The 115,343-nt window shown below is 56.2% G+C and carries 104 protein-coding genes, 12 tRNA genes, 1 pseudogene and 1 riboswitch (2 of these 118 running past the window's edge); of the genes and pseudogenes, 49 read left to right on the top strand and 68 right to left on the bottom strand.

Annotation, left to right across the window (positions count from 1 at the left end):
* The 3 genes from C0560_RS06745 to C0560_RS06735 form a co-directional block, all read left to right on the top strand.
* Positions 1-1,107: the 3' portion of an ATP-binding cassette domain-containing protein gene (locus C0560_RS06745; RefSeq protein WP_129035316.1), read on the top strand. The gene continues 633 nt to the left of window position 1, outside the view; the window shows 1,107 of its 1,740 coding nt (coding positions 634-1,740); the start codon falls outside the window, past its left edge; its stop codon occupies positions 1,105-1,107.
* Complete coding sequence (locus C0560_RS06740) at positions 1,097-2,230, top strand: ABC transporter permease (RefSeq protein ID WP_100777119.1); 1,134 nt, start codon at positions 1,097-1,099, stop codon at positions 2,228-2,230. Before C0560_RS06745 ends, C0560_RS06740 begins: the two co-directional genes overlap by 11 nt.
* 96 nt (positions 2,231-2,326) lie before the next feature.
* The gene (locus C0560_RS06735) at positions 2,327-3,433 is read left to right on the top strand and encodes an ABC transporter permease (protein WP_248859867.1); all 1,107 of its coding nucleotides are present in this window, start codon (positions 2,327-2,329) and stop codon (positions 3,431-3,433) included.
* Here the strand turns inward: C0560_RS06735 and C0560_RS06730 are convergent.
* Positions 3,395-3,805 (bottom strand): YbhQ family protein, encoded by a 411-nt coding sequence (locus tag C0560_RS06730; RefSeq protein ID WP_100777121.1) that lies wholly within the window; start codon positions 3,803-3,805, stop codon positions 3,395-3,397. The two genes, C0560_RS06735 and C0560_RS06730, sit on opposite strands and share 39 nt — an antisense overlap.
* Positions 3,806-3,938: 133 nt before the next feature.
* Between C0560_RS06730 and C0560_RS06725 the strand changes: the two genes are divergently transcribed.
* Genes C0560_RS06725 through C0560_RS06715 form a run of 3 tightly spaced genes read left to right on the top strand, consistent with a single transcriptional unit; the run spans position 3,939 to position 6,900 of the window.
* A complete protein-coding gene (locus tag C0560_RS06725; protein ID WP_248859866.1) occupies positions 3,939-4,700 on the top strand; it encodes an endonuclease/exonuclease/phosphatase family protein in 762 nt (253 codons plus the stop codon).
* Positions 4,697-5,938 (top strand): cardiolipin synthase ClsB, encoded by a 1,242-nt coding sequence (clsB, locus tag C0560_RS06720; RefSeq protein WP_100777123.1) that lies wholly within the window; start codon positions 4,697-4,699, stop codon positions 5,936-5,938. The genes C0560_RS06725 and clsB overlap by 4 nt, the downstream gene beginning before the upstream one ends.
* Positions 5,938-6,900: a YbhN family protein gene (locus C0560_RS06715; RefSeq protein ID WP_181827516.1), complete on the top strand. Its 963-nt coding sequence runs from the start codon at positions 5,938-5,940 to the stop codon at positions 6,898-6,900. Before clsB ends, C0560_RS06715 begins: the two co-directional genes overlap by 1 nt.
* Positions 6,901-6,977: 77 nt before the next feature.
* On the opposite strand, the gene C0560_RS06710 is transcribed toward C0560_RS06715, so the two are convergent.
* The 6 genes from C0560_RS06710 to moaA all read right to left on the bottom strand — a co-directional run bounded on the left by C0560_RS06710 (position 6,978) and on the right by moaA (position 10,449).
* On the bottom strand, positions 6,978-7,685 hold the full coding sequence (locus C0560_RS06710; RefSeq protein WP_100777125.1) for a Bax inhibitor-1/YccA family protein: 708 nt from the start codon (positions 7,683-7,685) through the stop codon (positions 6,978-6,980).
* 57 nt (positions 7,686-7,742) lie between these two features.
* Positions 7,743-8,195 (bottom strand): molybdopterin synthase catalytic subunit MoaE, encoded by a 453-nt coding sequence (gene moaE, locus C0560_RS06705; RefSeq protein ID WP_123429229.1) that lies wholly within the window; start codon positions 8,193-8,195, stop codon positions 7,743-7,745.
* Positions 8,196-8,197: 2 nt separating this feature from the next.
* Complete coding sequence (gene moaD, locus C0560_RS06700; protein WP_248859865.1) at positions 8,198-8,443, bottom strand: molybdopterin synthase sulfur carrier subunit; 246 nt, start codon at positions 8,441-8,443, stop codon at positions 8,198-8,200.
* The gene (moaC, locus tag C0560_RS06695; protein WP_100777128.1) at positions 8,436-8,921 is read right to left on the bottom strand and encodes a cyclic pyranopterin monophosphate synthase MoaC; all 486 of its coding nucleotides are present in this window, start codon (positions 8,919-8,921) and stop codon (positions 8,436-8,438) included. Before moaC ends, moaD begins: the two co-directional genes overlap by 8 nt.
* Positions 8,922-8,924: 3 nt before the next feature.
* Entirely contained in the window at positions 8,925-9,437 is a 513-nt protein-coding gene (gene moaB, locus C0560_RS06690; protein ID WP_100777129.1) for a molybdenum cofactor biosynthesis protein B, read from the bottom strand.
* Between the two features lie 22 nt (positions 9,438-9,459).
* Positions 9,460-10,449, bottom strand: a complete 990-nt coding sequence (gene moaA, locus C0560_RS06685) for a GTP 3',8-cyclase MoaA (protein WP_181827513.1) — start codon at positions 10,447-10,449, stop codon at positions 9,460-9,462.
* Positions 10,437-10,570: riboswitch (molybdenum cofactor riboswitch) on the bottom strand. (Overlaps the previous gene by 13 nt.)
* A 227-nt stretch (positions 10,571-10,797) precedes the next feature.
* On the opposite strand from moaA, the gene yvcK reads away from it, so the two are divergent.
* Entirely contained in the window at positions 10,798-11,706 is a 909-nt protein-coding gene (yvcK, locus tag C0560_RS06680; RefSeq protein ID WP_100777131.1) for a uridine diphosphate-N-acetylglucosamine-binding protein YvcK, read from the top strand.
* Between the two features lie 91 nt (positions 11,707-11,797).
* Here the strand turns inward: yvcK and uvrB are convergent, their stop codons facing one another.
* Positions 11,798-13,813 carry an excinuclease ABC subunit UvrB gene (uvrB, locus tag C0560_RS06675; RefSeq protein ID WP_102105221.1) on the bottom strand — a complete coding sequence of 672 codons (2,016 nt, stop codon included), beginning with the start codon at positions 13,811-13,813 and terminating at the stop codon, positions 11,798-11,800.
* A gap of 709 nt (positions 13,814-14,522) precedes the next feature.
* On the opposite strand from uvrB, the gene C0560_RS06670 reads away from it, so the two are divergent.
* Positions 14,523-15,245 carry an ABC transporter ATP-binding protein gene (locus C0560_RS06670; RefSeq protein WP_248859863.1) on the top strand — a complete coding sequence of 241 codons (723 nt, stop codon included), beginning with the start codon at positions 14,523-14,525 and terminating at the stop codon, positions 15,243-15,245.
* Here C0560_RS06670 and bioD read toward each other — a convergent pair.
* The 4 genes from bioD to bioB are packed head-to-tail and all read right to left on the bottom strand — an operon-like array spanning position 15,208 to position 18,832.
* Entirely contained in the window at positions 15,208-15,909 is a 702-nt protein-coding gene (gene bioD, locus C0560_RS06665) for a dethiobiotin synthase (RefSeq protein ID WP_248859861.1), read from the bottom strand. The two genes, C0560_RS06670 and bioD, sit on opposite strands and share 38 nt — an antisense overlap.
* On the bottom strand, positions 15,902-16,657 hold the full coding sequence (gene bioC, locus C0560_RS06660) for a malonyl-ACP O-methyltransferase BioC (protein WP_181827510.1): 756 nt from the start codon (positions 16,655-16,657) through the stop codon (positions 15,902-15,904). The genes bioD and bioC overlap by 8 nt, the downstream gene beginning before the upstream one ends.
* On the bottom strand, positions 16,644-17,795 hold the full coding sequence (bioF, locus tag C0560_RS06655; protein ID WP_248859860.1) for an 8-amino-7-oxononanoate synthase: 1,152 nt from the start codon (positions 17,793-17,795) through the stop codon (positions 16,644-16,646). Before bioF ends, bioC begins: the two co-directional genes overlap by 14 nt.
* Positions 17,792-18,832 carry a biotin synthase BioB gene (bioB, locus tag C0560_RS06650; RefSeq protein ID WP_100777137.1) on the bottom strand — a complete coding sequence of 347 codons (1,041 nt, stop codon included), beginning with the start codon at positions 18,830-18,832 and terminating at the stop codon, positions 17,792-17,794. The genes bioF and bioB overlap by 4 nt, the downstream gene beginning before the upstream one ends.
* A 71-nt stretch (positions 18,833-18,903) precedes the next feature.
* Between bioB and bioA the strand changes: the two genes are divergently transcribed.
* On the top strand, positions 18,904-20,211 hold the full coding sequence (gene bioA, locus C0560_RS06645) for an adenosylmethionine--8-amino-7-oxononanoate transaminase (RefSeq protein ID WP_248859859.1): 1,308 nt from the start codon (positions 18,904-18,906) through the stop codon (positions 20,209-20,211).
* A gap of 71 nt (positions 20,212-20,282) precedes the next feature.
* Positions 20,283-20,759, top strand: a complete 477-nt coding sequence (locus tag C0560_RS06640; RefSeq protein WP_100777139.1) for a kinase inhibitor — start codon at positions 20,283-20,285, stop codon at positions 20,757-20,759.
* Between the two features lie 103 nt (positions 20,760-20,862).
* Here C0560_RS06640 and hutH read toward each other — a convergent pair whose 3' ends face one another.
* From hutH to hutI, 5 genes are all read right to left on the bottom strand, one after another.
* The gene (gene hutH, locus C0560_RS06635; RefSeq protein WP_248859858.1) at positions 20,863-22,383 is read right to left on the bottom strand and encodes a histidine ammonia-lyase; all 1,521 of its coding nucleotides are present in this window, start codon (positions 22,381-22,383) and stop codon (positions 20,863-20,865) included.
* The gene (hutU, locus tag C0560_RS06630; RefSeq protein WP_194514168.1) at positions 22,383-24,068 is read right to left on the bottom strand and encodes a urocanate hydratase; all 1,686 of its coding nucleotides are present in this window, start codon (positions 24,066-24,068) and stop codon (positions 22,383-22,385) included. Before hutU ends, hutH begins: the two co-directional genes overlap by 1 nt.
* Positions 24,069-24,195: 127 nt before the next feature.
* Complete coding sequence (locus C0560_RS06625; protein WP_102105230.1) at positions 24,196-24,930, bottom strand: histidine utilization repressor; 735 nt, start codon at positions 24,928-24,930, stop codon at positions 24,196-24,198.
* Positions 24,931-24,949: 19 nt separating this feature from the next.
* Entirely contained in the window at positions 24,950-25,888 is a 939-nt protein-coding gene (gene hutG / locus C0560_RS06620; RefSeq protein ID WP_248859857.1) for a formimidoylglutamase, read from the bottom strand.
* A complete protein-coding gene (gene hutI, locus C0560_RS06615; RefSeq protein WP_248859856.1) occupies positions 25,885-27,108 on the bottom strand; it encodes an imidazolonepropionase in 1,224 nt (407 codons plus the stop codon). The genes hutG and hutI overlap by 4 nt, the downstream gene beginning before the upstream one ends.
* A 224-nt stretch (positions 27,109-27,332) precedes the next feature.
* Here hutI and C0560_RS06610 point away from each other — a divergent pair, with 224 nt between their 5' ends.
* The gene (locus C0560_RS06610; RefSeq protein ID WP_100777145.1) at positions 27,333-28,616 is read left to right on the top strand and encodes a putative acyl-CoA thioester hydrolase; all 1,284 of its coding nucleotides are present in this window, start codon (positions 27,333-27,335) and stop codon (positions 28,614-28,616) included.
* Between the two features lie 56 nt (positions 28,617-28,672).
* Here the strand turns inward: C0560_RS06610 and pgl are convergent, their stop codons facing one another.
* A complete protein-coding gene (pgl, locus tag C0560_RS06605; protein WP_100777146.1) occupies positions 28,673-29,668 on the bottom strand; it encodes a 6-phosphogluconolactonase in 996 nt (331 codons plus the stop codon).
* Positions 29,669-29,809: 141 nt separating this feature from the next.
* Between pgl and C0560_RS06600 the strand changes: the two genes are divergently transcribed.
* Positions 29,810-30,628, top strand: a complete 819-nt coding sequence (locus tag C0560_RS06600; protein ID WP_248859855.1) for a pyridoxal phosphatase — start codon at positions 29,810-29,812, stop codon at positions 30,626-30,628.
* On the opposite strand, the gene modC is transcribed toward C0560_RS06600, so the two are convergent.
* From modC to C0560_RS06580, 4 genes are all read right to left on the bottom strand, one after another.
* A complete protein-coding gene (gene modC / locus C0560_RS06595; protein ID WP_102105236.1) occupies positions 30,629-31,687 on the bottom strand; it encodes a molybdenum ABC transporter ATP-binding protein ModC in 1,059 nt (352 codons plus the stop codon).
* A gap of 2 nt (positions 31,688-31,689) precedes the next feature.
* On the bottom strand, positions 31,690-32,379 hold the full coding sequence (modB, locus tag C0560_RS06590) for a molybdate ABC transporter permease subunit (protein ID WP_100777149.1): 690 nt from the start codon (positions 32,377-32,379) through the stop codon (positions 31,690-31,692).
* Positions 32,379-33,152, bottom strand: coding sequence for a molybdate ABC transporter substrate-binding protein (gene modA / locus C0560_RS06585; RefSeq protein WP_100777150.1), 774 nt, complete (start codon positions 33,150-33,152; stop codon positions 32,379-32,381). Before modA ends, modB begins: the two co-directional genes overlap by 1 nt.
* A 178-nt stretch (positions 33,153-33,330) precedes the next feature.
* Complete coding sequence (locus C0560_RS06580) at positions 33,331-33,480, bottom strand: AcrZ family multidrug efflux pump-associated protein (protein ID WP_072241805.1); 150 nt, start codon at positions 33,478-33,480, stop codon at positions 33,331-33,333.
* 128 nt (positions 33,481-33,608) lie between these two features.
* Here C0560_RS06580 and modE point away from each other — a divergent pair, with 128 nt between their 5' ends.
* The 7 genes from modE (at position 33,609) to gpmA (ending at position 41,402) form a co-directional block, all read left to right on the top strand.
* Positions 33,609-34,397: a molybdenum-dependent transcriptional regulator gene (gene modE / locus C0560_RS06575; protein WP_100777151.1), complete on the top strand. Its 789-nt coding sequence runs from the start codon at positions 33,609-33,611 to the stop codon at positions 34,395-34,397.
* A gap of 67 nt (positions 34,398-34,464) precedes the next feature.
* Complete coding sequence (gene modF, locus C0560_RS06570; protein ID WP_248859854.1) at positions 34,465-35,937, top strand: molybdate ABC transporter ATP-binding protein ModF; 1,473 nt, start codon at positions 34,465-34,467, stop codon at positions 35,935-35,937.
* Between the two features lie 205 nt (positions 35,938-36,142).
* Positions 36,143-37,159, top strand: coding sequence for a UDP-glucose 4-epimerase GalE (galE, locus tag C0560_RS06565; RefSeq protein ID WP_100777153.1), 1,017 nt, complete (start codon positions 36,143-36,145; stop codon positions 37,157-37,159).
* A 9-nt stretch (positions 37,160-37,168) separates the two neighbouring features.
* A complete protein-coding gene (galT, locus tag C0560_RS06560) occupies positions 37,169-38,215 on the top strand; it encodes a galactose-1-phosphate uridylyltransferase (protein ID WP_100777154.1) in 1,047 nt (348 codons plus the stop codon).
* A 3-nt stretch (positions 38,216-38,218) separates the two neighbouring features.
* Positions 38,219-39,367: a galactokinase gene (gene galK / locus C0560_RS06555; RefSeq protein ID WP_123429247.1), complete on the top strand. Its 1,149-nt coding sequence runs from the start codon at positions 38,219-38,221 to the stop codon at positions 39,365-39,367.
* Positions 39,361-40,401 (top strand): galactose-1-epimerase, encoded by a 1,041-nt coding sequence (gene galM / locus C0560_RS06550; RefSeq protein ID WP_248859853.1) that lies wholly within the window; start codon positions 39,361-39,363, stop codon positions 40,399-40,401. The genes galK and galM overlap by 7 nt, the downstream gene beginning before the upstream one ends.
* Before the next feature lie 248 nt (positions 40,402-40,649).
* Positions 40,650-41,402, top strand: a complete 753-nt coding sequence (gene gpmA, locus C0560_RS06545; RefSeq protein ID WP_102105244.1) for a 2,3-diphosphoglycerate-dependent phosphoglycerate mutase — start codon at positions 40,650-40,652, stop codon at positions 41,400-41,402.
* Positions 41,403-41,464: 62 nt separating this feature from the next.
* Here the strand turns inward: gpmA and aroG are convergent, their stop codons facing one another.
* Entirely contained in the window at positions 41,465-42,517 is a 1,053-nt protein-coding gene (aroG, locus tag C0560_RS06540) for a 3-deoxy-7-phosphoheptulonate synthase AroG (protein ID WP_102105245.1), read from the bottom strand.
* A gap of 317 nt (positions 42,518-42,834) precedes the next feature.
* Between aroG and C0560_RS06535 the strand changes: the two genes are divergently transcribed.
* Complete coding sequence (locus C0560_RS06535; RefSeq protein ID WP_100777159.1) at positions 42,835-43,233, top strand: YbgS-like family protein; 399 nt, start codon at positions 42,835-42,837, stop codon at positions 43,231-43,233.
* A 107-nt stretch (positions 43,234-43,340) separates the two neighbouring features.
* The gene (gene zitB / locus C0560_RS06530; protein ID WP_102105247.1) at positions 43,341-44,279 is read left to right on the top strand and encodes a CDF family zinc transporter ZitB; all 939 of its coding nucleotides are present in this window, start codon (positions 43,341-43,343) and stop codon (positions 44,277-44,279) included.
* Here zitB and pnuC read toward each other — a convergent pair.
* The 20 genes from pnuC to mngA form a co-directional block, all read right to left on the bottom strand.
* Positions 44,276-44,995, bottom strand: coding sequence for a nicotinamide riboside transporter PnuC (pnuC, locus tag C0560_RS06525; protein WP_100777161.1), 720 nt, complete (start codon positions 44,993-44,995; stop codon positions 44,276-44,278). The two genes, zitB and pnuC, sit on opposite strands and share 4 nt — an antisense overlap.
* A 37-nt stretch (positions 44,996-45,032) precedes the next feature.
* Positions 45,033-46,076, bottom strand: a complete 1,044-nt coding sequence (gene nadA / locus C0560_RS06520; RefSeq protein WP_102105249.1) for a quinolinate synthase NadA — start codon at positions 46,074-46,076, stop codon at positions 45,033-45,035.
* Positions 46,077-46,239: 163 nt separating this feature from the next.
* Positions 46,240-46,315: transfer RNA gene (locus tag C0560_RS06515), tRNA-Lys, on the bottom strand.
* A 30-nt stretch (positions 46,316-46,345) separates the two neighbouring features.
* Positions 46,346-46,421 (bottom strand) — tRNA-Lys (locus C0560_RS06510).
* A gap of 29 nt (positions 46,422-46,450) precedes the next feature.
* Positions 46,451-46,526: transfer RNA gene (locus C0560_RS06505), tRNA-Lys, on the bottom strand.
* Between the two features lie 2 nt (positions 46,527-46,528).
* Positions 46,529-46,604: transfer RNA gene (locus C0560_RS06500), tRNA-Val, on the bottom strand.
* Positions 46,605-46,651: 47 nt separating this feature from the next.
* Positions 46,652-46,727, bottom strand: a tRNA-Lys gene (locus C0560_RS06495).
* Positions 46,728-46,889: 162 nt separating this feature from the next.
* Positions 46,890-47,684: a cell division protein CpoB gene (cpoB, locus tag C0560_RS06490; protein WP_181827498.1), complete on the bottom strand. Its 795-nt coding sequence runs from the start codon at positions 47,682-47,684 to the stop codon at positions 46,890-46,892.
* A 9-nt stretch (positions 47,685-47,693) separates the two neighbouring features.
* Positions 47,694-48,215, bottom strand: coding sequence for a peptidoglycan-associated lipoprotein Pal (gene pal / locus C0560_RS06485; protein ID WP_003858578.1), 522 nt, complete (start codon positions 48,213-48,215; stop codon positions 47,694-47,696).
* A gap of 35 nt (positions 48,216-48,250) precedes the next feature.
* On the bottom strand, positions 48,251-49,543 hold the full coding sequence (gene tolB / locus C0560_RS06480; protein ID WP_102105251.1) for a Tol-Pal system beta propeller repeat protein TolB: 1,293 nt from the start codon (positions 49,541-49,543) through the stop codon (positions 48,251-48,253).
* Positions 49,544-49,672: 129 nt separating this feature from the next.
* The gene (gene tolA / locus C0560_RS06475; protein WP_248859852.1) at positions 49,673-50,926 is read right to left on the bottom strand and encodes a cell envelope integrity protein TolA; all 1,254 of its coding nucleotides are present in this window, start codon (positions 50,924-50,926) and stop codon (positions 49,673-49,675) included.
* Positions 50,927-50,954: 28 nt separating this feature from the next.
* Positions 50,955-51,383, bottom strand: a complete 429-nt coding sequence (gene tolR / locus C0560_RS06470; protein ID WP_100777166.1) for a colicin uptake protein TolR — start codon at positions 51,381-51,383, stop codon at positions 50,955-50,957.
* A 3-nt stretch (positions 51,384-51,386) separates the two neighbouring features.
* A complete protein-coding gene (gene tolQ / locus C0560_RS06465) occupies positions 51,387-52,079 on the bottom strand; it encodes a Tol-Pal system protein TolQ (RefSeq protein ID WP_100777167.1) in 693 nt (230 codons plus the stop codon).
* The gene (gene ybgC, locus C0560_RS06460; RefSeq protein ID WP_032617092.1) at positions 52,076-52,480 is read right to left on the bottom strand and encodes a tol-pal system-associated acyl-CoA thioesterase; all 405 of its coding nucleotides are present in this window, start codon (positions 52,478-52,480) and stop codon (positions 52,076-52,078) included. Before ybgC ends, tolQ begins: the two co-directional genes overlap by 4 nt.
* A gap of 148 nt (positions 52,481-52,628) precedes the next feature.
* Positions 52,629-52,919 carry a cyd operon protein YbgE gene (gene ybgE, locus C0560_RS06455; protein ID WP_100780748.1) on the bottom strand — a complete coding sequence of 97 codons (291 nt, stop codon included), beginning with the start codon at positions 52,917-52,919 and terminating at the stop codon, positions 52,629-52,631.
* A gap of 2 nt (positions 52,920-52,921) precedes the next feature.
* A complete protein-coding gene (gene cydX, locus C0560_RS06450; RefSeq protein ID WP_095281280.1) occupies positions 52,922-53,035 on the bottom strand; it encodes a cytochrome bd-I oxidase subunit CydX in 114 nt (37 codons plus the stop codon).
* 14 nt (positions 53,036-53,049) lie between these two features.
* On the bottom strand, positions 53,050-54,189 hold the full coding sequence (gene cydB, locus C0560_RS06445) for a cytochrome d ubiquinol oxidase subunit II (RefSeq protein WP_107704020.1): 1,140 nt from the start codon (positions 54,187-54,189) through the stop codon (positions 53,050-53,052).
* Between the two features lie 15 nt (positions 54,190-54,204).
* On the bottom strand, positions 54,205-55,773 hold the full coding sequence (gene cydA / locus C0560_RS06440; protein WP_100777169.1) for a cytochrome ubiquinol oxidase subunit I: 1,569 nt from the start codon (positions 55,771-55,773) through the stop codon (positions 54,205-54,207).
* Between the two features lie 681 nt (positions 55,774-56,454).
* Positions 56,455-59,088 carry a mannosylglycerate hydrolase gene (mngB, locus tag C0560_RS06435; RefSeq protein WP_123429252.1) on the bottom strand — a complete coding sequence of 878 codons (2,634 nt, stop codon included), beginning with the start codon at positions 59,086-59,088 and terminating at the stop codon, positions 56,455-56,457.
* 17 nt (positions 59,089-59,105) lie between these two features.
* Entirely contained in the window at positions 59,106-61,022 is a 1,917-nt protein-coding gene (mngA, locus tag C0560_RS06430) for a PTS 2-O-a-mannosyl-D-glycerate transporter subunit IIABC (protein ID WP_248859851.1), read from the bottom strand.
* Positions 61,023-61,204: 182 nt separating this feature from the next.
* Between mngA and C0560_RS06425 the strand changes: the two genes are divergently transcribed.
* A complete protein-coding gene (locus C0560_RS06425; protein ID WP_248859850.1) occupies positions 61,205-61,921 on the top strand; it encodes a GntR family transcriptional regulator in 717 nt (238 codons plus the stop codon).
* Positions 61,922-62,046: 125 nt separating this feature from the next.
* On the opposite strand, the gene sucD is transcribed toward C0560_RS06425, so the two are convergent.
* The 8 genes from sucD to sdhC all read right to left on the bottom strand — a co-directional run bounded on the left by sucD (position 62,047) and on the right by sdhC (position 71,816).
* A complete protein-coding gene (gene sucD / locus C0560_RS06420; protein ID WP_248859849.1) occupies positions 62,047-62,916 on the bottom strand; it encodes a succinate--CoA ligase subunit alpha in 870 nt (289 codons plus the stop codon).
* On the bottom strand, positions 62,916-64,082 hold the full coding sequence (gene sucC / locus C0560_RS06415) for an ADP-forming succinate--CoA ligase subunit beta (RefSeq protein ID WP_059355295.1): 1,167 nt from the start codon (positions 64,080-64,082) through the stop codon (positions 62,916-62,918). The genes sucD and sucC overlap by 1 nt, the downstream gene beginning before the upstream one ends.
* Positions 64,083-64,178: 96 nt before the next feature.
* Complete coding sequence (gene odhB / locus C0560_RS06410) at positions 64,179-65,408, bottom strand: 2-oxoglutarate dehydrogenase complex dihydrolipoyllysine-residue succinyltransferase (RefSeq protein ID WP_248859847.1); 1,230 nt, start codon at positions 65,406-65,408, stop codon at positions 64,179-64,181.
* 14 nt (positions 65,409-65,422) lie between these two features.
* Complete coding sequence (gene sucA / locus C0560_RS06405; RefSeq protein ID WP_100777174.1) at positions 65,423-68,230, bottom strand: 2-oxoglutarate dehydrogenase E1 component; 2,808 nt, start codon at positions 68,228-68,230, stop codon at positions 65,423-65,425.
* A 342-nt stretch (positions 68,231-68,572) separates the two neighbouring features.
* Positions 68,573-69,289, bottom strand: a complete 717-nt coding sequence (locus C0560_RS06400; protein WP_100777175.1) for a succinate dehydrogenase iron-sulfur subunit — start codon at positions 69,287-69,289, stop codon at positions 68,573-68,575.
* A 15-nt stretch (positions 69,290-69,304) separates the two neighbouring features.
* Positions 69,305-71,071 carry a succinate dehydrogenase flavoprotein subunit gene (sdhA, locus tag C0560_RS06395; protein WP_100777176.1) on the bottom strand — a complete coding sequence of 589 codons (1,767 nt, stop codon included), beginning with the start codon at positions 71,069-71,071 and terminating at the stop codon, positions 69,305-69,307.
* The gene (sdhD, locus tag C0560_RS06390; RefSeq protein ID WP_100777177.1) at positions 71,071-71,418 is read right to left on the bottom strand and encodes a succinate dehydrogenase membrane anchor subunit; all 348 of its coding nucleotides are present in this window, start codon (positions 71,416-71,418) and stop codon (positions 71,071-71,073) included. Before sdhD ends, sdhA begins: the two co-directional genes overlap by 1 nt.
* On the bottom strand, positions 71,412-71,816 hold the full coding sequence (sdhC, locus tag C0560_RS06385; RefSeq protein ID WP_164971833.1) for a succinate dehydrogenase cytochrome b556 subunit: 405 nt from the start codon (positions 71,814-71,816) through the stop codon (positions 71,412-71,414). The genes sdhD and sdhC overlap by 7 nt, the downstream gene beginning before the upstream one ends.
* Positions 71,817-72,576: 760 nt before the next feature.
* Here sdhC and C0560_RS06380 point away from each other — a divergent pair.
* On the top strand, positions 72,577-73,863 hold the full coding sequence (locus C0560_RS06380) for a citrate synthase (RefSeq protein WP_102104149.1): 1,287 nt from the start codon (positions 72,577-72,579) through the stop codon (positions 73,861-73,863).
* A 99-nt stretch (positions 73,864-73,962) separates the two neighbouring features.
* Here the strand turns inward: C0560_RS06380 and nei are convergent.
* From nei to C0560_RS06330, 10 genes and pseudogenes are all read right to left on the bottom strand, one after another.
* A pseudogene (gene nei, locus C0560_RS06375) lies at positions 73,963-74,754 on the bottom strand (endonuclease VIII).
* 15 nt (positions 74,755-74,769) lie between these two features.
* A complete protein-coding gene (pcp, locus tag C0560_RS06370; protein ID WP_107704025.1) occupies positions 74,770-75,414 on the bottom strand; it encodes a pyroglutamyl-peptidase I in 645 nt (214 codons plus the stop codon).
* A 9-nt stretch (positions 75,415-75,423) separates the two neighbouring features.
* Complete coding sequence (locus C0560_RS06365; protein WP_248859845.1) at positions 75,424-76,419, bottom strand: DUF979 domain-containing protein; 996 nt, start codon at positions 76,417-76,419, stop codon at positions 75,424-75,426.
* Positions 76,416-77,135, bottom strand: a complete 720-nt coding sequence (locus C0560_RS06360; protein WP_102104153.1) for a DUF969 domain-containing protein — start codon at positions 77,133-77,135, stop codon at positions 76,416-76,418. The genes C0560_RS06365 and C0560_RS06360 overlap by 4 nt, the downstream gene beginning before the upstream one ends.
* 51 nt (positions 77,136-77,186) lie before the next feature.
* Entirely contained in the window at positions 77,187-77,921 is a 735-nt protein-coding gene (pxpA, locus tag C0560_RS06355; RefSeq protein WP_248860258.1) for a 5-oxoprolinase subunit PxpA, read from the bottom strand.
* On the bottom strand, positions 77,911-78,843 hold the full coding sequence (gene pxpC, locus C0560_RS06350; protein ID WP_100777185.1) for a 5-oxoprolinase subunit PxpC: 933 nt from the start codon (positions 78,841-78,843) through the stop codon (positions 77,911-77,913). The genes pxpA and pxpC overlap by 11 nt, the downstream gene beginning before the upstream one ends.
* The gene (gene pxpB / locus C0560_RS06345) at positions 78,837-79,493 is read right to left on the bottom strand and encodes a 5-oxoprolinase subunit PxpB (protein ID WP_248859844.1); all 657 of its coding nucleotides are present in this window, start codon (positions 79,491-79,493) and stop codon (positions 78,837-78,839) included. The genes pxpC and pxpB overlap by 7 nt, the downstream gene beginning before the upstream one ends.
* A gap of 14 nt (positions 79,494-79,507) precedes the next feature.
* The gene (locus C0560_RS06340; protein WP_100777187.1) at positions 79,508-80,251 is read right to left on the bottom strand and encodes a type 2 GTP cyclohydrolase I; all 744 of its coding nucleotides are present in this window, start codon (positions 80,249-80,251) and stop codon (positions 79,508-79,510) included.
* A 10-nt stretch (positions 80,252-80,261) separates the two neighbouring features.
* Entirely contained in the window at positions 80,262-81,674 is a 1,413-nt protein-coding gene (gene phrB / locus C0560_RS06335; RefSeq protein WP_248859842.1) for a deoxyribodipyrimidine photo-lyase, read from the bottom strand.
* A gap of 219 nt (positions 81,675-81,893) precedes the next feature.
* Positions 81,894-82,100 (bottom strand): YbfA family protein, encoded by a 207-nt coding sequence (locus tag C0560_RS06330; RefSeq protein WP_095281257.1) that lies wholly within the window; start codon positions 82,098-82,100, stop codon positions 81,894-81,896.
* Between the two features lie 308 nt (positions 82,101-82,408).
* Between C0560_RS06330 and kdpF the strand changes: the two genes are divergently transcribed.
* The 9 genes from kdpF (at position 82,409) to potE (ending at position 94,346) form a co-directional block, all read left to right on the top strand.
* Complete coding sequence (gene kdpF, locus C0560_RS06325) at positions 82,409-82,498, top strand: K(+)-transporting ATPase subunit F (protein WP_003858638.1); 90 nt, start codon at positions 82,409-82,411, stop codon at positions 82,496-82,498.
* Positions 82,498-84,177, top strand: coding sequence for a potassium-transporting ATPase subunit KdpA (kdpA, locus tag C0560_RS06320; protein WP_123429259.1), 1,680 nt, complete (start codon positions 82,498-82,500; stop codon positions 84,175-84,177). Before kdpF ends, kdpA begins: the two co-directional genes overlap by 1 nt.
* Positions 84,178-84,196: 19 nt before the next feature.
* Complete coding sequence (gene kdpB / locus C0560_RS06315; protein WP_100777190.1) at positions 84,197-86,245, top strand: potassium-transporting ATPase subunit KdpB; 2,049 nt, start codon at positions 84,197-84,199, stop codon at positions 86,243-86,245.
* Between the two features lie 12 nt (positions 86,246-86,257).
* Positions 86,258-86,833: a potassium-transporting ATPase subunit KdpC gene (kdpC, locus tag C0560_RS06310; protein WP_102104158.1), complete on the top strand. Its 576-nt coding sequence runs from the start codon at positions 86,258-86,260 to the stop codon at positions 86,831-86,833.
* On the top strand, positions 86,834-89,521 hold the full coding sequence (kdpD, locus tag C0560_RS06305) for a two-component system sensor histidine kinase KdpD (RefSeq protein WP_248859840.1): 2,688 nt from the start codon (positions 86,834-86,836) through the stop codon (positions 89,519-89,521).
* Complete coding sequence (gene kdpE, locus C0560_RS06300; protein WP_100777193.1) at positions 89,518-90,195, top strand: two-component system response regulator KdpE; 678 nt, start codon at positions 89,518-89,520, stop codon at positions 90,193-90,195. The genes kdpD and kdpE overlap by 4 nt, the downstream gene beginning before the upstream one ends.
* A gap of 279 nt (positions 90,196-90,474) precedes the next feature.
* Positions 90,475-90,579, top strand: a complete 105-nt coding sequence (speFL, locus tag C0560_RS06295) for a leader peptide SpeFL (RefSeq protein ID WP_106875989.1) — start codon at positions 90,475-90,477, stop codon at positions 90,577-90,579.
* Positions 90,580-90,834: 255 nt separating this feature from the next.
* On the top strand, positions 90,835-93,033 hold the full coding sequence (gene speF / locus C0560_RS06290; protein ID WP_181827488.1) for an ornithine decarboxylase SpeF: 2,199 nt from the start codon (positions 90,835-90,837) through the stop codon (positions 93,031-93,033).
* Positions 93,030-94,346 (top strand): putrescine-ornithine antiporter, encoded by a 1,317-nt coding sequence (gene potE, locus C0560_RS06285; RefSeq protein ID WP_123429263.1) that lies wholly within the window; start codon positions 93,030-93,032, stop codon positions 94,344-94,346. Before speF ends, potE begins: the two co-directional genes overlap by 4 nt.
* 127 nt (positions 94,347-94,473) lie before the next feature.
* Here potE and pgm read toward each other — a convergent pair whose 3' ends face one another.
* Both pgm and seqA read right to left on the bottom strand, forming a co-directional pair.
* Positions 94,474-96,114, bottom strand: coding sequence for a phosphoglucomutase (alpha-D-glucose-1,6-bisphosphate-dependent) (gene pgm / locus C0560_RS06280; protein WP_248859839.1), 1,641 nt, complete (start codon positions 96,112-96,114; stop codon positions 94,474-94,476).
* Positions 96,115-96,138: 24 nt separating this feature from the next.
* Positions 96,139-96,681: a replication initiation negative regulator SeqA gene (gene seqA / locus C0560_RS06275; RefSeq protein ID WP_100777197.1), complete on the bottom strand. Its 543-nt coding sequence runs from the start codon at positions 96,679-96,681 to the stop codon at positions 96,139-96,141.
* A 183-nt stretch (positions 96,682-96,864) separates the two neighbouring features.
* Between seqA and ybfF the strand changes: the two genes are divergently transcribed.
* From ybfF to fur, 4 genes are all read left to right on the top strand, one after another.
* Positions 96,865-97,638: an esterase gene (ybfF, locus tag C0560_RS06270; RefSeq protein ID WP_123429264.1), complete on the top strand. Its 774-nt coding sequence runs from the start codon at positions 96,865-96,867 to the stop codon at positions 97,636-97,638.
* 128 nt (positions 97,639-97,766) lie between these two features.
* Positions 97,767-98,054, top strand: a complete 288-nt coding sequence (gene ybfE / locus C0560_RS06265; RefSeq protein ID WP_102104162.1) for a LexA regulated protein — start codon at positions 97,767-97,769, stop codon at positions 98,052-98,054.
* Between the two features lie 157 nt (positions 98,055-98,211).
* Complete coding sequence (fldA, locus tag C0560_RS06260) at positions 98,212-98,742, top strand: flavodoxin FldA (RefSeq protein WP_059178645.1); 531 nt, start codon at positions 98,212-98,214, stop codon at positions 98,740-98,742.
* A gap of 294 nt (positions 98,743-99,036) precedes the next feature.
* Entirely contained in the window at positions 99,037-99,483 is a 447-nt protein-coding gene (gene fur / locus C0560_RS06255) for a ferric iron uptake transcriptional regulator (RefSeq protein ID WP_064325325.1), read from the top strand.
* Positions 99,484-99,589: 106 nt separating this feature from the next.
* On the opposite strand, the gene chiQ is transcribed toward fur, so the two are convergent.
* The 4 genes from chiQ to nagE form a co-directional block, all read right to left on the bottom strand.
* The gene (gene chiQ / locus C0560_RS06250) at positions 99,590-99,922 is read right to left on the bottom strand and encodes a ChiQ/YbfN family lipoprotein (RefSeq protein ID WP_369804789.1); all 333 of its coding nucleotides are present in this window, start codon (positions 99,920-99,922) and stop codon (positions 99,590-99,592) included.
* Positions 99,923-99,965: 43 nt separating this feature from the next.
* The gene (gene chiP, locus C0560_RS06245) at positions 99,966-101,363 is read right to left on the bottom strand and encodes a chitoporin (RefSeq protein WP_100777201.1); all 1,398 of its coding nucleotides are present in this window, start codon (positions 101,361-101,363) and stop codon (positions 99,966-99,968) included.
* A 441-nt stretch (positions 101,364-101,804) separates the two neighbouring features.
* The gene (glnS, locus tag C0560_RS06240; protein WP_248859838.1) at positions 101,805-103,472 is read right to left on the bottom strand and encodes a glutamine--tRNA ligase; all 1,668 of its coding nucleotides are present in this window, start codon (positions 103,470-103,472) and stop codon (positions 101,805-101,807) included.
* Between the two features lie 179 nt (positions 103,473-103,651).
* Positions 103,652-105,670, bottom strand: a complete 2,019-nt coding sequence (gene nagE, locus C0560_RS06235; protein WP_123429265.1) for an N-acetylglucosamine-specific PTS transporter subunit IIBC — start codon at positions 105,668-105,670, stop codon at positions 103,652-103,654.
* Positions 105,671-106,001: 331 nt separating this feature from the next.
* Between nagE and nagB the strand changes: the two genes are divergently transcribed.
* The 12 genes from nagB (at position 106,002) to C0560_RS06175 (ending at position 112,880) form a co-directional block, all read left to right on the top strand.
* Positions 106,002-106,802 (top strand): glucosamine-6-phosphate deaminase, encoded by an 801-nt coding sequence (gene nagB / locus C0560_RS06230; protein ID WP_100777205.1) that lies wholly within the window; start codon positions 106,002-106,004, stop codon positions 106,800-106,802.
* A gap of 55 nt (positions 106,803-106,857) precedes the next feature.
* Positions 106,858-108,006, top strand: coding sequence for an N-acetylglucosamine-6-phosphate deacetylase (nagA, locus tag C0560_RS06225; protein ID WP_102104165.1), 1,149 nt, complete (start codon positions 106,858-106,860; stop codon positions 108,004-108,006).
* Positions 108,007-108,014: 8 nt separating this feature from the next.
* Positions 108,015-109,235, top strand: a complete 1,221-nt coding sequence (locus C0560_RS06220; protein ID WP_248859837.1) for an N-acetylglucosamine repressor — start codon at positions 108,015-108,017, stop codon at positions 109,233-109,235.
* A gap of 47 nt (positions 109,236-109,282) precedes the next feature.
* Complete coding sequence (locus C0560_RS06215) at positions 109,283-110,035, top strand: HAD-IIA family hydrolase (RefSeq protein WP_100777208.1); 753 nt, start codon at positions 109,283-109,285, stop codon at positions 110,033-110,035.
* Positions 110,036-110,285: 250 nt separating this feature from the next.
* A complete protein-coding gene (gene asnB, locus C0560_RS06210) occupies positions 110,286-111,950 on the top strand; it encodes an asparagine synthase B (RefSeq protein WP_102104404.1) in 1,665 nt (554 codons plus the stop codon).
* A gap of 224 nt (positions 111,951-112,174) precedes the next feature.
* A tRNA-Met gene (locus tag C0560_RS06205) sits at positions 112,175-112,251 on the top strand.
* A gap of 9 nt (positions 112,252-112,260) precedes the next feature.
* A tRNA-Leu gene (locus C0560_RS06200) sits at positions 112,261-112,345 on the top strand.
* A 23-nt stretch (positions 112,346-112,368) separates the two neighbouring features.
* Positions 112,369-112,443 (top strand) — tRNA-Gln (locus tag C0560_RS06195).
* A 32-nt stretch (positions 112,444-112,475) separates the two neighbouring features.
* Positions 112,476-112,550, top strand: a tRNA-Gln gene (locus C0560_RS06190).
* Between the two features lie 16 nt (positions 112,551-112,566).
* A tRNA-Met gene (locus C0560_RS06185) sits at positions 112,567-112,643 on the top strand.
* 44 nt (positions 112,644-112,687) lie between these two features.
* Positions 112,688-112,762 (top strand) — tRNA-Gln (locus C0560_RS06180).
* Between the two features lie 43 nt (positions 112,763-112,805).
* Positions 112,806-112,880 (top strand) — tRNA-Gln (locus tag C0560_RS06175).
* A gap of 93 nt (positions 112,881-112,973) precedes the next feature.
* Here C0560_RS06175 and ubiF read toward each other — a convergent pair.
* Positions 112,974-114,149, bottom strand: coding sequence for a 3-demethoxyubiquinol 3-hydroxylase (ubiF, locus tag C0560_RS06170; protein WP_248859836.1), 1,176 nt, complete (start codon positions 114,147-114,149; stop codon positions 112,974-112,976).
* Positions 114,150-114,285: 136 nt separating this feature from the next.
* Here ubiF and miaB point away from each other — a divergent pair, with 136 nt between their 5' ends.
* Positions 114,286-115,343, top strand: the 5' portion of a protein-coding gene (gene miaB / locus C0560_RS06165) for a tRNA (N6-isopentenyl adenosine(37)-C2)-methylthiotransferase MiaB (protein ID WP_248859835.1). Its footprint extends 367 nt past the window's final position; 1,058 of the gene's 1,425 nt are visible here — the first part of the coding sequence; the start codon lies at positions 114,286-114,288; its stop codon lies off the right edge, out of view.

The following is a 115,343-nucleotide window of genomic DNA, read 5'->3' as shown; positions in this document are numbered from 1 at the left end:
GAAGGCGAACTGCTCTATCAGGGCGAGCCGACGGCGCTGACGCAGCAGATGTCCGGGCGCTGTTTTCTCCTGCACAGCCCCGATGAGACCAACCGCAAACTGTTGCAGCGGGTACTGAAATGTCCGCAGGTGAGCGACGGCATGATTCAGGGGCGTTCGGTGCGCGTGATCCTCAAAAAAGAGGCCACCGCCGACGATATCCGCCAGGCACAGGGCATGCCGCAAATTGAGATAGAAGAGACCGCCCCGCGCTTTGAGGATGCGTTTATCGACCTCCTTGGCGGCGCCAGCACCTCTGAGTCGCCGCTGGGGGCCATTCTGCATACGGTTGAGGGTACGCCCGGCGAGACGGTGATCGAAGCCAAATCCTTAACCAAAAAGTTCGGGGATTTCGCCGCGACGGATAACGTTAATTTCGCCGTGAAGCGCGGGGAAATTTTTGGTCTGCTCGGGCCGAACGGTGCAGGGAAATCGACCACCTTTAAAATGATGTGCGGCCTGCTGGTGCCCACCTCCGGTAAAGCGCTGGTGCTGGATATGGATCTGAAGGTCAGCTCCGGCAAAGCCCGTCAGCATCTGGGCTATATGGCGCAGAAATTCTCGCTCTACAGCAACCTGACCGTCGAACAAAATCTGCGCTTTTTCTCCGGGGTCTACGGCCTGCGCGGGCGGGCGCAAAGTGAAAAAATTGCCCGGATGAGCGATGCCTTTGGTCTTACCCACATCGCCTCACACGCCACCGACGAACTGCCGCTCGGCTTTAAACAGCGTCTGGCGCTGGCCTGCTCCCTGATGCACGAGCCGGATATTCTGTTTCTCGATGAACCGACCTCCGGCGTCGATCCCCTCACCCGCCGTGAGTTCTGGCTGCACATTAACAGCATGGTGGAGAAAGGCGTCACGGTGATGGTGACGACCCACTTTATGGATGAAGCGGAGTATTGCGACCGCATCGGGCTGGTCTATCGCGGCAAGCTGATTGCCCACGGCACGCCGGACGATTTAAAAGCTCAGGCAGCCGACGACGAGCAGCCCGATCCCACCATGGAGCAAGCGTTTATCACCCTGATTAACGACTGGGATAAGGAGCACGCCCATGAGCATTAAGGCGATTTCCTGGCGCCGGGTGCGCGCTCTGTGCGTCAAAGAGACGCGGCAGATCGTGCGCGACCCGAGCAGTTGGCTGATTGCGGTGGTGATCCCCCTGCTGTTGCTGTTTATCTTTGGCTACGGGATAAACCTCGACTCCAGCAAGCTGCGGGTGGGGATTTTACTGGAACAGCAGAGCGAAGAAGCGCTCGATTTCACCCATGCAATGACCGGCTCGCCTTACATCGACGCCACCATCAGCGATAACCGTGAGGCGCTGATCCAGAAGATGCAGGCCGGGAAAATTCGTGGGCTGGTGGTGATCCCCGTGGATTTTGCCGCCAATATGGCACGGGCAAATACCGACGCGCCGATTCAGGTGATCACCGACGGCAGTGAGCCTAACACCGCCAATTTTGTGCAGGGGTATGTCGAGGGGATCTGGCAGCTGTGGCAGATGCAGCGAGCGGAAGATCGCGGCGAAAAATTTGAGCCGCTGATCGACGTACAAACCCGCTACTGGTTTAACCCTGCCGCCATCAGCCAGCATTTCATTATCCCCGGCGCGGTGACGATAATCATGACCGTCATCGGCGCGATCCTCACCTCGCTGGTGATTGCCCGCGAATGGGAGCGCGGCACCATGGAGGCCCTGCTCTCCACGGAAGTGACGCGCGTAGAACTGCTGCTGTGCAAGCTCATCCCCTATTACTTCCTCGGCATGCTGGCGATGCTGCTCTGTATGCTGGTGTCGGTGTTTATCCTTGAGGTGCCCTATCGCGGCTCGCTGATTCTCCTGTTCCTGATCACCAGCCTGTTTTTACTCAGCACCCTGGGCATGGGCCTGTTGATTTCGACCATCACCCGCAACCAGTTTAACGCCGCACAGGTGGCGCTGAACGCGGCGTTTCTGCCGTCGATTATGCTGTCCGGGTTTATTTTCCAGATCGACAGTATGCCCGCCATTATCCGCGCGGTGACCTATATCATCCCGGCGCGCTACTTTGTGAACACGCTGCAAAGCCTGTTCCTGGCGGGGAATATTCCGGCGGTGTTGATCGTCAATATTCTGTTTTTGATGGCGTCGGCGGTGATGTTTATCGGCCTGACGTGGTTGAAAACGAAACGGCGTCTGGATTAAACGCCGTCTAAAACATGCCCGGTAGAGAGGCTTGCCGGGCCGACGTGATTTTGTAGGTCGGGGTCGCGAAGCGCCACCCGACACGAGGATGACACGATGTTTCATCGCTTATGGACATTAATTCGCAAAGAGCTGCAATCGCTGCTGCGTGAACCGCAGACCCGCGCGATCCTGGTCCTGCCGGTGCTGATTCAGGTTCTGCTGTTTCCGTTTGCCGCGACGCTGGAAGTGACCAACGCCACCATCGCCGTCTACAACGAAGACAACGGCAAACACTCTGTGGAGCTGACCCAGCGTTTTGCCCGCGCCAAAGCTTTTACCCATGTGCTGCTGCTGAAAAGTCCGCAGGAGATCCAGCCCACCATCGACACGCAAAAGGCGCTGCTGCTGGTGCGTTTCCCGGTCGATTTTTCGCGTAATCTGGATAATGCCCAAACCGCGCCGATGCAGCTGATTCTCGACGGGCGCAACTCCAACAGTGCGCAAATCGCCGCCAACTACCTGCAGCAGGTCGTGAAGAATTATCAGCAGGAGCTGATGGAGGGGAAAGCCAGGCCGAATAACAGCGAGCTGGTGGTGCGCAACTGGTATAACCCGAACCTGGATTACAAATGGTTCGTGGTGCCGTCGCTTATCGCGATGATCACCACCATTGGGGTGATGATTGTGACGTCGCTCTCCGTCGCCCGCGAACGCGAACAAGGGACGCTGGATCAGCTGCTGGTTTCCCCGCTCGCCACCTGGCAGATTTTCGTCGGCAAAGCCGTGCCTGCGCTGATTGTCGCCACTTTCCAGGCCAGTATTGTGCTCGGGATCGGTATCTGGGCGTATCAAATTCCGTTTGCCGGATCGCTGGCGCTGTTTTACTTCACCATGCTGATTTATGGGCTGTCGCTGGTGGGATTCGGGCTGTTGATTTCGGCGCTCTGCTCAACGCAGCAGCAGGCGTTTATCGGGGTGTTTGTCTTTATGATGCCGGCGATTTTGCTCTCAGGGTATGTTTCGCCTGTCGAGAACATGCCGGTGTGGCTACAGGATCTGACGAGGGTGAATCCGATTCGGCACTTTACCGATATCACCAAGCAGATCTATCTGAAGGATGCGAGTCTGGATATTGTGTGGGGAAGTTTGTGGCCGCTACTGGTCATAGCGGCCACGACAGGCTCAGTGGCGTACGCGATGTTTAGACGCAATATCGCCTAGCTTTTTCTCTTTGGTCAGCAATGAGACCACTGCGGGTCCTGCCAGAATGACCAGGCCCGCCAGGGCCAGCAGCAGGTTGTTATGCAGCACCCGCGACAGCAACCACAGGACGATTAACGCTGCACCAAAATACCAGGTGGTGGTGAGCTCTTCGAGCACATCACCCACTTCACGCCAGCGCGCGTCGTGGTGACGCTGTAAAAACAGCATCGACAGCACGGTCACGCCATACATCGCACATAATCCCAAGCCGACATGCACCAGCGTGCCGCTCTTCCAGCCCATTACCAGTACCGCCACGACCAGTAAATGCAACATTATCTGCCAGCAACTGAGGCCAGTTGCGACACGAACGCGTTGTTGCCACTTCATGGCTTCTCTCCTGAAGGATATTTCTCTGCTAGTTCAGAGTACCGCACTTTACGGAAAATTCCGTAACACCGCATCTTTTTGTGACGCCGACTACACTTTATTTTCATCAGGATAGTGACGCTGGCAGGAGCATATGACGCAAAAAACCCGGCATTTTTCGCTCAAAATTTTGACGATTAACACACACAAAGGCTTCACGGCATTTAACCGCCGCTTCATTTTACCCGAGCTGCGTGACGCGGTACGTACCGTCGGCGCGGATATCGTCTGCCTGCAGGAAGTGATGGGCGCGCACGATATTCACCCGCTGCACGTCGAGAACTGGCCAGACACCACCCACTACGAATTTCTGGCTGATACCATGTGGAGCGACTATGCCTATGGCCGCAACGCGGTCTACCCGGAAGGCCATCACGGCAACGCGGTGCTGTCGCGTTTTCCCATCGAACATTATGAGAATCACGACGTGTCGGTGGGAGAAAGTGAAAAACGCGGGCTGCTTTACTGTCGGATAAAACTGCCGGATCTGGCCTTTCCGGTTCACGTGGGCTGCGTGCATCTCGGCCTGCGGGAAGCGCACCGCCAGGCACAGCTGCAGATGATGACCCGCTGGGTCAATTCGCTGCCGGATAACGATCCGGTGGTTATCGCCGGTGATTTTAACGACTGGCGACAGCGCGCAAACCGCCCGCTGAAGGCCGATTCCGGGCTGGATGAGATTTTCACCCGGGCGCATGGCCGCCCGGCGCGCACCTTCCCGGTCAGTTTTCCTCTGCTGCGCCTGGATCGCATTTACGTCAAAAACGCCCACGCCAGCCATCCGAGCACCCTGGCGCTGCGCGGCTGGCGTCACCTGTCTGACCATGCCCCGTTAAGTGCGGAGATTCACTTATGAAAAGTTCATGGCGAGAAGGTAACCAAATTACGCTGCTGGAAAATGGCGATGAGTATTATCCCGCCGTTTTTGCTGCCCTCGATGCGGCAGAGCAAAAAGTTATTCTCGAAACCTTTATCTGGTTCGAGGACGACGTGGGCCGTCAGCTCCATCAGGCCGTGCTGCGCGCGGCTCAGCGCGGTGTCAAAGTCGAAGTGCTGCTCGACGGATACGGTTCGCCCGACCTCAGCGACAGCTTCGTCAACGAGCTGACCGCCGCAGGCGTGGTGTTCCGCTATTACGATCCGCGCCCGCCGCTCTTCGGCATGCGTACCAACGTCTTTCGCCGGATGCACCGCAAAATTGTGGTGGTGGATGGCAATGTCGCGTTCGTGGGCGGGATCAACTACTCCGACGAGCACATGTCCGACTACGGCCCGGAGGCGAAGCAGGATTATGCGGTGAAAGTCGAAGGCCCGGTGGTGCAGGATATTTTACTCTTTGAGCTGGAAAATCTGCCGGGGCAGTCGGCGGTGCGCCGCTGGTGGAAACGCCATCATCGCCCGGAAGAAAACCGCCAGCCCGGGGAGGCGCAGGCGCTGTTTATCTGGCGCGATAACGACGAGCATCGGGACGATATTGAACGCCACTATCTGAAGATGCTCGCCAATGCGAAGCGCGAAGTGATCATCGCCAACGCCTATTTCTTCCCCGGCTACCGTCTGCTGCATGCCATGCGCAATGCCGCACGGCGTGGGGTGCGGGTCAAACTGATTGTACAGGGCGAGCCGGATATGCCGATTGTCACCGTCGGTGCGCGGCTGCTGTACGACTATCTGGTCAAAGGTGGCGTGCAGATTTACGAATATCGCCGCCGCCCGCTGCACGGAAAAGTGGCGCTGATGGACGATCACTGGGCGACCGTTGGCTCCAGCAATCTCGATCCCCTGAGCCTGTCCCTTAATCTGGAGGCTAACCTGATCATCCACGATCGCGCATTTAACCAGACCCTGCGCGACAATCTTACGGGCATTATCGCTCGCGATTGCGTGCGGGTAGATGATTCGATGGTGCCGAAACGCACCTGGTGGAATCTGACCAAAAGCGTGGTGGTGTTCCACTTCCTGCGCCACTTCCCGGCGCTGGTGGGCTGGCTGCCGGCTCATACGCCCAAGCTCGCACTGGTGCCGGCGCCTGTTCAGCCGGAAATGGAGACCCAGGATCGGGTTGAAGCCGAAAACTCAGGGGTGAAACCGTAATGAGCAAATCACATCCGCGCTGGCGGCTGGCTAAACGCATTCTCACCTGGCTGTTTTTTATTGCTGTTGCCGTGCTGCTGGTGGTCTACGCGCAGAAAATTGACTGGGAAGAGGTGTGGAAAGTCATCCGCAACTACAACCGGCTGGTGCTGCTCAGCGCCGTCGGGCTGGTGATCGTCAGCTATCTGATTTACGGCTGCTACGACCTGCTGGGCCGCGCCTACTGCGGGCATAAGCTGGCGAAACGCCAGGTAATGCTGGTGTCGTTTATCTGCTACGCCTTTAACCTGACCCTCAGCACCTGGGTGGGCGGCATCGGCATGCGCTACCGCCTCTATTCGCGCCTCGGGCTGCCGGGCAGTACCATTACGCGCATTTTCTCGCTAAGCATCACCACCAACTGGCTCGGGTATATCCTGCTCGGCGGGGTGATTTTCACCATTGGCGTGGTGCAGCTTCCGGCCCACTGGTATATCGACGAAACGACGCTGCGGATTATGGGCATCGTCCTGCTGCTGATCATCGCGGCGTATCTCTGGGCCTGCGCATTCGCTAAACGCCGTCATATGACCGTCAAAGGGCAGAAACTGGTGCTGCCGTCGTGGAAGTTCGCGCTGGTGCAGATGGTGATCTCCAGCGCTAACTGGATGGTGATGGGGGCCATTATCTGGCTGCTGATTGGCGAAGAGGTGAACTATTTCTTCGTGCTTGGCGTGCTGCTGGTGAGCAGTATAGCCGGAGTGATTGTCCACATTCCGGCCGGGATCGGGGTGTTAGAAGCGGTGTTTATTGCCCTGCTGGCGGGGGAACACGTGTCGCACGGCACGATTATCGCGGCGCTTCTGGCCTATCGAATGTTGTACTACTTCCTGCCGCTGGCACTGGCGACGGTCGGCTATTTGATTCTGGAGAGTCGGGCGAAAAAGCTGCGGGCGAAGAATGAGAAAGCGATGGCGAAATAACAAAATCCGTGTGGCGGTCCACTGACCAAACGACGAGTTGCATGCCCGGCAGGCGTAAACGCCGCCGGGCACAGCAATCAGCGGCGGTTACCGAAAATCCGCAGCAGCATCAGGAACAGGTTGATGAAGTCCAGATAGAGCGTTAACGCGCCAAGAATGGCGTATTTGCGCAGGTTACCGCTGTCACGCACGTCGATCTGCTCGCCGATGTTTTTCAGCTTCTGAGTGTCATACGCCGTCAGGCCGACAAACACAATCACCCCGATGTACGTCACCGCCCACATCAGCGCTTCGCTTTTCAGCCAGAAGTTTACCAGCGACGCCAGCACAATCCCGATAAGCGCCATAAACAGCATGTTGCCGAAACCGCTCAAATCGCGTTTGGTGGTGTAGCCGTAAAGGCTCATGGCACCAAACATCCCACCGGCCACCACAAAGGTGCTGGCGATAGAGGAGTAGGTGTAGACGATAAAAATACTGGAGAGCGTCAGGCCGGTCAGCGCCGAATAGAGCATAAACAGCGTGGTCGCCATGCCCGCACTCAGCTTTTGCACCAGTCCGGAAAGCACAAACACCAGCGCCAGCTGGGCGATAATCAGCCCAAAGAAGGTGATTTTGCTGGAAAAGATAAACATCATCAGTTCGGGGGTATTGGCTGCGTACCACGCGATAAACGCGGTTAACAGCAGGCCGCAGGTCATCCAGCCGTACACCTGCGCCATATAAGTTTGCAGGCCGCTACGCGTCTGCTGAACGATTGAATCCGAACGTGGAAATCGGTCCATGATAACTCCTGATTAAGTGGGCACACCTTTTAAGATTAACACATCCGCGCCATCCGGTTACCAGCGGCTGGCAGCCTGCTTGTCGCTGTCACGCGATTCCACCCAGCGTTCCCCTTCCGGTGTGGCTTCACGCTTCCAGAACGGCGCGCGGGTTTTGAGATAATCCATAATAAATTCACCGGCATCGAACGCGCTACCGCGATGCGAGCTGGTGACGCCAACAAAGACAATCTCTTCGCCAGGCCACATTTCGCCGACGCGGTGAATCACCGTGACGCGACCGAGTGGCCAGCGCTGACGGGCCTCTTCCACGATAGTGGCAAGCGACTTTTCCGTCATCCCCGGATAATACTCGAGGGTCAGCGCGCTCACACTCTCCCCCAGATTATGGTTCCGGACTTTACCGGTAAATGTCACCACCGCGCCGTCTTCGTCGCGCTCGGCCAGCCAGCTGTATTCCGTGCCGACATTGAAGCGTTCCGGTCCAACAATAATCCGCGTGTCAGCCATGATTAACCCCCTGTGACCGGCGGGAAAAACGCCACTTCATCACCGGCGTTAAGCGGATGGGAAAACTCCACCAGCGTCTGATTCACTGCCGCCAGCAGTTTTCCCTCTTCGAGCGCCAGCGCCCAGCGATCGCCTTGCGTCGCCAGATGGGCACGCAGGGCTTCGACGTTGTCGAACGGCGTCTCGAGCGTCAGGCTGTCGATATTGACAAGCTCTCGCACCTGAGCAAAAAAAAGCACTTTAATCATGATTGTCCGCCCTGAAATCACCGGATTTGCCGCCGCTTTTCGCCAGCAGACGAACCGGGCCAATCACCATATCCTTCTGCACCGCTTTGCACATATCGTAAATGGTCAGCGCCGCAACCGAGGCCGCCGTTAAGGCCTCCATCTCGACGCCTGTTTTGCCGGTCAGACGGCACAACGTCTCGATACGCACGCGGTTGTGCTCCGGCTCGGCCTGCAGGCTCACTTCAACCTTGCTGAGCATCAGCGGGTGACACAGCGGGATAAGATCCCAGGTACGTTTCGCGGCCTGAATTCCGGCGATACGCGCGGTAGCGAAAACGTCACCCTTGTGGTGGCTGCCGTCGATAATCATCGCCAGGGTTTCTGGCAACATGGTTACGAAAGCCTCGGCGCGCGCTTCGCGCACCGTTTCGGCCTTGGCGGATACATCCACCATATGCGCTTCGCCAGCGGCGTTAATGTGGGTCAATTGCGACATAGCTTATTTCTTCAAATGAGGATGAAAATTACACGGACGAGTGCGGGCATCCAGCTGCGGAGCGATGATGTTCTCCCACGCGGTGCGGCAGGCTTTGGTGGAGCCTGGCATGGCGAAAATCAGGGTGTTGTTGGCGATCCCGGCCACGGCGCGCGACTGTAGCGTGGACGTACCGATCTCCTCAAAGGAGAGCATCCGGAACACTTCGCCAAAGCCCTGGATTTCGCGGTCGAAGAGCGGGAGCAGCGCTTCTGGCGCCTGATCGCCTGCGGTAAAACCGGTGCCGCCGGTGATCAATACCACCTGCACCTCTGCGCTGGCGATCCACTGGGAGACCTGAGCGCGAATGGCGTAGCGATTCTCTTTCACTATCGCTTTATCAATGATGCTGTGCCCCGCCTCGTGGGCGGCGTCGCGCAGCCAGTGGCCGGAGGTGTCATCCTCCTCACCACGACGTTCAGAAACGGTAAGAATAGCAATACGCGTCGGAATAAATTCAGCGCTGACCTGACTCATTTTCTGGTTCCTTTTAAGCCGATTACCCGCCGATGTAAGACAGGTTTTGTGTAATCCCGGTGTCGCCCTGATGCAGGAAATGGGTCTGTTTTTTATGCGTCAGAGCAGCAGAAATGCGCGCTTCGAGGGCCTCCTGCTGCGCATCGTCTTCCAGCAGATCGCGAAGATCCACGCCGCCGTCGCCGAACAGGCACAGATGCAGCTTGCCCACAGACGAGACGCGCAGACGGTTACAGGTGGCACAGAAGTCTTTCTCATAGGGCATGATAAGCCCAATTTCCCCTTCATAATCCGGGTGACAAAAGACCTGCGCCGGGCCGTCGCTGCGTTGGCGAATCTGGTGGATCCAGCCGCGCTTCAGCAGCGCATCGCGCAGCACCATGCCGGAGATATGATGACGACGGAACAGGTCGCTGCCCTCGCCCGTCTCCATCAGCTCAATAAAACGCAGTTGAATGCGGCGGGGTTTGACCCACGCGAGGAAGGTGTCGAGCTGGTGATGGTTTACATCGCGCATCAGCACCGTATTGACTTTGACTTTGTCGAAACCGGCTTCGAACGCCGCATCGATGCCCTGCATCACCTGGCGAAACTTATCCTGCCCGGTGATGGCGTGAAACTGGCGTGCATCGAGGCTGTCGACGCTGACGTTGATGGCCGTGAGACCCGCATCGCGCCACTGGGCCACATCGCGGGCTAAGCGATAGCCATTGGTGGTGACGGCGATTTGGCGAATGCTCTCGTTTTCACGAATGGCGGCGATGATGTCGGGAAAATCACGACGCAGGGAGGGTTCTCCACCCGTGAGACGCACTTTTTCCGTGCCAAGCTCAGAAAACGCACGCGTGACGCGGCGCACTTCCTCGACGGAAAGAAATCCGTTATTGGTGACGCTGCCCGGCTTGTAGCCGTCTGGCAGGCAATAGGTGCAACGAAAATTGCACACATCGGTAATCGACAGACGTAAATAGAAAAACTTACGCGCGAAAGCATCTGTGAGTTGAGAAGCCATGTACACCTTTCCAGTACGGGAGGCACAGTCATTTCTTTCTGTACCCTGGTGACGTTTCCGTCACGGCCAGGGCGCCATATCGTGTGACACAGGCGCCAGGGCTAGAGTGTATGTTTTCAAATTTGAAAACGTGGGTTATGCCGATAGTAGCGCGGAAATGGCGCTTTCGCCATTCGCCGATTTCGCTATATAATTATATATATAGCGACCAGATCGTGCACTTTCACTACAGAATACGTAAAAATCAATGTTTCGCATTGATATACGTCATTTTGACAGGGGTCGGGCATCGTCTTTTAGGGGTAGTTGGGTTACTGTTACGCGGATCAAATGTCATAAGGAATCTGTATGCGCAATCGCACTTTTGCGGATCTTGACCGTGTGGTCGCTCTCGGCGGAGGGCATGGGCTGGGGCGGGTTATGTCGTCATTATCCTCGCTGGGCTCCAGGCTCACCGGGATCGTGACCACCACCGATAACGGTGGCTCAACAGGTCGTATTCGTCGTTCAGAAGGCGGTATTGCCTGGGGCGATATGCGTAACTGTCTTAACCAGTTAATTACCGAACAAAGCGTCGCATCGGCGATGTTTGAGTATCGTTTTGGCGGTAACGGGGAACTTTCCGGGCATAACCTCGGAAATCTGATGTTAAAGGCGCTGGATCACCTGAGCGTACGCCCGCTTGAGGCGATCAATTTAATCCGTAATCTGCTGAAAGTGGATGCTTTCCTGATTCCTATGTCGGAACAACCGGTCGATTTGATGGCGATCGACATGGAAGGGCATGAAGTTTACGGCGAGGTCAATATTGACCAGCTGGTAGTCCCCCCCAAAGAGCTGATGACCTACCCTACTGTTCCCGCCACGCGCGAAGCGGTGGAAGCAATCAGCGAAGCGGATCTGATCCTCATCGGCCCTGGCAGTTTTTACACCAGCCTGATGCCGCTGCTGCTGGTAAAAGAGCTGGCCCAGGCGCTGCGCAGAACACCCGCGCCGATGGTGTATATCGGTAATCTGGGGAAAGAGCTTAGCCCTGCCGCCGCCAGCCTTTCGCTTGCCGATAAACTCAATCTGATGGAGCAGTACGTCGGTAAAAAAATTATCGACGGCGTGGTCGTAGGGCCGAAGGTGGATGTTTCAGGTATGGAAGGCCGTGTGGTGGTGCAGACAGAGCTGGAAGCGAGTGATATTAAATATCGCCACGACCGGCATTTGCTGCGCCTGGCGCTGGAAAAAGCGATTCAGGCGTTGGGATAACGGAACTGCGCCCGGTGGCGTTACGCTAACCGGGCCGACAACGCATCCGAACGGATAGCCGGGCAGACGCAATGCTGCCCGGCAACGCGAGTTACGACGCCGCGATAAACAGATCGCGCAGCTTATGCAGCTGATCGCGAAGTTGCGCCGCCTCTTCAAACTCCAGATTCTGCGCATGCTGCATCATCTGCCCTTCCAGTTCGTGGATTTTCTGCTGCAGCGCTTTCGGTGTCAGCAGCACCTCCACCGCATCGGCCTCAACCGGATGACGCGCTTTTCCGCGGCCTTTGGTTTTCGCAATCCCCTGACCCAGCGCCAGAATATCCACCACTTTCTTGTTCAGCCCCTGCGGGGTGATGCCATGCTCTTCGTTGTACTGCTGCTGTTTCTCACGACGACGTTCCGTTTCGCCGATCGCTTTCGCCATCGACGCCGTAATTTTGTCACCGTACAGAATCGCTTTCCCGTTGATGTTACGCGCCGCGCGGCCAATGGTCTGAATCAGGGAGCGCTCAGAACGCAGGAAGCCCTCTTTGTCGGCATCCAGAATCGCCACCAGCGACACTTCCGGCATGTCGAGACCTTCTCGCAACAGGTTGATCCCCACCAGCACGTCAAACTCGCCAAGACGTAAATCGCGAATGATCTCCATACGCTCAACGGTATCGATATCCGAGTGCAGATACCGCACGCGCTCCCCGTGCTCTTCCAGATACTCGGTCAAGTCTTCCGCCATACGTTTGGTTAGCGTAGTGACCAGCACACGCTCGTTAACCGATGCGCGAGCGCGGATCTCTGAGAGCAGATCGTCCACCTGCGTTCCCACCGGGCGAACTTCGATAATAGGGTCCAGCAGGCCCGTTGGACGTACCACCTGATCGATAACTTCATCACCGGATTTCTCCAGCTCGTAGTTCCCCGGCGTGGCCGACACGTAGATCGTTTGCGGGGCCAGCGCCTCGAACTCTTCGAATTTCATCGGGCGGTTATCGAGCGCCGACGGCAGACGGAAACCGTACTCCACCAGCGTCTCTTTTCGCGCGCGGTCACCGCGATACATGCCGCCGATCTGCGGAATAGTGACGTGAGATTCGTCCACCACCAGCAGACCATCAGCCGGGAGATAATCGAACAGGGTCGGCGGTGCTTCGCCAGGACCACGCCCGGAGAGATAACGCGAGTAGTTTTCAATGCCCGAGCAGTAACCCAGCTCGTTCATCATCTCTAAATCGAACTGCGTACGCTGGCTCAGGCGCTGCTCTTCGAGCAGTTTGTTATTAGCCAGCAGCACTTTACGGCGGTCTGCCAGCTCCACTTTGATCTCTTCCATCGCCTGCACGATACGCTCGCGCGGGGTAACGTAGTGGGTTTTCGGGTAGATGGTAAAGCGCTGAATCACCGACTCAACGTGGCCGGTCAGGGGATCAAACAGCGACAGACGCTCGACTTCCTCGTCAAACAGCTCAACGCGCAGGGCCAGATCGTCGGATTCTGCCGGGAAGATGTCGATCACTTCGCCGCGCACGCGGAAAGTACCGCGCTGGAACGCCTGGTCGTTACGGGCATACTGCAGCTCCGCCAGACGGCGTAAAATCGCGCGCTGATCGATAATCATCCCGATGGTCAGGTGCAGCATCATCTTGAGGTAAAGATCCGGGTCGCCCAGACCATAGATGGCGGAGACCGACGCCACCACGATCACATCCCGACGCTCAAGTAGCGCTTTCGTCGCCGACAGACGCATCTGTTCGATATGTTCGTTGACCGAAGCATCTTTCTCGATAAAGGTGTCTGAGCTGGGTACGTAGGCTTCCGGCTGGTAGTAATCGTAGTAGGAGACGAAATATTCGACGGCGTTTTCCGGGAAGAACTCTTTCATCTCGCCATACAGCTGCGCCGCCAGCGTTTTGTTAGGGGCCAGCACCATCGTCGGGCGCTGCAGATCCGCAATCACGTTGGCAACGGTAAAGGTTTTGCCCGAACCGGTCACACCCAGCAGGGTCTGGTGTGCCAGCCCGTCTTCCAGCCCCTCTTTCAGGCGACGGATTGCATCCGGCTGATCGCCAGACGGACGGAAAGCAGAATTCAGTTTGAACAATTTACTCATGGGCGACAACCTGATGACGGAAAAAGCGGCAGGTGAGTAATTTTACTCGCGGCTGGCAAATTTGCCAGTAATAAATACTGGATGTAAAACCAGTGGCGTGTAAGGATATCTGGATTAGCATCCGCCTGATGAGCGCGAAAGGGGCCAAAATTTAGGCTGTGACGAGATAAAACACCAGCAATGTTCGGTTATCCCCAGAACATTTCTATTTTTAACATTTGTCAAGCCACGTAATGATAGTTTTATGGCAGTCAGTGACACTTTCATGACGATGATTGCTTTTGTCTAACTCGTTAATTCATAGAAGATATTTCTTAAAGCCGCGTTTCGCATCAATTCATGCGCAGGCCGCGTCTTCTCTCGCTTGCCTCAGGTTTTCTAACTCTAATGCACATGGTTATCCACAGGAATAGTGGATAAGTGCTTCCAGCCCGTACAGACCGCGACTCCGCAAATTCCCGGTTTTTCCCAAGGGCATGTCCGTAAAAAATATTTATAGCTCTTTTTTGATGATATTCAGCCCCACTGCGCATAACCGACTGGCGAGATCTTAATCACATTTCCGTCATTATGTGCACAGCCCGCCCTTTTCACGGCTGTGAGCCAAATCTGAAAAGTGCAGCATATCGAACCACGCCATCGGTTATGGCAAGGGTTTTGCAGATTATCCTGAGACGTCTCATCCCTCATGCGTTTTAAGGAGTGAAATATGCTAAGTCTGCGCGCCGTTAATCAGTTCTATGGAAGTCAGCACACGCTGTGGAATGTCGATCTGGATTTGCCGCCAGGGATGTGTACCGGTGTTATCGGGCTGCCGGGTATGGGGAAAACCACGCTTATCAACTGCATCACCGGCCAGTTGCCCATCGAGAGCGGCACCATCATCTGGCATGAAGCGGGCGCGCCACCGTGCAATTTGAGCAGCGCTGCACCTGAGCAGTGCGCGATGCCGGGCATTGGCTATGTCTCACAGGACCGACGGATTTTCTCACAGCTCACCGTCGAGGAGAATCTGCACGTCGCCATGCGCGCCAAAGGTGCGCCCGATGCGGCGGCGAGCAGTGATATTTACGAGCTGTTTCCCCAGCTCTGGCCGCTGCGCCACGCCAGAGCGACGGGGATGTCGCCGGACGAGCAGTACCAGCTGGCGCTGGCCAATGCGCTCATTTGCCGCCCTCGCCTGCTGATTCTGGACGAGCCGCTGCACGGCGCGGGAGGCACCTTTGCCATCCGGCTTGGGCAACTGCTGATGCGGTTGAGTCGGGAGCTGGGAATGACGGTGCTGTTAGCGGAACAGCAGCTGTCGTTTATTCGCCGGGTGGCCGATCGTTTCTGCGTGCTCTATCGCGGGCGTAACGTGGCTCAGGGCCACGTTAACGAGCTGGATGATGAGCTTATCGCCCACTGGATGTCGCTGGATGCAAGACGCTGAGATCGAGATACTGCCCGGTCTCGGCCTGCTCTGCGCCCTCAGCAAGCCAGGGGATCTCCCCGAGGAACGGCGCATGAAGCACGTTTTTCAGCGTCGCGAGATACTCCTGATGACGTCTACCTGGGGCCATCACGTCGTTGGCGATCCAGCCTGCGAAGCGTAAACCGGCCTGTTGAATCGCCTGCGCGGTGAGCATCGCGTGGTTGATACAGCCGAGCTTAACGCCCACGACCAGGATCACTGGCAGCTGTTCTTCCTGCACCCAGTCAGCAAACGTCTGATGCGCCGAGAGCGGCGTAAACCAGCCGCCAGCCCCTTCGACCAGCACCCATTCCGCCTGCTGCTCCAGTGCCCGCAGGCCTGCAGAGAGAACCGAAAACGCAATCGGACGCTGCTCGTCGGCGCTGATGATGTGCGGAGAAGTTGGCTCGGCGAAGGTGTACGGATTCACCGCCTGATACGGCAGCGCAAGCGTGCTGTGGCGTTGCAGCGCCAGCGCGTCGGAGTTGCGCAAGCCTTCCGGCGTTATCTCGCTGCCGGAGGCGACCGGTTTGTACCCGGCGGTAATGAATCCCTGCAAACGCGCCGCCTGCAACAGCGCCGAGCTGGCGACGGTTTTACCGACTTCAGTGTCGGTTCCGGTGACAAAATAGCGTTCAGTCACGTTCGATAATCCCATGAAAGAGTTGATAAGAGAGCGGGAATTCCCCGCGCACACGCGGCCACGCCAGCTCAAGCTGCGTCAGCTCGCCGCGCGTGAGCGGTTTTCGCGCCCGTCCGTCGTGCAGATGGGTGGCGCCAATCCCTTTCAGCGAGCGCATCGCGCTCAGGGCATCGCTGAAAGAGAGGGTAACGACCTCCGTGATGGCCCTGTAGCGCCACCCGGCGAGGGCGTCGTTCACCGCCTGCGCCGGTAAAAAACGGTTGGCGTGCGGCCGTTCATCCACCGCACGCCAGGCCTGATTCAGCTCCGGCAGAGAATTATCGAGCAGCGTGGTGAAAGCGACAGTGCCGCCGGGGCGCGTGACCCGATACAGCTCGCGCAACGCCTGCGGCAGACTGGCGCACCACTGCACCGCCAGATGGCTCCAGACCAGGTCAAATTGCGCGTCCGGCAGCGGAATAGACTCGATGTCCCCCACCAGATAATCATCGGCCGCCTGCTGATAGCGCGCCTGTTCCAGCATTTGCGGGGAGAGGTCGAGGGCCGTCACATGGCTGCCCGCCTCGCGCCAGAGACGGCTGTTTGCGCCAGGCCCGCAGCCTGCATCCAGCACGGTGTGGAAACGCCCCTCGCCGAGCAGCGTTTTCAGCCCCTGGGCGCTCCGGCGCTGCAGGTCGTCGTGTCGGGAATAACTTTGTGCCGCTCGCCCGAAAGCAGAGGCGATGGCCTGCTTATTAACCTGCGTCATGCAGCGCCTCCAGTAAATCATCAATGTCCTGCGTGTGGTGCGCGGCCGTCAGGGTCAGGCGTAATCGCGCTGTGCCCGCCGGGACGGTTGGCGGGCGGATCGCCGTCACCCACATGTCACGCTCGCGAAGCTGCTGCGCCAGATGCAAGGCACGGCTGTTCTCGCCCACAATCAGCGGCTGGATGGCACTTTGCGAATCGGTCATCTGCCAGGGTAGCTCGCGCACGCCCGCCCGAAAGCGCTGGATGTGCGCAGCCAGAGTGTGTCGCCGCTGCTCGCCCTCTGCGCTGCGGACAACCCTCAGCGCTTCCAGCAGCGCCACGGCCTGCGCAGGCGGCATACTGGTGCTGTAGATCAGATGGCGGGCGAATTGCAGCAGGTAATCCGCGACGGATTCGCTGCATAACACCGCCGCGCCGCTGATGCCAAACCCTTTGCCGAAAGTCACAATCAGCAGCTCCGGTTTAACATCCTGGCGGGCGGCACTTCCGCGCCCTTCCGCGCCCAGCACACCAACGCCGTGGGCATCGTCCACCAGCATCCAGGCGTTGTGCTGGCGTGCCGCGGCATAGAGTTCAACCAGCGGAGCGCAGTCGCCGTCCATGCTGAAGACCCCCTCCGTCACCACCAGCTGTTGCCCGTCGCAGGATTTCGCCAGCAGCGCGTTGAGCTGGGCGGCGTCGTTATGGGCAAACCGGCGCAGCTGCGCCGGGCTGAGGCTGGCCGCTTCGAGCAGGGAGGCGTGGCTCAGACGGTCGGCGACAATCCGATCCTCTTTTCCCATCAGGGCCGCAATCAGCGCCTGATTGGCGGCAAAACCGGAAATAAACAGCAGCGCGCGGGGATAGCCGAGCCAGTCAGCAAGGGCCTCTTCCAGCGCCTGATGCGCGGTGGTGTAGCCCGTCACATGCCCCGACCCGCCGCTGCCGACGCCCCAGGTTTCCGCCCCCTGCTGCCAGGCGCGAATGATCGCCGGATGCTGGCTCAGGCCGAGATAATCGTTGCTCGAAAAGTTGCAGAACCGGCGCGTTTCGCGGGTCAGAAAACGCCCGCCGCTTTCGACCGCCGCGCGCGCGCGAAATGCGTCCGCCGCGCGGCGTTCCTCCAGCGCGGCGTCGATGCGGTGTTGCCAGGTCATAGGGCTGCCGCGTTGTAGAACTGTTCAGTGTCGGCGTTGAAAAGCTGCTGTTCAAGCTGGTGCTGCTGCTCGTTATCCCCCGTCAACACCTCGGTCTGATGCGGATTCAGCCCCAGTTTGCGGAACAGCTGGACATCTTTGTCCTCTTCCGGGTTTGGCGTGGTGAGCAGTTTGCAGCCGTAGAAAATTGAGTTTGCGCCCGCCATAAAGCACATCGCCTGAGTCTGCTCGCTCATCTGCTCACGGCCTGCGGAGAGGCGCACAAACGAGGTCGGCATCATGATGCGCGCGACGGCAATCGTGCGGATAAAATCAAACGCATCCACGTCGTCGTTATCGGCCATCGGCGTGCCTTTGACCTTCACCAGCATGTTGATCGGCACGCTTTCCGGCGGCGTCGGCAAATTCGCCAGCTGCAACAGCAGACCGGCGCGATCTTTTACCGTTTCACCCAGGCCGACAATCCCCCCGGAGCAAACTTTGATCCCCGCGTCGCGCACCTTGTCGAGCGTATCGAGACGCTCCTGGTAGGTACGGGTGGTGATGATGTTGCCGTAGAATTCCGGCGAGGTATCGAGGTTATGGTTGTAGTAGTCCAGACCCGCCGCCGACAGGCGCTGCGCCTGCGTTTCATTGAGCGTGCCGAGCGTCATGCAGGCTTCCAGCCCCATCGCTTTCACGCCCTGCACCATCTGCTCCAGATACGGCATGTCACGGTCGTGCGGGTTTTTCCACGCGGCTCCCATGCAGAAGCGGGTTGAACCGGCGTTTTTCGCCTTGCGTGCCGAGTCGAGCACCTGCTCCACTTCCATCAGCCGCTCGGCCTCCAGCCCGGTTTTATAGCGCGCACTTTGTGGGCAATATTTGCAGTCTTCCGGGCAGGCACCGGTTTTGATCGACAGCAGCGTGCTGACCTGCACATGGCGCGGATCGAAGTGCTGGCGGTGGATTTGCTGGGCTTCGAACATCAGTTCGAGGAAAGGTTTGTTAAATAATTCGGTGACTTGCGACATTGTCCAACGTACAGGGTTAGCCATCGGGCTTCTCCAAAAAGGGGTTCAGTTCATTGTGGGTTCGGTTTATACTTGTAAACCTAAAACTTTTCAAAATGGTTTACAAGTCGATTATGACCCCGGACGAGCTCGCCTTCGACAAGCAACATATCTGGCACCCCTACACCTCCATGACCCGGCCGCTGCCCGTTTATCCGGTCGCCTCGGCGCACGGGTGTGAACTGCATCTGGCTACCGGCGAAACGCTGGTCGACGGAATGTCCTCCTGGTGGGCAACCATCCACGGGTACAACCATCCGCGCCTGAACGCGGCGATGAAAACGCAAATTGACCAGATGTCCCACGTGATGTTTGGCGGGATCACCCATCAGCCGGCGATTGAGTTGTGTCGTCGGCTGGTCTCCATGACCCCGGACGCGCTGGAATGCGTTTTCCTCGCCGATTCCGGTTCGGTGGCGGTGGAAGTGGCGATGAAAATGGCGCTGCAGTACTGGCAGGCGAAAGGCGAGTCGCGCCAGCGTTTCCTCACCTTCCGCAACGGCTATCACGGCGACACCTTCGGCGCGATGTCGGTCTGCGATCCCGATAATTCGATGCACAGCCTGTGGCAGGGTTATCTGCCGGAAAACCTGTTCGCCCCGGCGCCGCAAAGCCGTTTTGGCGGCGAGTGGAACGAAATGGATATGGTCGGATTTGCCCGTCTGATGGCCGCCCATCGCCACGAAATTGCCGCCGTGATCCTTGAGCCTGTCGTACAGGGCGCGGGCGGAATGCGCATGTATCATCCCGAGTGGCTGAAACGCATCCGAAAGATGTGCGATCGGGAGGGTATCCTGCTGATTGCCGACGAAATCGCGACCGGATTTGGCCGCACCGGCAAGCTCTTTGCCTGCGACCATGCGGAGATCGCCCCGGATATTTTGTGCCTCGGTAAAGCCCTGACGGGCGGCACCATGACCCTCTCCGCAACGCTCACGACCCGTCATGTAGCCGACACCATCAGCGACGGCGAAGCCGGCTGCTTTATGCACGGCCCAACGTTTATGGGCAATCCGCTGGCCTGCGCGGTCGCCAGTGAAAGTCTGGCTATTCTGGAAAGCGGTGAATGGCAGACGCAGGTTGCGGCGATTGAATCGCAGCTCACGCGTGAACTGGCGAGCGCGGCGCAGTCAGCGTTCGTGGCCGACGTGCGGGTGCTGGGCGCAATTGGCGTGGTCGAAACGCGCCATCCGGTGAACATGGCGGCATTGCAGCGTTTCTTCGTCGAGCGTGGCGTGTGGGTGCGACCGTTCGGCAAACTGATCTACCTGATGCCGCCGTACATCATCACCCCAGAGCAATTGCAGAAGCTGACCCGCGCGGTGAATGAGGCTGTTAACATTCCCGCACATTTTGCGATTTAACCCAACGCGTTAGCTTCGGTATGCTGTTTTATGCAGTACACTTTTTGCATGGCTACGTACGGAGAAATCGCATGAAGATAATCAGTCAGGATCTGCGCGACGGTGAAAAATTACCCGAGCGTCACGTGTTTAACGGCATGGGTTATCAGGGCGATAATATTTCGCCGCACCTGGCCTGGGATGATGTTCCGCCGGGGACGAAGAGTTTTGTCGTCACCTGCTACGACCCGGATGCGCCAACCGGCTCCGGCTGGTGGCACTGGATTGTGGCAAACCTGCCCGCCGACACGCGCGTGCTGCCGCAGGGCTCCGGCTCTGATTTAACGGCGTTGCCGGAAGGGGCCATTCAGACCCGCACCGATTTCGGCAAAGCGGGATATGGCGGCGCGGCGCCGCCAAAAGGCGAGACGCACCGGTATATTTTCACCGTTCATGCCCTGGACGTTGAGAAGATCGATGTGGATGAAGGCGCGAGCGGCGCAATGGTCGGCTTTAACGTGCATTTTCACACGCTGGGAAGCGCGTCGATTACCGCGATGTATTCGTAAAAAAAGCCGGGCGGCGGCGTCGCCTCACCCGGCCTGTACGGTTCATTCATCACGAAAACGTCGTTTTTCAGGCCCGGCAAGCGCAGCGCTGCCGGGCTTTGCTTTACAGCACCGCGGGTAATAACGTCACAAGGCTCCCCGCCTTCAGCAATTCCATCGCTTTATCAATATCCGGCGCAAAGAAACGGTCGTCGTCGTAGTGCGTGACGTGCTCACGCAACGTCTGCCGCGCCTGCTCCAGCAGGGGACTGGATTTCAGCCCTTCGCGCAGGTCGATCCCCTGCACCGCCGCCAGCCACTCGATCGCGATCACGCCGCGCGTATTGTAGGCCATCTCCCACAGACGACGCCCGGCCGCCGGCGCCATAGAGACATGGTCTTCCTGATTGGCCGAGGTCGGCAGACTGTCCACGCTGTGCGGATGGGACAGCGCTTTGTTCTCGCTCGCCAGCGCCGCCGCCGTCACCTGGGCAATCATAAACCCGGAATTTACGCCGCCGTTGCGCACCAGGAATGGCGGCAGTTGCGACATGTGTTTATCCATCATCAGTGCGATACGACGCTCAGAGAGCGAACCTATTTCGGCAATCGCCAGCGCCAGATTATCGGCGGCCATCGCCACCGGCTCCGCATGGAAGTTCCCGCCCGACACCACGTCATTCTGCTCGGCGAACACCAGAGGGTTATCGGAAACCGCGTTCGCTTCGACCAGCAGCACGTCGGCGGCCTGACGAATTTGCGTCAGACACGCGCCCATCACCTGCGGCTGACAGCGCAGGGAGTACGGGTCCTGCACCTTGTCGCAGTTATGGTGCGAATCCGCAATTGCGCTGGTATCAGTCAGCAGATGACGGTACATCGCCGCCGCATCAATTTGCCCGCGCTGGCCGCGCACCTCATGGATACGCGCATCAAACGGACGACGCGAACCGAGCACGGCTTCCGTGGTCAGCGCACCGCACACCACCGCCGAGGCAAACAGATCTTCAGCTTCGAACAGACCGCGCATGGCGAACGCTGTGGAAGCCTGGGTGCCGTTCAGCAGGGCCAGACCCTCTTTCGCCGCCAGGGTAATTGGCGTTAATCCGGCTTTTTGCAGCGCCTCTTTGGCGGGCAGCCATTGTCCCTGCCAGCGAGCTTTGCCCTCGCCGAGGAGCAGCAACGACATGTGCGCCAGCGGCGCCAGATCCCCCGAGGCCCCCACCGAGCCTTTGGCCGGGATCCACGGATAGACCTGCGCGTTGACCAGAGCGATAAGCGCCTGAATCACGCTCAGGCGGATACCGGAGAAACCGCGCGCCAGGCTGTTAATTTTCAGCACCATCATCAGACGGACGATCTCGTCATCCAGCGGTTCGCCGACCCCCGCCGCGTGTGACAGCACCAGCGAGCGCTGTAAGTTTTCCAGATCGTGCGTGGCGATGCGCGTCTGCGCCAGCAGGCCGAAACCGGTGTTGATGCCATAGGCCGTGCGATCTTCGGCAACGATGGCTTCCACGCAGGCGACGCTGTCGTTGATCGCCTGATGGGCGTTTTCATCCAGGGTTAGCGTAACCGGGTGGTGCCAGGCGCTGCGCAGGTGAGCGAGTGTTAGCGCGCCGGGCGTAATAGTCAGTGCATTCATCAGTGTTTTCCTTGTGTGGCGGCGACCATCGGCAGGTTCAGCCCCTGCTCTTTCGCACAGTCAATCGCGATGTCGTAGCCCGCGTCGGCATGGCGCATGACGCCTGTCGCCGGGTCGTTATGCAGTACGCGGGCGATGCGGGCGGCAGCTTCGTCGGTACCGTCGCAGACAATCACCATGCCCGCATGTTGGGAGAAGCCCATCCCGACGCCGCCGCCGTGGTGTAGCGAAACCCAGGTCGCGCCGCTGGCGGTATTCAGCAGGGCGTTGAGTAACGGCCAGTCAGAGACCGCGTCAGAGCCGTCCTGCATGGCTTCGGTTTCGCGGTTTGGGCTGGCAACTGAGCCGGAATCCAGGTGGTCGCGGCCAATCACAATCGGCGCGGAGACTTCGCCGCTACGCACCATTTCGTTAAAGGCCAGGCCGAGTTTTTGGCGCCACTCCAGCCCCACCCAGCAGATACGCGCGGGCAGCCCCTGGAAGTTGATGCGTTCACGCGCCATGTCCAGCCAGTGGTGCAGGTGCGCGTCGTCGGCGACGATGGCTTTCACTTTGGCGTCAGTTTTGTAGATATCTTCCGGGTCGCCCGAGAGCGCTACCCAGCGGAACGGGCCAATGCCGCGACAGAACAGCGGGCGGATATAGGCCGGGACAAAGCCGGGGAAGTCGAAGGCGTTTTCCACGCCCATCTCTTTCGCCATCTGGCGAATGTTGTTGCCGTAGTCAAAGGTCGGTACGCCCATTTTGCTGAACGCCAGCATCGCCGACACATGCTCAGCCATCGAGCGTTTGGCGGCCAGCACCGTCCCTTCCGGGTCGCTTTGGGATTTTTGCTGGTACTCTTCCCAGCTCCAGCCTTTTGGCAGGTAGCCGTGGAGCGGATCGTGGGCGCTGGTCTGGTCGGTGACCAGGTCCGGGCGCACGCCGCGCGCCACCAGTTCCGGGACGACCTCCGCCGCGTTGCCGCACAGGGCAATCGACACGGTTTTGCCTTCGGCGGTGTATTTCTGAATGCGCGCCAGCGCGTCATCGAGATTGTCGGCCTGCTCATCGACATAGCGGGTGCGCAGGCGGAAATCGATGCGGCTCTGCTGACATTCGATGTTCAGGGAGCAGGCGCCCGCCAGTGTTGCTGCCAGCGGCTGTGCGCCCCCCATGCCGCCCAGTCCGGCGGTCAGCACCCAGCGCCCTTTCAGGGAGCCGTTATAGTGCTGGCGTCCGGCTTCGACGAAGGTTTCGTAGGTGCCCTGCACGATGCCCTGGCTGCCAATGTAGATCCAGCTGCCCGCAGTCATTTGGCCGTACATCGCCAGCCCTTTGGCGTCCAGCTCATTAAAGTGTTCCCAGGTTGCCCAGTGCGGAACAAGGTTTGAGTTGGCAATCAGCACCCGTGGCGCATTCTTATGGGTTTTGAACACCCCGACCGGTTTACCGGATTGCACCAGCAGGGTTTCGTCGATTTCGAGGTTGGTGAGCGCGTCCACAATGGCGTCGTAGCATTCCCAGTTACGCGCCGCGCGCCCAATGCCACCGTACACCACCAGCTCGTGCGGGTTTTCGGCGACGTCGGGATCGAGGTTGTTCATCAACATGCGCAGCGGCGCTTCGGTGAGCCAGCTTTTGGCGGTGAGCGTGGTGCCGCGCGGGGCGCGGACATCCTGCTGACGGTATTTACCTGACGACATTGTGTGGTCCTCATACGGGATGAAAGATACAAACAGATATACTTGTATAGACAACCACGCACAAGGTCAGATTTAACAATAAAGATACAATTTTGTTATATTGTGTTAGCTATCACGCTTTGAAAACCTATGACATAAAGTGGCCTTGTAAGCGGTAACGGGAACCGGGGAATAACAGTCTGGCGTGCGAGACAATCTGCCCGGAAGACCAGGTGCGGCGGCGGATCAGCAGGCACGGGTCGTGCTCTTTAATCCGCAGTCGTTCGCACTCCTGCGGCGTGGCGCGCACCGCTTCGACAATGTGTTCGCCCTCCGTCAGCGGAGCGACCTGTGACAGCCAGGCGTGGGGCGTGGTCTGGGTATAATCCTGCTGAAGATAATCGGGCACCCGTTCGGCGTTGACGCAGCGATCCTCGATTTGCACCGGAACGTCGTTCTCGAAATGCACCATCACTGAGTGGAAAATCCGCGCCCCCTCTTTGACATTCAGCTCAACCGCCTGCTCGGCACTGGCCTGTGTCTCCTCAAGCACCAGCACTTCACAGTGGTGCTGATGATTGCGCGAGGCGATCTCGTCGGCAATGCTGCGGATTTCAAACAGCGCCGACTGCCCTTTCGGCTCGGCGACGAACGTTCCCACCCCCTGCAAACGCACCAGCAGCCCTTCGTCCGTGAGTTCACGCAGCGCGCGGTTGATGGTCATACGGCTGAAACCAAACTGGGCCACCAGTTCGGCCTCGGAGGGGATGCGGTCGTGCGGCTGCCAGACGCCGGTGGCGATCTTCTCGCTGATGGCCTGTTTCACCTTTTCGTAGAAAGGGGCTGGCGCGCTGGAAGGCGGATTCGGTGAGCGTGAAAACATGGTTACTCCTTAAAATGATTTATGCCCACCAGTGAGCAATTTGCCAGGCCAGACGCGCCGTGAGCCGCGCGCCCTGTCCGTCGCGATCGTATATTGGATTAAACTCGACCAAATCTACTGCCTGCAGTTTTCCGCTGCGACAGATTTCGCCAATCACCGGCATTATATCCAGCGCCGACACGCCGAGCGCCGCCGGGGCTGAGACGGCAGGCATTTCACCGGCGGGCAGTACGTCGAGATCGATGGTCAGATAGACGCGGTCGGCCTGCGCCAGAACGCTTCCCAACACTGGTAAAGCCTCCCGGCGAAAATCGAGATCTTCCACCAGCGTCACGTTGAGGCGGGCCGCTTCGTCCCACAGCGCCTGCGTATTCGCCGCCCGGCTGACGCCCAGACAGGCGTACTGAAACTCGCGATTCTGCGCCTCGCAATACTGCGCGAGCTGGCGGAAAGGCGTGCCTGATGTGGCGTGGTCGGCCTTGCGGAGATCAAGGTGCGCGTCGAGATTGATAATCGCAACGCGTTCGTGAGGAAAGGCATCCAGCACGCCGCGACCGTGGGCCCAGGCCGTTTCGTGGCCGCCGCCGAACACCAGCGTGCGCATGCCCGACTGCTGGCAGGCCAGCACCGCATCACTCAGCGCGCGCTGAGCATCTTCGAGCCGATCGCCCGCAACGGCGATGGTGCCCATATCGGTCAGCGTGTCGTGCCCGCTGTGGCTCGCCATGTTTGCCAGCGCTTTACGCAGCACGTCGGGCGCCTGCGCGGCACCGGGCCGCCCATGGTTGCGCCACACGCCTGCATCACACTCGAAACCTAACAGTGCAATGCCTGAACTTTTGGGCGCAAAACGATCGGTCTGGGCGATAGTCTGAAAAATTCGCAGCGCGTTGCTGGCTTCGCTGCTGTCGTCGCGCCCCTGCCAGAGATCAGCGGGCGTTGGCCGCCACAGTGTCATGATACTTTCCCTCGAAATACACGCTGATAGAGCGGATTACGCCCCGGCTCGTAGACCATTTCCACCGGCCGCTCGGCATCCCAGACGACGAAATCAGCGACAAAACCGGCCTTGAGCTGACCGTGGGTGGCCCCCCGACCCAGCGCCTGTGCCGCGTGACGCGTCACGCCTGCCCATGCCTCTTCCGGCGTTAAACCAAACTGCACGCAGGCCATGTTCATCGCCAGATGCAGGCTGGCAAACGGGCTGGTGCCGGGGTTGTAGTCTGTGGCGACAGCCATCGGCACGCCCTGTTTACGCAGCTGGTCGACAGGCGGGCGCTGGCGTTCCTGTAAGAAGTAGAACGCGCCGGGAAGCAGCACTGCGACCGTGCCGCTGTGCGCCATCGCCTTGACCCCCGCGTCATCGAGATACTCAATATGATCGGCTGACCAGCCGTGGTAGCGGCTCACTAATGCGGCGCCCCCCAGCCTGGAAAGCTGTTCGACATGGCCTTTGACGGGAATGCCCCGCGCGGCGGCCGCCTGAAATACCCGCTCGGTTTGCGACAGCGTGAAGCCGACGTTCTCGCAAAATACGTCCACCGCTTCAAACAGCCCTTCGCGCCAGAGAGTCGGCATGATCTGCTCGCAAACCTGCGTCAGATAAGCGTCCGGATCCTGACGGTACTCCTTCGGCACGGCGTGGGCGGCGAGCAACGTTGGGCTGATTTCAACTCGATGGCTTTGCGCAAGAGTCTGGGCGACGCGCAGCATTTTCTCTTCGGTCTGCGCATTCAGGCCATAACCCGACTTGATCTCAAGGGTGGTGACGCCTTCCTGCATCAGGCGATGCAGACGCTGTTCCGCCCGCTTCAGTAATGATTGTTCATCGCTTTCGCGGGTGGCGGCCACGGTCGCATTGATTCCGCCGCCCTGGGCGCTGATGGTCTGATAAGAGACGCCGTTCAGACGCTGCTCCCACTCCGCGGCGCGATCGCCACCGAACACCAGATGGGTGTGACAATCGATCAGACCAGGTGTCACCAGTCGTCCCCCGAGGTCGACCTGATGAGCATGTGCAACCGGGACCGCCGTTTCAGGGATAATCGCCACAATCCTCTCGCCGCGTACCACCAGAGCCGCATTGTCACGCAGGCCGTAAGGTGCGGGTTCATCAGGGTTCATGGTCGCCAGTCGTGCGTTACGCCAGATAAGATCGTCGGGATGAAGCTGCTGCATGGGACTTCCGCTTGTCATGGGTTGTATAGACATTTATTTTCATTCGTTTGCCCGTGTCAACCGGCTTTACGGAAATTGTTATTTATTTGTGACGACTTCCCCGCCGGGCGCGGGTGAAATATGCAACTTTTTCGTATTTCATCTTCCCGTTTCGCTCAACTTAGTATAAAAAAGCAGGCTATTTCGATCATCCCGTTAAGACTCGCGAAGCAAGGAGCTTTCCCTTGAACATTTCCAGGATTTCTCGTCTGGCGTTGGCACTCGCCTTTGGCGTGACACTGTCAGCGTGCAGCTCAACGCCACCTGACCAGCTGCCCTCTGAGCAGGCCGCACCAGGCACGGCATCTCGCCCAATTCTGTCTGCTGGCGAAGCGAAAAACTTCACCGCCGCACATTATTACACTGCCATGGACCCGAACGCGGCACCGTGGACGCCTTCTTCTATTAGCGTTCCTGCGCAGCCTAACTTCGTGGTTGGCCCGGCAGGCACGCAGGGCGTGACGCACACCAGCATTCAGGCTGCCGTTGACGCTGCCATCACGAAACACAGCGCATCACGCCAGTACATCGCAATTCTGCCAGGCGAGTACGAAGGGACGGTCTACGTTCCCGCCGCACCGGGCAGCATTACGATTTACGGTACCGGTGATAAAGCGATTGACGTGAAAATCGGTCTGGCGATCGACTCTGAAATCGACCGCAACACCTGGCGTCACCTGGTGAACCCGGCCGGTAAATATATGCCGGGCAAACCAGCGTGGTATATGTTCGACAGCTGCCAGAGCAAGCAGAGCGCCACTATCGGCATGATGTGCTCGGCGGTGTTCTGGTCGCAGAACAACGGCCTGCAACTGCAGAACCTGACCATTCAGAACACCCTGGGTGACAGCGTGGATGCGGGTAACCATCAGGCTGTGGCGCTGCGTACTGACGGCGACAAAGTTCAGATCAACAACGTGAACATTCTGGGTCGTCAGAACACCTTCTTCGTGACCAACAGCGGTGTGCAGAACACCCTGCAGAATAACCGTCTGACCCGTACTCAGGTCACCAACAGCTATATCGAAGGTGATGTGGATATCGTCTCCGGTCGCGGCGCAGTGGTGTTTGATAACACTGAATTCCGCGTGGTGAACTCCCGTACTCAGCAGGAAGGTTACGTGTTTGCACCCGCAACGCTGTCCAACATGTTCTACGGCTTCCTGGCCGTGAACAGCCGCTTTACCGCAGCCGGTGACGGCGTGGCGCAGCTGGGACGTTCGCTGGACATCGACTCTGCCACCAACGGTCAGGTCGTGATCCGCGACAGCGTGATTAACGAAGGCTTTAACATGGCAAAACCATGGGCCGACGCGGCGATCTCCAAACGTCCTTACTCCGGTAACACCGGCGCGATGGATGATAAAGGAAATGTACAGCGCAACCTGAACGACGCTAACTTCAACCGCATGTGGGAATACAACAACCGCGGTCTGGGCAGCAAAGTGGTTGCAGAGCCGAAGCAGTAATCCCGAACGCCGGGCATAAAAAAACCTCGCAACTGCGAGGTTTTTTTTTACGCCGCTTAGTGCGCGTTTACCACCACCCACATTGGCCCCTGGCCTACGGCATAGCGGCCTTTCTCTTCCAGCAGGCCCTGCTCGCCTTTGATTTCATACAGCGCGATGTGGTGGGATTTCTGCCCCGCCGCCACCAGGAATTTACCGCTGTTATCAATGTTAAAGCCGCGCGGCTGGGTTTCGGTTGGCTGGAAGCCTTCGATTGCCAGCACGCTGCCATCTTCAGAGATACTGAAAATGGTAATCAGGCTTGAGGTACGGTCGCAGGCATACAGATGACGACCATCCGGGGTGATGTGAATATCTGCGGCCCAGCGGGTGTCGGTAAAGTCTGACGGCATCATGTCCAGGGTCTGAACGCGTTCAATCTTGCCGTTCGGATCGTTCAGTGCCCACACGTCAACAGAGCTGTTTAGCTCATTCACCACATAGGCGTACTGCTGATTCGGGTGGAATACCATGTGGCGCGGGCCTGCGCCCTCAACGGTGGTGATTTCCGCCGGGGTCTGCGCAGCCAGATGGCCGTCGTCGCTTAAGGTAAACAGGCAGATTCGATCCTGCTTCAGCGCCGGAACCCACAGCGTGCGGTTGTCCGGAGAGATATTGGCCGAGTGGCAACCTTCCAGCCCTTCAACCACTTCCACGGTGTCGCGCGGAAGGCCATCTTCCAGACGCGTGACGCTCACGCAGCCCGCATTGTAAGAACCGCTGAAGATGAACTGACCTTTGCGATCGGTCGAGATGTGCGTCGGGCTGCCCGGGAGCGGCGCTTCGGCGGTATAGGTCAGGGCACCATCGTCCGGTGCAATGCGGTAGGCCAGCACGCGAAACTCAGGACGCACGCCTACGTACAGAAAACGTTTATCCGGGCTGACAACCATCGGTTGCACCTGTCCCGGCACATCAACAACCTGCACCAGCGTGAGCGAGCCTTCCGCATTCAAACGCCAGACGTGGATCTGCTGGCTCTCAGGACTGGCGGTATAAACGGTTTGTTTCATGAATACTCCTCTCCTCACTGCGCGTGAAAGTGATTAACTTTTTAACGGTGAATGCTGAATTTTAGCCTGGCATTTTGTGGGTCACGCCTCTCGGTGTACCATCCCCTAAGACCATAATTCAACATTAACCCGGAAGAACAAATGACCTCGCGTGTGATTGCTCTGGATTTAGACGGTACGCTGTTAACCCCGCAAAAAACCCTGCTCCCCTCTTCGCTCGAAGCACTGAAACGTGCTCAGGAAGCGGGATATCAACTCCTGATTGTTACCGGTCGACATCACGTTGCCATTCATCCTTTTTATCAGGCACTGGCGTTAGATACACCTGCAATTTGTTGTAATGGCACTTATTTGTATGATTATCATGCAAAAAAGGTTCTTGAGTCCGATCCGCTGCCGGTGGTTGAGGCGTTACAACTGATTGATCTGCTGGATGAGCACGCCATTCACGGCCTGATGTACGTGGATAACGCCATGGTCTATGAGCGCCCGACCGGGCATGTCATCCGTACCAGCAACTGGGCGCTGTCACTGCCCGAGGCCCAGCGTCCGGTCTTTACGCAGGTCTCATCCCTACGCCAGGCGGCCGCCGACGTCGATGCTATCTGGAAGTTTGCTCTGACGGACGAAGATACGAACAAGCTGAACGCGTTCGCGAAACATGTTGAGCAGACGCTGGGGCTGGAGTGCGAATGGTCCTGGCACGATCAGGTGGATATCGCGCGTAAAGGCAACAGCAAAGGCAAACGCCTGACGCAGTTTGTTGAATCTCAGGGCGGGTCGATGAAAGACGTGATCGCTTTCGGGGATAATTACAATGACATTAGCATGCTGGAGGCTGCCGGCACTGGCGTGGCGATGGGCAATGCCGACGATGCCGTGAAAGCGCGCGCCAACGTGGTCATTGGCGACAACACCACCGACAGCATCGCGCAGTACATTTACACCCATCTGCTGTGATCAGGCGGTGATCGAGACACTCTTGATCTGCGCGTAAAGCCACAGGCCAGGTTTGATACCAAGCTCATCCCTGGCCCACGGGCTGATGCGCGCCCATAGCTTTCTGCTGCCCACTTCCAGCTGTACTTCCACCTGGCCGTTATCATCCACACACTGGGCCACTTTCGCGCGCAAAATATTACGAATACTGGTTTGCAACGGCGGCTGGAGGACCAGAGAAACATCCGACGCCTGAATGCGTATACGCAGCGCGGATTGCAGCGGCTTGTCGATCTTATTGACCCACAGATGCTGATCGCCCAGCGCCAGCGCCGTCATGGCGTAGTGCGGATGGTGCTCCAGCACGCTGACCTTCAGGATGCTGCTCTGCTGCTCTTTCGGCAGCCACGGATACATCACGCTGCTGCCCCACACCTCTTCCAGCGGCCCAAAGGCCTTCACGCTGCCGTTTTCCAGCACCAGCACGTTGTCCGCCAGATGCAGAATCTCGTCCAGCGAGTGGCTGACATAGAGCATCGGAATGTTAATTTCCCGCGCCAGGCGTTGCAGATAAGGCAACAACTCGCGCTTACGCGGCAGATCGAGCGACGCCAGCGGCTCATCCAGCAGCAGGAGTTCCGGTGCGGTTAACAGCGCGCGGCCAATCGCCACACGCTGTTTTTCACCGCCGGAGAGCGACGACGGAAGCCGGTCCAGCAGCGATTCAATACCCAGCAGCGCGACCAGATTATCAAACTGACCGGCCATGCTTTTCGCCATGCCGTAGCGCAGATTGCCGCGCACTTTATAGTGCGGAAACAGGCGCGCGTCCTGGAACACATAGCCGATGCGCCGTTTTTCAGGGGCCAGGTAAATTTTATTTTCCGCGTCGTGAAGCACGCGATTGTTCAGCGCGATCCGCCCGGTTTGCGGGCGCGTCAGCCCGCTGATGGCATTAATCAGCGAGGTTTTTCCCGCGCCCGAAACGCCAAAGACGGCGGTAATTCCGCTGGCGGGCAGCGTTTCGTTGAGCACCAGACAGTGGTTACCGAGCGTTTGAGTAAAGTTGAGTTCCAGCATGATTATTTCCCCATCCGCTCGCGGCTCAGACGCGCCAGCCATTCAGAAATCAGCAGCGACACCAGCGCCAGCACAATGGAGATAATGCACAGCCGTGCGGCAGCCCCTTCCCCGCCCGGCGTTTGAATCAGGGTGTACATCGCCGACGGAATGGTCCGCGTTTCGCCGGGGATGTTTGAAACAAAAGTAATGGTCGCGCCGAATTCACCCAGAGAACGGGCAAACGCCAGTACCGTACCGACGATAATCCCCGGCAACGTAAGGGGCAGCGTAATGGTGAAAAACACCCGCCAGCGCCCGGCACCGAGAGTACGCGCCGCCTGCTCCAGCTTGATGTCCACCCCTTCCAGCGCCAGGCGTATCGCGCGCACCATCAGCGGGAAAGACATCACTGCCGCCGCCAGAACCGCGCCGCGCCAGCTAAAAGCAAACGTCAGGCCGAACCAGTCATACAGCCACTGGCCGATAAAACCGCGTCGCCCCATTGCGATCAGCAATAAGTACCCGACCACCACCGGCGGCAACACGAGAGGAAGATGAAGCACACTGTCGAGCAGGGCTTTGCCCGGAAACTGGCAGCGAACCAGTAGCCAGGCAAAGAAGATCCCAAAGGGCAAACTAAAGGCAACTGCCAGGGAAGAGACTTTAAGGCTCAGCAGCACGGCCTGCCATTCAGGATCGGTCAATATCATTAGTGAGTCGTAAATCCGTAACGTTTAAAGATGGCAGACGCTTCAGGCCCTTTCAGATAGTCGTAAAAGGCGCTGACCGTCGCATTTTTATGTCCATCAACAATGGCGATCGGGTATTCCACTTTCTTGTGCGAATCTTCCGGGAAGGTCCCAACCACTTTCACACCTTTACCGGCAACCGCATCGGAACCGTAGACAATTCCCAGCGGCGCTTCGTTGCGCTCCACCAGCGCCAGGGCGCCGCGCACATCTTCAGCCGGAGCCAGTTTCGGGGATAATGTATCCCACGCACCCAGTTTTTGCAGCGCTTCTTTCGCGTAGATGCCTGCCGGAACGTGGTCCGGATCGCCCACCGCCAGACGCCCGTCTTTCAGCAGGCTGGTCCAGTTAGTCTCTTTGTTGATGGTGAACTCGCCCTGCGCGCTGGCTTTTGGCGCGACCACCACCAGGCTGTTACCCAGCAGGGTTTCGCGGGTGGCCGTATCGATCGATTTTTTCTCCACCGCGTAATCCATCCATTTCTGATCGGCAGAAATAAACAGATCCGCAGGCGCACCGGCTTCGATCTGGCGAGCCAGCGTTGAAGACGAAGCGAACGACGAAACCACATCGACGTTTTTCTCTTTTTTATACTGCGCCGCAATGTCTTGCATCGCGTTGGTCAGCGACGCCGCCGCAAAGACCGTGATTTTCCCTTCGTCAGCCAGTACCTGCCCGGCGACGGTAAGTGTCAGTGTTGCCCCTGCGAAAAGGCGTAACCATGTACGTGCCATTTGTAGCTCCTGTGAGTGTCGTTATATACATACAAATATAACGATAACTGCAGGGATAACCTAGCGTTAAATCGTACCGTTTAAGGGGTAAACAAAGCTGATTCTGAAACTACTATCGGCGGGAGAGGCAGAAACTTGAGAGCAAAACGCCCGGACTGACCGGGCGTTTTGGGAGGAATTAATGCTGCTTTTTAGGCTGGTCTTTGTGACCGATGTTCGAAAAGACGTTGAACACTTCACCCAGGCCGTAGATGGCGCCGAGGATGATGGCCATCACTACGGGTACCATGATCACGGCGAATACCAGACTTTTCAACAACTCTAACATGGTTTTCTCCAGACACTGTGAATGGCGTATTCTACCCTGAAAAGTCAGAAAAACATCCCCTTTTGTGCGGTAGGCTTTGCGCTGTCGGGCAATTGGGTCACAATACGCTTTTTGCCAGGACACCGTCTATGCAGGCCGAAATCCTCCTTACCCTTCGACTTCAGCAGAAGCTTTTCGCCGATCCGCGACGTATTGCCCTGCTTAAACAGATAGAACAAACCGGTTCAATTAGCCAGGGCGCAAAGAATGCGGGCATTAGCTACAAAAGTGCCTGGGACGCCATCAATGAGATGAACAGCCTGAGCGAACAGACGCTGGTGGATCGGGCGACCGGTGGCAAGGGCGGCGGCGGCGCGATGCTAACCCGCTACGGCCAGCGCCTGATTCAGCTCTACGATCTGCTGGCACAGATCCAGCAAAAAGCCTTCGATGTACTGAGCGACGACGACGCGTTACCCCTCGACAGCCTGCTGGCCGCCATCTCCCGCTTCTCCCTGCAAACCAGCGCGCGAAACCAGTGGTTTGGCACCGTGACTGCACGCGATCGCGACCAGGTTCAGCAGCACGTGGATATTCTGCTGGCCGACGGCACGACGCGGCTCAAAGTGGCGATCACCGCGCAGAGCGGCGAACGGCTGGGGCTGGACGAAGGCAAAGAGGTGCTGGTGTTGCTGAAAGCGCCGTGGGTGAATATCACGCTGGATGAAAAGCAGGCCCAAGACGCCGATAACCAGTTGCACGGAAAGATCAGCCACATTGCGCGCGGCGACGAACAGAGTGAAGTGCTTATGACCCTGCCCGACGGGCAAGTGCTGTGCGCCACGGTCCCGCTGGCCGAAGCAGAAGATTTATCGGAAGGCGCTGACGTCACCGCATATTTTAATGCTGACCGGGTGATTATCGCCACGTTGTGCTAAGTGCGTTGACAAACCTGCCGCCAGTGAGTATCCCTGATGCATATCGCTGCAAAAAATGGGATAAGTCATGTCATCATTGCAAATTTCGCAAGGCACGTTTCGTCTTAGCGACACACGAACTCTCTCACTGCCCGACCTCACCTTGCGCGCCGGCGAAAGCTGGGCGTTTGTCGGCACCAACGGCAGCGGCAAGTCCGCGCTGGCTCGCGCGCTTGCGGGTGAGCTCACCCTGCTTAAGGGCGAACGTCAGTGCAGTTTTACCCGCATCACGCGCCTCTCCTTCGAACAGCTGCAAAAACTGGTCAGCGACGAGTGGCAGCGCAATAACACCGACCTGCTGAGCCCAGGCGAAGAGGATACGGGCCGCACCACCGCAGAAATTATCCAGGACGAAAGAAAAGACGCTGCTCGCTGCCAGCAGCTGGCCGAACTTTTCGGCATTACAGGCCTGCTGGAGCGACGCTTTAAGTACCTCTCGACGGGGGAGACGCGCAAAACTTTGCTTTGCCAGGCGCTGATGAACGAGCCGGATCTGTTGATCCTCGATGAGCCGTTCGACGGGCTGGATGTGCAATCCCGCGCGCAGTTGGCCTCCCTGCTCGCGACGCTGAACCAGCAGGGCTATACCCTGGTGCTGGTTCTGAACCGTTTCGATGAGATCCCCGATTTTGTGCAGTACGCGGGCGTGCTGGCGGATTGTTGTCTGACGGAAACCGGCGAAAAAGAGGCGCTGCTACAGCAGGCCCTGATCGCCCAGCTGGCACACAGCGAAAAACTCGACGGCATTGCACTCCCCGAGCCAGACGCCCCTTCGGCGCGGCATTTGCTGGACAACCACCAGCCGCGCATCGAGCTGAAAAACGGTACTGTCTCTTATAACGATCGCCCAATTCTCGATCGACTGAGCTGGACGGTGAACCCCGGTGAGCACTGGCAGATCACCGGCCCCAACGGCGCGGGGAAATCCACGCTGCTGAGCCTGATTACCGGCGATCATCCCCAGGGTTACAGTAACGATCTGACGCTGTTTGGCCGTCGTCGCGGCAGCGGTGAAACCATCTGGGATATCAAAAAACACATCGGCTACGTCAGCAGCAGCCTGCACCTCGATTACCGCGTCAGTACCACGGTGCGAAACGTGATTTTGTCGGGGTATTTCGACTCCATTGGTATCTATCAGGCGGTTTCTGACAAACAGCACAAGCTGGCGCAGGAGTGGCTGGATATTCTGGGGATGGATAAACGCGTGGCGGATGCGCCGTTTCACAGTTTATCGTGGGGACAGCAGCGGCTGGCGCTGATCGTCCGCGCGCTGGTGAAGCACCCTACGGTGCTGATTCTGGATGAACCGCTGCAGGGTCTCGACCCGCTTAATCGCCAGCTGATTCGCCGCTTTGTGGACGTTTTAATCAGCGAAGGCGAAACACAACTGCTGTTCGTTTCCCACCATGCGGAAGATGCGCCGTCCTGTATCACCCACCGGCTGGAGTTTGTTCCTGACGGCGAGCATTATCGCTATGAGTTAAGCCGCATTCGCTGATCGTTCTCTCAGAGGGGCGTGCCCCTCTTTTTCAGACAACCTGCAGTAATACATTGTTATCTCTTTGATTTATAATGGGCCATCTCATTACAAATTCGCGTGCGTGATTCAGTGTAACCGATTCCACTATTTTATCCCATGTCACACTTTTCACGTCTCTGTTATGCTATGGTTATTACATACCATAAGCCTAATGGAGCGAAATATGCGAGTTCTGGTAACGGGTGGTAGCGGTTACATTGGAAGTCATACCTGTGTGCAACTGCTGCAAAATGGCCATGATGTCATCATCCTCGACAACCTGTGCAACAGTAAGCGCAGCGTGCTGCCCGTCATTGAGCGCCTTGGCGGAAAACAGCCCACGTTTGTGGAAGGCGATATCCGCAACGAAGCGCTGATGACCGAAATCCTTCACGACCACGCCATTGATACGGTGATTCACTTTGCGGGCCTGAAAGCGGTCGGCGAATCCGTCGCTAAGCCTCTCGAATACTACGATAACAACGTGAACGGTACCCTGCGCCTGATCTCCGCGATGCGCGCCGCGAACGTGAAAAACTTCATCTTCAGCTCATCGGCCACCGTCTACGGCGATCAGCCTAAAATTCCTTATGTCGAAAGCTTCCCGACCGGCACGCCGCAAAGCCCGTACGGCAAAAGCAAGCTGATGGTGGAACAGATTCTGGCCGATCTGCAAAAAGCACAGCCGGACTGGAGCATCGCTCTGCTACGTTATTTCAACCCGGTTGGCGCACATCCGTCAGGCGATATGGGCGAAGATCCGCAGGGCATCCCGAATAACCTGATGCCCTACATCGCGCAGGTGGCCGTGGGCCGCCGCGACTCGCTGGCAATTTTTGGCAACGACTACCCAACCGAAGATGGCACCGGGGTGCGCGACTACATTCACGTCATGGATCTGGCCGATGGTCACGTGGCGGCGATGCAGCAGCTGGCGAATAAACCCGGCGTGCATATTTACAACCTCGGTGCTGGCGTGGGCAGCAGCGTGCTGGACGTGGTTAACGCCTTCAGTAAAGCCTGCGGCAAACCGGTGGCGTATCACTTCGCGCCACGCCGCGATGGCGATCTTCCCGCGTACTGGGCAGACGCCTCCAAAGCTGATAAAGAGCTGAACTGGCGTGTCACGCGCACACTGGATGAAATGGCACAGGATACCTGGCACTGGCAGTCACGCCATCCCCAGGGCTATCCGGATTAAGGATCCGACATGACGCAATTCAACCCCGTCGATCATCCGCATCGGCGTTATAACCCGTTAACCGGGCAATGGATTTTGGTCTCTCCGCATCGTGCGAAGCGCCCATGGCAAGGCGCGCAAGAGACGCCGGCGAAACAGACGCTGCCTCAGCATGACCCGGACTGCTTCCTGTGTCCGGGGAATACCCGCGTCACCGGCGATAAAAATCCGGATTACCAAAGCACGTATGTGTTTACCAACGATTTTGCCGCCCTGATGACCGACACGCCGGATGCCCCGGAAAGTGACGATCCGCTGATGCGTTGCGAAAGCGCGCGCGGCACCAGCCGCGTGATCTGCTTCTCGCCGGACCACAGCAAAACGCTGCCGGAGCTGAGCCTCGGCGCCCTCACCGACGTGATCAACACCTGGCAACAGCAGACCGCCGAGCTGGGACAGGATTATCCGTGGGTGCAGGTTTTTGAAAACAAAGGGGCGGCGATGGGCTGCTCTAACCCGCATCCGCACGGCCAGGTGTGGGCGAACAGCTTCCTGCCAAATGAAGTTGAGCGCGAAGATCGTCTGCAAAAAGCTTATTACGACGAAAACCAGTCAGCGCTGCTGGCGGATTACGTTCAGCGCGAGATGGCTGACGGCAGCCGCACGGTCGTTGAAACCGAGCACTGGCTCGCCGTAGTGCCGTACTGGGCGGCGTGGCCGTTCGAGACGCTGCTGCTGCCAAAAGCCCATGTACTACGCATTACCGATTTGAGCGATGCCGAGCGTGACGATCTGGCACTGGCGCTGAAAAAACTGACCAGCCGCTATGACAATCTGTTCCAGTGCTCTTTCCCCTATTCCATGGGCTGGCACGGCGCGCCGTTTAATGGCGAAGAGAATCAGCACTGGCAGTTACACGCCCATTTTTATCCGCCGCTACTGCGTTCCGCGACGGTGCGTAAATTTATGGTGGGCTATGAGATGCTGGCAGAAACCCAGCGCGATCTGACAGCAGAACAGGCGGCAGAACGTCTTCGCGCCGTCAGCGATGTCCACTACCGCGAATCAGGAGTCTAATAAATGAGTCTGAAAGATAAAACACAATCCCTGTTTGCTGAAAAATTCGGCTACCCTGCCACCCACGCGATACAGGCTCCTGGCCGCGTTAATCTGATTGGTGAGCACACCGACTATAACGATGGTTTCGTTCTGCCTTGTGCGATCGATTATCAGACCGTTATCAGCTGCGCCAAACGCGACGACCGCAACGTGCGGGTGATTGCCGCCGATTACGACAATCAGATCGACGAGTTTTCCCTTGATGCGCCGATTGTGGCTCACGATACCCAGCAGTGGTCAAACTACGTGCGCGGAGTAGTTAAACACCTGCAAAAGCGCAATAAAAACTTCGGCGGCGCAGATCTGGTGATCACCGGTAATGTTCCGCAGGGTGCAGGCCTGAGTTCCTCTGCCTCTCTGGAAGTGGCGGTTGGCACCGTATTCCAGCAGCTTTATCATCTGCCGCTGGACGGGGCGCAAATCGCCCTCAACGGCCAGGAAGCGGAGAACCAGTTTGTCGGCTGTAACTGCGGGATTATGGACCAGCTGATTTCTGCGCTTGGTAAAAAAGAGCATGCGCTGCTGATTGATTGCCGCACGCTGGGCACCAAAGCCGTCTCCCTGCCGAAAGGCGCGGCGGTGGTGATTATCAACAGTAATTTCAAACGCACGCTGGTCGGCAGTGAGTACAACACCCGCCGCGAGCAGTGTGAAACCGGGGCGCGCTTCTTCCAGCAGCCTAAACTTCGCGATGTTTCGTTAAACGAATTCAATAAAGTGGCGCACGAACTGGACCCGGTCGTCGCCAAACGCGTGCGTCACGTTCTGACCGAAAATGCCCGAACCGTGGAAGCAGCCTCTGCGCTGGAGAAAGGCGATCTGAAACGCATCGGCGAACTGATGGCGGAATCCCACGCCTCCATGCGCGATGATTTCGAGATCACGGTTCCGCAAATTGATACGCTGGTTGAGATCGTGAAAGCGACCATCGGCGAGAAAGGCGGCGTGCGCATGACCGGCGGCGGTTTTGGTGGCTGCATTGTGGCGCTGATCCCGGAAGAGCTGGTTCCCGCCGTTCAGGATGCCGTGGCGAAACAGTATGAAGCCAAAACCGGTATCAAAGAGACCTTCTATGTCTGTAAAGCAACCCAAGGAGCTGGACAGTGCTAAACGAAACGCCAACCCTCGCCCCTGACGGTCTGCCGTATCGCCTGCTGACCCTGCGTAACAGCGGAGGAATGGTGGTGACGGTGATGGACTGGGGCGCAACGCTACTCTCTGCCCGCGTACCCATGCCAGACGGCAGCGTGCGCGAGACCCTGCTCGGCTGCGCATCGCCGGAACAGTACGTCAACCAGGCGGCTTACCTGGGCGCCTCTGTCGGACGCTACGCTAACCGTATCGCCAAAAGCCGCTTCGATCTGGACGGCAAAACCTATTCCTTAGTGCCAAGCCAGGGTGAGAATCAGCTCCACGGCGGCACGGAAGGTTTTGATAAACGCCGCTGGCGTATCGTGCAGCAGAATGACAGCGAAGTGCTGTTTGCGCTGGAATCCGCCGACGGCGATCAGGGCTTCCCCGGTAACCTCTCCGCCTCTGCCCTCTTCCGCCTGACGGACGATAACCGTATCAGTATTGAATACCGCGCGACGGTCGACCAGCCTTGTCCGGTCAATTTGACCAACCACGCCTATTTCAATCTCGACGGCGATCAGACGGATGTGCGCAATCACAAATTGCAGATCCTGGCCGATACGTATTTACCGGTCGATGCGATGGGAATTCCTCTTGAAGGACTGAAGTCCGTAGAGGGCACCAGCTTTGATTTCCGCAGCGCGAAAACCGTCGCAACGGATTTCCTGAGCGACGACCATCAGCGCAACGTGAAAGGGTATGACCACGCATTCCTGCTGCAGGCGAAGGGAGATGCTACTCAGCCTGCCGCTCAGGTGTGGTCCGCCGACGAAAAGCTGCAGATGACGGTGTATACCAGCGCTCCCGCCCTGCAATTCTATTCCGGGAACTACCTCGGCGGTACGCCTGCGCGCGAACAGGGTGATTACCACGACTGGCAGGGTATGGCGCTTGAAAGTGAGTTTCTGCCGGACAGCCCTAACCATGCCGAGTGGCCGCAACCTGACTGCATTCTGCGTCCGGGCCAGGAATATGTGAGCGAGACCGTTTATCAGTTTATCGCCCGCTAATGACGTCGGGTGGCGCGTTGTTTCCCCGGCCACCCGAACGGCATCCCGCCAGGCCCTCATGCTGAGGGCTTTTTTTGTCCGTCTTGCTGAAAATAGCGTCGATCGCGGACAAAATCATAACCCTCAATTCACAAGCATCTTACACTGGGCCACTATTTTCGCTATGGTTAGGGTTAAGCGTTGCCGCCTGAGCGATCACGGCAATATAATGAGAATTGTTATCATTCAATAAGCTTAAGGAGTGCAATATGGCTGTAACTAAGCTGGTCCTGGTGCGCCACGGCGAAAGCCAGTGGAACAACGAAAACCGCTTCACCGGTTGGTATGATGTTGATCTGTCTGAGAAAGGCGTAAGCGAAGCAAAAGCTGCAGGTAAACTGTTGAAAGATGAAGGCTTCAGCTTCGATTTTGCTTATACCTCTGTGCTGAAACGTGCCATCCACACTCTGTGGAACGTGCTGGACGAACTGGACCAGGCCTGGCTGCCGGTTGAGAAATCCTGGAAGCTGAACGAGCGTCATTACGGTGCGCTGCAAGGCCTGAACAAAGCTGAAACCGCTGAAAAATACGGTGACGAGCAGGTTAAGCAGTGGCGTCGTGGTTTTGCGGTAACCCCACCAGAGCTGACCAAAGACGATGAGCGTTATCCGGGCCACGATCCACGTTACGCGAAACTGACTGATGCTGAGCTGCCTCAGACCGAAAGCCTGGCGCTGACCATCGATCGCGTTGTGCCTTACTGGAACGACACCATTCTGCCGCGCATTAAAAGCGGTGAGCGCGTCATCGTTGCCGCTCACGGTAACTCCCTGCGTGCGCTGGTGAAATACCTGGATAAGATGGGCGAAGACGAAATCCTTGAACTGAACATACCAACGGGCGTACCGCTGGTGTATGAGTTCGATGAGAACTTCAACCCAATCAAACGTTACTATCTGGGTAACGCTGACGAAATCGCAGCGAAAGCGGCGGCGGTAGCGAACCAGGGTAAAGCGAAGTAATGATTCGCCCGATATAAAAAAAGCGTGGAGCAATCCACGCTTTTTTATTGGGTTAAGAAGGATTAACCGCGACGCGCTTTAACCGCGTTTGCCAGCTGGCGCAGGATCGCGTCCGTATCTTCCCAGCCGATGCAGGCGTCAGTGACACTCTTCCCGTAAACCAGCGGCTCGCCGCTCTCCAGGCTTTGATTACCTTCCACCAGGTGACTTTCAATCATCACGCCAATCACGGCTTTCTCGCCGTTAGCCAGCTGCTGGCAAACGTCCGCGCCCACTTCCATCTGCTTTTTGAACTGCTTGCTGGAGTTAGCATGGCTGAAATCGATCATCACATTCGGCGACAGACCCGCTTTTTCGAGGCCCGATTTCACTTCTGCGACGTGTTTTGCGCTGTAGTTAGGCTCTTTACCGCCACGCAGAATGATATGGCAGTCGCCATTCCCGCTGGTGTTGACGATAGCAGAGTGGCCCCATTTGGTGACCGACAGGAAACAGTGCGGCGCACCGGCGGCATTGATGGCGTCGATCGCCACTTTCATGGTGCCATCGGTACCGTTTTTGAAACCGACCGGGCACGAGAGGCCCGACGCCAGTTCGCGGTGAACCTGAGATTCCGTGGTACGCGCACCAATCGCGCCCCAGCTCATCAGATCGGCCAAATATTGCGGGGTGATCATGTCCAGGAACTCGCCTGCGGCCGGTAATCCGCTGTCGTTAATTTCCAGCAGCAGTTTGCGCGCGATGCGCAGCCCGTCGTTGATCTGGAAGCTGTTATCCATGTGCGGATCGTTAATCAGCCCTTTCCAGCCCACCGTGGTGCGTGGTTTTTCAAAATAGACGCGCATGACGATTTCCAGCTCGCCTTGCAGCTCTTCACGCAGGGTCAGCAGGCGCGCAGCATACTCTTTTGCCGCCGCAGGATCGTGAATGGAACAAGGGCCAATCACCACCAGCAGGCGATCGTCGTTACCTTTCAGGATCTTATGGATCGCTTTGCGGGCATGAGAAACCGTGTTGGCGGCATTTTGCGTGGCGGGAAATTTTTCAAGGAGCGCTACAGGGGGTAATAACTCATTGATCTCTTTAATGCGTAAATCGTCGTTCTGATAATTCATGATCGTTCCGGCTCTGACATATTTTTAGTAATGAATGCAATCCTTTCAATCTAACTTGTCAGCCTGGAAGTGTAAACGGGCTTTTACACTTCGCACGGATAATTCCTGGAATTACCCTAAAAAACGCGACAAAGTAGCGAATAACGAGATCTGCCCTAAACTTTTTAAATGTAACCACTCTGTTTATGCATTTAAACGTGATTCCATCCTGACATAAGTTCAGATAATAGAATCTTTGACCACTCAGCGATTGATTTCGCGGATGCACTGTTGGAAGAAGTTATCCAGCAAATAACGACCAGAACAGGAGCAGCATGATGAAAATGACTAAACTGGCAACCCTTTTCCTGACAGCAACCCTGACCATGGCGAGCGGCGCAGCGCTTGCAGCAGATTCTACGGGTTCCGATAATAATGGCCAGGCGAACGCTGCGGCTGCAGCAGGCCAGGTCGCGCCGGACGCCAAACAGAACGTGGCGCCAAACAATGTTGATAACAGTAATATCAACACGGGCAGCGGAACCAGCGGCGGTACCATGCTGCACCCGAACGGGACCGACTCGGGCACCATGAACCATGACGGGATGACCAAGGATGAAATACACAAAAACTCGATGTGTAAAGACGGGAAATGTCCGGACATCAATAAGAAAGTTGAAACCGGCAACGGCATCAACAACGATGTTGATACCAAAACCGATGGCACAACGCAGTAATACGAGTCGGATCGGATAAATGAAGGAGAGCGAAGGCTCTCCTTTCTTTTTTGTGCAAAATGTTAAAAAATCTACACTTAGAATGATTACTCATCAGGACAGAGTTCATGGCGCACACGCATTCGCATTCACACTCTCCAGGGGACGAAAACGCTAAACGTCTGATGCTGGCTTTCGGCGTCACAGCCACGTTTATGGTTATCGAGGTTATCGGTGGGCTGATTTCTGGCTCACTGGCATTACTGGCGGATGCGGGCCATATGCTCACGGATGCCGCAGCGCTGCTGTTTGCGCTGATCGCCGTGCAGTTTTCCCGCCGTCCACCTAACGCGCGCCATACCTTCGGCTGGCTGCGTCTCACGACTCTCGCCGCTTTCGTCAATGCCATTGCGCTGGTGGTGATTACGATTTTGATTGTCTGGGAGGCGTTCCAGCGCTTCCGCGACCCGCAGCCTGTCGCCGGAACGACGATGATGGTGATTGCCGTGGCCGGGTTGCTGGCCAATGTCCTCGCCTTCTGGATTTTGCATCGCGGTAGCGCAGAGAAAAACCTCAACGTCCGCGCGGCCGCGTTACACGTGCTGGGCGATCTGCTGGGCTCGGTCGGGGCAATTGTGGCGGCACTGGTGATTATCTCCACCGGCTGGACGCCGATCGACCCCATCTTGTCGGTGCTGGTCTCCTGCCTGGTGCTGCGCAGTGCATGGGGATTGTTACGCGAGAGTGTGAACGAACTGCTGGAGGGTGCGCCCGTTTCGCTGGATATTTCGGCGCTGAAGCGCAAGCTGTGCCGGGATATTCCGGAAGTGCGCGATGTTCATCATGTGCATGTCTGGCTGGTGGGGGAGAAACCAGTGATGACCCTGCATGTCCAGGTGATCCCTCCGCACGATCACGATGCACTTCTGGGCCGCATTCAGCACTTCCTGGAGCACCACTACGAGATTTCGCACGCCACTATTCAGATGGAGTATCAGACCTGTAGCGGGCCGGACTGCCATCTCAATGAGACGCAGCCCGACCATTCACACCATCACCACCATTAACTGGACAGCGCGCGGGAGCCACGCTGACGCGCGCTGTTAATCCACATCCGGCTGCCGTTCAGGGCGATAAACGTGAGGAGCAGATATTCCAGCGACATGGCGTAGACGCCCTGCAACGCGAAGATCACCACGCTTATCACGTTAATAATGACCCACAGCAGCCAGTTCTCGACGTATTTACGCGTCATCAGAATCATCGCCGCGATCGACAGCACCATCATGCAGGAATCCCAGAACGGGAACGCATCGGGCTGCAGTTCAGGCATAGTGACGTTTAATCCCAGGCTGGACATCACCGACACTGCCACCCGCGTCAGGAAACCAAATACCGGATTGATGTAGACCGTCATCAGGCCAATGGCGACGACACAGGCCGCGAGCCAGGCAATGGCTTTTGGCAGAGGTAGCCAGCGAATCTGTAGCTCCGCTTCCTGAGCGCTGTTTTGCCGGGACCATGCGTACCAGCCGTAGATATTCGCGGCGAAGAAAAAGAGCTGCAACAGCAGGCTGGCATAGAGCTGGATCTGGAAAAAGATAATCGCGAACAGCGTGACGTTAATCAGGCCGAACGCGTAGTTGCTGATCTTCTCCAGACTTGCGAGCCAAATGCAGAGCAGCCCCGCCAGGGTGCCGATAGCTTCAATCCATGACAGGTCGTAGCCGCCCGCCCCGATTGGTATATGAACCAGGATATTCTGCGTGCTAAAAAAATCCATCTTTTCCCCAGAGCGTACTGATACGCGTTATCTCATCTCAGGAGCGTAGTGTAGCCGCAAAATCGAGCATACGGTTAAGAGGAATTAACGCCCCCTCACGCAACGCAGCGTCCACATGGATCTCATGTGCCGCCCCGCCTGACTCCAGCCCTTCAGCAATCGCCTTAAGGCCATTCATCGCCATCCACGGGCAATGTGCGCAGCTGCGGCACGTGGCGCCCTCTCCGGCTGTTGGGGCTTCGAACAGCTCTTTGTCCGGAACCGCCTGCTGCATCTTATAAAAGATGCCGCGATCGGTGGCGACGATCAGCTTCTGCTGCGGCAGCGTTTTCGCGGCGTTGATCAGCTGGCTGGTGGACCCCACCGCATCAGCCATATCGACTACCGACTGAGGTGACTCCGGGTGGACAAGGATCGCGGCGTCAGGATAGAGGGCTTTCATGCGTGCCAGCGCCTGAGTTTTAAATTCGTCGTGCACAATACACGCACCCTGCCAGCACAACACATCCGCGCCAGTTTGCTTCTGCACGTAGTTGCCCAGATGTTTGTCCGGCGCCCAAATGATCTTCTGCCCGAGGCTATCCAGATGCTCAATGAGTTCAACGGCGATACTGGAGGTGACCACCCAGTCTGCACGCGCTTTGACAGCGGCGGAGGTGTTGGCGTAAACAACGACGGTTCTGTCCGGATGGGCATCGCAAAACGCGCTGAATTCGTCGATCGGACAGCCTAAATCCAGAGAACACTCCGCATTGAGCGTAGGCATCAGAATGGTTTTTTCCGGGCTGAGGATCTTTGCCGTCTCGCCCATAAAGCGAACGCCAGCCACCAGCAGCGTCGAGGCTGGATGTTTCGCACCAAAGCGCGCCATTTCAAGAGAATCGGAGATACAACCGCCTGTCTCTTCGGCCAGTTGCTGGATTTCGGGATCGGTGTAGTAATGTGCGACCATTACCGCATCCCGCTCCTTCAGCAGGCGCTTTATTTTTTCACGGTAGAACTGTTTTTCGTCCCGGTTTAAAGGCACGGGCTTGGGCGGGAAAGGATAGATTGCGGCTTCAGGATCAAACATCACGCTCATCATTGCTTCTCGTTTTACTGGCTTAACAATAATGTCTCTCTTTTGCGTTATGAACGAAAGATACGACAATTGTGTTTTGTATACTAAACAAGATAGCGCGTTGAGGGAAAAAAGTCACAATATTTGGAAAGCAAAAAGGCGCCTTTAGGGCGCCTTTTTACATTGGTGGGTCGTGCAGGATTCGAACCTGCGACCAATTGATTAAAAGTCAACTGCTCTACCAACTGAGCTAACGACCCCTTTCGGGACTTGCAAATTTTTATTCAGGCTGGTGGGTCGTGCAGGATTCGAACCTGCGACCAATTGATTAAAAGTCAACTGCTCTACCAACTGAGCTAACGACCCATTCGGGTGTTGCCTGAATTTTGTAGTATTGGTGGGTCGTGCAGGATTCGAACCTGCGACCAATTGATTAAAAGTCAACTGCTCTACCAACTGAGCTAACGACCCGATGGTGGGTGATGACGGGCTCGAACCGCCGACCCCCTCCGTGTAAAGGAGGTGCTCTACCAACTGAGCTAATCACCCAACGCCGTACTACAGGGCACTACAGGGCACTACAGGAAAATCTTAAGTGGTGGGTCGTGCAGGATTCGAACCTGCGACCAATTGATTAAAAGTCAACTGCTCTACCAACTGAGCTAACGACCCACTTTTTTCGCGGCTTTCGGGCTGTTCGATATCCCTTGGCAACGGCGGCATATATTACTGATTTAAGAATTCAGCGCAACAAAAATTTCGACGAAGATCACTTAACTGCTTACGAATCAGGCGGCACGACCAGAAATAACGCGATTTCTGGTCATGCGACACTCAACCCATCGATCCAAGACGTTTTTGCGCTTGTTTCGCACCTTCGGTGCCTGGGTACTTCGCGACCACCTGCTGATAAACGGCCTTCGCTTTCGCGCTGTCGCCTTTATCCTGCATGATGACGCCGACCTTAAACATGGCATCAGGGGCTTTTGGCGATTTTGGGTAATTTTTTACCACAGAGGCAAAATAAAACGCCGCATCATCCTTTTTACCCTTGTTGTAGTTCAACTGACCAAGCCAATAATTCGCATTTGGCTGATAAGTTGAGTCAGGGTACTTTTTCACGAAGTTCTGAAACGCCGCAATGGCATCGTCCTGACGCGATTTATCCTGCACCAGGGCAATAGCTGCGTTGTAGTCAGTATTTGCGTCACCGCTCTGTACAGGCGCGCCTGTCGAAGCTGACGCATCTGCGGCCGGTGCCGGAGTGGCTGTTGCCGCCCCGCTCTGATCGCCTGCCGCGGGTTGCGCTGCAGCGCCGCCGTTACTCAGGCCGTCGATCTGCAACAGGATCTGCTTCTGACGCTCGACAACCTGATTCAACTGATACTGACTTTCCTGGATCTGACCACGGAGAGAATCAATATCGTTTTGGTTATCAGAGAGCTGCTGCTGGAGTTGGGTTAAAAGCTGACTGTGAGCGTTAGAAATACGCTCGAGTTGAGTGACACGGTCTTCGACCGAGCCGGAGCCGACACTACTGATTGGTGCCTGAGCAAAAGCGGCCCAGGGGGCCGCTATTCCAACCAGTAACGACAGACTCAAGAGTTGATGTCTGAAGTTACTGCTCATGCAATTCTCTTAGTAAACCAGTACGGCACGACGGTTTTTGGAGTAAGCCGCTTCGTCATGACCCAATACTGCAGGTTTTTCTTTACCGTAAGAAACGATGGAGATCTGGTCAGCAGAAACGCCTTTACCCTGCAGGTACATCTTAACGGCGTTCGCACGACGCTCACCCAGGGAGATGTTGTACTCAGGAGTACCACGTTCGTCAGCATGACCTTCTACGGTGACTTTGTAAGATGGGTTGCTACGCAGGAAGTTTGCGTGCGCATCCAGCATCGCAGCGAAGTCAGAACGGATGTCATACTTGTCCAGATCGAAGTAAACAATGTTGTTCTGCTGCAGCTGCTGCATCTGAAGACGCGCTTGCTCTTCAGAAGACATATTGCCGTTACCGTTAGCGTCCATACCAGTGCCGGCACCCATCATGCCTTCGCCGCTCTGGTCGTTGCTTGCATTCTTGTTGGAAGAACACGCCGCGATTGCCATTACAGGCAGAGCGATCATCAGCCCCTTCAGCACTTTGTTCAGTTGCATTTCTATGATTCCTTTAGTAATCAATTAATTATTATTTACAGATACGGCGACCAGGCAGGTGATTTTACCTGTCCATCAGTTGCCGGAATACGCGCTTTGAAACGCCCATCTGTAGAAACCAGATTCAGCACAGATCCCATCCCCTGAGAAGAGCTGTAGATTACCATCGTGCCGTTAGGTGCCAGACTCGGCGTTTCATCCAGGAACGTTGACGACAGAACTTGCACGCCACCCGTTACCAGATCTTGTTTGGCAATGTGCTGCTGGCCACCAGCAGAGCTGACCATTACCATAAATTTACCGTCACTGCTTACATCAGAATCCTGGTTCTGTGAACCTTCCCAGGTGATGCGCTGCGGTGCACCGCCATTTACATTGACTTTGTACACCTGAGGACGACCGGCCTGGTCAGATGTGAACGCCAGGTTCTGGCTGTCCGGGAACCAGGTAGGTTCAGTGTTGTTGCTGCGACCATCCGTGACCTGGCGAATCTGGCCGGAGCCGATATCCATCACGTAAAGGTTCAGGCTGCCTGTTTTAGACAGAGCAAATGCCAGTTTAGTCCCATCAGGTGAGAACGCTGGCGCACCGTTGTGACGCGGGAACGAAGCAACCTGACGCACAGCGCCGTTGGACAGAGTCTGAATCACCAGCGCAGAGCGACCGCTTTCGAAGGTCACGTAAGCGAGTTTAGAACCGTCCGGAGACCAGGCCGGAGACATCAGCGGCTGTGGTGAACGGTGCACGGTGAACTGGTTGTAGCCGTCGTAGTCAGAGACGCGCAGTTCATACGGGAACTGGCCGCCGTTGGTTTGAACCACATAGGCGATACGGGTACGGAAGGCACCTTTAATACCGGTCAGCTTCTCGAACACTTCATCACTCGCAGTGTGACCCGCGTAGCGAAGCCACTGCTTGTTCACTTTATACGAGTTCTGCGCCAGAACAGTACCTGGAGCGCCGCCAGTATCAACCAGCTGGTAAGCCACTGTGTAGCCACCGTCCGGATTCGGAGTCACTTGACCCACTACCACGGCATCAATACCGAGCGCAGACCAGGCTGCCGGTTGAACTTCCTGAGCGGTACCCGGCTGCTGTGGCAAACGAGAACGATCTAAGGGATTGAATTTGCCGCTGTTACGCAAGTCAGCCGCCACAATGCCGCCAACGTCTTCAGGGGCAGCGCCAGGGCCGGCCCACTGGAACGGAACAACGCCAATTGGACGCGCAGAGTCCACCCCTTGGGTGATCTCGATGCGTACCTCTGCGTGCAGCACGGCTGCCCACAGCATAAAGAAACTTACTGCTACACGTAATGCCTGCTTCATTATATCTCCCTTATCTGGGTAACGTTACCCACGATAATTTAGCAGAATGTTAACAAACTCAAATAGACAAAACTACCCGTCCCCAGCATCAAACCTTAGCCTGTATTTCCCACATTGAGCGGGAAAACATCACAGTTTGAAGTCCAGTTTGGCATCTTTTACCTTCTCATAAACAGCCTGTGAAGGCGGTTTAGGAATTTTGGCCGTTTTGGCAGCCGTCAAAGCAGCCTGACATAACGCTGGATCGCCCCCTTCCTGGGTTACGTCCAGTAGCAGTCCATCTGGCGCAAGCTTGATATGCAAGACGCAAGATTTACCGGCGTACAGATCAGCGCCGTATAAACGGCTCTGAATAGCAGTACGGATTTGCGAGGCGTAAGCACTGATGTCCGCACCCGTTGCACCACCATTCGCCCCACTCGTTCCGCTGTCTTTAGCTGGCTGGCCGTTTCCTTTCGCCCCACCGCCCGATTTCGGCGCATTCTTACCTGAACTTAGGTCACCGAAAAGGTCGTCAACATCAGATGCCGACGCTTTCTCTGCTGCCGCTTTTTTGGCTGCGGCGGCTTTGGCGGCTGCTGCTTTATCGGCAGCAGCTTTTTCAGCGGCAGCGGCTTTTTTGTCGGCCGCAGCCTTCTCAGCAGCGGCGGCTTTTTCAGCAGCGGCCTTCTCTGCTGCAGCCGCTTTCTTCGCAGCATCAGCAGCAGCTTTCTTCTCCGCTTCCTGGGCTGCTTTCTTCGCGGCTTCCGCTTCTGCTTTCTTCTGTGCGTCGGCAGCAGCTTTCTTGGCGGCTTCTGCTTCCGCTTTTTTCTGTGCGTCGGCGGCAGCTTTCTTCGCGGCTTCCGCTTCTGCGACTTTTTGAGCATCAGCAGCGGCTTTCTTAGCTACGTCAGCAGCTTGTTTTGCCTGAGCGTCTGCTTTTGCTTTGGCATCCGCAGCGGATTTGGCTGCCGCTTCTTCTGCCTGCTTTTGCTGCTCTTGTGCTTTCTGGGCCGCAGCTTCAGCCTGCTTCTGCTGTTCTGCCTGCTCCTTCGCCGCTTCTTGCGCCTGCAAACGTTCTTTCTCGAGCTGCTTCAGACGCTCCTGCTCCGCGGCCTGCTTTTCACGCAGCTCCTCGGCCTGCTGTTGCGCCTGTTTATCACGCTGCTCTTCTGCCCGTTTTGCACTCGCCTGCTGCTGTTGCTGACGATTATAGTTTTGCACTACCGCGCCTGGGTCCACCATGACGGCGTCGATGGAAGAGCCTCCACCGCCGCCGGCTGACGCGTCAATATGCTCATCGAACGAACTCCAGATCAGCGCTGCAAAGAGAATCACATGCAGCACCGCGGAGATAATAATCGCTCGCTTAAGCTTGTCGTTTTGTTCGGTTGCCTTTGACACTATCGGTTCCCAAAAACTGTGCAGAGGATTAAATCGGTTGCGTCATCAAGCCTACCGACTTAACACCCGCGCTATGTAGCAAGTTCAGCGCTTTAATTATTTCATCGTAAGGCACATCTTTGGCGCCACCGATTAAGAAGACCGTTTTCGGATTCGACGTCAGGCGACGCTGCGCTTCAGCAATAACCTGCTCAGGCGGCAGCTGATCCATGCGATCTTTCTCTACCACAACGCTATATTGCCCCACGCCGGAAACCTCAATGATAACCGGAGGTTCATCATTGCTGCTTACCGCCTGTGATTCTGTCGCATCCGGCAGATCAACTTCCACGCTCTGGGTGATGATTGGCGCTGTCGCCATAAAGATCAGCAGCAGCACCAACAATACGTCCAGCAACGGTACAATATTGATTTCGGACTTAAGTTCGCGACGATTTCGTCCACGCGCTCTGGCCATGGTTTACCCCTTGTTACTCTCGGTGCTGGTAAACGCCTGACGGTGCAGAATCGCAGTGAACTCTTCCATGAAGTTGTCGTAGTTCAGTTCCAGTTTGTTCACTCGCTGGTTCAGTCGGTTATACGCCATAACTGCCGGAATTGCGGCGAACAGACCGATTGCGGTCGCGATCAGTGCTTCTGCGATGCCCGGTGCAACCATTTGCAGCGTAGCCTGTTTAACCGCACCAAGTGCGATGAAGGCATGCATGATCCCCCACACGGTACCAAACAGACCGATATACGGGCTGATGGAACCCACCGTGCCAAGGAACGGGATGTGTGTTTCAAGTGATTCCAGCTCACGGTTCATCGAGATGCGCATGGCACGCGATGCCCCTTCAACGACCGCTTCAGGCGCATGATTATTTGCGCGATGCAGGCGAGCGAACTCTTTGAAACCGCTATAGAAAATTTGTTCGGAGCCTGAAAGGTTATCACGGCGCCCCTGGCTTTCCTGATACAAACGAGAAAGCTCAATACCAGACCAGAATTTATCTTCAAAGGCTTCGGCTTCACGGCCAGCAGCGTTAAGAATACGGGTTCTCTGGATAATGATTGCCCAGGATGCGATTGAAAAACCAATCAAAATCAACATGATAAGTTTAACCAGAAGGCTAGCCTTCAGGAACAAATCAAGGATATTCATGTCAGTCACTGCTTAAACTCCGCGACAATAGACTTAGGAAGCGCACGAGGCTTCATGATGAGTGGATCAACACAAACAATCAGGACTTCTGCTTCGTTCAGTACTGTGTTCTCTGCGTTGACGATCCGCTGCGTGAAAACCAGTGAGGTCCCGCGCATTGATGTTATTTCCGTTTGGACTTCGAGCATATCGTCGAGTCTGGCGGGTGCAAAATACTCCAGCGTCATCTTGCGTACCACGAAGGCAACTCGCTCAGCCAACAAAACCTGCTGACTGAAGTGATGATGGCGCAGCATCTCAGTGCGTGCCCGTTCATAAAAAGCAACGTAGCTGGCGTGGTAGACCACACCCCCGGCATCGGTATCTTCGTAGTAGACCCTAACCGGCCATCGAAACAGCGTTGTATTCACTTTACATCCTGGTAATGCAACAAAAGTTAGAGCTTTTAAACTTCGCTACTATACGCGCGGGAATGATGGTTTGGAATGGGGGAAAGTAAACGGAGAGTAAATTTTTATGGGCTCGAGTAAGCCCATAAGATTAACGGACAGTTCTTATTCAGCTAAAGAAAAAAACAAGTCCGGCGAGAAGCACAATATCAGCGACCAGCGGGCAGAAAATGCCTTGCCAGTGAACGGCCTTCGGGCGAAAGCCCACACCGTGAATGACGCCCGCGCAAACTGCCCACATGATTAAGAAACCATGCCAGATTTCCAGTTCGCTCGTCTTCGCCGCAAAGCGCGACGGGTCCCAGAAGATACAGCCTGCCAGCAGTAATGCCATCACTAAGGAAAGCGCCCTTAACGGGCGCTTGTCCATTACCGCATATAGCTTTGCGATAACATTCATCATCAGTGCTTTTCTTCACCGGTTTTGGTCGCTTCGATATGCTCAAGCGCCAGCGCGGTAATGACACCAAATGCACAGGCAAGAAGCGTCCCCAAAATCCATGCGAAATACCACATATTCAGCTCCTTACTTAGTACAGGGAATGAGTGTTGCTTTCGATGTCTTCTTTCGTGATACGACCGAACATTTTCCAGTAACACCAGGTGGTGTAGAGCAGGATAATCGGTACGAACACGCAAGCAACATATGTCATCAGGTTAAGCGTCAACTGGCTTGACGTCGCATCCCACATGGTCAGGCTCGCATTCATCATGGTGCTGGATGGCATGACGAACGGGAACATTGCAATGCCCGCAGTCAGGATGATGCACGCCAGCGTCAGTGAAGAGAACACGAATGCCCAGGCGCCTTTCTCAAGACGAGAGGTCAGGACCGTCAGCAGCGGCAGCAACACACCCAGAGCCGGGATAGCCCACAGCGCAGGAGTGCTGTTGAAGTTCACCAGCCATGCCCCTGCCTGACGCGCGACTTCTTTGGTCAGCGGGTTAGACGGCGCAGCATGGTTGATAGCAGACGTCACCACATAACCATCAATACCGTATACGACCCAAACACCTGCCAGCGCGAAGCAAACCAGTGTTACCAGCGCCGCAACCTGCGCGGTGGCACGGGAACGCAGGTGCAGTTCACCCACCGTACGCATCTGCAGATAAGTGGCACCCTGAGTAATGATCATCGCCACACTCACCACGCCCGCCAGCAGGCCAAACGGGTTCAGCAGCTGGAAGAAGTTACCGGTGTAGTACAGACGCATATACTCATCGAGGTGGAACGGAACGCCCTGCAACAGGTTGCCGAACGCCACGCCAATCACCAGCGGTGGCACGAAGCTACCGATGAAGATGCCCCAGTCCCACATGTTACGCCAGCGGGTATCTTCGATTTTCGAGCGGTAGTCAAAACCGACCGGACGGAAGAACAAGGATGCCAGCACCAGAATCATCGCCACATAGAAGCCGGAGAACGCAGCCGCGTAGACCATCGGCCAGGCGGCAAACAGTGCGCCGCCCGCGGTGATCAGCCACACCTGGTTACCGTCCCAGTGCGGGGCGATGGAGTTGATCATGATTCGACGCTCGGTGTCATTACGACCGAGGAAACGGGTGAGCATGCCCACCCCCATGTCGAAACCGTCCGTGACCGCAAAACCAATCAGTAAGATACCGACCAGCAGCCACCAGATAAAACGCAATACTTCATAATCGATCATTTGACGACTCCTGTCTTAGCGTGCCGGCTGAGTAGCCACGTTGGACTGCTCGTAGTGATAGCGACCGGTTTTCAGGCTGCTCGGGCCAAGGCGTGCGAACTTGAACATCAGGAACAGTTCGGCCACCAGGAACAGGGTGTACAGACCACAAATCAGCAGCATGGAGAAAATCAGGTCTCCCGCAGTCAGGGATGAGTTAGCCACTGCCGTTGGCAGCACCTCACCTATCGCCCATGGCTGACGGCCATACTCCGCAACAAACCAGCCGGACTCGATAGCAATCCATGGCAATGGAATACCGTACATCGCGGTACGCAGCAGCCATTTTTTCTGGCCGATACGGTTACGAATCACAGACCAGAAGGAGGCCGCGATAATCAGAAGCATCAGGATGCCGCAACCGACCATGATACGGAACGCGAAGTACAGCGGCGCAACGCGTGGAATGGAGTCTTTGGTTGCCAGCTGAATCTGTGCTTCAGTCGCATCAGACACATTCGGGGTATAACGCTTCAGCAGCAGGCCGTAACCCAGGTCTTTCTTCACGTCATTGAACTGATCGCGAACAGCCTGATCGGTAGAGCCTGAACGCAGCTGCTCCAGCAGCCCGTACGCTTTCATACCGTTACGGATACGCTCTTCGTGCTGCACCATCAGATCTTTCAGGCCCGTCACCTGCTTATCAACAGAACGGGTGGCGATGATGCCGAGGGCGTAAGGAATTTGAATAGCGAAACGGTTTTCCTGCGCATCCTGGTCAGGAATACCAAACAGGGTAAACGCCGCCGGAGCTGGCTGAGTTTCCCATTCGGCTTCGATAGCCGCCAGTTTGGTTTTCTGTACGTCACCCATTTCGTAACCGGATTCATCACCCAGCACGATAACAGACAGGATTGCCGCCATACCGAAGCTTGCCGCGATGGCAAAGGAGCGCTTGGCGAAAGCGAAGTCACGACCGCGCAGCATATAGTAGGAGCTGATGCCGAGTACGAACATCGCGCCGCAGACATAACCCGAGGCCACAGTGTGAACGAATTTCACCTGAGCAACCGGGTTCAGGACCAGCTCGGCAAAGCTGACCATCTCCATACGCATGGTTTCAAAGTTGAAATCAGACGCGATAGGGTTCTGCATCCAGCCGTTAGCGACCAGGATCCACAGTGCGGACAGGTTGGAGCCTAAGGCCACCAGCCAGGTCACTGCCATGTGCTGAACTTTACCCAGACGGTCCCAACCGAAGAAGAACAGACCTACAAAGGTGGATTCGAGGAAGAAGGCCATCAGACCTTCAATGGCCAGCGGCGCACCGAAGATATCCCCAACATAGTGAGAATAGTAAGACCAGTTAGTCCCGAACTGGAACTCCATGGTCAGGCCGGTCGCCACGCCCAGTGCAAAGTTGATACCAAACAACTTGCCCCAGAACTTGGTCATATCTTTATAAATCTGTTTGCCGGAAAGGACGTAGACCGTCTCCATGATGGCCAGCAGGAACGCCATACCGAGCGTCAGTGGCACAAAAAGGAAGTGGTACATCGCGGTCAAGGCAAACTGTAAGCGCGACAGTTCGACTATATCTAACATCATGACTCCTTGCTCATCGCATGAAGACTCCGAGAGTGAATCCCTGAGACGGGTTCACACACATGCCCCAATACAAAGTTATCTGTTCCCTTCGTCGTGACTTATTTTCTTCACTAGAGGAAAAAGTCATGATGAAAGGTTACAAATACGTTAAGAAAAAACTCTAATTGATCCCGCGAATATAATACGCTGCAAAGCCCTTACAATAAACAGGTTTTTATTGAAGGAGATTTACGTTTTACGACGGTGATCAATATATAGCGAATTTACACATTTTCAGCCAGTTTGATCGCCGACAATTTAGCGCCTTTTGAGGTGTTTTTCCAAGCATTAAACATTGATTTAAATCAAAAACGCGACTTTATGTTAATGGTGTTTAAATGCAGTAGCCATAGTAAAATCAATGTTAATGAGATGTAGATTTAAGCAAGGTGATGGTTATCAAATACAGGGATGAAAATAAATTGAAGTGATTTTTTTTAACGCTGTTTGCCGTCTGGTCATTTTCACTGACAAACACTTAAGGATAGCTGCTTTAACGTGACTTTCCATCGCGATGTTTTCAGCCGAAGCGGAAACATCTATTTTACTTTTAATAATCTTTAAATTAACACCACGGCGTGACTATTTAGAAAACGAAAAGGTCACAAAAATGTGACCTTTGATTCGTTCGACGGTTTTTTAGGCAAGTTTGATGCTAAAGGTCCTAGACTGGCAGGGCCGCAGGGTTTCAGCCGTCCCGTTGACGACCCTATCGCCCTTCTGAATCTCTTCATCCATTCCCGTTTCAGCACAGCGGCTGATCTCACGGCTGAAGCTGAACGAGGTATCACAACAAACCGATTCGGAAGGATTGAACACCCGCAGGATAATCTCGTCGCGATCTTCGGCTTTTTTCAACGCCCCCACCAGGCAGCCAACGGGAGACATGGTCAATAAGCTGTAGGTCGCAGGAGTGACGACGCTGGCTTTGTTGAGCTTCATCGCATCCCACGGGATTTTGTTATAGCACTGGATCGGCGTCAGCCAGGCCCTGGCCTGCTGGGCAACGCCCGCATTGAGAGGCGTTCCGCAAAAGTTAAACAGGCTGAAACGGCACTGCAGCGCTCCCCTCACCTGCGAATCTGGCACCGGCATTTTTATGCCCGAGGGGCGGCCTGGACGTAATAACAGATCCTCTTTTCCGAGTAACCCAACGCCACGCAGCAGCGTCAGAGCAAAGGTTTTCTTCTCCTCACCGACAATTTCAAACTCGCGTAATCCTTCGGTGAACAACGCCATGCCGTGGCGCCCCTCCTGTAACACCGCGTAATTCAGTAAGTTCCACACCGGCACCGGCGCCTCTTTCCAGCCCTCTTCCTGCCAGCGGTCCATCGCTTCATCACGCACGGGGCGTACAACCGAGCCAAACTGGGTATCTGCCAGCACCTCTGACGTGTTGAAGGGGGTCGGAATGAGTACCCGCACCCGATGATCGTCCACCTGATTATCCAGGCGCACCTCAACGTCGATACGACGGCTGTGATGGCTGAGCGTGACCTCAATTTCAATGCCCAGGTGGCCGTCTCGCAGGCGGGCAGAGCGCGCAGCCAGATTGGCCGGGATAGCCATGCGGCTTCGAATCACCGCCCTGCTCTGCCAGGCTTCGTGAATTACCTCGACGGTATGCTGCGCCTCACGTGATGTCAGCCGCCACTCTTCCCGTGACGGCGAATAGTCGTATTCGTCCCCGTCATCAGAACTCTCTTCGATCTCCAGCACGCGGTCATAAACAAGGCCGGAGTCTTTATCACGCAAGCGCAGCGTGCCGTCATCATTCAGGTCAATCTGCCAGAAAGCATTTTCCAGCAGCGCCGCCGTCGCCTCATGGCCCGGCAATACTTTTCCTGCCACGTGCGGTTCGATATAAAGGGTGCGATAGCCCATCGAAGGCAAAATCTGGCGCAGCTGGATATCAAACTCCATAAACGGCTCGTAGTTGCCATAATGCACAATCTGCCGATCAATAAGGCCCGGATCGATCTCCCGTTGGGCGCGGATAAAGTAGGGAATTTCATTTCCTTTATCGTCCAGCAGCCGGAACGCGCTCGCGCGCAGGCGCACGGTAGTATTGACCACCTCTTCGCGCGGCCACGGCATCAGATTAAACAGCACCAGTTTGTCTTCATCCGTTTGCGGCATGTTGTCGACGATCTTACGCAGAGTGAAACGAATCAGATTGTCGGCCATGTCCTCCGCCAGCTCGAAACGGGATGCGATCTCACGGTGCACTTTATCGCTACAGCAGCAGCCGATGCTGTCGTGGGCGTGATTCTTTAAAATCTCCTTCCACATTTTCTCCAGCAGCCCATGGTGATACTCAAAGCCCAGCGTCCAGGCCAACGTAGAGAGCGGCTCCAGAATATTGACGATTTTGTTCTCAATGCGGGCGTGGGCCATTTTGATATCCATGCGCGTGGAGCCGATGGTCCGGTGAACGCGCATAAATTTCCCGTCGATAAACTCGCCGTTGAGCGTCGCCAGCGCATCACGCTGAGCGTCGATATGGGCAAACACCTCTTCGAAGCGGCTCATGACAAACTCCCGCTGGGGATAGATCTCCCGCAGCGTCTTCATCACCGTAAAAATGTTTTGCTGCAGCGGCATCTGGTCGTGTCCGTTCGGCAACAAAATCTCTTTCGTGAACGAGGCGTTTTCCAGCACGTCGAAATAACTGTCCAGCCGTTTACGCAGTCCGGCTTCGTCCTCCGGTAAGTACTTACCAATCGCGTAGCCCAGCGGCAGCACCTGTGTTGTCACTTCGCTGCCGTCTTTGCTCTGCCATAAAAACTCCGTTTTGTCGGTGCCATGACGTTCAGAACAACCGCGCCAGAACATCGCACGTTGGATACCAAACCCGTTGTAAATATGCGGAAGCTGACCCGACATGCCGAAGGAATCCGGCAAATAGCCGATTTTCATCGGCTCGCCGAAGGCCAGGCAATCACGCATTCCGTACAGCAGGTTGCGCACAATGGATTCGCCCGAAACAATCGTGGTGTCCGTCTGGGTGTACCACGGCCCGATAATCAGCTTTCCGGCTTCCACCAGCGCTTTGACGCGTGCTTTGTTCTCCGGCTTTATCGCGAAGTAATCTTCCAGAATCGCCGTCTGCCCGTCGAGAACGTAGTATTTGTACTCCTCATCCTTCTCAAGGCGCGCGAGGATCTCTTCCATATTATTGACCAGCAAAATGCGTGACTCTTCGGTGGTGAAGTACCACTCACGGTCCCAGTGCATGTGCGGCGTGATGTGAACGCGAGATACAGCTTTCATCTTCGTTTCCTGTCCAGTTAAGGCATGATGCTATTGGGAATGTATTTGCCGCTTTTTACCGCCTGACGCCGCCAAAGGAGCAGCACGCTGGTCGATATGGCGGTCCCCACCAGCGCGGCGCCAAACCAGCCCGCTGCTGCCGCCACACCGCTTAGTCCGGCGGGATGCAGTAAAAAGAGGGAGAAAATTCCGGCCCCCGGGGTGGAAAGCCCCATTCCCATCGCGCCGACTATCGCGCCTGTCACCAGGGAGCCGAGCACAAACGAGCCAATCACCCGCAGCGGATCTTCAATCGCCATTGGAATCGCCCCTTCGGTGATCCCTGCCAGCCCCAGCAGCCAGGTCGATTTTCCGGTTTCGATTTCAAAAGTTTTAAACAGCCGCGGGGAGATGAGCGTTGAGGCCGTCACGGTAAACGCAGAAACCATTTTGACCGACGCAAAAATAGCGTATGGGCCGTACACCCCATTCGCCATCGCGCCCAGACAAAAGGCATAGGCCGCTTTATTCACCGGGCCGCCCAGATCGAACGAGCACATAAATCCGAGGATTGCGCCAAGCAACAGCGCGTTTGCGCCAGACAGTCCGTTCAGCCAGGCAGTCAGGGCGTTATTGATCCACGCTACCGGCTCACCGATCACAAACAGCATCAGGCTGCCCGCGCCGAGCGTGCCTATCACCGGATAGAGGTAATAGACCAGGAAACCGTTATAGCGATTGCTCAGGCGAACGTGATTTTTCACCCAGCGCATCAGATAGCCCGCGATCAGGCCCCCGGCGATAGCGCCCAAAAACCCGGAGCCAATCATGTTGGCGGCAAGTCCTGCCGCGAAACCGGGGGCCAGCGCGGGTTTATCTGCCAGCGAATACGCGGTATAGGCTGCGAGCACCGGCACCATCAACACGCCCAGCATCCCGCCGCCCAGTTTGCGATACATCCACAGCCATGAATTCTCCTGATCGAAGAGGTGCTGCAAACCGAGCATTTGCGCCAGTAATACCGACACTGCCAGCACCGTGCCCCCTGCAACGATCAAGGGCACGGCAAACGAAATCCCGCTCAGCAGGGCCTGTTTAAGCTCCGTTTTCAGGCTTTTTCGCCCGTCGGCGTCGGGTTGTTGCTGCCGTTGAACCTCAGAAGATTTCAGGGCCAGCGCCTGAGTGATCAGCGCTTCGGCGTGGCGCAGCGGCTCGGTCACGGGGACCGACAGCGCAGGAATGCCGTTAAAACGTTCATGATCTTTAATCGCCACGTCGGCGGCAAAAATGCAGGCCTTCGCCTCCTTGAGCTGCTGGGGCGTTAAGCGCCCTTCAATGCCGTTCGCCCCCTGCTTTTCGACAATCACATTGACGCCAAGCTTGCGCCCGGCCTTCTCAAGGTATTCCGCCGCCATATACGTGTGCGCGATCCCCGCCGGGCAGGCCGTGACGCAAACAATCGTCGGCGCATCAAACAGCAGCGCCACGGGTTGCTCTTCGGGTGCTTCGTCCAGCGCGGCCAGCAGGGCGTCGGGCGTATCAGCCGCCATCACGCGCGCCCGCAAGACATCATCGGCCAGACGCGTGGTCAGCGCCGTCAGCACTTTCATGTGCGTGGTCCCTGCTTCGGCAGGCGGGATCGCCAGCAGGAAAATCAGCTCGACGTTTTCAGGCCCATCAACGCCCTCCCACTCAAGCGGATTGCGCAGCGTCGCGACCGCAAAAGCCGCTTCGTTCACCGCCGCGCTTTTACCGTGCGGAACCGCCAGCCCCTCACCCAGCGCGGTTGGTCCCTGCGCTTCGCGCTGCAAAACATCAGCCACAAAACGCTCCGGATCGGCTATTTTTCCCAGATCGTGCAGCCGCTGTGCCAGCTGGCGGATCGCATCGTCACGATCGGTAAATCGCGCATGCAGAAAGATCGCCTGGGGATGAGTCAGAGTCGTCAGGTTCATCAGATCCTCACAGAATTGTCGTTTTAATGTACGGCAGATTCTGGCACACCAGACAATACCTTTATGTGATCATTTTCACTTAATCATCATATTTGTATTGTTGTTGTATTATTTACAATCCGAATACTCAGGGCATAATTCAAAAGAATGGTATTAGCTGAACAATACAAAAATGGACGTTTATGAGTCAGAAACCGATGTACCGCCAGATCGCCGACACCCTGCGCGAACAGATCAGCAGCGGCGAACTGAAGCCGGGTGACGCGCTCCCCACCGAATCAGCGCTTCAGGCGATGTTCAGCGTCAGCCGCGTGACGATCAGGCAAGCCTTAAAGCGGCTGACGGAAGAGCAGATTATCGAAAGTATTCAGGGCAGCGGCTCTTACGTAAAAGAGGAGCGGGTGAATTACGACATCTATCAGCTTACCGGTTTTTACGAAAAACTGGCGGACCGCAACGTCGACACCCACAGCGATGTGAAAGTGTTTGAGGTTATAAAAGCCGATGCAAGGCTTGCCGAAAAGTTACAGCTCGCCCCGGATGACAAGGTCTGGCACGTTAAACGCGTGCGCTTTATCAAGCAAAAACCGGTCAATCTGGAAGAGACCTGGATGCCGCTGGCGCTGTTTGCCGACCTCACCTGGGAGGTGATGGAAAACTCGAAATATCACTATATTGAGCAGATCAAAAAGATGGTTATCGATCGCAGCGAGCAGGAGCTGTTGCCGGTCATGCCTTCAGAAGAGGCGATCGACGCCCTGTCGCTCGATCCGGCAAAACCGATCCTCGAAAAAGTCTCTCGCGGTTTTTTGAAAGACGGCAGAGTGTTTGAGTTCAGCCGTAACGTATTCAATAGCGACGACTACAACTTCACGCTGGTAGCGAAACGCCGACACTGAAAACCTGGCCGGTAAACGGTTGAACGAGAAATATATGGCATAAAAAAGGCCGCTTTTCAGCGGCCAACCATGTCGAAACGGACATTTATTATGTCAAAGCTCCCCTTGCGGAGAGCAGAGAGGATTTACTTGATGATAGCGCTCAGCGCTTCGCCGATATCGGCCAGGCTGCGAACGGTTTTAACGCCTGCGGCTTCCAGAGCGGCGAATTTCTCATCCGCTGTGCCTTTACCACCGGCAATGATGGCGCCTGCGTGGCCCATACGTTTGCCTTTTGGCGCCGTCACACCCGCGATGTAGCCAACAACCGGCTTGGTGACGTGATCTTTGATGTAAGCTGCAGCTTCTTCTTCCGCGCTACCGCCGATTTCACCGATCATCACGATCGCTTCAGTCTGCGAATCTTCCTGGAACAGTTTCAGGATATCGATGAAGTTAGAGCCTGGGATCGGGTCACCGCCGATGCCCACACAGGTGGACTGGCCGAAACCGTAGTCGGTAGTCTGCTTAACCGCTTCATAGGTCAGGGTACCGGAGCGAGACACGATGCCCACTTTGCCTGGCTTGTGAATGTGGCCCGGCATGATGCCGATTTTGCATTCGCCTGGGGTGATGACGCCCGGGCAGTTTGGCCCGATCATGCGAACGCCCGCTTCATCCAGCTTCACTTTTACGGTCAGCATGTCCAGCGTCGGGATGCCTTCAGTAATGGTGATGATCAGTTTGATGCCTGCGTCGATAGCTTCCAGAATAGAGTCTTTGCAGAACGGAGCCGGAACGTAGATCACGGTCGCGGTTGCGCCCGTCGCTTCGACCGCTTCGCGCACGGTGTTAAACACCGGCAGGCCCAGATGCGTGGTGCCGCCTTTGCCTGGCGTCACGCCGCCAACCATCTGCGTACCGTAAGCAATCGCTTGTTCGGAGTGGAAAGTCCCCTGGCTTCCGGTGAAGCCCTGGCAGATAACTTTAGTGTTCTTATCAATCAAAACGGACATTATTTCCCCTCCACTGCGGCAACAACCTGCTGAGCTGCATCCGTCAGACTTTTCGCTGCAATAATATTCAGGCCACTGTCAGCCAGTTTTTTCGCGCCGAGTTCAGCGTTGTTACCTTCCAGACGAACCACAACCGGGACGTTCACGCCCACTTCTTCCACCGCACCGATGATACCGTCAGCGATCAGGTCGCAACGAACGATACCGCCGAAGATGTTAACCAGAACGGCTTTCACGTTGTCGTCAGAGAGGATGATTTTGAACGCTTCGGTTACGCGCTCTTTGGTCGCGCCGCCGCCCACGTCAAGGAAGTTAGCCGGTTCGCCACCGTGCAGTTTAACGATGTCCATGGTACCCATTGCCAGGCCCGCACCGTTAACCATGCAGCCGATGTTGCCATCCAGCGCGACGTAGTTCAGTTCCCACTGTGCAGCCTGCGCTTCACGCGGATCTTCCTGAGACTGATCGCGCATCTCACGCAGATCGGACTGGCGGAACAGTGCGTTACCGTCAGCGCCCAGTTTGCCGTCGAGGCAGATCAGGTCGCCCTGAGTGGTGATCACCAGCGGGTTGATTTCGATCAGCGCCAGATCGCGCTCCAGGAAGATCGTCGCCAGGCCCATGAAGATCTTGGTGAACTGTTGAACCAGTTTACCTTCCAGACCCAGTTTGAACGCCAGCTCGCGACCCTGGTAAGGCATAGGGCCTGCCAGTGGATCGATAGCCACTTTGTGGATCAGGTGTGGCGTCTCTTCAGCCACTTTCTCGATTTCCACGCCGCCTTCGGTGGATGCCATGAACACCACGCGACGGGAGCTACGGTCTACGACCGCGCCGAGATACAACTCTTTTGCGATATCAGTCGCTGCTTCAACCAGGATCTGGTTTACCGGCTGGCCGTTCGCATCTGTCTGATAGGTCACCAGGCGTTTGCCCAGCCAGTGTTCAGCAAAAGCGCGGATCTCTTCTTTGCTCTTCACAACCTTCACACCGCCCGCTTTACCGCGGCCACCAGCGTGAACCTGACACTTAACTACCCAAGGGCCGGAACCGATTTTAGATGCGGCTTCTTCTGCTTCACGTGGGGTAGTACAGGCATAACCCACCGGAGCCGGTAAGCCATACCGGGCAAACAGCTGTTTGGCCTGATATTCATGTAAGTTCATGTGTTCTATCCATCCTTCAGGTAATCGTTTTTTTCAAACCTGTAGACCGGCAGCGCAACGCTTGCACGGTCTACAGGGCAGGTGAGGCAAAAACTACTACACGTCCAGCAGCAGACGCGTTGGATCTTCCAGCAGCTCTTTAATCGCCACCAGATAACCCACAGATTCACGACCATCAATCAGACGGTGATCGTAGGAGAGCGCCAGATACATCATCGGCAGGATCTCCACTTTACCGTCAACCGCCATTGGGCGATCTTTGATGGCATGCATACCCAGAATCGCGCTCTGCGGCGGGTTGATGATTGGGGTAGACATCAGGGAACCGAACACACCACCGTTGGTGATGGTGAAGTTACCGCCGGTCAGGTCCTCAACGGTCAGCTTACCGTCACGGCCTTTCAGCGCCAGCTCTTTGATTTTCTTCTCGATATCCGCCATGCCCAGGGTATCAACGTCACGCAGAACCGGGGTCACCAGGCCGCGCGGCGTGGAGACCGCCATGCTGACGTCGAAGTAGTTGTGGTAAACCACATCTTCGCCATCGATAGAGGCATTCACTTCCGGATAGCGTTTCAGCGCCTCTACAACCGCTTTCACGTAGAAGGACATAAAGCCCAGACGGATACCGTGACGTTTTTCAAACGCGTCACCGTACTGCTTACGCAGATCCATGATTGGCTTCATGTTGACTTCGTTGAAGGTGGTCAGCATCGCGGTGGAGTTTTTCGCTTCCAGCAGACGCTCAGCCACACGCTTACGCAGACGCGTCATCGGCACGCGTTTTTCACTGCGTGCGCCCAGCGCTGGCTGTGCAGCAGGCGCTGCGGTTGCTGCCGCCGGTGCTTTGGCTTCTTCTTTCGCAGGCGCTTTCGCCAGATGTTTTTCCACATCTTCACGGGTCAGACGACCACCAACACCGGTGCCTTTAATGGCGCTGGCTTCGAGATTGTGTTCACCCAGCAGGCGACGGATCGCCGGGCTGAGTGCATCGTTAGTTTGCTCTTCCAGAGACGCTTGCTGACGCTGAGCCGGAGTGGACTCTTTGCTTTCAGACTTGGCGCTGGACTCTTTGCCCGCGCTGTTGCCTTCACGCAGGCGACCGAGGATCTGGCGAGAGGTCACCGTGGTGCCTTCGTCTTCCAGCACTGCATCAAGAATGCCATCCGCCGATGCCGGTACTTCCAGTACCACTTTGTCAGTTTCGATTTCTACCAGCACTTCATCGCGCTTAACGCTATCGCCCGGTTTTTTATGCCAGGTCGCAACCGTGGCGTCAGCGACGGATTCAGGCAGGTCGGGAACAAGAATATCTACGCTACTCATTATGTATCCTTAAATTATTCGACGTTCAGCGCGTCATTCACCAGATCTTGCTGTTGCTTCTGGTGAACGGACATATACCCTACCGCCGGAGAGGCGGAGGCCGGGCGACCTGCGTAACGCAGGGCAGACCCAAATGGAATCACATCACGGAAATGATGCTGGCTGCAGTACCAGGCGCCCTGGTTGAGCGGCTCTTCCTGGCACCAGACAAAATCATGCACGTGTGCGTACGGTTTCAACGCTTCCTGCACCGACTGATGCGGGAACGGATAAAGCTGCTCGATACGCACGATGGCGACATCTTTCTGATCTTTTTTGCGGCGCTGTTCCAGCAGGTCGAAATAAACCTTACCAGAACACATCACAACGCGCTTCACGGCCTGCGGATCCAGCTCGTCAATCTCACCAATCGCCGGCTGGAAGGTCCCGTTCGCCAGCTCATCCAGGCTGGAAACTGCCAGCGGATGACGCAGCAGAGATTTCGGTGACATCACCACCAGCGGACGGCGCATACCGCGCAGCGCCTGACGACGCAGCATGTGGTAAACCTGTGCTGGCGTAGATGGCACGCAGACCTGCATGTTCTGCTCAGCGCAGAGCTGCAGATAACGTTCCAGACGCGCGGAGGAGTGCTCCGGACCCTGCCCTTCGTAGCCGTGTGGCAGCAGCATCACCAGGCCACACATACGGCCCCATTTTTGCTCGCCGGAGCTGATGAACTGGTCGATAACAACCTGCGCACCGTTAGCAAAGTCACCGAACTGCGCTTCCCAGATAGTCAGGGTGCGCGGCTCTGCGGTGGCATAGCCGTATTCAAACGCCAGTACCGCTTCTTCGGACAGCACGGAGTCCCAGACCTTGAACTGGCCCTGACCGTTATGCACGTGCTGCAGCGGGGTGTACGTTGAACCGTTGGTCTGGTTGTGAATAACCGCGTGGCGGTGGAAGAAGGTCCCACGGCCCGCATCTTCACCGGACAGACGCACCGGAATGCCTTCGTCAACCAGCGTCGCGTACGCCAGGTTCTCAGCGCCTCCCCAGTCGAACAGCTTCTCGCCGGACGCCATTGACTGACGGTCGGAGTAGATTTTCTGCACGCGGGACTGCATTTCAATCGCTTCAGGTACCGTGCTGATGCGTTTAGCCAGCTCCTGCAGACGCTTCATTTCGACCTTGTTCGGGTAGCTCTCATCCCACTCGTGGTTGAGGTACGGCGACCAGGTAAAGGAGTGCATGTTCATCGGACGCAGCTCTTTCACTACGCACTCACCGGCATCCAGCGCATCGCGGTAAAGATTAACCAGCTCGGTCGCATCTTCCAGGGTCGCGATTTTGTCGGCTTCCAGTTTGTCAGCGTAGATCTTACGTGGCGTCGGATGCTTTTTGATTTTCTGGTACATCAGCGGCTGGGTTGCACTCGGCTCGTCCGCTTCGTTATGGCCATGACGGCGATAGCAGAACAGGTCGATGAACACATCGCGTTTGAAGGTGTTACGGAAGTCCAGCGCCAGACGGGTAACGAAAGCAACAGCTTCCGGATCATCCGCGTTCACATGGAAGATTGGCGCCTGCACCATTTTACCGATGTCAGTACAGTACGGCGTAGAGCGTGCATCCAGCGGGTTCGAGGTGGTGAAGCCCACCTGGTTGTTGATGACGATGCGAACGGTACCGCCCACTTCGTAACCACGCGCTTTAGACATGTTCAGGGTTTCCTGAACGACGCCCTGCCCGGTTACCGCCGCATCACCGTGAATGGTGATTGGCAGCACTTTGTTGCTGCTTGGCTCGTCCAGACGATCCAGACGCGCACGCACGGAACCGATCACCACCGGGCTTACGATCTCCAGGTGCGACGGGTTAAACGCCAGCGCCAGGTGAACCAGACCGCCCTGCGTTTCGATATCCGATGAGAAGCCCATGTGGTACTTCACGTCGCCGGTACCGAGATGTTCTTTATGTTTGCCCGCGAACTCGTCGAACAGGTCCTGCGGTTTTTTACCCAGCACGTTGACCAGCACGTTCAGACGCCCACGGTGCGCCATACCCAGCACCACTTCACGGGTGCCGCTGTTGCCCGCATGGCGGATCAGCTCTTTCAGCATCGGCACTAACGCATCGCCGCCTTCCAGGGAGAAGCGTTTAGCACCCGGGAATTTAGCACCGAGGTAACGCTCCAGACCTTCTGCTGCGGTCAGTTCGCTCAGGAAGCGTTTTTTCTCTTCAACGCTAAAGCTGGCGTGGCCTGTCACCGACTCAATGCGCTGCTGGATCCAGCGTTTTTCGTCCGTGGAGGTGATGTGCATGTACTCTGCGCCGATGGAGCCGCAGTAGGTTTGTTTGAGCGCCTCAAGCAGCTCTCCCAGCTTCATCGTGTCTTTGCCGCTGGCAAAAGAGCCGACGTTAAAGCTTTCCTGGAAATCTGCCTCGGTCAGATCGTGATACGCCGGATCGAGATCCGCCACACGTTCTTGTTTCCACAGTCCCAGCGGATCGAGGTTCGCATGCTGGTGACCACGGAAGCGATAAGCATTGATGAGCTGCAGGACTTTAACCTGCTTCACATTGGTGTCAGGGTCAGAGATCGAGGAAGAGTAACGTGAGGCATCCTTCGCCAGACGACGGAAATAATCACGTGTTTTGGAATGGAATTGATCCGGTTTGACCCCAGTGCCAGGTAACTGCTGGAACATGGAACGCCAGTTAGCGTCCACTGAGTCAGGATCGGTTAAGAAGTCTTCATAGAGCTGTTCGATCCAGCTTTGGTTTGCACCAGAGAGGAAAGAAGAGTCCAGCCAGGCTTTCATTGCGCCGTTCTGCATCGTGATCCCTTAAGCATTTTTATGCTTATTTCGCCGTAGAAACTACCACGCACACCTCGTGTACGTGCCGGGGTTCACCTGCGAGCTCTTATGTTGTCTTGGGCTCGCGAAGGAACCTTTAAAAACTGTCTGTATAATCTTCGTCGTTCAGGCGGCACTGTCGTTGCGGTTTTCACCCACTTCGGTCAACCGCGCCGTGTCTCGCTCTGAACGCCTCAATATTATTGCCTGTCAGGGCAGTTTTTAGAGGTTTCCTACAATGTCTCTTTGCCCGGTGGCATTCCGCTTACTGGCCTACATAAAAGTAGGCCGGATAAGCGGAGCGCCATCCGGCGGTATTACTTAGGCACTGCGCTGCAACAGCATCGACTTAATATGGCCGATGGCGCGCGTCGGGTTCAGCCCCTTAGGACATACACTGACGCAGTTCATGATGCTATGGCAGCGGAATACGCTGAAAGCATCACTTAATCCTTCAAGGCGACTGTCGGTTTCGGTATCGCGGCTGTCAATCAGGAAGCGATACGCGGCCAGCAGGCCAGCCGGGCCGATAAACTTGTCCGGGTTCCACCAGAACGACGGGCAAGAGGTCGAACAGCATGCACAGAGAATACACTCATAGAGACCATCGAGTTTTTCACGCTGCTCTGGCGACTGTAAATGCTCGCGAGCGGGTGGATTTTGCCCATTATTCAACAAGTAAGGCTTAATCTTCTCATATTGTGCATAGAATTGCCCCATGTCCACCACCAAATCGCGAACGACCGGCAGGCCAGGCAGAGGACGAATCACAATTTTCTGTCCTGAACGCTGTAGCGCTGAAATCGGGGTGATACAGGCCAGGCCATTTTTGCCGTTCATGTTCACGCCGTCTGAGCCACAAACCCCTTCACGGCAGGAACGACGAAACGACAGTGTTGGGTCCTGTTCTTTCAGCTGCATTAACGCATCAAGCAGCATCATGTCACGACCTTCTTCCGCTTCCAGGGTGTAATCCTGCATATGCGGAGCGTCATCAACATCCGGGTTATAACGATAAACTGAGAATTCGAGTTTCATTATCCTGTCTCCGCATTAATAGGTACGAATCTTCGGCGGGAACGCCGGACGCAGTTTCGGTTCCATGTTGACTTGACGTCGCGTCATAGATTCCGACTCTGGCAGATACAGGGAATGGCACAGCCAGTTTTCGTCGTCACGATCCGGGAAGTCGAAGCGGCTATGGGCGCCACGGCTTTCGGTGCGGAAGTTTGCGGAGACGGCCGTTGCATAGGCAGTTTCCATCAGGTTATCCAGCTCAAGGCATTCGACGCGCTGCGTGTTGAACTCGCTGGAGGTATCGTCCAGACGAGCATTTTTCAGACGCTCACGAATCGCTTTCAGCTGCTCAAGGCCTTTAGCCATCGCATCGCCTTCACGGAATACCGAGAAGTTGTGCTGCATACACTCTTGCAGCGCTTTGCGGATTTCGACCGGATCTTCGCCATCACGGTTGCCGTTCCAGCGGTTGAGACGTTCGAGAGAGGCTTCGATATCCGATTCACGGGCATCGCGCAGATCGCCCTGCTCGGCGATGGACTCTTGCAGATGTAAACCGACCGCACGACCAAACACCACCAGGTCGAGCAGCGAGTTGCCGCCCAGACGGTTAGCACCGTGGACCGACACGCAGGCGATTTCGCCTACTGCGAACAGACCCGGAATCACCACGTCTTCGCCCTGCTCGTTCACGGTCAGCGCCTGACCGGTTACTTTGGTCGGAATACCGCCCATCATATAGTGGCAGGTTGGGATAACCGGAATAGGCTCTTTCACCGGGTCAACGTGCGCGAAGGTGCGCGACAGTTCGAGGATGCCCGGCAGACGGGACTCCAGAACGTCTTTACCGAGGTGATCCAGTTTCAGTTTCGCGTGCGGGCCCCACGGACCATCGCAGCCGCGACCTTCACGGATTTCGATCATGATGGAACGCGCCACCACGTCACGACCCGCCAGGTCTTTCGCATTCGGGGCATAACGCTCCATGAAGCGCTCGCCGTGTTTGTTCAGCAGGTAACCGCCTTCACCACGGCAGCCTTCGGTAACCAGAACGCCCGCACCAGCGATGCCGGTCGGGTGGAACTGCCACATTTCCATATCCTGCACAGGCACACCTGCGCGGATCGCCATACCAACGCCGTCACCGGTGTTGATGTGGGCATTGGTGGTGGACTGGTAAATACGGCCTGCGCCGCCGGTCGCCAGCACGGTCGCGCGGGCTTTGAAGTAGACCACTTCACCGGTTTCGATGCACAGCGCGGTACACCCCACCACTGCGCCATCTTCGTTTTTCACCAGATCCAGCGCATACCACTCGGAGAAAATTGTGGTGTGGTTTTTCAGGTTCTGCTGATACAGGGTGTGCAACAGCGCGTGACCGGTACGGTCAGCCGCTGCCGCAGTACGTGCCGCCTGCTCGCCGCCGAAGTTTTTCGACTGGCCGCCAAACGGACGCTGATAAATCGTGCCATCTTCCAGGCGGGAGAACGGCAGACCCATATGGTCTAGCTCCAGAATCGCTTCCGGGCCGGTTTTACACATATATTCGATGGCGTCCTGGTCACCGATGTAATCGGAGCCTTTCACCGTGTCATACATATGCCATTCCCAGTTATCTTCATGGGTATTACCGAGCGCCACGGTGATACCACCCTGCGCAGACACGGTATGGGAACGGGTCGGGAACACTTTAGAGAGCAGCGCACAGGTCTGGCCGCTCTGGGAAATTTGCAGCGCCGCGCGCATACCTGCGCCACCGGCACCAATCACAACAGCATCAAATTCTCTGACTGGCAGTTTCATCACACACCCCACACCACAACAAATCCATAAATAACGTAAACCACCAGAGCCACAACAATCAGGAGTTGCAGCGGCAAGCGAACGCCTAACGGTTTAACGTAATCGGTCAACACCTGCCACATGCCAATCCAGGCATGAATAAGGATGGAGAACAGAGCCAGCAGGGTGAACACTTTGGTGAAGGCAGATCCGAAGAACCCGCTCCAGATTTCCCACGTCAGCTCGCCGCTGGTCGCAAAGAAACCGATCATGTAGATGATGTAAAGCGTGAGGACGATGGCAGTAGCGCGGACCAGAATGAAGTCATGTACGCCGTTGCGTCCTAATGCGGAGGCGTTGCTTACCATACGAGGACTCCTGCAAGAATTGAAAGCACGACAGTAATCACAAATGAAATATTGGCAGAACGTTTACCTGCTTCGAAGGTTTCTTCCAGATAGCCAAAATCCATCAGCAGATGGCGAACACCCACCACAACGTGGTATGCCAGCGCCGTCAGAATGCCCCACATGATAAATTTCACGAAGAAGCTGCTCATAATGGCAGAGGCCTGGAGGAATCCTTCAGGAGAAGAGAGGCTGGTACCCAGTAACCACAGCAGAATGCCGACCGCCACAAACGTGATCACACCGGACACACGGTGCAGAATGGACGCTATTGCCGTTACGGGGAATCGGATCGTTTTGAGATCCAGATTGACAGGTCTTTGTTTTTTCACATTTCTTATCATGAATAACGCCCACATGCTGTTCTTATAATTCCCTTTGAATTCGCGTTACAGGAAGGCGGCAAGTCCGGGAATCCCCTGCATCACAGTAAACTGTGTGACCGGGGTGACCTGACGCAGCCAACACACCTGTAGCGTGAAAGACGACGGGATTTCCTTCCTCCGGTCTGCGTGCGGGTCAAGCAGCGTCCATATCTATAACTGCGCGTCATGGTAAACATTGCTTCCAAATGCTAAAACGACACGTTACAACGCTGGGTGGCTCGGGATTGCAGGGTGTTCCGGAGACCTGGCGGCAGTATAGGTCGTTCACAAAACCATTACAATTAACCTACATACAGTTTGTCGGGTTTTATGCGGAACAGTGATCAGAGTCACGATAACAACATTATTTTAAATTTTAATCATCGGATTTGACAAAGATTAAACATTATTGTTACAAACTACAGCAGAAAAGGCATATAATGCGCAAAAGTTATGAGGTCTCTCTTTCACCTGAGATTTAGTTATGTAACAGTGTGATGGTATTGACCGAAGTTATCAGGACAGTTATTAGTGGTATACAGGTTTGAATAATTCGGACTGCGAAGACACTGATTTGCTGTTGTTTCTCTGATTTTTCACACGTTTACCTGCAAGGCGCCATAGCTCTGTACCCTGGTTCCTCCTCGCGAGCTGAGCGGTAAGCCAAATAACAAACCGGTAACGATGTGATAAACAGCTGAAAGCAAGTTGGTAAAAACGTGGTCTTAAGCATAAGGCGCTAAGGAGACCGTAAATGGCTGATACAAAGGCAAAGCTCACCCTAAACGGTGACACTGCTATTGAACTGGATGTGCTAAAAGGCACGCTCGGTCAGGATGTTATTGATATCCGTACACTGGGTTCCAAAGGAGTATTCACCTTTGACCCTGGTTTCACCTCTACCGCATCTTGCGAATCCAAAATCACCTACATTGACGGTGACGAAGGTATCCTGCTCCACCGCGGTTTCCCCATCGATCAGTTAGCCACCGAATCCAACTATCTGGAAGTGTGCTACATCCTGCTGAACGGCGAAAAACCGACGCAGGAACAATACGATGAGTTCAGAACTACCGTTACCCGCCACACCATGATCCATGAGCAGATTACCCGTCTGTTCCATGCATTCCGTCGTGATTCACATCCGATGGCCGTCATGTGCGGGATTACCGGCGCACTGGCCGCGTTCTACCACGACTCTCTGGACGTGAATAACCCACGCCATCGCGATATCGCGGCGTTCCGTCTGCTGTCCAAAATGCCAACCATGGCGGCGATGTGTTACAAATACTCCATCGGCCAGCCCTTTGTTTACCCGCGTAACGACCTCTCCTATTCAGGCAACTTCCTGAACATGATGTTCTCCACACCGTGCGAAACCTACGAGGTTAACCCGGTGCTTGAGCGCGCCATGGACCGTATTCTGATCCTGCACGCCGATCACGAACAGAACGCATCGACCTCTACTGTCCGTACCGCAGGCTCTTCAGGCGCGAACCCGTTCGCCTGTATCGCTGCCGGTATCGCCTCCCTGTGGGGACCGGCGCACGGTGGTGCTAACGAAGCGGCACTGAAGATGCTGGAAGAGATCAGCTCCGTTGAGCACATTCCAGAGTTCGTGCGTCGTGCGAAAGATAAGAACGACTCCTTCCGCCTGATGGGCTTCGGTCACCGTGTTTACAAAAACTATGACCCGCGCGCCACCGTGATGCGTGAAACCTGCCATGAAGTGCTGAAAGAGCTGGGCACCAAAGATGATCTGCTGGAAGTAGCGATGGAGCTGGAACATATCGCGCTGAACGACCCGTACTTCATCGAGAAGAAACTGTACCCGAACGTCGATTTCTACTCTGGCATTATTCTGAAAGCGATGGGCATTCCGTCTTCCATGTTTACCGTGATCTTCGCGATGGCACGTACCGTCGGCTGGATTGCACACTGGAACGAAATGCACAGCGAAGGCATGAAAATCGCGCGTCCGCGTCAGCTGTATACCGGCTACGACCAGCGTGATTTTAAGTCTGATGTGAAAACCAAATAAGCGCGATGAGGTGCGGCCTGCTGCCCGCACCTCAATCCTCTTCAAACTGGAGAGGACGCTAATACCAAAAACGGTAACCTTCGGGTTACCGTTTTGTTTTTATTGTTGGCACGCCGGGCACCAGTAAAATGGTCGCGACGACAACATCGTTCGTTCAATCGCCCCGCCGCACCGCTCGCACGGCTTTCCTTCCCGATGAAACACCTTAAAGCGGAACAACGCCCCGTGATGTTTTTTATCATCCACCACGCCGCGCGTGTTGTAGGAGAGGCGTGGGATCTCCAGCAAGGCATGAGACAGCGCATCGAGCTGTCTCTCATTGAGCTGCGACGCTTTTCGCTGACCTGCCAGCCCCACTTCCCACAGAATTTCAACGCGCAGATAGTTACCTAGCCCGGCGAGAAACGCCTGATCGAGCAGCAGCCCGGAAAACTGTCGGTTGCGAAAGGCAGGCTATAGCAGCCGCGCTTTCACAGTTTCTGCGGTCAGGCGCATATCCAGCACGTCCGGTCCGACCCGTTGCAGGAACGGGTGAGTGAGCAGTTGCTCCGGCGTTAACATTTCGATATCCGACGCGCTGTAGAGCAAAATAGCCTTTTCCGCCGTCTGCAATCTGACGCGCAAGACACGATTAGTTTGCGGTTGCTCACCCACATTGATCACTCGCCAGACGCCATAAAGCTGGTTGTGGCTATATAACGTCAGGTTATGGCTGAAATGGGTCAGCAACGCTTTGCCGCGCGTCTCGATGTGCGTCACGGTTTGCCCGATCAACTGCGTTTCATACGGTTTTAACTGAGGGAAAGCAAACCACGCATCGGTCAGCGGTTTGCCCTTTATCGCCGCCTCCAGGCTATCCGCCGCGCGGCGGATCTCCGGACCTTCTGGCATCTTATCTTCCTTTGTTTAGTGCGTCGCGCCGCCCACGATTTTAACGTCAGACGTTTGGCGCAGGGCCACTTCGACCGCCACGATCAGCGCTGCTTTCACCGTGTGCGCCGCCATACTCGGTGCGCCCGGATGGGCTGCGGCCTGTTCAGGCAGGTACGGAATATGGATAAATCCACCCTTCACTGCGGTTTTTTCACTGATTTTATGCAGCAGCCCGTACATGACGTGGTTACAGACGAAGGTGCCCGCCGTCTGCGAAACGGAGGCGGGGATCCCCTTCTCGCGCATCGCCGCCACCATCGCTTTGATCGGCAGCGAACTGAACCACGCCGCCGGACCGTCCGGGACGATCGCCACATCAATCGGCTGCTGGCCGTGATTATCGGCAATCCTGGCGTCGTCCACGTTAATGGCGACGCGCTCGACGGTCACATCCACACGACCGCCCGCCTGTCCGACCGCGATCACCACCGCAGGTTCAAGTTCATCGATAGCCGCATTCAGCACGCTTAACGACTCACCAAAAACGCAGGGCAGCTGGCGCGTCACCACGCGGCAGCTGTCGATGATACTCCCCTCAAGCTGCCTGACCACTTCCCACGAAGGGTTAACGGTCTCGCCGCCGAACGGCTCAAAACCGGTGACTAATACGTTACGCATCGTCTCTCCTTACAGGAACATCAGGAAGTACAACAGGAACACGTTGGCAATCAGCAGCAGCACGCCGGTCGGCACCTGCGCTTTGATTACCGCATTTTTATCCGGCAGCTCCAGCAGCGCGGCAGGCACGATGTTGAAGTTCGCCGCCATCGGCGTCATCAGCGTTCCACAGTAGCCGGAGAACATGCCAATCGCCGCCATCACCGCCGGGTTACCGCCATGCTGCAGCACCAGGATCGGGATGCCGATCCCCGCCGTCACGATCGGGAACGCCGCAAACGCATTGCCCATCACCATCGTGAGCAGCGCCATGCCGATCGTGTACACCGCCACGGCGATAAAGCGGCTGTCCACCGCCAGGTAGCTTTTCGTCAGCCAGGAGATGCCATCGCCCACGCCAGCGGCGGTAAAGAGCAGGCCCAGCGTCGCCAGAATCTGCGGCAGGATAAACGCCCAGCCGATGGAATCCAGCAGTCGGCGCGCCTCCTGCAACGGCTGATGCACTTTTTCGTGCGTCATTTTAACCGCCATTGCGAGGCCAATCAGCGACCCGGCGGTCATCGAGAACAGCGTCACCAGCGTCGAATGGTTACCCGGTCCGAACAGATTTTCCTGCAATCCAGGCACATGGTTGAACATCAACACGCCCACCACCGTCACCACAGGAATGGCTAACGCCGGATAGAACAGGCGGTTGCCGAGCCGCTTCGCGCTGGCCTCCCGCTCTTCGGGTTTACGCTGGTGATAGCTGCCCAGACGCACCCCGCCAAAACCGGCCATCAGCGCCAGCCCAACCACCGCCACACCGACCGCAATATGCACGGTGCGCTTATCGCCCACCAGCTGATACGTCCAGTCACCGAGCAGGAATATCAGGCCGTACACGCCCCAGAACAGGCCGGTAGTGATGCGACGCGGGTTCGCTTTATCGCGAAACGACATCACGGCGACGATCAGCAGGATCAGCCCTGCCAGCCAGTAGAGATAACTTTGCTGGAAATTCATGAGGCATCTCCCTGCGTGTGCGCGGTTTTCGCCAGCTCGCGTTCAAGATGCTTGTCCAGTCGCCACAGGCGGGTGGCGTGGATAATAAAGGCGCAGACTGCCGTCGGAATGCCCCACAGCGCAATGTGCAGCGGCTCGGTCTGAATTCCGCCGGACTCCAGCATAAAGTTATGCATAAAGATGATCGCCCCGAAGGCGACAAAGATATCTTCACCGAAGAACAGCCCGACGTTGTCCGTCGCCGCCGACATCGCCCTCAGGCGATAGCGCACCGCGCCCGGCAGTTCGCCGTATTTTTTCTCCGCAGCCCCTTCCGCCATTGGAGCCAGCAGCGGTCGCACCATTTGCGGATGGCCGCCCAGGCTGGTCAGCCCCATCGCCGCCGTCGCTTCACGCACAAACAGATAGACAATCAGCAGTCGCCCCGCGGTGGCGCTGTGGATTTTGGCAATCCACGCCTGCGCGCGCTCTTTCAGACCGTGACGTTCCAGGAGGCCAATAACGGCCAGCGGGATCAGCAGGATATAAGGCAGATTACGGGTATTCAGGAACCCTTCGCCCAGCTTTTCGAGGATAGTTGCGACCGGCATATTCGCCGCCACACCGGTGACAATCCCGGCGACAATCACCACCAGCACCGGATTAAAACGTAAGATAAACCCGACCACGATCACCGCAATACCGATGAGTGGCCAGAGCGAAAGCGTCTCTGCCATGTTGTCCTTCCTGTTGTTGTATAGCGTTTTGTTGTGTTTGCGTTTTGTGCTTTAGGCACTGATTTTTATATTATTTAACTCAAATTCTGCGCGCAAGCGACGGGCAAACGCTAGGGCGTGTTCGCCGTCTCCGTGCAGACACACCGTCTGCGCGCGCACAGAGGCCCACTCACCGCTCGTACTTTTCACCCGCCCCTGCTGCACCATGTCCAGAGTTTGCGCCAGCGCCTGCTCTTCATCGGCAATCAGCGCCCCCGGCTCACTGCGCGGCACCAGGCTGCCGTCGGCCCGATAGCCGCGATCGGCAAACACCTCTTCGCGGGTCACCAGGCTGTAACGCTCACCGGCGCGGATCAGTTCGCTCCCCGCCAGCCCGACCAGAATCAGATTGCCGTCCACCGCATGCACCGCGCGGGCGATAGCGTCAGCCAGCTGCGCGTCTTTCGCCGCCTGGTTGTAGAGCATCCCGTGAGGTTTCACGTGACGCAGTTGCCCCCCTTCGGCGCGGGCAATCGCCGCCAGCGCACCAATCTGGTACAGCATTTGGGCGTAAACCGTTTCCGGCGGCAGATTCATGGCCGTGCGCCCGAAGTTCTCCCGATCGGGAAAGCTCGGGTGGGCACCTATCGCCACGCCGTTTTTTAACGCGCCTCGCACGCTTTCGCGCATGGTCTGCGCATCCCCGGCGTGAAAGCCACAGGCAATATTGGCCGACGACACCAGCGTCAGTAGCTCGGCATCGCTCCCGCAGCCTTCACCCAGATCCGCATTTAAATCAACGACGATCATTCAACCTCCATGCCAGTTGTTCGATGAATTGCCGCTGCACACGGCGCGCGTCGAGGGCCTCTTCCAGCGTACAGGGCACAAAGTGGATCGGCTGGCCGAGCGGGATTTGCGCCAGATGGTACATATCGGCTTCAATGATGCAGGCGATACGCGGATAACCGCCGGTGGTCTGAGCATCATTCATCAGCACAATCGGCTGGCCGTTGTGCGGCACCTGGACAACGCCCGGTAGCAGGCCGTGGGAGACCATTTCACGATCGGTGGTACGCGCCAGCTGCTGGCCCTGCAAACGGTAGCCCATACGGTTACTCTGCGGGCTGAGCCGCCACGGCAGTCGCCAGAAGGCATCCTGCGAGGCCTGGTCAAACTCATGGTACTCCGGCCCCGGCAGGGCGCGAATGCGATTACTCCACAGGAGCTGTTTCACCCCCTGCGCGTCGGTAAATTGGCGTGATTCGCTGCCCAGCGGCAGGTTATCGCCATCCTTCAGCAGGCGCCCTTCAAAGCCGCCAATGCCCGTTTTGAGATCGGTGCTGAACGAGTTCATCACTTCCGGTACGTCAATCCCGCCGCCGACCGCCAGATAGCTGCGCATGCCGTGAGTCGGGCGATGAAGCGTCAGACGCTGCCCCGCTTTCACCTGCAGCCGCCAGCCGGTCCAGACCGCCGCGCCGTCAAGCGTCGCGTCACAGCCCGCGCCCGTCAGGGCAAACCAGCCGTCGCGTTCAAATTCAAAGCTGCACTGCCCAAGGGTGATCTCCAGCGCTGCGGCATTGGGATCGTTGCCCACCAGCAGGTTGGCGATCTGCAACGCCGGTTTGTCCAGCGCGCCGCAGTAGCTGACCCCGGACTGGCGCAGCCCGGTGCGCCCGCCGTCCTGTACCGAGGTGTATAACCCCGCGCGAATCACCTTCAACATACCCCCTCCTTCTGCGGCACGAACCGCACGGTATCGCCCGGTCGCAACAGCACCGGCTCTTCGCGTTTAGCATCAAACAGCGCCTGGGGGGTGTGGCCGATAAGCTGCCAGCCCCCCGGCGAGGCGAGCGGATAAACCCCGGTCTGCGACCCGCCAATTCCTACGGAACCGGCTGGGACCATCAGGCGCGGCTCGCCCCGGCGTGGCGTGTGGAGCGGCTCTGGCAATCCGCCGAGATACGGGAAACCCGGCTGGAACCCTAAGAACCACACCACGTAGTCCACCGAGGCATGCAGCTCGACGACCTGCTTTTCCGACAGCCCCGCATGACGCGCCACGTCGCCCAGATCCGGGCCAGCCGCGTTGCCATACACCACCGGGATCTCGATAAATCGCGACTCCGGCTCCAGCGCCTCGCTCTCCTCCCACCAGCGCTGCAACCGCTCGATGGCGTCCAGCGCCACCGACTGCGGATTGCGCAGCACCACGGTAATGTTGTTCATCCCCGGTATGGCCTCGACCACTTCAGGGATTTCGCCCAGCCGCTGAGTTAAGCGCCAGATCCTTTTTTGCGTCGTCATCGTGACCGGAGGCTCTAACTCCAGTACCACTGCCGTTTCGCCTAATAAATAACAACGCGCTCGCTGCACTTACGCACCTCTCATCAGGCAGGATTAGGAATATCGATAAAGGTCACGTCGAGATCGGTATTTTCCGTCAGCCATTCGCTCAGGGCGCGGATGCCGCCGCGCTCGGTGGCATGGTGCCCTGCCGCGTAGAAATGCAGCCCCTGCTCGCGGGCAGAGTGAATGGTCTGCTCGGACACTTCACCGGTAATAAAGGCGTCGACGCCAAAGCGCGCCGCATTGTCGATAAAGCCCTGGCCGCCGCCGGTACACCACGCCACGCGCTTCACCAGATCCGGGCCGGTATCACCGCTCCACAGTGGACGGCGGCCCAGACGCGCCTCAATCCAGGAAGCAAGTTCCAGGCCAGGAACCGGCATGGACAGCTCACCCCACGGCAGCAGCTCTTCGATTTCACCCATCACGGTGATGCCGAGCAGTTGAGCGAGCTGAACGTTATTGCCCAGCTCCGGGTGCGCATCCAGCGGCAAGTGCCAGCCGTACAGATTGATGTCGTTCGCCAACAGCGTTTTCAGGCGGTTGCGCTTCATGCCGCGAATAATCGGTGCTTCGTTTTTCCAGAAATAGCCGTGATGCACGATCACCGCATCCGCTTGCAGGCGCACCGCTTCATCCAGCAGGGCCTGGCTCGCCGTGACGCCGGTGACAATCTTTTGCACCGTTTCACGCCCTTCCACCTGCAGGCCGTTAGGGCCGTAGTCGCTGAAGCTGGCGCTGTTCAGCTTTTCATTGATTAAGGTTTCCAGTTCGCTGTTTTTCATCATTACTCTCTTACGCTTTGCGGGCGGCTTCATAGGCCGCCAGTGTGGCGACTCGCGCCTGTTTATGGTCAACAATCGGGCGCGGATAATCGAGGGTTTCACCCGTTTTATCCGCCCACACCCAGGGTTCATGGATCGATTTTTCCGGCACGTCGGACAGTTCAGGTAGCCACTGGCGGATAAACTCGCCGGTAGCGTCAAATCGTTGTCCCTGGGTTGTCGGGTTAAAAATACGAAAATAGGGAGCGGCATCCGTTCCGGTCGACGCCGCCCACTGCCAGCCGCCGTTATTGGCCGCCAGATCGCCGTCGATCAGCTGAGAAATAAAATATCGCTCTCCGGCGCGCCAGTCGATCAGCAGGTCTTTGACCAGGAAGCTGGCTACGATCATCCGCAGGCGGTTATGCATCCACCCCGTTTCGTTTAGCTGACGCATGGCCGCATCGACTATTGGATAGCCCGTCTGCCCGTTTTGCCACGCCTGTAGCCGGGCGTCATCCTGTTGCCACTGCACCTTGTCCGTCCAGCGGATGAAGGGACGATGTTTACATAAATCAGGATGATACGTCATCAGATGACGGTAGAATTCGCGCCAGATCAGCTCATTAAGCCATACCGCCCCCGGCCCGCCGTCAAGGGCCTGCGGCTGTTCGGCCAGCAGGCGGTGCAAGCACTGACGCGGGGAGAGCACGCCCAACGCCAGACAGGCGGATAAACGGCTGGTGCCTTCGATGGCGGGAAAATCGCGCTGTGCTTCATACTCAGCGGCCTGCTGTTTGCAGAACTGGCGCAGCTGCGCAATCGCGGCCTTTTCGGTCGGTGGGAAGTGGTCCGGGTCGAAATCGCGCTGAGGGTAGTCAACGTTGATCTCCGCAGAAACGGTCAGCGCCTCTCCTCGGGCCGCTGGTGCGGCGACGCACTCCGGTAGCCCCTCTTTCAGGCGTTTCAGGTAGGCATTTTTGAACGGGGTGAAGACTTTATACATCTCGTGATTGCCGGTCATGACGCTGCCCGGCGCTAACATCACGCTGTCGTCAAAGCCCTGGCACACAACCGTAGTAAGCCGGTTTTCAAGCTGTCGGTCGCGCTGCTGCTCGTTGAATTCGTACTGATAGTTGTAAAAAAGATGGGTGACGTTGTGCGCGTCACAGACCTGCTGCACTTTGTCGCTCTGCGCGACAAAGTCGCTCACTTCCTCATAAATCAGGGGAATGCCCTTCTCCGCCAGCCCCTGCTGCAGGGCATTGAGATGCGCACGCAGGTATGCCGCCTGTCGCGGGGCCATGCCGTGCTCACGCCACTGTTCGGGCGTGGCGATAAACAGGGCCAGCACGCGGGCGTCTTGAGAGCGGCAGGCGGCCGCGAGCGCGATGTTGTCATGAAGGCGCAGATCCGCGCGAAACCAGACCAGATGCGTGGTCATAACACTCCTGAATAATTGTCCATAACCTAAGCGTAGCGTTTCTGACCGCAGGCCGAAACCGCGTCGTCTATCCCTAAACGTGGGATATCTGACTCTATAATGTTTAAGTTATGTTACAGGAGCAAGTGTAACCTTTGCCCGGCGGGCGAGCGGAAAGCGACAGACACAAAAAAACCGCCACATCGCTGTGGCGGTTCGACATTGCTGTGTGACTATTTGTTAGTAAAAATCGCAGGTCGCTTTTTCGGCCTGATCCATCCATACCGGTTTCTCGCTGGTTTTCGCCCAGACGCGGTGCAGATAGCTGTAAAAACGTGCACGGTCTTTCCAGAACAACATCACTGGCAGCGCCACAATCCCGGCCACTACGGCGAAGGTGCGACGTAAAAAGACAACATGTGCTGGAAACTCTTTATACAGGTCCATGATTTTCTCCCCTATAGCTGGCCGGAAACGTTATCCGGAAATTTCAGAAGTGGTTATCTGGCTAAAATAGTACCGCTTTGTTTGTAATTTTACTACTCATCCGACCACTTATTTTCATCCGTTTAGTGAATATTTACACTCCGCCTGTAATTAAGTTACATAAAAGTTAACAAGATACTTACCATTAGTTAAATCAGGGTCTTGTCATTTTTATACTTTTTTTACACCCACCCCGCTGATTTTTGCGAAATCTTTGCGCCATAAATCCTACCTTTTGCACAACGACAAAAGTCACCCGGAGGTGAATTGTGAGTGCAGGTCTGATTGCTGGCATCGTGCTGGTGTTCCTGTTGTTGGGCTATCTGATTTATGCCCTGATTAATGCGGAGGCGTTCTGATGGTGGCCCAGGCATTTTTACTGATCGCCAGCTTCCTGCTGGTGCTTTTCCTGCTCGCAAGGCCGCTGGGAAGCTGGCTGGCGCGGATGATTAACGGCGGCGCGCTGCCGGTGATTGGGGGCGTCGAAAACGGGATCTGGCGCGTACTTGGGATCAACCCCCAGGAGATGAACTGGCGGCAGTATCTGATCGCCATTGTGTTGCTGAATATCGTCGGGCTGGTGGTGCTGTTCGCGATGCTGATGCTGCAAGGCATTCTGCCTCTCAACCCGCAGCAGCTGCCGGGTCTGTCGTGGCATCTGGCGCTCAATACCGCCGTCAGCTTTGTCAGTAACACCAACTGGCAGTCGTATGCCGGTGAAACCACCCTCAGCTATTTCAGCCAGATGGTGGGGTTAACGGTTCAGAACTTCCTCTCTGCCGCCAGCGGCATTGCGGTGATCTTTGCTCTTATCCGCGCCTTCTCCCGCCAGAAAATCAGCACCCTGGGCAACGCCTGGGTCGATCTCACGCGCATTACCCTGTGGCTACTGCTGCCGATTGCTCTGCTGATCGCCCTGTTCTTTATTCAGCAAGGCACCCTGCAAAACCTGCTGCCCTACTCGTCTTACACCTCTCTTGAAGGCGTGAAACAGATGCTGCCGATGGGGCCGGTGGCATCGCAGGAAGCGATCAAAATGCTGGGCACCAACGGCGGGGGGTTCTTTAACGCCAACTCCTCGCATCCGTTCGAGAACCCGACCGCGCTGACCAATATCGTGCAGATGCTGGCGATCTTCCTGATCCCCGCCGCGCTCTGTTTCGCCTTTGGTGATGTGGTAAATGACCGCCGTCAGGGCCGGACATTGCTGTGGGCGATGTCGATTATCTTTGTGGTCTGCGCGGCGCTGGTGATGTGGGCGGAGTGGCACGGTAATAGCCATTTCCTGCAGCTGGGCGCTGACAGCAGTATCAATATGGAGGGCAAAGAGAGCCGCTTCGGTATCCTCGCCACCAGCCTGTACGCTGTAGTGACAACGGCCGCCTCCTGCGGCGCCGTCAACGGGATGCATGACTCCTTCACGGCTCTCGGCGGGATGATCCCTCTGTGGCTGATGCAGATTGGCGAAGTGGTCTTCGGCGGCGTCGGTGCCGGTCTTTACGGCATGCTGCTGTTCGTTCTGCTGGCGGTGTTTATCGCCGGGCTGATGATTGGCCGCACGCCGGAGTATCTGGGTAAAAAAATCGACGTGCGCGAAATGAAACTGACCGCCCTTGCCATCCTGGTGACCCCTGCGCTGGTGCTGATGGGCACCGCGCTGGCCCTAATGACCGAGGCCGGGCGCAGCGGCATTTTCAACCCAGGCATCCACGGCTTTAGCGAAGTGCTCTACGCCGTGTCGTCTGCGGCCAACAACAACGGCAGCGCCTTTGCCGGGTTAAGCGCCAACTCTCCGTTCTGGAACTGCCTGCTGGCGTTCTGCATGTTCGTGGGCCGCTTTGGGGTGATCGTGCCGGTACTGGCTATCGCCGGATCGCTGGTGAGTAAAAAGATTCAGCCCACCTCAACCGGTACGCTCCCGACACACGGCGCGCTGTTTATTGGCCTGCTGATTGGCACCATCCTGCTGGTCGGTGCCCTGACCTTTATCCCCGCCCTCGCGTTAGGCCCGGTCGCGGAACATCTTTCTTTACGCTAACAGAGCGGAGATATCAGTCATGAGTCGTAAACAACTGGCCCTCTTAGAACCGACACTGGTTCGCCAGGCGTTGATGGATGCGGTGAAAAAACTCAGCCCGCGCGTGCAGTGGCACAACCCGGTGATGTTTATCGTCTGGATTGGCAGCGTGGTCACCACCGCGCTTGCCATCGCCATGAGCACCGGACACCTGACGGGCGACGCCCTGTTTACCGGGGCCATCAGCCTGTGGCTGTGGTTTACGGTGCTGTTCGCCAACTTTGCCGAAGCGCTGGCGGAAGGCCGCAGCAAAGCGCAGGCCAACAGCCTGAAAGGGGTCAAAAAGACCGCGTTTGCCCGCAAATTGCGCGAACCGAAATACGGCGCACAGATGGATCACGTCCCGGCCGATGAACTGCGCAAAGGCGACGTGGTGCTGGTGGAAGCGGGCGATATTATCCCCTGCGACGGGGAGGTGATCGAAGGCGGCGCGTCAGTGGACGAAAGCGCCATCACCGGGGAGTCCGCGCCGGTGATCCGTGAGTCCGGCGGCGATTTTGCCTCGGTCACGGGCGGGACGCGCATTCTCTCTGACTGGCTGGTGATCCAGTGCAGCGTCAATCCGGGCGAAACCTTCCTCGACCGGATGATCGCCATGGTCGAAGGCGCGCAGCGTCGCAAAACGCCAAATGAAATCGCGCTCACCATTCTGCTGGTAGCCCTGACCATCGTCTTCCTGCTGGCGACCGCCACCCTGTGGCCGTTCTCCGCTTACGGCGGCACGGCGGTGAGCGTCACGGTGCTGGTGGCCCTACTGGTCTGCCTGATCCCCACCACCATCGGCGGTCTGCTGTCGGCCATCGGCGTGGCCGGGATGAGCCGGATGCTCGGCGCGAACGTGATCGCCACCAGCGGCCGCGCGGTCGAAGCGGCGGGCGACGTGGACGTGCTGCTGCTGGATAAAACCGGGACCATTACTCTCGGCAACCGTCAGGCGTCGGACTTCCTGCCTGCGCCGGGTGTCGATGAGAAAACGCTGGCCGATGCGGCGCAGCTCTCCTCGCTGGCGGATGAAACGCCGGAAGGCCGCAGCATCGTGATTCTGGCTAAACAGCGCTTCAATCTGCGCCAGCGCGACGTGCAGAGCCTGCACGCCACCTTTGTGCCCTTCACGGCACAAACGCGGATGAGCGGGATTAACATTCAGGATCGCATGATCCGTAAAGGCTCCGTGGACGCCATTCGTCGCCACATCGAAGCCAATAACGGCCACTTCCCACCGCAGGTCGATCAGCTGGTGGAAAGCGTGGCGCGTCAGGGTGCCACCCCGCTGGTGGTCGCTGAAGGGGCTAACGTTCTGGGGGTGATCGCCCTGAAAGATATCGTCAAAGGCGGCATTAAAGAACGCTTTGCCCAGCTGCGCAAAATGGGGATCAAAACGGTGATGATCACCGGGGATAACCGTCTTACCGCTGCCGCCATTGCCGCCGAAGCGGGGGTGGACGATTTCCTCTCCGAAGCGACGCCGGAAGCGAAGCTGGCGCTGATCCGCCAGTACCAGGCGGAAGGCCGTCTGGTGGCGATGACCGGCGACGGCACCAACGACGCCCCGGCGCTGGCGCAGGCTGACGTGGCGGTAGCGATGAACTCCGGCACCCAGGCGGCAAAAGAAGCGGGGAACATGGTCGATCTGGACTCTAACCCAACCAAACTTATCGAGGTGGTCCATATCGGTAAACAGATGCTGATGACGCGCGGGTCGCTCACCACCTTCAGTATCGCCAACGATGTGGCGAAATATTTCGCCATTATCCCGGCCGCGTTTGCTGCCACCTACCCGCAACTCAACGCGCTGAACGTGATGCATCTGCACTCGCCCGCGTCGGCGATTCTCAGCGCCGTGATCTTCAACGCCCTGATCATTGTCTTCCTGATCCCGCTGGCGCTGAAAGGGGTGAGTTATAAACCGCTGACGGCAGCCGCGATGCTGCGCCGCAACCTGTGGATTTATGGTCTTGGTGGATTAGTGGTGCCCTTTATCGGGATCAAAATTATCGACCTGTTACTGACCCTGTTCGGACTGGTTTAAGAGAGAAATCAAATGACTATGTTACGTCCCGCTATACTTCTGTTTATTCTGCTGTCGCTGATTACCGGTGGGCTTTACCCGCTGGTGACCACCGCGCTGGGCCAGTGGTGGTTTAAGGATCAGGCCAATGGCTCGCTGATTATGCAAAACGGTGAGAGCCGCGGTTCGCGCCTGATTGGGCAGAACTTTACCGATGCCCGTTACTTTCAGGGGCGTCCTTCCGCCACCGCTGAAACCCCGTATAATCCAATGGCATCGGGTGGCAGCAACCTGGCAGGAAGTAATCCTGAACTGGATAAAGCCGTGAGTGAACGCGTCAGCGCCCTGCGCGCGGCTAACCCGCAGGCGAACCCGACGGTGCCCGTTGAACTGGTCACCGCTTCGGCCAGTGGGCTGGATTATAGCCTGACGCCCGCCGCTGTGACGTGGCAAATCCCGCGCGTGGCCGCCGCGCGCGGGCTGACCACTGACCAGGTCAGCAAACTGGTTGCTGAACACACGCAAAAACCGCTGGTCAGCTTTATCGGCATGCCGGTCGTGAATATTGTTGAGCTGAATCTGGCGCTGGACGCGCTAAGGAAAAACTAAATGACCGACGAGCCCCTGCGCCCGAATCCGGATCGGCTGCTTGAGCAGACCGCTGAAGCGCATCGCGGCAAATTAAAAGTGTTTTTCGGCGCCTGTGCGGGCGTCGGGAAAACCTACGCCATGCTAACCGAAGCGCAGCGTTTGCGGGCGCAGGGGCTGGATATTCTCATCGGCGTGGTGGAAACCCACGGGCGCAAAGAGACGGCGGCGCTGCTGGAGGGGCTGGCGACGCAGCCGGCCCGTCGTATCAGCCATCGCAGTCGTCTGGTCTCCGAGTTCGATCTCGACGCCGCCCTCGCCCGCCGTCCGGCATTAATTCTGATGGACGAACTGGCGCACAGTAATGCGCCAGGCTCGCGTCACCCCAAGCGCTGGCAGGATGTCGAAGAGCTGCTGGAAGCGGGTATCGACGTCTTTACCACCGTTAACGTGCAGCATCTGGAAAGCCTGAACGATGTGGTCAGCGGCGTCACCGGCATTCAGGTGCGTGAAACCGTCCCCGATCCCTTTTTTGATTCCGCCGATGAAGTGGTGCTGGTCGATCTCCCCCCGGACGATCTGCGCCAGCGCCTGCACGAGGGCAAAGTCTATATCGCCGGGCAGGCCGAACGCGCTATCGAGCACTTTTTCCGTAAAGGGAACCTGATTGCCCTGCGCGAACTGGCGCTGCGGCGCACCGCCGATCGGGTGGACGATCAGATGCGCGCCTGGCGCGACCGACAGGGGCAGGACCGCGTCTGGCATACCCGCGATGCTATTTTGCTCTGCATCGGGCACAGCGGCGGCAACGAGAAACTGGTGCGCACCGCCGCGCGGCTGGCGGCAAAATTCGGCAGTGCCTGGCATGCAGTTTACGTCGAAACCCCACACCTGCACGCCCTGCCGGAAAACCAGCGGCGCGCTATCCTCAGCGCCCTGCGCCTCGCCCAGGAGTTAGGCGCGGAGACCGCTACCCTGTCCGATCCAGCAGAAGATAAAGCCATCCTGCGCTACGCCAGGGAACATAATCTCGGCAAGATCGTCATTGGTCGCCGTCAGCATCGCCGCTGGTTTAGCCGCGAATCTTTCGCTGACAAACTGGCGAAACGCGCGCCGGATCTGGATCTGGTGATTGTTGCGCTCGACGATAAACCAGCCCCCCTCCCCAGCCGCACGCCTGACGCCCGCAGCTTTGGCGATAAATGGCGCATCCAGCTCAGAGGCTGTCTGGTGGCGACGGTGCTTTGCGCCCTGATAACCATTGTGGCAAGCCAATGGCTGATTGCCTTTGACGCCGCCAACCTGGTGATGGTCTATCTGCTGGGTGTGGTGGTGGTGGCTTTGCTCTACGGGCGCTGGCCGTCGGTACTGGCGACGATCATTAACGTCGCCAGCTTTGACCTCTTCTTCATCGCCCCACGCGGCACGCTGGCGGTGTCGGATGTGCAGTATATTCTGACGTTTGCCGTGATGCTGACCGTCGGGCTGGTGATTGGTAATCTCACCGCGGGCGTGCGCTATCAGGCGCGTATCGCCCGCTACCGCGAACAGCGCACGCGCCATCTGTATGAGATGTCGAAATCGCTCGCCGTCGGGCGCACGCCGCTGGATATCGTCCAGACCAGCGAGCAGTTTATTCGCTCCACGTTCCAGGCCAGCAGCCTGATTTTGCTCCCGGACGAGCACGGAAAACTGCGCCCACTCACCTCCGCCAACGGCATGACGCCGTGGGATGAAGCCATCGCCCGCTGGAGTTTTGACAAAGGGCTGCCCGCCGGTGCCGGAACCGATACGCTGCCCGGCGTGCCCTATCTGATTCTCCCCCTGCGCAGCGCTGACAAAACCCTGGGGCTGGTGATTGTTGAGCCGTCGAATCTGCGACAGCTGATGATCCCGGAACAGCAGCGCCTGCTGGAAACCTTTACCCTGCTGGTTGCCAGCGCGCTGGAGCGTCTGGCCCTCACCACCAGCGAAGAGCTGGCGCGGCTGGCGAGCGAGCGCGAAAGTATTCGCAACTCCCTGCTGGCGGCGCTCTCTCACGATCTGCGCACGCCGCTGACGGTGCTGTTTGGTCAGTCGGAGATCCTGACCCTCGACCTGGCGGCGGAGAATTCCCCTCACGCTCTGCAGGCTAGCGAGATCCGCCAGCACGTGCTCAACACCACCCGGCTGGTGAATAATCTGCTCGATATGGCGCGTATTCAGTCCGGTGGGTTTAACCTTAAAAAAGAGTGGCTGACGCTGGAAGAGGTGGTCGGCAGCGCCTTACAAATGCTGGAACCAGGGCTGGGCGGTCGCCATATCACCCTCGACATGCCTGAACCGCTCACGCTGATCCACGTCGACGGGCCGCTGTTCGAGCGAGTCCTGATCAATCTGCTGGAGAATGCGGCGAAATACGCGGGCGCAAAAGCGGAAATTGGTTTAACGGCGGGCGTCGCGCATCAGGCACTGCGCCTTGAAGTGTGGGACGACGGGCCGGGCATTCCGTCCGGTCAGGAAAGCGCGATTTTTGAGAAGTTTGCGCGCGGGAATAAAGAGTCGGCCATTCCCGGAGTCGGGCTAGGGCTGGCCATCTGTCAGGCGATTGTCGATGTGCACGGCGGCACCATTACCGCCCACAACCGACCGGAAGGAGGTGCCTGTTTTTGTGTTACACTTCCGCTGGATGTCCCGCCAGAAATGAATGAATTACCCGAGGATTTGTGATTAACGTCCTGATTGTTGAAGACGAACTCGCCATTAGCCGTTTCCTGCGCGCTGCGCTGGAGGGAGACGGCTTGCGCGTATATGACGCCGGGACATTACAGCGCGGGCTTATCGAAGCGGCCACCCGCAAACCCGACCTGGTGATCCTCGATTTAGGCCTCCCTGACGGCGACGGTCTCGATTTTATTCGCGAAGTGCGCCAGTGGAGCCAAATGCCCATCATTGTGCTCTCTGCCCGCGCCGAAGAGACGGATAAAATTGCGGCGCTGGACGCCGGGGCCGATGACTATCTCAGCAAACCTTTTGGTATTGGTGAACTTCAGGCGCGCCTGCGCGTGGCGCTGCGCCGCCACAGTGCGACGACGCCGTCCGATCCGGTGTTTACCTTTTCAGATATCCAGGTCGATCTGCCTGCCCGTCGAATTCTGCGCGGTACCCAAGAGATCCACCTCACCCCGATTGAGTTTCGCCTGCTGGCCGTGCTGCTTAACAATCACGGCAAAGTGCTGACCCAACGTCAGCTGCTTAATCAGGTCTGGGGACCGAACGCCGTTGAGCATAGTCATTATTTACGCATATATATGGGCCACCTTCGTCAAAAACTTGAGGCTGACCCCGCACGCCCCCGCCATTTATTAACTGAAACCGGTATCGGTTATCGGTTTATGCTTTGAATAACCATTCAGAATTAACTCAATTAAATTAGCACAACATATTTCTGCCTTTTTAATTATTACGAAAACACGTGTTCCCGCCCTCTTTAAATTAAACAAACACACCAGCAATACATTGTATTAACATTATTAATACAAAGCAGCGTTATGCACTGCTCTATTCACGCAAAACGAATATTTATTTCTGATTTGATCGGTTATTGGTGATCTTCTTCACGGTTTGCTGCCTTTTCATGGATAAAATGGCCTTGCTTTCAATTACTGAAAGGAAAAACAGTCATGGAAAACAATAATCGTTTAATGCCGCATATAAGGCGAACAACGCATATTATGATGTTCGCCCACCGCAATAGCTTTGACTTTCACTTCTTCAACGCCCGGTAGTCCTTCGACCCAGGGCGCGTTTGCTTACAGGTTCTCCTGAAACACCCTGACTTACAGGCATTTGCCTGTGGGCGCTGCGCTCCTTTTCCTTAAATCCTGTCTATTCCGTTTCCGGACGGCCTGGGATTTAACTCATCAAAAAGCAATTCACTGATTTTTTATCAGCGGCTCCTCTTTGCTTTTTTTCCGGACTATTTCGATTTCTTATTTATACGAAGTCGAAGGACAAATATTGCCTAAAATAAAGAGATAAATATGAAAATGCTAAAAATCGCTGCCAGCCGCGCTTGCCCGGACTGCTTCACCACCACTCGGGAAATGGTCGATGCCAGTGCGACCGATTATATTGATGTGGCAGCCGTAGTACTGGCCGTCGGCGATATTTTTAATGGCACCATTGAAGAAATAGAAGCCACCGGTTTTGGAATCCCGGTATTTATCGCGACGCACAAAGAAGAGATGGTTCCGGCCGAATATTTACCGCGCATTCACGGCGTATTTGAGTGCAACGACACCAGCAACGATTTCTACGGACGCCAGCTGGAAGCCGCCGCGCTGAAGTATGAAACTCAGCTGCGCCCGCCGTTCTTCCGCGCGCTGGTAGATTACGTCAAACAGGGTAACAGCGCCTTTGATTGCCCGGGGCATCAGGGCGGTCAGTTCTTCCGCCGTCACCCTGCCGGTAATCAGTTTGTCGATTTCTTTGGCGAGACGCTGTTCCGCTCTGACCTGTGCAATGCCGACGTGGCAATGGGCGATCTGCTCATTCACGAAGGTGCGCCCTGTACGGCACAAAAACATGCGGCGAAAGTGTTCAACGCCGATAAGACCTACTTCGTGCTGAACGGCACGTCGTCGTCCAACAAAGTGGTGCTGAACGCCCTGCTGACGCCGGGCGATCTGGTGCTGTTTGACCGTAACAACCATAAATCTAACCATCACGGCGCGCTGCTGCAGGCCGGTGCGACGCCGGTCTATCTGGAAACCGCACGCAACCCGTACGGCTTTATCGGCGGGATTGACGCCCATTGCTTCGAAGAGAATTATCTGCGCGAGCTGGTGGCTGAAGTGGCTCCGGACCGGATGCGCGAACAGCGTCCGTTCCGCCTGGCGGTCATTCAGCTCGGTACCTACGATGGCACCATCTACAACGCCCGTCAGGTGGTTGATAAGATTGGTCATCTGTGCGACTACATCCTGTTTGACTCGGCGTGGGTCGGCTACGAGCAGTTTATTCCCATGATGGCGGATTGTTCCCCGCTGCTGCTGGAGCTGAACGAGAACGATCCGGGGATTCTGGTCACTCAGTCGGTGCATAAACAGCAGGCAGGCTTCTCTCAGACTTCGCAGATCCACAAAAAAGACAGCCATATCAAAGGCCAGCAGCGCTACGTTCCGCACAAACGTCTGAACAACGCGTTCATGATGCACGCCTCCACCAGCCCGTTTTATCCGCTGTTTGCCGCGCTGGACATCAACGCCCGCATGCATGAGGGCCAGAGCGGACGCAACATGTGGATGGACTGCGTGGTGAACGGTATCGAAGCGCGCAAGCTGATCCTGCAAAACTGCCAGTTCATCCGCCCGTTTGTGCCTGAAACGGTAGATGGCAAGCCGTGGGAAAGCTGGCCGACGGCAGAGATCTCCACGGATCTGCGCTTCTTCCATTTTGTGCCGGGTGAAAACTGGCATGCCTTCGAAGGTTACGCTGAGCATCAGTATTTTATCGATCCGTGCAAACTCCTGCTGACCACACCCGGCATCAACGCCCGTACCGGGGAATACGACGATTTCGGCGTACCGGCCACCATCCTCGCTAACTTCCTGCGCGAAAACGGCATCGTCCCGGAAAAATGCGATCTCAACTCCATCCTGTTCCTGCTGACGCCTGCCGAAGACATGGGCAAGTTGCAGCAACTGATCGCTCAACTGGTGCGTTTCGAGAAACTGCTGGAAACTGATGCGCCGCTGAAAGAGGTGCTGCCGTCCCTCTACAAGCAGCATCCTGAGCGCTACGCCGGTTACTCTCTGCGCCAGATTTGCCAGGAGATGCATGACCTTTACGCCCGCCACAACGTGAAACAGCTGCAAAAAGAGATGTTCCGCAAGGCGCATTTCCCGCAAGTGAAAATGAACCCGCAGGCGGCGAACTACGCCTATCTGCGCGGCGAAGTGGAGCTGGTCTCTCTGCGCGATGCAGAAGGCCGTATTGCCGCGGAAGGCGCGCTCCCTTACCCACCGGGCGTGCTGTGCGTGGTCCCGGGGGAAGTGTGGGGCGACGCGGTTCTGCGCTATTTCACGGCGCTGGAAGAAGGGATTAACCTTCTGCCAGGCTTCGCGCCGGAACTCCAGGGTGTGTACGTCGAAGAGTGCGACGGGCGCAAACAGGTTCGCTGTTACGTGATTAAGCAGCCAGCCGCCCAGCCCGCGCTGCTGAAAGGGGAAACACTATGAGTAAAAAATCCAACAAGATGGGCGTGGTGCAGCTCACCGTCCTGACCATGGTCAATATGATGGGCTCGGGGATTATTATGCTCCCGACCAAACTCGCCGAAGTCGGTACCATCTCAATTATCTCCTGGCTGGTGACCGCCGTTGGCTCGATGGCGCTGGCGTGGGCTTTCGCCAAATGCGGGATGTTCAGCCGTAAGTCCGGCGGGATGGGCGGTTACGCGGAGTATGCCTTCGGCAAGTCGGGCAACTTTATGGCCAACTATACCTACGGTGTGTCGCTGCTGATCGCTAACGTCGCGATTGCGATTTCGGCGGTCGGGTACGGCACCGAGCTGTTCGGCGTCGCCCTGAGCCCGGTGCAGATCGGTATCGCGACCATCGGCGTGCTGTGGCTGTGTACCGTCGCTAACTTCGGCGGCGCGCGCATCACCGGGCAGATCAGCAGTATCACCGTCTGGGGGGTGATCATCCCGGTGGTGGGTCTGTGCATTATCGGCTGGTTCTGGTTTAGTCCGACGCTGTACGCCAACTCCTGGAACCCGCACCACGTGCCGTTCTTCGCGGCGGTCGGTTCCTCCATCGCCATGACGCTGTGGGCTTTCCTTGGGCTGGAATCGGCCTGTGCGAACGCCGAGGTGGTGGAAAACCCGGAACGCAACGTGCCGATCGCGGTACTGGGCGGGACGCTGGGGGCTGCAGTGATTTACATCGTCTCCACCAACGTGATTGCCGGGATTGTGCCAAACATGGATCTGGCGAATTCAACCGCGCCGTTTGGCCTGGCGTTTGCGCAAATGTTCACGCCGGAAGTCGGGAAAGTGATCATGGGCCTGATGGTGATGTCCTGCTGCGGTTCGCTGCTCGGCTGGCAGTTCACCATTGCCCAGGTGTTTAAATCCTCTGCCGACTCCGGATATTTCCCGAAAATCTTCTCCCGCGTCAGCAAGTCCGACGCACCGATTCAGGGGATGCTGGCGATTGTTATTTTCCAGAGTGGGTTGTCGCTGATGACCATTAGCCCGTCGCTGAACAGCCAGTTCAACGTGCTGGTGAACCTGGCGGTAGTGACCAACATTATTCCGTATATTCTGTCGATGGCCGCACTGGTGATTATTCAGAAAATGGCGAATGTCGATCCCCGCAAAGCGAAGATTGCGAATTTCGTGGCGCTGATTGGGGCGATATATAGCTTCTATGCGCTCTACTCTTCCGGCCAGGAAGCGATGCTGTACGGGGCGATGGTGACGTTTATGGGCTGGACGCTGTACGGTCTGGTGTCGCCAAGATTTGAGCTGAAGAATAAGCACAGCTAAGAGCGACAAAAAAGCCCGGGGGCATTACTGCTTACCGGGCCTGCGAGGTAAAAGCAAAACGGCAACCGAGGTTGCCGTTTTTCATGTTTTCCTCACGCCTGTCGGCTGAGGGGATCAGACCGCAGACTTACGCGTTCTTCAGCACTTCACTCACAATCTCAACCGCTTCTTTCTCGATCAGCTTACGGTGTTCGTCGCCGAGGAAGCTTTCGCAGTAGATTTTGTACGCATCTTCCGTACCGGACGGACGCGCGGCGAACCAGCCGTTATCTGTCATCACTTTCAGACCGCCGATTGACGCACCGTTACCGGGTGCCGCCGTCAGACGTGCGGTGATCGGATCGCCCGCCAGCGTGTTAGCGCTCACCATCTCTGGAGAGAGCTTAGACAGCGCGGCTTTCTGTGCGGATGTCGCACCGGCCTGAATACGATTATAGCTTGGCGCACCAAAGCGAGCCGCCAGCTCGTTGTAGTGCTCCTGCGGGTTTTTGCCAGTGACGGCGGTGATTTCCGCGGCCAGCAGGCACATGATGATCCCGTCTTTGTCCGTCGACCACGGCGTACCGTCGAAACGCAGGAAGGATGCACCCGCGCTCTCTTCGCCGCCAAAACCAAAGCTGCCGTCGTGCAGACCGTCAACGAACCATTTGAAGCCCACTGGCACTTCCACCAGCTTGCGGCCTAAATCATTCACCACGCGGTCAATCATCGCGGAAGAGACCAGCGTTTTACCGACTGCCACCTCTTTGCCCCACTGTGGGCGATGCTGGAACAGATAGTTAATCGCCACAGCCAGATAGTGGTTCGGATTCATCAGGCCCGCAGGAGTAACGATACCGTGGCGGTCATAGTCCGGGTCGTTGGCAAAGGCCAGATCGAATTTATCGCGCAGGGCCAGCAGACCTGCCATCGCGCACTCGGAGGAGCAGTCCATGCGAATTGCGCCATCTTTATCGAGGTGCATAAAGCGGAACGTCTGATCGACCTGATCGTTAACGATAGTCAGATCCAGCTTGTAGAATTCGGCAATGCGCTTCCAGTATTCGATACCGGAACCACCGAGCGGATCCACGCCCAGCTTCAGGCCCGCTTTTTGAATCGCGGCGATATCAACGATATCGGCCAGCCCTTCGATGAACGGCTGAACCAGATCCAGCTCTTTCACGTGACCGGAAGCCATCGCCGCATCCAGAGAGATACGTTTTACGTCTTTCAGGCCGTCAGCCAGCAGCGCGTTGGCGCGGTCTTCGACCACTTTGGTGACATTGGTATCAGCCGGGCCACCGTTCGGTGGATTGTATTTGATACCGCCATCGTCCGGCGGGTTGTGCGAAGGGGTGATGACGATACCGTCAGCCTGCGCGCCACCTTTTTTGTTGTGCACCAGAATCGCGTTTGAGACCGCAGGCGTCGGGGTGAAGCCGTTGTCTTCCTGCACGATGACGTCCACACCGTTCGCTGCCAGCACTTCCAGCACGGAAATGAACGCCGGTTCGGACAGCGCGTGGGTGTCTTTCCCGACATAGCACGGACCGGTCACGCCATTTTTAGCGCGCTCTTCCGCGATGGCCTGAGCAATGGCCAGAATATGCGGTTCGTTAAAGCTATGGCGCACCGCGCTGCCGCGGTGGCCAGACGTACCAAACTTCACTGCGTGTTCTGCGTTGCCCACTTCCGGCTTCAGTACGTAATACTGCGCGGTGAGTTGAGCGACGTTAATCAAATCGCTTTGTTGTGCAGGCTGACCCGCACGATCGTGATTTGCCATTGCCTGGTCCTTCCTGTGCAAGGGTTAAATGGTACCGCAAACCTTTTCAATCAATTCCGCCGGGAATTGCATCGACTGCATGATGTGTTCGACCATGCTGCATTTGCGTCCGGTGTTGGTATTGGTGATGACCCAGTACGGCGTACCAGGGACATGTTTAGGTTTGGTTTGATTGCCGTTGGCAAGCAGCGTCTGTTCGTCGCCCGCGAAGTAAACGCGGGTACGGCCGTGAAGCGAATCAGTGGCTTCAGCAAACGCTTTGTTATCCAGTGAATAGAGTGTAGACAGCACCAGCATAAAGCGGTTAACCGCTTTTTTCTGCTCGGCGTATTCGTCGGAAAGCAGCAGTTCACGCACCGCGCGGACTTTGTCTTTCACCGGTGCCACTGTTTTCGCTTCCGCGACCACATTTGGCTGACGAACCTCTTTAGAAACCGGAGTTGCAGGCTGTGAGGCGGCGGAAAATTTCAGCATGCGCCGTAAAATGTCTGATGCACTCTCGCCAATATGTCGCGTGTGGCTGGCAATATACTGATAGAGCTCATCATCAACTTCGATTGTTTTCATCTTAATCCAGTGCAATATCTTATCTGAATACAAGTCGTTGGGATTATAAGGGCTAATCCCAACCGCGGATAGGGTCAAACCTGGGTGGCGGCAAAAGTCAGATTAAACTGGAACCTTGCAGCCGGGCGGCAGAATGGTCAACATAATACCCTAACCTGACATACGTAAAAAAAGAACTTTGCCATGAAATTGAATAGCCGAGCGCAATCTGCACAATCGCCGAACAATAATTCTCCCATCGTACTGGTGCATGGCCTCTTTGGCAGCCTGGATAATCTGGGCGTGCTGGCCCGCGATCTGGTGGCCGATCGCGATATTTTGCAGGTGGATATGCGTAACCACGGGCTTTCCGAGCGCAGCCCGGAGATGACTTACAGCGCGATGGCCCAGGATCTGCTGGATACTCTCGATGCGAATCAGATTGAAAAAGCAACGCTGATTGGCCATTCCATGGGCGGCAAAGCGGTGATGGCCCTGACGGCGCTGGCACCGGAGCGTATCGATCAGCTGGTGGTGATTGATGTCGCCCCGGTGGATTATGACGTGCGTCGCCACGACGAGATCTTTGCGGCGATTAATGCCGTGACCGAGGCCGGCGTGTCTACACGCCAGCAGGCCGCAGCCATCATGCGTGAACATCTGGATGAAGAAGGCGTGGTGCAGTTCCTGCTGAAATCTTTCGTTGATGGCGCATGGCGGTTTAACGTGCCGGTGCTGTGGGATCAGTATCCTCAGATTGTCGGCTGGCAGACCGTTCCGGCCTGGCCACACCCTACCCTGTTTATTCGCGGCGGCAATTCTCCGTATGTCACCGATGCCTATCGCGATACGCTGCTGGCGCAATTCCCGCAGGCGCGTGCGCATGTGATCGCCGGAGCCGGACACTGGGTTCACGCTGAAAAACCCGAAGCCGTGCTGCGGGCGATCCGTCGCTATCTCTCTGATAATGCGATTTGATTAAAAAGCCAGCGACCGGTTGCCCGCAGGCCACCAGTCGTTGGCGTGCAGGTATCCGTGATGTATGATGTCGCGCTCATCGCCCCGGCAATAGCAGGGCCGCTCGTTTTCCCCGAAGTCTCTGAATCATGGCCAAAGAACAAACGGACCGCACGACACTAGATCTGTTCGCGACTGAACGTCGACCGGGACGACCAAAAACCAATCCGCTTTCGCGTGATGAACAGTTGCGCATCAATAAGCGCAATCAGCTGAAACGCGACAAAAGTCGTGGGCTTAAACGCGTCGAGCTGAAACTCAACGCGGAGGCGGCCGACGCCTTAAGTGAACTGGCCGATGCCCGCGAGATCAGCCGCAGCGAGCTGATTGAAGAGATGCTGATGGCGCAGCTTCAGGCATGGCGCAGCACCAGGTGATCGTCTGAAAATCCCCTCAATTGTCCCTTTCATGTAGCACAGAGTGCAGTCCCGCGTGATAGCTGTTTCCGCAGACTTCCCTGTTCTGCTATGATTGCCCTTATCCGTGGACAATTTGCGCCACCATACCATTAAGTTTCAAGAGGTTATTTCACTCATGGCAATCATCGGCATTTTCTTCGGCAGCGATACCGGTAATACCGAAAACATCGCAAAAAATATTCAAAAACAGCTTGGTAAAGACGTTGCCGACGTACATGACATTGCTAAGAGCAGCAAAGAGGATCTCGAAGGTTACGATATTCTGCTGCTTGGCATTCCAACCTGGTACTACGGCGAAGCACAGTGTGACTGGGATGATTTCTTCCCGACGCTGGAAGAAGTGGATTTCAACGGTAAACTCGTGGCCCTCTTCGGCTGCGGCGACCAGGAAGACTACGCGGAATACTTCTGTGATGCACTGGGCACTATCCGCGACATCATTGAACCGCGCGGCGCGGCAATCGTCGGTCACTGGCCAACGGCGGGTTATCATTTCGAAGCCTCTAAAGGCCTGGCGGATGACGACCACTTTGTCGGCCTGGCTATCGACGAAGACCGTCAGCCAGAACTGACCGCTGAGCGCGTCGACAAGTGGGTAAAACAGATCCGCGAAGAGCTGCACCTCGACGACATCCTGAACGCGTAATGCAGTGATGAGGTGCAACTGACTACGTTGCACCTCATTGATAGATAATACCGATTAAAATAATTGCTACAAATTTTTAACTTTCGTGTTCATACCTGTACAATGTCCCCGGGTTAAAGTGGATGCCATCCAACAAGTTTGTTGGTGATACCACGTTTTTATAAGCATACTTTGCTTGAGACTTGCAGTTTTCATTTAGGCATGGCAGTTCTATAATGAGACGCATTATCCCAACTGCATTTTCTGTCACTTCTTCTAAGGAAGTGAATCGTTTAGCAACAGGACAGATTCCGCATGACTGACAACAATACCGCATTAAAGAAGGCTGGCCTGAAAGTTACGCTTCCTCGTTTAAAAATCCTGGAAGTTCTGCAAGGGCCGGACAACCATCACGTCAGTGCGGAAGACTTATACAAACGTCTGATCGACATGGGCGAAGAGATTGGACTGGCGACCGTATACCGCGTTCTGAACCAGTTCGATGACGCCGGGATTGTCACCCGCCATAATTTCGAAGGCGGTAAATCCGTTTTTGAACTGACGCAACAGCATCATCACGATCACCTGATCTGCCTCGACTGTGGCAAGGTGATTGAATTCAGCGATGACTCTATCGAAGCACGTCAACGTGAAATCGCCACCCGACATGGCATCCGTCTGACCAACCACAGCCTGTACCTGTATGGTCATTGTGCTGAAGGCGATTGCCGCGAAAACGAGCACGCACACGATACCAAATAATCGTGTTACAAACTCTGAGCCAACCTGACGGTTGGCTTTTTTTTTGCCTGCAATAAATGCAAAAACGCCCGGCAAGCTTTCGCGGCCGGGCGCTGAATACAACGAATTACTGTGCGTTGTTACTGCGAATCTCTTTCCAGATCTGATCGCAACGTTTTGCCACTTCCTGATCGTTACCGGTTTTACGCGCCTGAATGCAGGCCTGGTAATCCATCACGCGGATGTTTTCCTGCGTCGCGAACTGCTCATGGGCTTTCTCTTTCTTCAGCACCGTCAGTACGCTCTGACAGGCTTCGATTTTTTCCGGCGAGCCTTCAGCGGTGTTAATGCAGGTGCTGTAAGCCTCTTTCAGGCGAGAATCTTCTTTCTGTGCCTGAGGTTGTGCGCAGGCGGTCAGCCCTGCGGCCAGCACAGCAACGAATGCGATTTTCTTCAACATGTCGGTCTCCATTCCGGCGGGAGTGATCCCGCCAGATCGTTCATCAGAAGATGGTGAAAGGTGCGATAACCATGAATTTCACGTCACGCTCATCCTGGAAGATGTTGCCGTAACCGCCCGAGTAGCTCGGAATATCGGAGTGGTTGTCGTATTGCGTGAAGTGCAGTTTGAACATGGTGCCTTTGGCGCGACCATCCTGCAGGGTATACATTGCATCCAGGCTGTATGAAGACTCTTTCAGACGATAGTTTGGATCGTAGTAAGCATCTGGCGTCGCCATGTCAGCTGGCTTCGCGTCCCATGCGTAGGCGTAAGATGCGCCCACCGCCCAGCCCGGCAGATTCCAGTTTTTAAGGTCATACATCGCGCCGAAGAAGAGCGCTTTTTCGCCGTCGGCGTTGAAGTCAGAACGGTTATCCCACCAGATATCCAGACGACCGTTAGACGAGGCGTACGTTGGCGTCATACGCTGCAGGAAGTAGCCCTGCTGCCCTTCCGCTTTAACGTAAGTTCCTTCGAGGCGTAAATCTACCTGACCAATTTTGTAGCCGAAGGTCAGTGCCTGCAGCCATGCGGTGCCGTCATACAGATCGTTTACGCCGCCATCGCTGACTTTGTCGCGCGTACCGTAGAACTGATAGCTGGTGGTCAGCGGGCCGCCAACGATATCGAATTTGTAGCTGGCTTTGGCGAAGTACTGATCGACGTAGCCTTCTGCCTGACCGAATGCCGCTTCCAGTACCAGATCATTTTTGAAGTCATATTTCGCGCCGAGTGAGTGCAGATATTCCACCCGCGTCTTTTTATCGTTCTGGTAGAACTTGTCCATCTCGATGTGCCACGGCGCTTTGTACTCGTTGGTCCACATATACGAGAAGCTCAATGCACCAGCATCGCCGTAATCAAAGTTCGCCCCGGCTTCTGCGCCCTGGTAAGTACCCGGCATGAAGCTCCAGTGCGGTGCTAACAGAGTCTGGCCGGTTGGCTGAATATAACCGCCGCGCGCCCATACCGGACCGTATTTAAATTTGGCCGCCGCTTTATACAGGCTGATACCGCTCTTATCGCCCGACCAGTCTTCTTTGTAAGCTTTATTACTGGAGGAGAATGCGATTTCGTTCGGGTGTGCGCTATCACCGTTTTCCGCCATTTCAATGGCAGTAAACGCGGCAATATCCAGGCCAAACATATCAGCGGCATAACCGGACTGGAAATCCAGGTTGGCGTTCCAGGTGGAATGAGAAAGGTTTGTTTTATATTTGTCTTCGGTGACGTCTTTACGGTCACGTTCACGTTGCCAGTAATAGATACCGCCCGTGAGCGTTGAATCATCAATAAAGCCTGCTGCCTGAGCCTGCGGAGCCGCGATAAATCCCGACACTGCTGTCACACCGGCGATAGCCAGCGCCAGCGCACTACGTTTGCCACTGAACGTACGCATAGATTGTTCCTCTTTGACGAATAAAAGCGCCTTAAACGGCGAAAAATCTAAAAGACCAAATGGTCAGGGGTAGTCTGTAATACCCTCGAATTAACTACCGCCTTTAGACTATTTTTCGCGACGCGAATTATCAATGCTTTTCAGTGGGCAAAATGCAGGATTATGACGAAGTGCACATAATTGGTAGTGATTTGAAACATATCACTCGGGACAAGGCTTAATCAGAAAAAAATGGTTAAATTCAGTAGGTAATGATAATTGATAGCGCTTACATACTTTAATTTCGCTTATTTCACGTTACGCGAAACTTTATTAAAAAAAATAAGTAGCAGCTCATTGACGTGTAATTTTAATGTTAAAAATAGACGCGAAAAGTAAAAGCATGATCGATAAGCAAAAAAAACGCCGCGTTATGCGGCGTTTGTCTCTCATTGACCAGGCTTACTCGCCAATCTTGGCCCAGGTGTCACGCAAACCGACGGTACGGTTAAATACCAGTTTGGTAGCGGTTGCATAACGGCTGTCGAGGCAGAAGTAACCTTCACGCTCGAACTGATATGCTTTACCTGCTTCGGCCGTTTTCAGGGAAGGTTCTGCATAGCCCTGTTTGATGACCAATGATTCCTGGTTGATGGTCGCCAGGAAATCCTCTGCTGCGCCTGGATTAGGAACGCTGAACAGACGATCGTAAAGACGAATTTCAACCGGCAGTGCGTGTGCCGCGCTGACCCAGTGAATGACGCCCTTCACTTTGCGTCCGTCCGCCGGATCCTTGCTCAGGGTCTCGGCGTCGTAAGTGCAGAAGATGGTCGTGATGTTGCCTTCCGCGTCTTTTTCTACGCGCTCAGCTTTGATCACGTACGCGTTGCGCAGGCGCACTTCTTTGCCCAGCACCAGACGTTTGTACTGTTTGTTCGCCTCTTCACGGAAGTCTGCGCGATCGATCCAGATCTCCGCGCTGAACGGCACTTCACGGCTGCCCATTTCCGGCTTGCTCGGATGGTTAGGCATAGTGACCTGCTCGCTTTCACCCTGCGGGTAGTTTTCGATGACCAGTTTAACGGGATCGATAACCGCCATTGCGCGCGGGGCGTTTTCGTTCAGATCTTCGCGAATACAGGACTCCAGAGAGGCCATCTCAATGGTGTTGTCCTGCTTGGTCACGCCGATACGTTTGATGAACTCGCGAATAGAGGCCGCCGTGTAGCCGCGACGACGCAGACCGGAGATGGTCGGCATACGCGGGTCATCCCAGCCTTCAACGTGCTTGTCGGTCACCAGCAGGTTCAGCTTACGCTTGGACATCACGGTGTACTCCAGATTCAGACGAGAGAACTCGTACTGACGCGGATGCACAGGAATGGTGATGTTATCCAGCACCCAGTCGTACAAGCGACGGTTGTCCTGGAATTCCAGCGTACACAGAGAGTGCGTAATGCCTTCCAGCGCATCGCTGATGCAGTGGGTGAAGTCGTACATCGGGTAGATGCACCACTTGTTGCCGGTCTGGTGGTGTTCGGCAAATTTAATGCGATACAGCACCGGATCACGCATCACGATGAACGGCGATGCCATATCGATTTTCGCACGCAGACAGGCTTTACCTTCCTCGAAGCCACCGGCACGCATTTTTTCGAACAGTGCGAGGTTCTCTTCGATGCTGCGATCGCGGAACGGGCTGTTTTTGCCCGGCGCAGTCAGCGAACCACGGTATTCGCGGATTTCATCTGCAGACAGCTCATCTACGTAGGCCAGGCCTTTGTTGATCAGTTCAATCGCGTAAGCGTGCAGCTGATCAAAGTAGTCCGAGGAGTAGCAGATATCGCCAGACCAGCTGAAGCCTAACCATTGCACGTCGTTCTTAATGGACTCAACGTATTCGATGTCTTCTTTTACCGGGTTGGTGTCATCGAAACGCAGGTTGCACTGGCCCTGGTAATCTTGCGCAATGCCGAAGTTCAGACAGATAGATTTCGCATGCCCAATATGCAGGTAGCCGTTTGGCTCCGGCGGGAAACGGGTATGAACTGTGGTGTGCTTACCACTAGCCAGATCTTCATCGATGATCTGGCGAATAAAGTTACTCGGGCGGGCTTCAGCCTCACTCATCGTGGATTCCTCAAAGCGTAAACAACGTATAACGGCATATGATCTTATAAGCAGGACGTAGTGACAACCTTTAGTTATGCAAAAAACGGCTTTGAAGTGAATATTGGGGAGGATTGCTGCAAAAAAAAGCGGCGGAGGATATCCCCCGCCGCTTAAGGCATGACTCTACTCAGGAGCGATTACTTGCCTTTAATCTCATACAGTGGCGTTTGACCGGCCACAACCTGACCTTTCGCCTGGAGAACCAGACCGCTAAAGTCGTCGATATTGCTGCAAACAACCGGGCTGATCATGGAGCGTGCATTGGCGTTCAGGAAGTCCAGATCCATTTCCAGAATCGGCTGACCTGCCACCACTTCGGCACCCTCTTCGACCAGACGCGTGAAGCCTTTACCGCCCAGGGCAACGGTGTCGATACCCATGTGGACCACGATCTCAGCGCCTTTCTCGGTTTCGAGGCAGAAAGCATGGTTCGTGTTGAAGATTTTCACGATGGTGCCGGCTGCTGGAGAGACCACGGTTTTTTCCGTTGGCTTCACGGCTACGCCGTCACCGACAGCTTTGCTGGCGAACGCTTCATCAGGAACCTGCTCCAAGGCAACCACTTCACCGGTGACTGGTGAAACCAGCGCGGCGATGGTGGTGGCATTAGGAACAGCCTGCGGTTTAGCAGCAGCGGGGGCAGCGGCGACAGGTGCAGCTTCAGAAGCGGCTACCGGGCCAGTGGTTTTCATGGCATTAGCGATTTTTTCTGCCACGAAGCCCACGATAATCTGCACGCTGGTTTTGTTCAGACGAATCACACCGGATGCGCCGAGACGTTTTGCCAGTGCTTCGTTAACCAGAGAAGAATCTTTGACGCTGAGGCGCAGACGCGTGATACAGGCGTCGATACCGGTCAGGTTGTCAGAACCGCCCACAGCGGCGATGTACTGACGCGCCAGACCTGCAACATCCTGCTCTTTGTCACCGCTCACATTCACGTCATGACCATCTGCTTCGCTACCGGCAACAGCCAGTTCGCGACCCGGAGTCATCAGGTTGAATTTGGTGATAGTGAAGCGGAACACCACGTAGTAAATCACAAAGAACACCAGACCCTGAGGGATCAGCATCCACCAGTGCGTGGCCAGCGGGTTACGGGAAGAGAGAACCATATCCACCAGACCCGCACTGAAGCCGAAGCCTGCAATCCAGTGCATTGATGCGGCGATGAATACGGAGATACCGGTCAGCACTGCGTGGATAACGTAAAGAACCGGTGCCACGAACATGAAGGAGAATTCCAGCGGCTCGGTGATACCTGTGAAGAAGGCCGCGAATGCGCCCGCCATCATGATACCCAGAACTTTTGCTTTGTTCTCTGGACGTGCGCAGTGGTAGATGGCCAGCGCTGCACCCGGCAGACCGAACATCATAATCGGGAAGAAGCCCGCCTGGTAACGACCGGTGATACCGACAACCGCTTTACCTGCTTCGATGGACTGTGCGCCGCCGAGGAAATTAGGGATATCGTTAATACCTGCAACGTCAAACCAGAACACAGAGTTCAGCGCGTGGTGCAGACCGACCGGAATCAGCAGACGGTTGAAGAACGCGTAGATACCCGCCCCTGCAGAGCCGAGTTTCTGGATGTGTTCACCGAAGTTCACCAGACCGTCGAAGATCACCGGCCAGACGTACATCAGAATGAACGCCACGGCGATCATCACGAAGGAGGTCAGAATCGGCACCAGACGACGACCGCTGAAGAACGACAGCGCCTTCGGCAGCTCAACGCCGCTGAAGCGGTTGTACAGTTCCGCAGAGATGATACCCACCAGGATACCGACGAACTGGTTGCTGATCTTACCGAACGCGGCAGGCACCTGGTCCACCGGGATCTTCTGAATCATAGCAACCGCGGCCGGAGAACAGAGTGTGGTCAACACGAGGAAGCCCACAAAACCGGTCAGTGCTGCTGCACCGTCTTTATCTTTGGACATACCATAAGCGACACCAATCGCGAACAGTACAGACATATTGTCGATGATGGCTGAACCGGACTTGATGAACAGCGCCGCAAGCGCGTTATCACCCCCCCAGCTAACCGGGTCAATCCAGTAACCCACACCCATCAGAATTGCTGCCGCCGGCAGCGTGGCGACCGGCACCATCAGTGCGCGGCCAACCTTTTGTAAATAACCTAGAATACTCACTTGTGCTTCCCCCTATGAGACCCCGTTTAAGGCACGTTCTCAGCTGTTTTTTATTGTGTCACTAACTTATCGATACAGTTGATGAATCACTGGCATTCTGAGTGTGTGAAAAATTAATTCGTATCGCAAATTAAATGCATACTTTTTGTGAGTTTTGTCACCAAATATCGTTATTAACCCTCCCTTTTGCTGGCTAACAGTGAAAACTTATTTTATCATTCAAAAAATCAAGTCGGATTGCCCCCTGCCTCGCGTGATCCAGGTTACGCTTATTTCAGGTCAAGGCGCGCCATCCGCCCACTTTTTTTAACTTTAACTTTAGAGGTGAACAATGAGACTGATTCCCCTGGCGACTGCTGAACAAGTCGGTAAATGGGCTGCACGCCATATCGTTAACCGCATCAACGCGTTCAAACCTACTGCCGATCGTCCTTTCGTTCTGGGTCTGCCAACCGGTGGCACACCACTGACCGCGTATAAAGCTCTGGTCGAAATGCATAAATCAGGCCAGGTTAGCTTCAAACATGTTGTCACCTTCAACATGGACGAATACGTCGGCCTGCCGAAGGAGCACCCGGAGAGCTACCATAGCTTCATGCACCGTAATTTCTTTGATCACGTTGATATCCCAGCTGAAAATATTAACCTGCTGAATGGCAACGCGCCTGATATTGACGCAGAATGCCGCCAGTACGAAGAAAAAATCCGCTCTTACGGCAAAATCAACCTGTTCATGGGCGGCGTGGGCAACGACGGTCACATCGCGTTCAACGAACCGGCCTCTTCTCTGGCGTCTCGCACCCGTATTAAAACCCTGACCCATGACACCCGCGTGGCAAACTCTCGCTTCTTTGATGGCGACGTAAGCCAGGTGCCAAAATACGCCCTGACCGTTGGCGTGGGCACCCTGCTGGATGCCGAAGAAGTGATGATTCTGGTGCTGGGTAATGTGAAAGCGCAGGCCCTGCAAGCTGCCGTTGAAGGCAACGTTAACCACATGTGGACCATCAGCTGCCTGCAGCTGCATCCGAAAGCCGTTGTGGTGTGCGATGAACCGTCTACCATGGAACTGAAAGTGAAGACGCTGAAATACTTCAACGAGTTAGAAGCTGAAAACATTAAAGGTCTGTAATTGATGAGCCGCCTCTTCCCTGAGAGGCGGTCGATTTTTTAAACCGGGGGTCGTTATGTACGCTTTAACCCACGGTCGGATTTATACCGGCCATGAAATTCTGGATGACCATGCGATTGTTATCGCCAATGGCCTGATTGAACGTGTCTGCCCGCAGGCTGAATTACCGCCAGAGATCGAACAGCGCTCACTCAATGGAGCAATCATCTCCCCCGGTTTTATCGACGTCCAGCTTAACGGCTGCGGCGGCGTGCAGTTCAATGACACGCCAGAGGCGGTCACGGTTGAAACGCTGGAGATCATGCAGAAAGCCAATGAGAAATCAGGCTGCACCAGCTATCTGCCAACGCTGATTACTTCCGATGACAACCTGATGAAGCAAGGTATCCGCGTGATGCGTGAATACCTGGCGAAATACCCGCATCAGGCGCTGGGTCTGCACCTTGAAGGTCCCTGGCTGAACATTGTGAAGAAAGGCACCCACAACCCGAATTACGTGCGCAAGCCAGACCCCGAGCTGGTCGACTTCATGTGCGCTAACGCCGATGTGATCACCAAAGTCACGCTGGCCCCGGAAATGACCGGGCCGGATGTGATCAGCAAACTGGCGGCGGCAGGCATCGTCGTCTCTGCGGGTCACTCCAATGCGACACTCGCCGAAGCGAAAACCGGTTTCCGCGCAGGTATAACCTTTGCGACCCACCTTTATAATGCCATGCCGTACATTACGGGCCGCGAACCTGGGCTGGTCGGTGCGATTCTTGATGAGCCGGACGTTTACTGTGGCATTATTGCTGATGGCCTGCATGTGGATTACACCAACATCCGCAACGCGAAACGCCTGAAAGGCGATAAGCTGTGCCTGGTCACCGATGCTACCGCACCGGCAGGGGCAAATATTGAACAGTTCATTTTTGCTGGTAAAACAATATACTACCGCAACGGACTGTGCGTAGATGAGAACGGAACGCTGAGCGGCTCTGCGCTGACGATGATCGAAGGGGTTCGCAACCTGGTTGAACATTGCGGCATTGCGCTGGATGAAGTGCTGCGTATGGCAACACTCTACCCGGCTCGCGCGATCGGCGTGGACAAACAGCTGGGCGGTATCGCACCGGGCATGGTGGCTAACCTCACCGCCTTCACGCGCGATTATAAAATTATTAAGACCATCGTTAATGGTAACGAGGTCGTCACTGAGTAAGTAAAAGTATGACATCTGGCGGACAAGCTCAAATTGGTAATGTTGACCTCGTTAAACAACTCAACAGTGCGGCTGTTTATCGCCTGATTGACCAGCATGGTCCAATCTCGCGTATTCAGATCGCCGAACAGAGCCAGCTTGCCCCCGCCAGTGTGACCAAAATCACGCGTCAGCTGATTGAGCGCGGATTGATCAAAGAAGTCGATCAGCAGGCCTCCACCGGGGGCCGCCGCGCCATCTCCATCATTACCGAAACCCGCAATTTCCACGCCATCGGCGTGCGTCTTGGCCGTCACGACACCACGCTCACCCTGTACGATCTGAGCAGCAAAGTGGTGGCGGAAGAGCACTATCCCCTGCCCGAACGAACTCAGGAGACGCTGGAATACGCGCTGCTGAATACCATCGCGCAGTTTATCGATAGCTGCCAGCGTAAAATCCGCGAGCTGATCGCCATTTCAGTGATCCTGCCAGGTCTGGTCGACCCGGAGAGCGGCGTGATTCGCTATATGCCCCATATCCCGGTTGAAAACTGGGGGCTGGTCGGCGCGCTGGAAAAGCGTTTCAACGTCACCTGTTATGTCGGCCACGATATCCGCAGCCTGGCGCTGGCGGAGCACTACTTTGGTGCGAGTCAGGATTGCGAAGACTCTATTCTGGTGCGCGTACACCGCGGTACCGGGGCCGGAATCATCTCCAACGGCCGCATTTTCATTGGCCGTAATGGCAACGTCGGTGAGATTGGCCATATTCAGGTCGATCCCCTCGGCGAGCGCTGCCACTGCGGTAATTTCGGTTGTCTGGAAACAGTCGCGGCCAATGCAGCGATTGAACACCGGGTGCGTCATCTACTTGAACAGGGCTACCAGAGCCGTATCACCCTGGACGATTGCAAGATCAACACTATCTGCAAAGCGGCCAACAAAGGCGATGCCCTTGCCTGCGAAGTGATTGAGCAGGTTGGCCGCCATCTGGGTAAAACCATCGCCATCGCAATCAACCTGTTTAATCCGCAAAAAGTGGTGATTGCCGGTGAAATTACCGAAGCGGAAAAAGTGCTGCTTCCGGCCATCGAAGGCTGCATCAATACTCAGGCGCTGAAAGCCTTCCGCCAGAACCTGCCCGTCGTGCGCTCGACGCTCGATCACCGCTCCGCCATTGGTGCTTTTGCGCTGGTGAAACGCGCCATGCTTAACGGTCTGCTGCTCCAGCGTTTGCTGGAAAGCTAACAGCCCTTTATAGTTACGCCTTCTTTTTTTGAGATGCCAGGTAGTCCATGACCATTCAGAATGTGATTTGTGATATTGACGGCGTGCTGATGCACGATAACGTTGCGGTGCCCGGTGCCGCTGAGTTTCTGAACCGTATTCTGGAAAAGGGAATGCCGCTGGTTCTGCTGACTAACTATCCGTCGCAGACCGGCCAGGATCTGGCCAACCGCTTCGCCACCGCCGGTGTCGACGTGCCGGACAGCGTGTTTTACACCTCCGCCATGGCAACCGCCGACTTCCTGAAACGTCAGGAAGGGAAAAAGGCTTACGTGGTCGGGGAAGGCGCGCTGATCCATGAGCTGTATAAAGCCGGATTCACCATCACCGATGTCAACCCGGATTTCGTCATCGTGGGTGAGACCCGCTCATTTAACTGGGAAATGATGCACAAAGCCGCCTATTTCGTGGCAACAGGCGCGCGCTTTATTGCCACCAACCCGGATACCCACGGGCGCGGATATTACCCGGCGTGCGGCGCGCTCTGCGCGGGCATCGAGAAAATCTCTGGCCGTAAACCTTTCGTGGTAGGCAAACCTAGCCCATGGATTGTGCGCGCGGCGCTCAACAAAATGCAGGCCCACTCCGAGCAAACGGTGATTGTCGGCGATAACCTGCGTACAGATATTCTGGCTGGGTTCCAGGCCGGGCTTGAAACGATCCTTGTGCTCTCGGGCGTCTCCACCCTGGATGACATTGACGCTATGCCGTTCAGGCCGAGCTGGATTTACCCGTCGGTTGCTGAAATCGACGTTATATGACGAAAAACCACGCCGCTGAGCGTGGTTTCTCATTTTCAGGCCTTAAAAACGCAACGCCATCTAATAAAAAACGCAATCCTTTGCATAATCATCAATAAATCTGCTCACGGCATACTCTTTTTTCAACATTCAGCAATGACTGTTGCGTTATTTGCGTTTTCGCCCGTAAAAGTCTTGCGCGCACACCGTGTTTTGCGGCATTTTCATAAGCAAGCAACATCACACTGCAACAGGGTTAACGGAGAAGGTTATGTGTTCAATTTTTGGCGTACTGGATATCAAGACTGACGCGGGCGAACTGCGTAAAAAAGCACTGGAGCTTTCTCGCCTGATGCGTCACCGCGGCCCGGACTGGTCCGGCGTGTACGCAAGCGATAAAGCAATTCTGGCTCACGAACGTCTGTCGATTGTTGATGTCAACGCCGGTGCCCAGCCGCTGTATAACGAGAAAAAAACTCACGCGCTGGCCGTTAACGGTGAAATCTACAACCATCAGGCGCTGCGCGCGGAATACGGCGATCGCTACGCGTTCCAGACGGGTTCCGACTGCGAAGTCATCCTTGCCCTGTATCAGGAAAAAGGACCCGAATTCCTGGACGATCTGCAGGGCATGTTTGCCTTCGCACTGTATGACAGCGAAAAAGACGCCTATCTGATTGGCCGCGACCACATCGGTATTATCCCGCTGTATATGGGTCACGACGAACACGGCAACTTCTACGTCGCCTCTGAAATGAAAGCCCTGGTCCCGGTTTGCCGCACCATTAAAGAGTTCCCGGCAGGCAGCTACCTGTGGAGCAAAGACGGCGAAATCCGTCAGTATTACCAGCGCGACTGGTTCGATTTCGACGCGGTGAAAGATAACGTCACCGACAAAAACGCGCTGCGTCAGGCGCTGGAAGATTCGGTAAAAAGCCACCTGATGTCAGACGTGCCGTACGGCGTGCTGCTTTCTGGCGGTCTGGACTCTTCCGTGATCTCCGCGATCACCAAAAAATTCGCTGCGCGTCGCGTGGAAGACGGGGAGCGCTCTGAAGCCTGGTGGCCGCAGTTGCACTCCTTCGCCGTAGGCCTGGAAGGTGCACCGGATCTGAAAGCCGCGCAGGAAGTGGCAAATCATCTGGGTACCGTGCACCATGAAATTCACTTCACCGTGCAGGAAGGTCTGGACGCGATCCGCGACGTGATTTATCACATCGAAACCTACGATGTGACCACCATTCGCGCATCCACCCCGATGTACCTGATGTCGCGTAAAATCAAAGCGATGGGCATTAAAATGGTGCTGTCGGGCGAAGGGTCTGATGAAGTGTTTGGCGGTTATCTGTACTTCCACAAAGCGCCAAACGCCAAAGAGCTGCACGAAGAGACGGTGCGTAAACTGCAGGCGTTGCATATGTTTGACTGCGCACGCGCTAACAAAGCGATGTCCGCCTGGGGCGTGGAGGCCCGCGTGCCGTTCCTCGATAAATCGTTCCTCGACGTGGCCATGCGCATCAACCCGCAGGATAAAATGTGCGGCAACGGTAAAATGGAGAAACATATCCTGCGTGAATGTTTCGAATCTTACCTGCCGGCAAGCGTCGCATGGCGTCAGAAAGAACAGTTCTCCGACGGCGTGGGCTACAGCTGGATCGACACCCTGAAAGAGGTGGCGGCGAAGCAGGTTTCCGATCAACAACTGGAAACTGCCAGCTTCCGCTTCCCGTACAACACGCCTGGCTCGAAAGAAGCGTATCTGTACCGTGAAATCTTCGAAGAACTTTTCCCGGTCGCAAGCGCGGCAGAATGTGTGCCTGGCGGCCCGTCAGTGGCCTGCTCTTCAGCGAAAGCCATCGAATGGGATGAATCGTTCAAATCCATGAACGATCCATCAGGACGCGCGGTAGGGGTTCACCAGTCGGCCTATAAGTAATCGCCAGAATCGTACTCAGGCCCTTCGGGGCCTTTTTTATGCCTCGCGTTTTGCTGAACAAAAACGATTAATAACCAATAATTGCCGATTATTCGGCCACGCTGTTCGCAACCTAACCAAACAGTCACAATCCGGCCATTTTCGTTGAAAAAGGTATTGACGCTGCAAAGCTCTATACGCATAATGCGCCCCGCAACGCCGATAAGGTAACGCGAAAAAAAGATGGCTACGTAGCTCAGTTGGTTAGAGCACATCACTCATAATGATGGGGTCACAGGTTCGAATCCCGTCGTAGCCACCATCTTTTTTTGCGGGAGTGGCGAAATTGGTAGACGCACCAGATTTAGGTTCTGGCGCCGCAAGGTGTGCGAGTTCAAGTCTCGCCTCCCGCACCATTTCCAGTTCCGCGTTGCACGGATGGGGTATCGCCAAGCGGTAAGGCACCGGTTTTTGATACCGGCATTCCCTGGTTCGAATCCAGGTACCCCAGCCATCTTCTTCGATTTAGCGGTTCTCCGCGGTTATTGGGGTATCGCCAAGCGGTAAGGCACCGGTTTTTGATACCGGCATTCCCTGGTTCGAATCCAGGTACCCCAGCCATCGAAGAAAGCAGTCTGGCTACGTAGCTCAGTTGGTTAGAGCACATCACTCATAATGATGGGGTCACAGGTTCGAATCCCGTCGTAGCCACCAAATTAGGAATTTATCGATTATTTCGATAAACTAGAAAAAATTGTTGGGGTATCGCCAAGCGGTAAGGCTCTGGTTTCTGATACCAGCATTCCGAGGTTCGAATCCTCGTACCCCAGCCAATTTCAAAAGTCGTTAGATTGTTGTTTGTTTAACGCACCCTGTTGGGGTATCGCCAAGCGGTAAGGCTCTGGTTTCTGATACCAGCATTCCGAGGTTCGAATCCTCGTACCCCAGCCACTTAATAGCAAAAAAGCCCGCTCTGCGGGCTTTTTTGTTTTTGTGCTCTGGAGATATCCCCCTCCCTCACAACAACGAGGGAGGAGACAGAACCTACAGACCTAACGCGTACTTCAATGCCTGACGCTTCAATCCGCCCGCACGCTCGGCCGCCATCAGACCCACATTGCGCAGAATCCGCACCGGGCCGAGATCGTTGATGAATCCCGCATAAAACAGATCCATCCCCGACTGCATCAAAAAGTTATCCGCCATGCGACGCGTCTGGTAGCGCTTCAGCACAGCCGCACTCGCCCAAGGTTCCGCATGGTCACGCGCGCTGCTCATCACCGATAACAACGCTTCGACGTCACGATATCCCAGGTTAACACCCTGCCCGGCCAGCGGATGAATGGTATGCGCGGCATCCCCCACCAGCGCCAGCCCTTCTTGTGCATATTGCAGGGCGTGACGACGGGTTAACGGGAATCCCCCCGCCGCCACCGGCGTCACCGCGCCCAGACGCGCCGGGAAGTGTTTTTCGATTTCGTGCTGCAGCTGATCCATCGACAAACTTTGCAGCTGGCGAATGCGCGCCGGAGTGTCGTACCACACCAGTGACGCCCAGTGTCCAAAGAGCGGTAAAAAGGCGTGCGGGCCGTTGGGGGTAAAGTGCTGCCAGGTACTGTCGCCCGGCTCATTTTCACATTTAACGGTAATCAGCATACAAGATTGCTGATACTGCCAGGCGTGAATACCGATCCCGGCCATCTGGCGCACCTGTGAATTCGCACCGTCGGCCCCCACGACCAGCTTCACGGCCAGTTCATCGCCGTTAGCCAGCTCCAGCAAATAACCGCCCTCATGGCGATGCAGCGCTTTCAGAGAATCCGGAACGCGCAGCGTCACGTTCTCATGCGCCTCCAGCGCCTGCCACAGGGCTAGCTGCAGAACGTTATTCTCCACCATGTAGCCCAGCAGCGGCAGCTTCAGTTCAGCGGCGTCAAAGGTCACATGCGCGGTTTCCCACTCCCACGTCTCCAGTCGACGATACGGATGGGCGCGCATCGCGAGGATCGCCTCCCACACGCCCAGCCCGCGTAGCAGATCGACCGACGCGGCGCTGATCGCCGAGATCCGCACGTCCGGCTGCTGGGCCTCGTCAAATTCGGGGGGCGCGGCCTGCTCGATCACCGTTACCTGGAATCCCTGTTGTGCCAGTCCCAGCGCCAGTGCGCCGCCGACCATCCCGCCGCCGACCACGGCGATTTCGGTTTTCTGGAGTGTCATGGTCAATAATCCTTTGAAGAGAATCCCTTAAGTTTACCGGATTTTTTCTCCCTTGAGGCAGCCAACCTTCATACTGGTCACAACCCCACCAAAGCATTACAATACGCGGCTTGCAATCCTGAGCCTGAGCAAGTCGATGACTAAAAAACTCCATATAAAAACCTGGGGCTGTCAGATGAACGAATACGATTCATCGAAGATGGCCGATCTGCTGAATGCCACCCACGGGTATCAACTGACTGAAGTGGCAGAAGAAGCCGATGTGCTGCTGCTTAACACCTGCTCAATCCGTGAAAAAGCGCAGGAAAAAGTCTTCCACCTGTTAGGTCGCTGGAAACTCCTCAAAAAGAAAAATCCGGACCTGATTATCGGCGTCGGGGGCTGCGTGGCCTCGCAAGAGGGCAAGCTGATCCGTCAACGCGCCCATTACGTCGATATTGTGTTTGGCCCGCAAACTCTTCATCGCCTGCCGGAGATGATTAACTCAGTGCGCGGCGATCGCAGCCCGGTGGTTGACGTCAGTTTCCCTGAAATCGAGAAATTTGATCGTCTGCCAGAGCCGCGTGCCGATGGCCCAAGCGCCTACGTCTCCATCATGGAAGGCTGCAACAAATACTGCACCTACTGCGTCGTGCCTTACACGCGCGGTGAAGAGGTCAGCCGCCCTTGCGACGACATTCTGTTTGAAGTGGCGCAGCTGGCCGCTCAGGGCGTGCGCGAAGTGAACCTGCTCGGCCAGAACGTGAACGCCTGGCGTGGCGCAAACTACGACGGCTCCACGGGCACCTTCGCCGAGCTGCTGCGTCTGGTTGCCGCCATCGACGGTATCGACCGCGTGCGTTTCACCACCAGCCATCCGATCGAATTTACCGATGACATCATTGATGTCTATCGCGATACGCCAGAGCTGGTGAGCTTCCTGCACCTGCCGGTTCAGTGCGGCTCTGACCGCCTGCTGAACCTGATGGGCCGCACGCATACGGTGCTGGAGTACAAAGCCATCATCCGCAAGCTGCGTGAAGCGCGCCCGGATATCCAGATTAGCTCCGACTTTATCGTCGGCTTCCCTGGCGAAACCACCGACGACTTCGCGCGTACTATGAAGCTGATTGGCGAAGTCAATTTCGACACCAGCTTTAGCTTTATCTTCTCTGCGCGTCCGGGCACGCCAGCCGCCGATATGGTGGACGATGT

Source organism: Lelliottia sp. AC1, assembly GCF_023278595.1.
Lineage (GTDB): Bacteria > Pseudomonadota > Gammaproteobacteria > Enterobacterales > Enterobacteriaceae > Enterobacter > Enterobacter nimipressuralis.
The sequence above is the reverse complement of the archived record's forward strand: the minus strand, read 5'-3'. Positions and strand labels throughout refer to the sequence as shown.

What these genes read in the sequence shown, in the direction of transcription:
- odhB (WP_248859847.1), bottom strand. Translation starts at nt 65,408, where the DNA reads ATGAGTAGCGTAGATATTCTTGTTCCCGACCTGCCTGAATCCGTCGCT.
- galK (WP_123429247.1), top strand. Translation starts at nt 38,219, where the DNA reads ATGAGTCTGAAAGATAAAACACAATCCCTGTTTGCTGAAAAATTCGGC.
- C0560_RS06710 (WP_100777125.1), bottom strand. Translation starts at nt 7,685, where the DNA reads ATGGACCGATTTCCACGTTCGGATTCAATCGTTCAGCAGACGCGTAGC.
- bioB (WP_100777137.1), bottom strand. Translation starts at nt 18,832, where the DNA reads ATGGCTAACCCTGTACGTTGGACAATGTCGCAAGTCACCGAATTATTT.
- C0560_RS06640 (WP_100777139.1), top strand. Translation starts at nt 20,283, where the DNA reads ATGAAGATAATCAGTCAGGATCTGCGCGACGGTGAAAAATTACCCGAG.
- C0560_RS06600 (WP_248859855.1), top strand. Translation starts at nt 29,810, where the DNA reads ATGACCTCGCGTGTGATTGCTCTGGATTTAGACGGTACGCTGTTAACC.
- modE (WP_100777151.1), top strand. Translation starts at nt 33,609, where the DNA reads ATGCAGGCCGAAATCCTCCTTACCCTTCGACTTCAGCAGAAGCTTTTC.
- hutU (WP_194514168.1), bottom strand. Translation starts at nt 24,068, where the DNA reads ATGTCGTCAGGTAAATACCGTCAGCAGGATGTCCGCGCCCCGCGCGGC.
- potE (WP_123429263.1), top strand. Translation starts at nt 93,030, where the DNA reads ATGAGTAAAAAATCCAACAAGATGGGCGTGGTGCAGCTCACCGTCCTG.
- modC (WP_102105236.1), bottom strand. Translation starts at nt 31,687, where the DNA reads ATGCTGGAACTCAACTTTACTCAAACGCTCGGTAACCACTGTCTGGTG.
- C0560_RS06340 (WP_100777187.1), bottom strand. Translation starts at nt 80,251, where the DNA reads ATGAAAAACAGCGAACTGGAAACCTTAATCAATGAAAAGCTGAACAGC.
- C0560_RS06740 (WP_100777119.1), top strand. Translation starts at nt 1,097, where the DNA reads ATGAGCATTAAGGCGATTTCCTGGCGCCGGGTGCGCGCTCTGTGCGTC.
- C0560_RS06380 (WP_102104149.1), top strand. Translation starts at nt 72,577, where the DNA reads ATGGCTGATACAAAGGCAAAGCTCACCCTAAACGGTGACACTGCTATT.
- pnuC (WP_100777161.1), bottom strand. Translation starts at nt 44,995, where the DNA reads ATGGATTTTTTTAGCACGCAGAATATCCTGGTTCATATACCAATCGGG.
- C0560_RS06215 (WP_100777208.1), top strand. Translation starts at nt 109,283, where the DNA reads ATGACCATTCAGAATGTGATTTGTGATATTGACGGCGTGCTGATGCAC.
- C0560_RS06425 (WP_248859850.1), top strand. Translation starts at nt 61,205, where the DNA reads ATGAGTCAGAAACCGATGTACCGCCAGATCGCCGACACCCTGCGCGAA.
- C0560_RS06625 (WP_102105230.1), bottom strand. Translation starts at nt 24,930, where the DNA reads ATGTTTTCACGCTCACCGAATCCGCCTTCCAGCGCGCCAGCCCCTTTC.
- pgm (WP_248859839.1), bottom strand. Translation starts at nt 96,114, where the DNA reads ATGGCAAATCACGATCGTGCGGGTCAGCCTGCACAACAAAGCGATTTG.
- speF (WP_181827488.1), top strand. Translation starts at nt 90,835, where the DNA reads ATGAAAATGCTAAAAATCGCTGCCAGCCGCGCTTGCCCGGACTGCTTC.
- kdpB (WP_100777190.1), top strand. Translation starts at nt 84,197, where the DNA reads ATGAGTCGTAAACAACTGGCCCTCTTAGAACCGACACTGGTTCGCCAG.
- sucA (WP_100777174.1), bottom strand. Translation starts at nt 68,230, where the DNA reads ATGCAGAACGGCGCAATGAAAGCCTGGCTGGACTCTTCTTTCCTCTCT.
- seqA (WP_100777197.1), bottom strand. Translation starts at nt 96,681, where the DNA reads ATGAAAACAATCGAAGTTGATGATGAGCTCTATCAGTATATTGCCAGC.
- cydA (WP_100777169.1), bottom strand. Translation starts at nt 55,773, where the DNA reads ATGTTAGATATAGTCGAACTGTCGCGCTTACAGTTTGCCTTGACCGCG.
- pcp (WP_107704025.1), bottom strand. Translation starts at nt 75,414, where the DNA reads ATGCGTAACGTATTAGTCACCGGTTTTGAGCCGTTCGGCGGCGAGACC.
- C0560_RS06535 (WP_100777159.1), top strand. Translation starts at nt 42,835, where the DNA reads ATGAAAATGACTAAACTGGCAACCCTTTTCCTGACAGCAACCCTGACC.
- moaE (WP_123429229.1), bottom strand. Translation starts at nt 8,195, where the DNA reads ATGGCTGACACGCGGATTATTGTTGGACCGGAACGCTTCAATGTCGGC.
- speFL (WP_106875989.1), top strand. Translation starts at nt 90,475, where the DNA reads ATGGAAAACAATAATCGTTTAATGCCGCATATAAGGCGAACAACGCAT.
- sucC (WP_059355295.1), bottom strand. Translation starts at nt 64,082, where the DNA reads ATGAACTTACATGAATATCAGGCCAAACAGCTGTTTGCCCGGTATGGC.
- C0560_RS06220 (WP_248859837.1), top strand. Translation starts at nt 108,015, where the DNA reads ATGACATCTGGCGGACAAGCTCAAATTGGTAATGTTGACCTCGTTAAA.
- C0560_RS06365 (WP_248859845.1), bottom strand. Translation starts at nt 76,419, where the DNA reads ATGAATTTCCAGCAAAGTTATCTCTACTGGCTGGCAGGGCTGATCCTG.
- nadA (WP_102105249.1), bottom strand. Translation starts at nt 46,076, where the DNA reads ATGAGCGTGATGTTTGATCCTGAAGCCGCAATCTATCCTTTCCCGCCC.
- moaA (WP_181827513.1), bottom strand. Translation starts at nt 10,449, where the DNA reads ATGGCTTCTCAACTCACAGATGCTTTCGCGCGTAAGTTTTTCTATTTA.
- C0560_RS06715 (WP_181827516.1), top strand. Translation starts at nt 5,938, where the DNA reads ATGAGCAAATCACATCCGCGCTGGCGGCTGGCTAAACGCATTCTCACC.
- pxpC (WP_100777185.1), bottom strand. Translation starts at nt 78,843, where the DNA reads ATGTTGAAGGTGATTCGCGCGGGGTTATACACCTCGGTACAGGACGGC.
- chiQ (WP_369804789.1), bottom strand. Translation starts at nt 99,922, where the DNA reads ATGTTGAAGAAAATCGCATTCGTTGCTGTGCTGGCCGCAGGGCTGACC.
- asnB (WP_102104404.1), top strand. Translation starts at nt 110,286, where the DNA reads ATGTGTTCAATTTTTGGCGTACTGGATATCAAGACTGACGCGGGCGAA.
- nagA (WP_102104165.1), top strand. Translation starts at nt 106,858, where the DNA reads ATGTACGCTTTAACCCACGGTCGGATTTATACCGGCCATGAAATTCTG.
- modA (WP_100777150.1), bottom strand. Translation starts at nt 33,152, where the DNA reads ATGGCACGTACATGGTTACGCCTTTTCGCAGGGGCAACACTGACACTT.
- sdhC (WP_164971833.1), bottom strand. Translation starts at nt 71,816, where the DNA reads ATGTGGGCGTTATTCATGATAAGAAATGTGAAAAAACAAAGACCTGTC.
- C0560_RS06725 (WP_248859866.1), top strand. Translation starts at nt 3,939, where the DNA reads ATGACGCAAAAAACCCGGCATTTTTCGCTCAAAATTTTGACGATTAAC.
- tolB (WP_102105251.1), bottom strand. Translation starts at nt 49,543, where the DNA reads ATGAAGCAGGCATTACGTGTAGCAGTAAGTTTCTTTATGCTGTGGGCA.
- pgl (WP_100777146.1), bottom strand. Translation starts at nt 29,668, where the DNA reads ATGAAACAAACCGTTTATACCGCCAGTCCTGAGAGCCAGCAGATCCAC.
- bioC (WP_181827510.1), bottom strand. Translation starts at nt 16,657, where the DNA reads ATGACGCAGGTTAATAAGCAGGCCATCGCCTCTGCTTTCGGGCGAGCG.
- uvrB (WP_102105221.1), bottom strand. Translation starts at nt 13,813, where the DNA reads ATGAGTAAATTGTTCAAACTGAATTCTGCTTTCCGTCCGTCTGGCGAT.
- mngB (WP_123429252.1), bottom strand. Translation starts at nt 59,088, where the DNA reads ATGAAAGCTGTATCTCGCGTTCACATCACGCCGCACATGCACTGGGAC.
- moaD (WP_248859865.1), bottom strand. Translation starts at nt 8,443, where the DNA reads ATGATTAAAGTGCTTTTTTTTGCTCAGGTGCGAGAGCTTGTCAATATC.
- bioA (WP_248859859.1), top strand. Translation starts at nt 18,904, where the DNA reads ATGGTTTACAAGTCGATTATGACCCCGGACGAGCTCGCCTTCGACAAG.
- moaB (WP_100777129.1), bottom strand. Translation starts at nt 9,437, where the DNA reads ATGAGTCAGGTCAGCGCTGAATTTATTCCGACGCGTATTGCTATTCTT.
- glnS (WP_248859838.1), bottom strand. Translation starts at nt 103,472, where the DNA reads ATGAGTGAGGCTGAAGCCCGCCCGAGTAACTTTATTCGCCAGATCATC.
- kdpD (WP_248859840.1), top strand. Translation starts at nt 86,834, where the DNA reads ATGACCGACGAGCCCCTGCGCCCGAATCCGGATCGGCTGCTTGAGCAG.
- gpmA (WP_102105244.1), top strand. Translation starts at nt 40,650, where the DNA reads ATGGCTGTAACTAAGCTGGTCCTGGTGCGCCACGGCGAAAGCCAGTGG.
- C0560_RS06330 (WP_095281257.1), bottom strand. Translation starts at nt 82,100, where the DNA reads ATGGACCTGTATAAAGAGTTTCCAGCACATGTTGTCTTTTTACGTCGC.
- zitB (WP_102105247.1), top strand. Translation starts at nt 43,341, where the DNA reads ATGGCGCACACGCATTCGCATTCACACTCTCCAGGGGACGAAAACGCT.
- ybgE (WP_100780748.1), bottom strand. Translation starts at nt 52,919, where the DNA reads ATGAATGTTATCGCAAAGCTATATGCGGTAATGGACAAGCGCCCGTTA.
- sdhD (WP_100777177.1), bottom strand. Translation starts at nt 71,418, where the DNA reads ATGGTAAGCAACGCCTCCGCATTAGGACGCAACGGCGTACATGACTTC.
- aroG (WP_102105245.1), bottom strand. Translation starts at nt 42,517, where the DNA reads ATGAATTATCAGAACGACGATTTACGCATTAAAGAGATCAATGAGTTA.
- C0560_RS06735 (WP_248859867.1), top strand. Translation starts at nt 2,327, where the DNA reads ATGTTTCATCGCTTATGGACATTAATTCGCAAAGAGCTGCAATCGCTG.
- chiP (WP_100777201.1), bottom strand. Translation starts at nt 101,363, where the DNA reads ATGCGTACGTTCAGTGGCAAACGTAGTGCGCTGGCGCTGGCTATCGCC.
- fur (WP_064325325.1), top strand. Translation starts at nt 99,037, where the DNA reads ATGACTGACAACAATACCGCATTAAAGAAGGCTGGCCTGAAAGTTACG.
- phrB (WP_248859842.1), bottom strand. Translation starts at nt 81,674, where the DNA reads ATGACCACGCATCTGGTCTGGTTTCGCGCGGATCTGCGCCTTCATGAC.
- tolR (WP_100777166.1), bottom strand. Translation starts at nt 51,383, where the DNA reads ATGGCCAGAGCGCGTGGACGAAATCGTCGCGAACTTAAGTCCGAAATC.
- hutH (WP_248859858.1), bottom strand. Translation starts at nt 22,383, where the DNA reads ATGAATGCACTGACTATTACGCCCGGCGCGCTAACACTCGCTCACCTG.
- yvcK (WP_100777131.1), top strand. Translation starts at nt 10,798, where the DNA reads ATGCGCAATCGCACTTTTGCGGATCTTGACCGTGTGGTCGCTCTCGGC.
- kdpC (WP_102104158.1), top strand. Translation starts at nt 86,258, where the DNA reads ATGACTATGTTACGTCCCGCTATACTTCTGTTTATTCTGCTGTCGCTG.
- nagB (WP_100777205.1), top strand. Translation starts at nt 106,002, where the DNA reads ATGAGACTGATTCCCCTGGCGACTGCTGAACAAGTCGGTAAATGGGCT.
- galT (WP_100777154.1), top strand. Translation starts at nt 37,169, where the DNA reads ATGACGCAATTCAACCCCGTCGATCATCCGCATCGGCGTTATAACCCG.
- hutI (WP_248859856.1), bottom strand. Translation starts at nt 27,108, where the DNA reads ATGCAGCAGCTTCATCCCGACGATCTTATCTGGCGTAACGCACGACTG.
- clsB (WP_100777123.1), top strand. Translation starts at nt 4,697, where the DNA reads ATGAAAAGTTCATGGCGAGAAGGTAACCAAATTACGCTGCTGGAAAAT.
- moaC (WP_100777128.1), bottom strand. Translation starts at nt 8,921, where the DNA reads ATGTCGCAATTGACCCACATTAACGCCGCTGGCGAAGCGCATATGGTG.
- hutG (WP_248859857.1), bottom strand. Translation starts at nt 25,888, where the DNA reads ATGACACTGTGGCGGCCAACGCCCGCTGATCTCTGGCAGGGGCGCGAC.
- C0560_RS06580 (WP_072241805.1), bottom strand. Translation starts at nt 33,480, where the DNA reads ATGTTAGAGTTGTTGAAAAGTCTGGTATTCGCCGTGATCATGGTACCC.
- fldA (WP_059178645.1), top strand. Translation starts at nt 98,212, where the DNA reads ATGGCAATCATCGGCATTTTCTTCGGCAGCGATACCGGTAATACCGAA.
- cydB (WP_107704020.1), bottom strand. Translation starts at nt 54,189, where the DNA reads ATGATCGATTATGAAGTATTGCGTTTTATCTGGTGGCTGCTGGTCGGT.
- mngA (WP_248859851.1), bottom strand. Translation starts at nt 61,022, where the DNA reads ATGAACCTGACGACTCTGACTCATCCCCAGGCGATCTTTCTGCATGCG.
- ybfF (WP_123429264.1), top strand. Translation starts at nt 96,865, where the DNA reads ATGAAATTGAATAGCCGAGCGCAATCTGCACAATCGCCGAACAATAAT.
- bioF (WP_248859860.1), bottom strand. Translation starts at nt 17,795, where the DNA reads ATGACCTGGCAACACCGCATCGACGCCGCGCTGGAGGAACGCCGCGCG.
- C0560_RS06730 (WP_100777121.1), bottom strand. Translation starts at nt 3,805, where the DNA reads ATGAAGTGGCAACAACGCGTTCGTGTCGCAACTGGCCTCAGTTGCTGG.
- pal (WP_003858578.1), bottom strand. Translation starts at nt 48,215, where the DNA reads ATGCAACTGAACAAAGTGCTGAAGGGGCTGATGATCGCTCTGCCTGTA.
- sdhA (WP_100777176.1), bottom strand. Translation starts at nt 71,071, where the DNA reads ATGAAACTGCCAGTCAGAGAATTTGATGCTGTTGTGATTGGTGCCGGT.
- modB (WP_100777149.1), bottom strand. Translation starts at nt 32,379, where the DNA reads ATGATATTGACCGATCCTGAATGGCAGGCCGTGCTGCTGAGCCTTAAA.
- ybfE (WP_102104162.1), top strand. Translation starts at nt 97,767, where the DNA reads ATGGCCAAAGAACAAACGGACCGCACGACACTAGATCTGTTCGCGACT.
- C0560_RS06670 (WP_248859863.1), top strand. Translation starts at nt 14,523, where the DNA reads ATGCTAAGTCTGCGCGCCGTTAATCAGTTCTATGGAAGTCAGCACACG.
- ubiF (WP_248859836.1), bottom strand. Translation starts at nt 114,149, where the DNA reads ATGACACTCCAGAAAACCGAAATCGCCGTGGTCGGCGGCGGGATGGTC.
- C0560_RS06360 (WP_102104153.1), bottom strand. Translation starts at nt 77,135, where the DNA reads ATGGCAGAGACGCTTTCGCTCTGGCCACTCATCGGTATTGCGGTGATC.
- kdpA (WP_123429259.1), top strand. Translation starts at nt 82,498, where the DNA reads ATGGTGGCCCAGGCATTTTTACTGATCGCCAGCTTCCTGCTGGTGCTT.
- sucD (WP_248859849.1), bottom strand. Translation starts at nt 62,916, where the DNA reads ATGTCCGTTTTGATTGATAAGAACACTAAAGTTATCTGCCAGGGCTTC.
- galE (WP_100777153.1), top strand. Translation starts at nt 36,143, where the DNA reads ATGCGAGTTCTGGTAACGGGTGGTAGCGGTTACATTGGAAGTCATACC.
- modF (WP_248859854.1), top strand. Translation starts at nt 34,465, where the DNA reads ATGTCATCATTGCAAATTTCGCAAGGCACGTTTCGTCTTAGCGACACA.
- cpoB (WP_181827498.1), bottom strand. Translation starts at nt 47,684, where the DNA reads ATGAGCAGTAACTTCAGACATCAACTCTTGAGTCTGTCGTTACTGGTT.
- cydX (WP_095281280.1), bottom strand. Translation starts at nt 53,035, where the DNA reads ATGTGGTATTTCGCATGGATTTTGGGGACGCTTCTTGCCTGTGCATTT.
- C0560_RS06400 (WP_100777175.1), bottom strand. Translation starts at nt 69,289, where the DNA reads ATGAAACTCGAATTCTCAGTTTATCGTTATAACCCGGATGTTGATGAC.